Consider the following 115,343-nt stretch of genomic DNA (forward strand, 5'->3'; position numbering starts at 1 on the left):
TAGCTACCGGGAACGCCGTAGCATAATAAGTTTTTGATTTATCGCCATTGCGGATAGGCTCGATTCTTAAACCGGCAGGCCCATCGGATACCGTGATTGACGGAATCCCTAAACGGGCAATAGCATGGGTACGGCCGGCAGCTCCGGGAACTTTTTCGGGAATATTATAAGCGTCGGGGTCAGACGGAGGTAATTTAAAGCCGCCAATATCTATCGGCTCGTTCTTTTTATCTTTTGAGGGCGGTGGCACTCCGGGCATTTTAAAACCCATCCCCACAACCAGTTTCGATTTTTCTTCGAGTGTCATGGCCGCGACAACCTGTTTGATGTTAGTCGCGCTTAGTTGCGGTGCCGGGGCTTTACTTTGGGCTTGTGCTGCCTGGTGGATGCCACCGGCAAGCAAAACACCTGCCCAAGCAACGTGTAATTTGTAGCTCATTCTCATGTTTAAAAATTAAATAGGTTAAAGGGGCTAATTGGTAATAACGACAATTTGGTTATGTTCTTTGTGTCATTATTACACAATAGTAAAAATTAAGTTTTACAATAGCAAGTTTTATCGATGAATGAATGAAGAATACAGATGGGAAGAGGAAATGGGACGATAAAATGGGGGAATGATAAGTTTTAAACTGCCTGTCATTCTGAGCGATAGCGAAGAATCTTCTTCAAGATGCGGGCCTGTTATGCAAGGTGAAGAAGATGCTTCGTTCCTCAGCATGACAAACTAAAAAATGGGTGAGCCTGTCGAAGCATAGCAGGTAGGGCCTCTGCGCGCGACCCTTCGACAAGCTCAGGGTGACAGCCCCGCATCTAACAAGTTGGAAGAAGCACGTTTTCCGCGGCAGATCAGCTTCGGGTGAAAACGTGCAGAACAATGCGGGGAATGTGCGGCTGCAGGGGCATAGCAAGTTTTTGCAGAAGCAGGGGTGAGTGGGGATCGGGGCAAAATAATTGCAGCCCGTGGTTCTGTTCGTTTTGCACGGGCAAAGGCCGTGTGGTGGAATTGAGCGACTGGCTGAGGGCAAAGAAGCCTTTCTGCTGCAAGCCTTTTTGGGTACTTTTGTGGCGACAAAAGTACCTGGCCCTCGCGCGGCCAAGAGCGCGACGATGTAAGTTTATTACAACGATAGTCGTTACCAGCCTTTGTGCGATTGCTTCGCAATGACGCTTGTTAATGGTAAGCGAATTTAACGCTCAATGAAGTCGGCCCCTTACGCCAACACTTCTTCCAGCACATCGGCCGACTTGATATTGCCAAAGCCTTCAATGTGCATGGCATAATATTCAAGCAGCTTTTGAACCAGGTAGCGGCGTTCATCATTACTTAGCTTAAGCTGGTTCATGTCTTCAAAGCCCGTTTGTAGTACTAATGCAAAATTCCGGGTGTGCGGGGGCGAGAGATATGAAATACTTTCGGGCTTATAACGGGTGAATTGCCCATTTTTTATGTCGAAATAATCAGCTTCGTCGGCCATGTAGCGGTCGGGGTAAAAGCCGAGGTAGCGGGTTAGGCGGGTTAAAAATACCAGGTGAAAGTTGGCCACGCTTTCGGTTTGATGATCGAGCCATTCAATGGCGCTGAAAACAAAATCGAACAGGTTTTCATCCGGCGATTGCTGCTTGATGGCTTTATACAGCACCTCGTTCAAAAATATGGCAATGCAGCTTTTAATGACATCGTAAGGAATGCTAAGTAGCACGGGCGCGTTTTTGAGTTCGGAAATACGCTGCACACTGCCGGTATTTTTGTGGTAAACTACCAGATCCAGCAGGTGAAGGGGCTGCAGCATATTCCTGCCGATCTTAGCTTTGGGTTTTTTAGCGCCATTGATAATGTACGATTGCAAGCCGAACTTTTCGGTAAAGATCTGCACAATTACGCTGCTTTCGCCGTAATCGGTAGCTCTGAATATAATGCCGCGGGTTTTATGCAGCATGGCTTCCTAAGGCTAAAATGATCTTCGGTAAAAAAATCATGGCCCCTGTTATCAGCGCGAATAAGGCTGCTATAACAACGGCACCGGCAGCTACATCTTTTACGCGACCGGCTTTCTCATTGTATGTCGGCGAAACAAGATCGGTCAACGTTTCGAGCGAGGTGTTAAGTAATTCGGCAATAAGCACAATGGCTATGCTGATCATGAGCCAAAGCCATTCGGCGGTTGAGATTCGGAACAGGAAACCCAGGATTATGGCTATTGTACCGGCCACCAAATGAAACCTGAAATTAGGCTGAGTATGAGCCGCGTATCCTAAACCCTTAAACGCAAACCCAAAACTGCGTATCAACCTTTTCATGCCCAAAAATACAAAGTTTAGCTATAAATACAGCCAACCGCATGATGGGCCTTGTAAACTGCCCGTTAACTCTTTGTCACATTATCACTATCAGTAATAGGCAGATAGCGCATTTTTCGTAGTTTTGCGCCTCTCTTTTACATATCACGTTAATAATGTTCTGGAAACATATAGCTTCTGCACTTCTTAAAAACAGGCTCATAATTTTTATTTGCGTTTTGGCGCTAAGCGCCTTTATGGGCTACGAAGCTTCAAAAGTAAAGATCACTTTTAACGGTGGTAAGGTGCTTCCGGTTACCGATTCGGCTTTTATCCGTTATGCCGAGTTTAAGAAAACTTTCGGGCAGGACGCTTCATCGATGGTTATCGGTATTAAGTCGCCTAATATTTTTGATAAGGATGTTTTTAACGACTGGTACCAGATTGGCGAACAACTAAAGAAAGTAAAAGGGATTAAAGCAGTGATTTCGGCTGCCAATATCTACAATCTGCAAAAGGATACCCTTCAGCATAAATTTGTATTAAAACCATTAGTTACCGGTGCGCTGCAAACCACCGCGGCTGTTGATAGTGTAAAGCAACAGCTTACATCCATGCCTTTTTACAAAGGACTGATTGTAAGCAACGATGGTCAGAGTACCCTGATGGCAATTACTTTTGATGATAAAATTATCAATACGCCGTTTCGCGTACCTATTATTAAAAAGATTAATGAGCTTGGACAGGCATTTGAAAAGAAACATCATATCACGGTACATTACTCGGGCCTGCCGCTTATCCGTACCGTGGTTGGCGATCTGGTAGCTCATGAGTTTTCATTATTCCTGAGCCTTTCGGTTATTATTACCGCGCTCATTTTACTGCTGTTTTTCCGTTCGGTATTCCCGGTTATTTTCCCGGTACTGATTGTGATATTGGGTGTGATATTCAGTTTGGGCGTGTTACAGATGATGCATTACGAAATGACACTGTTAACTGGTATCATCCCGCCGCTTATTGTAGTTATCGGGATCCCGAATTGTGTATTCATCCTCAATAAATATTTTCATGAGTATGGCATCAGCCAAAATAAAATGGCAGCTTTAGAAGTAGCTGTTGAGCGTGCAGGTATCACCACTTTTATAGCCAACGTTACTACTGCCATAGGTTTTGGCGTGTTATGCTTTACCAACAGCGAACTGCTTACCCAGTTCGGCCTCATTGCTTCAATAGGTATTATGGGCACTTTTGCATTGAGCCTTATTTTAGTGCCTATTATCTTCAGCTTTCTGCCTGCACCAAAGGCAAGCCAAACCGGTATTAAAGACAGTAAACTGATGGATGGCCTGCTGGCCACTTTAGATAAACTGGTGCATACCAAACGTAAAACTATTTATTTAACCACAGCTATATTGGTGGTTATTGCCATTGTTGGCATGGTCAGGATCAATATTAATGGTTATGTAGTGGATGATTTGCCCCAAAGTAATAATACCCTGCACGATCTTAAATTTTTTGAGTCGAATTTTAACGGGGTTTTGCCGCTGGAAGTTAGTATCGATACGAAACGCAAAAACGGAGTAATGAACCTGGCTACTATCCGCAAGGTAGAGAAGCTGGAAAAACTGATCTCCTCCTACCCAGAATTCAGCCGTTCGGTATCATTAATCCAGGTGTTGAAATTTAGTACCCAGGCATTTTATGGCGGCAATCCTGAGTATTACCGTTTGCCTGATGGGTTGGAGCAAAACTTTATCCTCAACTATGCCGGAAACTCGGGCAAAGGAACCAGCGGCCTGCTGAAAACCTATCTTGACAGCACACATCGTGTAACCCGCGTTACTTTTGAAATGGTTGACGCCGGTTCAAAAAAAATGAATACCGTACTGGCTGAATTACAGCCACGTATCGATTCTATTTTTAACCCAAAGAAATACCATGTTGAGCTTACCGGCTCGAGCATCATATTTATAAAGGGTACCAACTATTTGTTGAAAAACCTTTACGAAAGCCTGGCCTGGGCCATTGTGCTTATCGCGGGCGTGATGTGGATTCTTTTCCGCGGCATAAAAATGATTGCCATATCATTGGTACCTAACATCATTCCGCTGGTGATAACAGCAGGTATCATGGGCTTTTTCGGTATCCCGCTTAAGCCATCAACCATATTGATTTTCAGCATAGCGATGGGGATCTCATCCGATCAGACCATTTATTTCATCACCCGTTACAGGCACGAGCTACGTCATAGCAAAAAAAGCATCTCGAAAATAGTTTCGGATACCATTCGTGAAACCGGGGTGAGCATGATCTTTATTGCTACAGTATTGTTTTTCGGTTTCGGCATCTTCGCGATATCAAAATTTGGCGGTACAGTTGCATTAGGCGTATTACTTTCTATTACCCTGCTGGTGGCCATGATCAGCAACCTGACTTTGCTACCTGCGTTTTTACTTTCGCTTGAAGGCGGAGTTGACCGGGACAAGATCAAAGGCCCAGATATTGATGAAGCCTGATAGAGGAGCTTAAAGCCGAAAGCTAAAGGCTTAAAGCTTTTTAGGCAAGAAGCATCGTGCTAACTCCCCCTTTAGGGGCCCAGGGGGCGTGGGCTAACTTTCAACGTTCCCCGTTTATAACCAAAATTGCCATTCATATCTGTACCGTTCATTATTATGGAATATGTTGTTGGTGTATCGGCAGTATAAAAACTGATGGATGCTTTGCCATCGGTACCGGTGTTTACGTTTGGTTGCCAGTATACGGTAGAGCGCAGGTCTGTTTTGGTTTTGCTTGTAGCATTAACCGCATATTTAGGACTGTAAAATTGCGATGGAAAGCTCAATGCCAAAGGTTTATACAGATAACCGCCGGGTGTTTTACTGATGTTGGGGCCATGCCCGCCACGGGTGGTTATCTCCATAAAAGTAAAATCCCCTACATTGGTTCCTAACCAATCTGTTGAGATGTAACGGCTATAATATTCATTGCCGTATTTAGAAGTAGTGTTAATCTCTATACCCTTGATATCCTCGGCGCTGTTTGATTCAAGGTATTGTTTGATTGCTAAAAAGTCAGGATCTTCTATATAATTGCTTTTAAATATGGTGCCAAATGGAATGCCATCAATAACAAAGCAAATGGGCTTGTTATCAACAAAATACCATTGGAAAAAGATGCTTGGCGGTAACCTGTAAGAGCCAAATTGAACGTCGCTCCTGGTTTTACCCTGTACACCATAAACTATCGCTTTTTGTTTCATGATAGTTCCGGACCTGAAACTTTTAACATGCTCTTGCAGGAAATCCATCCAGCTTTTCTTTCCGGCTTTTAGCAGGTCATTTTCATCAAAAACAAAGTCGGCATTGCCCGCGCCGTTTAGGTTCTTTGAATCTTTTACAATTTTCCTGGCCTTGATCTTTACTTCTTTTAAAGTACGCATATTGGCCGGAAGATCATTTGCCAGGTTCTGACGCATCCGGTTAATTTTAACACTATTGAATAACGTGGTATCATTACTCACATACCAGGGTATAATGGTGGCGGCCGGCGGTGCTGCGAGTACCGGCTGTGGTGGGTCATCAATTACTATACCCACATTAAAGTTTTTGGCCGTTTTGATAAAGTAAGCCGGCGTATCTGTAAGCGGTAAATTACGAAATACAAAGCCTCCGTTTGCATCGGTCAACGTATCTGTAGCCAGTAAAGGCGATTTAGAGAATAGCTGCACTTTTGTTTTTTTAACTCCCTTATTAAAAATGTTAAGCACCCTGCCTTTAATTGCTACCTCTGTTTCCGCGGCGTAAACCGGTTGTCTTTTTTCTTCGGGCAAGTTGTAGCTTACCCATCCTTGCGTTAACAGCAGGTTGTCGAGCGCGATACTCCGCTTTGGATCATTGCTGTTTAGGTAATATCCGGGCTCTTCCACGTAGCCCTTCAGCTCGGAGGTGAGCAGCATCCTGCTCACGATGCTTTCATTATTCAGGCTGTCGGGATGTACTTGTGTATCATCGGTAACGGCAAATGAAAAATTGCCTTCAACCGGTTTGCCCAATGCATCGGTGACATTGATAGCTACGGCAACGCTATCGCGGAGTGCGTAAATAGTTTTATTGCTGCTGATATTGATATGCAGATCATCATGCCTGTCAATAAAAGTAAGCCGCTCATTAAGCGGACGGTTCTTCATATCAAGCAATACAAAATGAGCGATGCCAGATGGGAACCGTGCCTTGCTGATCATTTTACGGATAGCTGTTGTTCCTTTAAAGTTCACGACAGCACCAAAGCAGATCACCTCGCGCAACTTGCCAATCAAAAAATAACTATCTCCCGACCCGCTTATATTTTCGGTAGCGTATAAAGAAATCATCAGCGAATCGGCATCAGCCTTATTCTGGATGTTTAAAACAATGCCCGAGTTTTTCACTTTCGGCAAAGCGTATTCTTTAACCCGTCCACCGGGTAGGGTGACTTTAGCGGTATAACTTTCGCCTGCCTTGGGTATCATATCAAAGCTACCCATGCCTAAATGTCCCGATGTAAAATCCGTTGCCGTTTGCTTATTTTCATCAAGCACAACACCCGATATGTTAATGCCCAGGCCATCGAGGCCAATAGTCTTAAAGCCCACATGGGCAGGCAAGCCTGCCACCAGCTCGCCGCTTTCAGGCATAAATTGTACATCGGCATCCTGCGGGCGGTTAAAATTGAGGGGAATATTTACCCGGTTGCCTGCGGCATCATTGGCTATGATCCTGATATCACCTGGCTTGCCCGGTAAATTGAATGTGATATCAATCAGGCCTTTTTCATCTGTTTGTAATGATGACTTATATAGCCGCCTTTTACCTTTCATTACGGCAAGCTGCACCTGCTTGTTGGTTATCGCTTTTTTGTAAGTATCGCTTAGCAACAACTTAACATGCGCCTGTTCTTTATCGTTAACCATAGCGCTTGAACTGGAATAATTAGCCATCCAGTTATTCGTAGCATCGTCGGCTATGGTGAACTGTTTATAAAAAAAGCAGTCCTTGTTAAAGTTTTGCATCCATTGCGTATAGGCTGTGAGCGTATACGTGCCTGCCGGCAATTCGCTCAGGCTGATATTTCCCCAGGTAAGGCCATTTTCTACAGGCAAGCGTTGCTGTTTCACCACCACATTACTATCGGTAAGGATAGTGATGTACATAATACCACTCTTGGCAGATGGCGTTAACAGGTGCGCGTTAACCAGATAAGCTTTAAACCACAAAGTATCCCCAGGAGTGTAGGAGCTTTTATCAAACTGTAGATAGATCTTTTCGGCAGGGTTATGCCGAACAAGACTGTCGGTAACATTTTTGGCCCGAAGCAATCGGGCAGCGGGAGCTATTTGTTGTGCATATCCATGCTGAACTGATAATATGCAGATAAGCCATGCTGTTAAAAACAAGGATAACAACTTGCGATGGAACGGTTGCTTAAGGCCTATCATGTTTTTCATGGATTGGTATTGCCTGTTACTTTTATTTTACCATAAGTGTAGCCAATGCTGCCATCCATATTGGTGCCTTCTAAAATATAGGTATAGGTTGATGGCTTATCTGCCGCATAAAATGATACGGTTGCTTTACCATCGGCACCGGTTGTTATATTGGGCTCCCAGTGTATGGTTGAGCGCAAATCCGGAGTATGTTTAATGGTATTATAAGGCAGATAACGTGGACGATAAAACCGGGCGGGAATACTTAATGCCAAGGGTTTATATAAATAAGATCCGGGTGTATGCGCTATCCCCGGCCCTTTACCGCTACGTGTAGTGATCTCTACAAAAGAGATCGAGCCTGGAGTTAAATAAGGCTTCCAATCCGAATGAATATATCCCCAGAAATATTCCCAACCATATTTGCTCGAACTGTTAACCTCAATCCCCTTAACATCTTCGGCCGTATTTGATTCAAGATAGGTTTTCATATCAAGTCCATTCGGCTCGTTAAGAGACATTATCTTAAATACGCTACCAAAGGAGATACCGTCAATTATTAGCTTCATGGGTTTGTTATCTATCAAATACCACGGAATAGTAGGTAATGGAGGCTCACGGACAAATTGCATTATCGCGTTAACTTCATCAAGTGATTTATCCTGCAATGCATACCTTAAATTATACTTGTGGGTTAAAGTCGCCCATCTCAGGTTTGGAACATGTTCTTCTAAAAAATTCAGCAGGCTCTTTTTACTCGCTTTCACCATGTCGGCTTCGTCAAAAACCAAATCAGCATTACCTGCTCCATTTAAATTTTGCGAGCCTTTAACTATTTTCTTGGCTGTAATTTTTACCTCTTTCAAAGCCTTAGCGTTAGCAGGCAGGTTGTCGGCCAGGTTTTGCCGCATCCGGTTATTTTTTAAACTATTGAACAAGGTAGTGTCATTGCTTACATACCAGGGCATTGGTGTGGGGCCGGCAGATGCCAGCAGTACAGGCGGCGGCGCATCGTCCATGACAATACCAACATTGAAATTTTTAGCGGTTTTAATAAAATAAGCCGGGGTATCTGCAAGCGGGAGATTACGGAACGCGAACCTGCCATCCTTATCAGTGAGCATATCAGTTGCCACTACAGGCGATTTGGAAAATAGCTGCACTTTAGTTTGTTTAATGGGCTTGTTAAAAACATTAATTACCCGCCCCCTAACCGCCAACTCGGTTTCGGCAGCGTAGCCCTGGTTATCCTTGCCATCTGGCCAGTTGTAGCTTACCCAGCCTTGTGTAAGCAACAGGTTATCAAGCGCCTCTTTGGCTTGTGCATTATTAGCGGCGAGGTAATAGTTGGGGCGCTCCACAAAGCCTTTCAATTCGGATGTAAGCAATATGCGGGTAACAATATTCTCATTGTTCAGGCTATCCTGATGTACTTGCGCGTCATCGGTAACCGCCATCGAAAAATTGCCCGCAAGCGGATTACCGAGTGCATCTTTCGCGCTAATGTGTAACGCTACACTATCGCGCAGGTTATAAGCCATTTTATCTGCATTAATGTTTAAATGCAGGTTGTCATGCCGGTTAATGAAAATCAGCCGCTCGTTTAGTGGCTTACTGTTTTTATCAAGTAGCAAAAAATGAGTGATGCCAGAGGGGAAAAGCTTTTTGTTAATTTTTTGACTGATGGACGTGCCGTTTTTAAAATCGACCATTGCACCATAGCAAATAATTTCGCGGGCTTTGCCTACCAGGAAATAGCTTTCACCCAAGCGGGCAATTTTATCGGTTGCCGACAGCAGTACTTTTACCGAATCTTCATTAATGGGATTGATCACGTTCAATACAATCCCATCGTTTTTAACATCGGGCAACGGAAATTCACGGATTGCGCCACCGGGCAGGGTTACTTTAGCTGTATAATTTTCACCAGCATTAACAACCGGCAGGTTAAAACTCCCCATGCCCAAATGCTGCGTTGTAAAATTAGCTACTACCTGTTTTTCATGATCCAGTACCTGGCCCGAAACATTGATGCCTTTGCCATCCAGCCCTATAGCCTTAAATCCAAGGTGTGCGGGTAATCCGGCTACAAGTTCACCACCCTCGGGCATAAACTGAACATCGGCATCCTGGGGGCGGTTAAAGTTTAGCGGTATATTTACACGGTTACCTGCACCATCTGTTGCAATAATGCGGATATCGCCCGGCTTGCCCGGCAGGTTAAAGGTGATATCTATCATTCCCTTTTCGTCGGTTTGCAGGCTTTGCCGGTATAAACGCCTCTTTCCTTTCATTACTGACAACTGTACCGGCTTGCCTGCTATAACTGTTTTATAAGCATCGCTGAGCATCAGTTTAACGTGGGCCTGTTCCTTACCGTCGGTTATTACGCTTGAACAGGTGTAGTTGGCCAGCCAGTTGCTGCCGGCATCATCGGCAATGGTAAATTTTTTACGAAAAAAACAATCCTGGTTAAAATTCTGCAGCCATTGGGTATAGGCAACAAGGGTGTAAGTGCCTGCAGGTAAATCCTTAAGGCCGATGTTGCCCCAACTGAGCCCATTTTCAACAGGTAGACGTAAGCGCTTTTCTACAGTATTGCTATCGGTAACAATGCTCACATACATTACCGCGCTTTTAGCCGATAGGTTAAGTGTAGGAGCATTAAAAAGATAAGCCTTGAACCATAAGGTATCGCCGGGCGTGTAAGTGTTTTTATCCAGTTGAAGGTAGATCTTCTCGGCCGGGTTTTGACGCGTGACACTATCCAGCATTGATTTCATTGCGATTAAGCGTAAAGCAGGGGCTTTTTCCTGCGCATAGCTTTGAATACTGAAAAATAAAATAGCTGTTATAATGATAAGGCGGGAAAACGCGAAAGCACCCCGCTTCATCATGCAAACAAATACCGGCCGGGTAGATTGGATGCTTTTCAATTTGGATGTATTTAGGTTTATAATTGGGTGATATAAAGCTAATTATTATTGCTGACAAATAAAAGGTTGTATATTTATATTATGCCCAAGGAAGAAGTTGCCGACCTGCTTTTCTTTTTAAGAATGTTCCCTGCCGAAGTGCGGGAACGGGCCTTATGGCTGCGCGATTTTGTATGGGATTTGTACCCGCAGGCCAATGAGCTTATTTATGATAATTATAATGCCCTGGCTGTAGGCTGGTCGCCTACCGAAAAAATGAGCCATATATTTTGCTCCTTTGCCATATACCGTGGCGTTAATTACAATACACATTTCGGTTTTTACTGGGGCTCTGAACTTGCCGATCCGCAGAAATTATTAATTGGTGATGGTAAACAGTACCGCTACCTACTAATAAATGACCTTGCTGCTTTCCCTGAGCAGGAAATAAAAAAGCTGGTAGAGGAGGCCTGGCAAAACTCGCTGGCCAAGGTAAAAGATCCCAAACAACTAACCCATGGCAAAACTATTGTCAAAATGATATCCGACAATAAGCGCGAAAAGAAGCTCAAAGCGCCTAAGAAGTAACCCCGTTAAAGCCTCCATTTTATTTTACAGGATAAAATATTTACTTTAAGCCTGTTAACTTATACCTTAATGAAAAAAATCACAATGCTGATTTTATGCTGTTGCATAAGCCTGTATGCCGGCGCACAATCAGCTCATTTATACTTCGATCGCTTTGATATCAAGAAAGGCCTGCCCGAGTCAAATGTTGGTTCCATTATTGAAGATAGCCAGGGGTATATGTGGTTCTCTACACAAAACGGACTGGTACGTTATGACGGCTATCGCTACAAAATATACAAACTCGGCTCTCCTAAACTGAATAAGCAGGTATCAACGCTGGTATTTAATGTAGTTGAAGACAAAAATAAAACCCTGTGGATAACTACCCTTGCCAACGGCATTTTCAGATACAACCGGGCAACCGATTCTTTTACCCAATATCCCTACCCGGCAAGCCTGACTTATGGACAACTGATTGTGGGTGCCATAGATAATGATGGTAATTTATGGGGGCGCTTTGGCTCAGCAACCAGCGGTCAAAATATAATGAAGTTTGAGCCGGGTGCAGGGCGATATCTGCTTTTCAGCAACAGCCAAAAGGGCATTTATCATATCAGGGCAACAGTTTACTATAACCCTGTTAAAACAGCCGATGGCAACATCTGGTTTGGCTCAAACAACGGCATATACCGGTACAACGGCGCAGGGAAAGGCTTTAGTGAATACCTTGTTTCAAATGATACCTCAAAAATGCGGGCTGCTAACCCTATTTATGAGGCCCCTTCTGAACCGGGGGTATTGTATATGAATACTTTTCATGGCCATGATGAAGCCCTTAAATTTGCCCGTTATGACATTGGCACAGGTAAACTTAAAGAGTATGGCCAGGCCAATGCAAAAGACAGCCTGTTGAGCGCAGGCATTTATAGCTTTTATGAAGATAAGAGCAAAAACCTGTGGATAGGCACCAATAAAGGCCTATCAAAATTTAATAGGCAAACCCATACTTTCAGGAACTATATCCCTGTTGATACCATAAACTCTGCTATTAAAAACCAGTTTATCACTTTCAGTGAAACACGGGATGGTAAACTCTGGATCTCATCATCGGCCGGGTTGGTTTATTTTGATCCTATAACATCTGTTTTTAAACGCTATGTAACGGACCCTGATGATCCGGGTGCGTTACCGAGCCTGGGCATAGGCGGTAAAACAATTGATCATACCAATAGCCTTTGGCTCGGTTTTGGAAACGCGGGTGTAGCACGTATAAATAAATTAAAAAGCGCCTTTACTATATTTAAAAATAACCCGGCAAAAGCCGGTACTTATCCCGGCAAATTGGTAACGCTCAAAACATGGCCCAATGGCGACGCCTGGTTAACCACCCGACAGGGTATATATAAAGGCAATGTTATTACCAATCAATACAAAAAGATATACAATGTGGCCCCCAATGAGGGTTATTTTCCGGGCTTTTGCTATGGGCAAAACAACACACTGTATGTGGCAACTGAAAGCGGATTATTGGTGTACAATACCATCACCGGGAAAAAAGAAAAATACAGCAGTATCCCCGGCGACAGTACTTCTATTATCAGCAATTATGTACACTCGCTGTTCCAGGACCATACCGGGATACTATGGATAGCCGCCGATATTGATGCCGGTATATGCTCTTTTAACCCGGCAACCAAAAAGTTCACCCGCTATCCTTACCGGGGCTCCTATGAAAAAATAACTTCAAAAAATAAATACGCGCTTGATGATAGTCGCGCTATTACCTTTTATGAAGATCATGAAAATACACTTTGGATAGGTACCAATTTCGGGGGGCTTAACCGTTTCGACAGGAAAACAGGCCGTTTCATATCCTATTTTAACAACGACATGCGAAAGGCCGCCTGTGTAGATAATATTTTTGAGGATAAAGCCGGCAGGTTTTGGGTAGGCACCTACCTCGACGGCCTGTTCCTATTCGACCGGAAAAAGGAAGCTTACGTAAAACATTTTAATGAAGATTCCGGCTTGATATTTAACTCGGTAATGGGCATTAATGGAGATATTGACGGTCGGCTATGGGTAATAACCGAGCGGGGCTTTACGCGGATAGATCCCCGTACCATGAGGCTGAAAAACTTTTTCATGGACGATATTTTGCCCGGTAAGGATGTTTTCAGGGGAATTGATAATGTGAACAGGTTTGCAGATGGAAGGATGGTTTTCCCCTTAAGTAATGGTATCGCCGTTTTTAATCCTGATGATTTAAATGATAACACATATGCCCCCGTTGTACACATCGAATCTGTTGCCTACAGCAATCCAAAATCAAGCGGCAATGCCATAAACAATGTGACAACCTATGGCCGTAAAACACTGGAGTTGCCTTATGATCAAAACCGGGTGCAGTTAAACTATGTGGGTTTACAATATGATAACCCTGCGCAAAATATTTATGCCTACAAGCTGGATGGCTACGACAAGAACTGGGTACAGGCAGGTACCAACCGCTCGGTAACCTATAATAACCTTTCGGCAGGTACATATGTATTTCATGTAAGGGCGGCCAACAGTTCGGGCGTGTGGAATAAAACCGGCGACAGCATCACTATCGTTATTGCTACAGCCTGGTATTTGCGCTGGTGGGCATGGCTCATCTATATTGTTCTATTCGCGTCGGCTGTATACGCGTTTATCGCCTATCGTTCGCGCCAGCTTAAATATGAAAATCAGTTGCTTGAAGAAAAAGTAAAGCAACGTACCGATGATTTAAGCAAGGCGAATAAAGAATTAAGCGAGCAGCAGGAAGAAATTATTACCCAGCGCGATCAGCTGGCCGATGCCGTTGATAATCTTAAAACTACCCAGCAGCAATTGATCCAGGCCGAAAAGCTGGCCTCACTGGGCGAACTTACTGCCGGGATAGCCCATGAAATTCAAAACCCGCTGAATTTTGTAAACAACTTTTCGGAGGTGAGCATGGAGCTTATAGATGAAATGGAGACCGAGCTAACCAATGGCGATGCCGAAGAAGCCAAAGCCATAGCTGCCGATGTGAAGCTGAACCTCGAAAAGATCCACCATCATGGCAAGCGTGCAGATGCTATTGTAAAAAATATGCTTCAGCACTCAAGGGCAGGCAGCGGCAGTAAAGAGCAGGTAAACATCAACAACCTTACCGGCGAATATTTCAAGCTGGCCTACAATGGTCTTCGCGCCAAAGACAAAACTTTTAATTCGGCATTGGTCACCAACTTTGATGATAGTTTGCCACAGGTTAATATCGTTCAGCAGGATATTGGCCGCGTGCTGCTCAATCTGTATAACAATGCTTTTTACGCGGTACATCAAAAGCAAAAAGCAGTAGGGGAAGCGTACAAGCCTGAAGTTGTAGTTACAACTGCCGTTAAGCCAGCAAAAGAGGGGGCAAAATCGGTTGTGATTACGGTTCGGGATAACGGTATGGGGATCCCTGATAATATTAAGGGAAAGATCATGCAGCCGTTTTTTACCACCAAACCAACCGGCCAGGGAACGGGGCTTGGTCTATCGCTCAGTTATGATATTGTGGTAAAAGGGCATGGCGGTAAAATTGATATTGAAAGCAAAGAAGGCGAGTATACTGTGTTTACGATTACGCTGCCGGTTGGGGTAGGTTGACGCAGGGGAGATAGAACCTGTTAATTTGCGGGCTTTAAGAGGACATTAGGTGTAGATGGCCTGTCAGTCTGAGCTTGTCGAAGACTCGCGCGCAGAGGCCCATCGCACCATGCTTCGACGAGCTCAGCATGACACCCGTTTTTCGAATCCAGACTTACGAAGTTTTCAAAACTTCGTAAGTCTTCTGCTTTTATTAAGTTATAAGGCTCCTGGCTCTTATGTCTAAAAGTCTTGCCTCTTTCCTCACTCATCCCCTAAATATCTGCACTCATGTACTTTATCTTTTAACTGTATAATAGTTTTTGTTGCTTTGATCAAAATTAGGCAGCAAGTAAATTGAAACAACACGTAACCATATCGCTTTATTGGAAATGTCAGCTTATTGGCTGGTCGGTAGCGGCGCTTTACTGGGGCTATACAGGCTATAGCAAAGCGGGCTTTAACTGGTTGCTGGGCGTTCTTCAGTTTACTACGGATGTTGCCGTTTACATCCTCATTACACATCTTTATCGTTGCTTTGCCCTAAAACAAGGCTGGCAAAACCTCGGACTTCATAAACTATTACCAAGGCTCATCCCCACAGTTGTGGTATTAGGTTTGGTTTACCTGTTTGTAACGGTTTTAAAAGTTTACTTTTTCAGGGTATGGTTTCAATCTGGATTTTCACAATCATTCGGGGATTTTTTTGCTTTTTATCGTGATAGTATTTTCGTGGCCGGCGTGCGCCTGATGTCTATCTGGCTGTTGGCCTATCATATGTATCATTATTCCAGGCGCGAGATCAATATTGCCAGGGAAAACGCCAGGCTTTCGGTTATTACCCGGGATGCGCAACTGAGCAATCTTTCGGCACAGCTTAATCCACATTTCCTGTTCAACTCTTTAAACAATATTAAGGCGCTAATTATTGATGATCCCAAATCGGCACGACGGGCAATTGACCTCCTGGCCGATCTGCTAAGAAATTCCCTCTACAGTGGCGATAACCAGATGATCACCGTAGAAGAAGAGCTTGAAACGGTTAAAGATTACCTCGAACTGGAAAAACTCCGGCTTGAAGAGCGGCTGCAATATCATATTGAAACCAACAACCTGCCGGAAAACACGGCGCTTCCTCGCTTGTGTATCCAAACCCTGGTCGAAAATGCTATAAAACACGGTATCAGCCAGCAAAAGGAAGGAGGGTTTATTAGCATAAATTTAAATCATGACCGCAACGGTTTGATTATATCCGTAAGTAATCCGGGCAGGTTAAACCCTGTGAAAGAAAATAGTGGCTTAGGTATCAAAAACCTGAACGAACGTTTGGAACTGCAATACAAGGGTTCGGCTTATTTTGTCATCGGCGAAGCTAACGACATAGTTACCGCAACCATTAAAATATCCCGGGTATGAAAAAGATAAGGGTTTTGATCACTGACGATGAACGTGCCGCCCGAAATGAAGTGAGGCGCTTACTTGCCGGTTATCCTGATTTTGAAATTATAGGAGAAGCCATCAATGCTGATGATGCCCTGAAAATGATAGCTCATCAAAATCCCGATCTGCTTTTTTTAGATATCCAGATGCCCGAAAAATCAGGTTTTGACTTGCTGGAATCAATGGAGCAAGTTCCCGCCGTGATTTTTACTACCGCTTACGACCAATACGCCGTTAAAGCCTTTGAGGTAAGCGCGCTTGATTACCTCGTGAAACCTATCCGTGAGGAAAGATTTGAAAAAGCGATAACACAGGCAAGGCAGCGATTGGGCAAGGCAGATAGCGCCGGGCAGATTTTTGTGAAAGACCGGCAGCAGTATCATTTTATTCAATGGAGTTCGGTACACCTCATTGAGTCGATGGATAACTATGCCCGGATTTTTTTTGACGATAAAAATGTGTTCCTGAAAAGTTCGCTTAACCAACTGGAGGCTAAGTTAAGTGATGGAATATTCTTCAGGATCAACCGCGCGCAGATCATCAACCGGCAATTTATTCAGGCTATGGCAACTACCGACGGTCGTTTAAAAATAACCCTTAATACCGGCACCCAATTGGAAGTTTCCGAACGGCAATCGGCAAAATTCAGGCAGTGGGTGGCAGGTAAGTAAGTACAGGATGGAAAATATAAAATTAAGAAGCGTGGGTATGTGCGATTCCCCTCTTGAGAGGGTAATAGTCCATGAGTTGACAATTCCCTCCCCTGGGAGGGGTGCGGTAGGATCGCGAGTTGGCAGGGAGGGGTTTGTACGCCATTTAGTGAATAAGCCTGCCGATGAAACCCCTCCCTACACCCTCCCAAGGGAGGGAATCGCACAGCCCACTCTCTTAAAATCTTCTGACTGTCCTTTGATGAACTATTACCCTCTCAACAGGGGAGCCTAAAGCATCGGAAAAATGTTTTATAGATAAATCAACCATTACATATTAAACAATAAAAAATGATGAGAAAATTATTCTCCTTGCTACTGCTATGCCTTGTTTTGAGTAGTATAGCATCGGCACAAAGCAAAAAAATTACAGGTGTTTACCTGCGGGATAGCGTGCTTCTAAAAACACATAATGGCGCGTTTGTTACCGTAATGATAGCCCGCAAAAAAGGCATAACCGAAAAGCTGCCAACTATTTTTCAGTTTACCATTTACGCCCGCCGCAGCGATACGTCAAAAATTCAGGAGGCAGCTGATAGAGGCTATGTTGGCGTAATGGCTTACACCCGGGGCAAATGGAACAGTCCGGGTGAGCCGCTGGCTTATGAAACCGACGGTCAGGATGCTTATGATGTGATTGACTGGATCAGCAAGCAACCCTGGAGTGATGGCCGGGTAGGCATGTATGGCGGAAGCTATAACGGTTTCACCCAATGGGCGGCTACCAAAAAGCTTCATCCGGCGCTTAAGACTATCGTGCCATCGGCTGCCGTAGCACCGGGGCTTGATGTGCCCATGACCAATAATGTGCAAATGAGCTTTGTTTTTTCGTGGACTTACTACACCAGCAATAACAAGTTCCTGGACGAAAAAGATTACAACGGCCCGCAGTGGAACCAGCTGTACTGGAAATGGTATAATACAGGTTTAGCCTATCACACGCTCGATAGCCTTACCGGCAGAGGGGTTAACAATATGTTCGGGCATTGGGTAGCGCACCCTACTTATGATCAATACTGGCAGAACTTGATCCCTTATCAAAAGGAATTTGCTGATATTAACATCCCGGTGTTAACAACTACCGGTTATTACGATGGCGGGCAAATTGGCGGTATGTATTATTATCGTGAGCACCTGAAATATAACGCCAAAGCCAACCATTATGTGATCATTGGTCCGTACGGGCATTTCGGTTCGCAGGGGCATCCTGATTCTGTTTTAAATGGTTACCGCATTGATGACGCCGCGCGGATTAATATCCATGAAATTATTTATCAGTGGTTTGATTATATCTTCAAAAATAAACCCAAACCAGCTTTTTTGAAGGATAAATTCAATTTTGAAGTTATGGGTACAAACCAGTGGAAGCATGTGCCCTCATTAAAGCAAATGAGCAATGATACGTTGAAGTTTTACCTGGATAAATCGCGGTTAAATCCCGCTAAACCGCTGAAAAAAGCCTTCGCAGCGCAAAATATTAATTTCGCTAACCGGGACAGCATCAGTAGTTATTACTTTTTAAACCAGCTTATTTATGATACACTGAACACCGGCAATAGTCTCGTTTTTAAAAGTGACCCGCTTACCGGGCCGCTTACTGTTAGCGGGGCGTTTTCGGGTTTGTTAAAAACCATCATTAATAAAAAAGACATGGACTACCACGTGGTGATGTTTGAGGAGATGCCCGATGGCAAATATTTTTATCTCACCTACTTTATGGGCCGGGCAAGCTATGCTATAAATCCTGAGAAACGACATTTATTAAAACCGGGACAAATGGAAAGCATTCCATTTACTAACACCTATATCACCAGCAGGCAATTTAGTAAGGGCAGCCGGATAGTGATCCTGCTCAATATTAACAAAAGCCCTTTTGAGCAGATCAATTACGGAACGGGCAAAAATGTAAGCGATGAAACCATCCTTGATGCTAAAATACCGTTGCAAATAAAATGGTTTAATGATAGTTACGTCAATATCCCGGTGTTGCGGTAAAAGATGCCCGGTTACAATAAGTCTGCCGAAGCATAACGATGATTCGGCGGGCTTATTGGTAGTTAAGCCGTAAAAATAACCTTACACCTCCCGGCTTTGCCGCAGTTAAACTATATTTGAGCAACGCATTTACTCATGAAGATAGTTTTCGCTGCCCTTGTTGCCTGTTTTATTACCTTATCCGCCAAAGCCCAACTCACCCCATTTGAGTTAAGTAAGGACAAAAATTATACGGCCACCTACGCCCAGGTGATTGATTACTATCAAAAGCTTAATAAGTTGTATCCGCAGCAAATGAAGCTTATAAACTACGGCACTACGGATGTGGGCAAACCTTTAACGCTTGTAGTACTTTCAAAAGATAAGGTGTTTGATCCGGCAGTTATCAAAAAGCAGAATAAACGCGTATTGTTGATCAATAACGGCATTCACCCCGGTGAGCCGGAAGGCATTGATGCCAGTATGATGCTGGTGCGGGATCTGCTTAAAAATAATACGCTCCCCAAAGATGTGGTGATCTGTCTTATTGCCTTATATAATATCGACGGCAACCTTAACCGCGGATTGAGCCGTGTAAGTCAGAATGGCCCATCTGCCTATGGCTTTAGGGGAAATTACCGCAACCTGGACCTTAACCGCGATTTCATCAAGGCCGACAGTCGTAACGCTTTAGCTTTTACCCAGATCCTCACTACCTGGAAACCCGAGGTGTTTTTAGATAACCACACCAGCGATGGCGCCGATTATCAATACGTGATGACGCTTATAGAAACGCAAAAAGAAAAGCAAAACCCCATCCTGGCCGATTATACCACCAAAACCCTAACCCCATACCTGTACAGCAAAATGAAAAAGAGCGGGTATGAGATGATTCCTTATGGTGCAGGCGAGGAAGGTTTGCCCGATTCGGGCATTGTAAGCTTTTTGGAAACACCACGATTTGCTACCGGTTTTACTGCCCAGCATAACATCATCAGTTATATTACCGAAACGCATATGCTCAAGCCTTTTGATAAGCGCGTGTATGCCACGTATGATTTTATGCAGCACCTGATTGAGATTAACCAGCGCGATGCCAAACTGATAGGTGAACTGAAACGCAAGGCTGATGAACAAGTAATCAATCAAAAAACTTTTGCATTAAGCTGGGCTGTTGATATGGATAAGGTTGATACCATCACCTTTAAGGGGTATGAAGCAGGGCACAAAACCAGCGGCGTCAGCGGCTTGCCCAGGTTATATTATGACCGTGATAAGCCATATACCAAAACTATCAGGTATTTCAATACCTATAAAGTTACCGCTACTGCCGATAAACCGATGGCTTATGTAATTCCGCAGGCCTGGGGCAAGGTGATTGATTTGTTTAAGCTGAATGGGGTACAGATGAAACAACTGGCCCATGATACCACGCTTAACCTGCAAATGTATTATATAGCCGATCTGAAAACTCCGTCCCGACCTTTTGAAGGACATTACCTGCATACTGGCGTAAAGCTTAACCCGGTTGATATGCCAATTAAATTTTATATCGGCGATTACGTGGTGTATACTAATCAGCCTATTAACCGTTATATCGTGGAAACGCTGGAACCGCAGGGTGTCGACTCGTTTTTTGCATGGAACTTTTTTGATTCGGTGCTGGGCGAAAAGGAATATTTTTCGGATTATGTTTTTGAGGATATCGCCGCCGATCTGCTAAAAAAAGATCCGTCGATTAAACAAAAACTGGACGATGCCAAAGCGAAAGATCCGCAACTGGCCAATAACGCAGGCGCGCAATTGTTCTTTGTTTACCGCAATTCGCCTTATTTTGAAAAAACTTTTATGCGCTATCCTGTTGGCAGGCTTTTAACTAATACCAAACTCGACCTTAAATAAATGGAAATTATTCACACGGCCCCGGTGGCCTGCGCTATTTTTGCAATAACTATTATTACTTCGCTTTTAGCTTTCTCAAACGATAATCTTTATGGCCGCATGATGCTGCATCCTTACACGGTTTCCCGTGGCAAGGATATCCATACCATCATCACCAGCGGACTTATTCACCGCGATTGGATGCATTTGTTTTTCAATATGCTGTCGTTTTACTTTTTTGCGTTCACACTCGAGCCTATAATAGGGCACCTGCAGTTTGGAATACTATATGTGTTAAGCTTGATACTGAGCGATATGCCAACCGTAATTAAGCATAAAAACGACTATAATTATTATAGTCTTGGTGCCTCTGGCGCTGTTAGCGCTGTGATTTTTAGTATAGTTTTATTTATGCCATGGCAAACCATTTACATAATGCCCATTCCCATTGGCATCTGGTTTTGGCTTTTCGGTATCCTGTACCTGGTATATTGCCATTATGCTTCAAAATATTCACGCGACCAAATCAATCACGACGCGCACTTTTTTGGAGCAATAAGCGGTTTGATAATCACCATCGTTTTTAACCACCATGTTTTAGGCGATTTTATTCAGCAAATTATTTCTGAAGCCCCAGCTCATTTCCGTCTTTAAACTCCCCATCGGCATTAAATAAAAAGCTCATAGGCTTCTCGGGGTTCTTGATGATCTCTAACAGCAGGAACCCCCAGTTTTTCCAAAAGTTTTCCAGTACCTGTCCGTAGATTTTATTCATCCAGTCGTCAAACAGGGGCTTGCTGCTGGTGCCGCGCAGGGGCAGGGCCTCTAAGGATATGGCATCGCCAATATTAAAAATATCATACTCCGGCAAACGGTTAAATAAATAAGCCGAATAGAAGAACCGGGCGTTCAGCTCTTCAAATTGGATGGGGTGCAACTTGTTGTTAGCAATTTTATCTAAGGCCTCCTTATGGTAACGGGCGTTGGCGCCGTTATCCTGCAGGCACAGAATAAAGCCAAAATCTTTTATCCGTAACGAAAACGTAAGCGTGTTGATCTCATCGCGGTAGCCAAAAACGTTTTCAGCATTATCTACCTTAAATAAAACAAGGCTGTAAGGCTTAAAGCCATCAAACTCGATAGGGAGATTGAGGCTTTGCAGCATCATGTGCAGGTTATTGAATTTATGGATGATGGATTGCGAGATGTTAAACTCTTCGCCTTGTGAGTGTTGTAATTTGATGCCCGCCTGGATCTCGTTAAAGATAATTCCGTACAGCAATTTGCCGGCCCATAAAAACAGTTTATCCTCATCAAGCGTTTTTAGCGCTTCATAACCGGTTTCAAAAGCGGCGGCAATTTCATTTTCGAGCGGCTCAAGGTAAAGCTCATTAATCTCGGCGGTGCAGGGCAGCTTCAGGTCTTTATAGGTTGCCATGCTTTCGTCAAGCAGTTTAAAAGGCTTGTCTTCCAGCTCGTAGCGGCTCATAAGCCATTGCGGAAATACCTGGATCTGCTCCTCGGGCGAATTAAGGTTTTGCCCTGTAAGGAAACATTTATTATTGCTGAAATTGAAATTGGTGAACGGTGAGTAAATTTGTGCCGGCATGGCCGCAAAGATAAGCACGATTTTCGTACTAAAATTTTAGCTTTGGTTTTTAACATGGAACTGACATATCAACCCTACGAGCTTCAGCTGAAGCATGCTTTTACGATAGCCAAATTTTCGCGCACTTCTACCCCGGTTATGCTGGTGCAGATCAGTCACGAGGGTAAAACCGGCTACGGCGAAGCTTCGATGGTGCCTTATATGGGCGAGAGCCATCAAAGCGCTACCGATTTTTTAAGCAAGGTTGATGTGAATCAGTTTAGCTACCCTTTTGATTTTGGTGCGGTTATTAATTACCTCGATAGCATCGCTCCCGGCAATCCGGCGGTTAAAGCGGCAATTGATATTGCCCTGCATGATCTGGATGGTAAACTGAAACAACAATCCTGCTGGCAGCTGCTTGGTAGTAATCCGGCGCTCATGCCCGTTACCAGTTTTACTATTGGTATTGATACGCCGGAGATGATCATCAAAAAAGTAAAAGAAGCTGAGGGTTTTAAAGTGATCAAGGTAAAATTAGGGCGCGATACCGATAAGGAATTAATTACTACTATCCGCTCGGTAACTGATGTACCGCTTTATGTAGATGCCAACCAGGGCTGGACAGACTTGCAGCAAAGCCTGGATATGACCTACTGGCTGCATGAGCAAGGCGTACAATTGATAGAGCAGCCCATGCTCAAAACCGATCCCGACAGCAATGCCTGGCTTACCGAACGAAGCCCTATTCCTATTATTGGTGATGAAGCCGTTCAGCGTTTTGAAGATGTGGAAAAGGCTCAAGGTGTTTATACCGGGATCAATATTAAACTCATGAAATCGGCAGGCTTGTATGAGGCCAAACGAATGATTGATAAAGCCCGCGAGCTTGACCTGAAGATTATGATAGGCTGCATGACCGAAACCAGCTGCGCCGCCCTCGCTGGATTAGCCATTGCGCCACAGGCAGATTGGGTTGACCTTGACGGCCCGTTCCTGGTAAGCAATAACCCATACATAATGCCCGATTTTGAGGATGGAAGGTATATCCTGAATAATGACGCGGGTTTGGGATTGAGGTTTTAAATGATCTCCTATCCCCCAGCGGCCGTGTCCCCACGGCCGGAGATTATTAATCATGCGTTAACGCCGCCTATTGATATATCCACAGCAACACGTGCTTCTTTTGTTTTTTCAGTAAAGCATCCACAATTTTCATGGTATTGTTGGAAATAGCGGGGCAACCCCAGCCTTCGGGTGTGCCGTTGGGATAAACTTCGGTTTCGGCAACCTGTTCCCAGGAATGAAAAACGATTTGCCTTGCCAACGCATTATTGTTGGTGCTCTCTAAGCCTGTCAGGTAATACTTTACATGGATACCCCAGGCGCTCCAGGCGCGGCTATCAATTGTGTATTTGCCCAGCGCGGTACAATGGCTCCCATCAAGGTTGCTAAATGCTGGTTTATCTTTTGACCATACGCCGCTCCACGGGTTTCGGCCGCAGCCATGGCTTACCAAGCCGCTGATTAATGAATCGTTTTTCTTAAAATCCCATACCACAAAACGCTTAACACCTGATGGTGCAGACATATCAATTAAAATACAATACCGTGTATTGTATCCCCGCTGCCGGCAAAACGCAAGGCTTTGTTTTGCTTTCGTTTTAAGCTGATTGGTACTAATGCGGGGAACATCTGCTTTAACCTTTATGCAGCAGAGAAGCAGCAGGAAAAAAGGGAGTAATAGCTTAGGTTTCAATTGCGTTAGGTTTTGGGTTGTAAACAGAAATATCGGCTTTTTATTACAATAAACCTATCTTGCGTGATGAAAAACCGTGTTTCCTTTTTACTCCTGCTATTAGCCCTGTTTGGTTGTACAGCAACATCAACCAAAACGGTAGTAACCATTAGTCCTGTTAATAACGGAAGATCATTGCAGATAACAGGTTTTGATCCGGCTATTATTAACGATATCAGTCGTGATTCATCGGCAACGGCCTGGCAAACCTTAATGGCTGTTTATCGCATGCCGGCAGATACTACTATGCGCAACCTGCAGCCCATACAGCCGGGGCGCTATGTAATTAAAGATAATGTAGTTATTTTTACACCGGATACCGCTTTCAGCACACAACAAACCTATTTTTTCCGTTACTATGATTTTGGGGCCAGCGGTACGCTGACCGATTTGATAAAAAGCCGCAGCAAACCCGGAACTTTGCACTATACAGATTTGATTTTTAAGTAATAAACCATCCTGATGCTTGAAAATTTAATATTTTTGATTATATTTGCAACCGTTAATAAAAGAGGGGGCAATTAGTCCCCTCTTTTATTTTATCAATCAAAATTATTCTGTCAAAAACACCGGTGGGTAATGAATATTGAAAAAAGGGTAAAAGAACTGGTAGAAGAAAAGATAGCAGATAAGCCAAACCTGTTTATAGTGGATATTAAAATGCACTCGAACGGTAAGCTGATCATTCTGCTTGATGGCGATAACGGTATCGGCATTGATGAATGTGTACAGGTAAGCAGGCACGTAGGTTTCCATCTGGAAGAGGAAAACGTGATTGAAACGGCTTATAACCTGGAGGTATCATCGCCGGGTATTGATTTTCCGCTGTCATCGCCAAGGCAATACGCCAAAAATGTTGGCCGTAACCTGGGCATTAAAATGAAAGATGGTGCAAAACGTGAAGGTGTATTAACCGGCCTTACCGAAGATGCTATCACCATTGAAGAAAAAGTAAAAGAAAAAGGGAAAAAAGCGCAGGTTATTGAAAGCGTTATCCCGATGGAGCAAATAACAGAAACAAAGGTTTTAATATCATTTAAGTAAAAATGAGCAATATTAATTTAATTGATTCTTTTCAGGAATTTAAAGATTTCAAGAACATTGACCGCCCTACCATGATGAGCGTACTGGAAGACGTTTTCAGAAGCATGATCAGGAAAAAGTACGGTACGGACGAAAATTGCGACGTAATTGTTAACACCGATAACGGTGACTTGGAGATCTGGCGTACACGTAAAGTTATGGAAGATGGCTTTAGCGAAGACGACGACCTGGAGATTGAACTTGCCGAAGCACACCTGTATGACGCCGACCTTGAAGTTGGTGATGATTATATTGAACAGATCACTTTAGAGAGCTTTGGCCGCCGTGCTATTTTAGCCGCACGCCAAACGCTGGTATCAAAGATTCTGGAATTAGAGAAAGACGAGATCTTCAAAAAATATAAAGACCGCGTAGGTGAAATAGTTACCGGCGAGGTTTACCAGGTTTGGAAAAAAGAAACTTTGGTACTTGATGACGAAGGTAACGAGTTGTTGCTGCCTAAAACAGAGCAGATCCCGGCCGACTACTTTAAGAAAGGTGACAGTGTTAAAGCTGTTGTATCTAAGGTAGATATGCTGAACAGTAACCCTAAAATCATCATTTCACGTACAGCGCCTGAGTTTTTACAGCGTTTGTTTGAGCTTGAGGTTCCTGAAATTTTTGATGGCTTAATTACTATCAAGAAAATTGTACGCGAGCCGGGCGAACGTGCTAAAGTAGCCGTAGAATCATATGATGACCGTATTGATCCGGTCGGTGCCTGCGTAGGTATGAAAGGTTCACGTATTCACGGTATTGTGCGTGAGTTAAAGAATGAAAATATCGACGTTATCAACTTTACCAATAACGTTCAGTTATATATCCAGCGTGCATTGTCACCTGCCAAAATCACTTCTATTAAATTAGATGATGAGAAAAAGACAGCTGCTGTGTACTTAAAGCCCGACCAGGTATCATTAGCTATTGGCAGGGGCGGACACAACATTAAGTTGGCAGGAAAATTGACCGGCTACGAAATTGATGTTTACCGTGAGGCCGATGAGCATGACGAAGATGTGGACATTGAAGAATTTTCAGACGAAATTGATAGCTGGATCCTTGATGAATTTAAACGCATTGGTTTGGATACAGCAAAATCAGTACTGGCCTTAACCGTTGGTGAATTAGTAAAACGCACCGATTTAGAGGAAGAAACTGTAAAAGAAGTGCTATCAATTTTGAATGCGGAGTTTGAATAAGCGTAATAAGCAAAATTAAAATCGTATTTTTGCACCCAAATAAGCAGAGAAAGTAAGTAATATTAAATGTCAGAAGACAAATCCATAAAATTAATTAAAGCAGTAAAAGAACTGAACATTGGCATGGGTACCCTTGTCGATTTTTTAGCTACCAAAGGATACAAGGTTGACAAACATCCTATGGCCAAGCTGGATAACGACATGTACAATGCCCTGTTGAAGGAATTTGCTGTTGACAAGAGTATTAAGGAGGAAGCTAAGCAGATCAGTATCGGAAAGATAAGGAAAGAAGAGCCTGCTGCACAGTTTCCTGAAAAGCCGGTTGAGAACCGCCGTTCGCGCGATTTTGAGAACGAAGAGATACTGATCAAGAATACAGGGCACTTTGCACAGCCGCAGGTTGAGAAACCAAAACCGGCCGAGCCTGCTCCGGCAGCGCAAGCTCCTGCACGTTCTGATGAGCGCAATGACGTATTACCGGGTGTTAAGGTAGTTGGAAAAATTGACCTTAGCAACCTGAATGCTAAGCCACAGCCACAGGCAGAGAAGCCTGTTGAAAAGCCAGTGGAAGTTGTTAAACAACCAGAGCCTGTTGCTCAGGCACCTGCGCCAACACCGGCCCCGGCACCAGCCGAGCCCAAAGTTGAAGCGCCAAAGCCAGTTGCACCGGTTGCGCCCGAACCTCCAAAGGTTGAGGCTCCAAAACCACCGGTAGCTCCTGTTGCGCCGCCTGTTGTTGAAACACCTAAAGCGGAAGAGCCTAAAGCGCCTGCTGCACCTGTTGTTGAAAAAGCACCGGTTGTAACACCTCCGGCTGCTGCTGAAACACCGGCCGCACCGGCACATGACGAAAGCCAGGAGCCGGATGTAATTCGTGCCAAGGCCGAGCGTTTAACAGGTCCAAACATTATTGGTAAGATCCAGTTGCCGGTTAACGCGCCAAAACGCAATCCGGTAGCTTCGTCAAATGCAAATAATAATAATTCGGCCGATCATAAACGCAAACGTAAGCGTAAAGATAACCAGGGCAATCCGCAGCAAGGCGGTGGCAACCATCAACATGGCCAGCAGCAAGGCGGCGGGGGAAATCACCCTCAAGGCCAGGGCCAGCAGCCAAGCGGTGGTGGTACCATTAACCCTAATCGTCCGGATTTCAGGAACCGTACACACGGTGCTCCGGGCAATAGCGGGCCAAACCAGGGTGGCGGTGGTCATCACGGTGGCGGCGGTAACCGTCCGGATTTCAGGAACAACAGGAATAACCCTCCTCAACATTCTACTCCGAAGGAAGAACCTTCAGAAAAGGATATACAAGACCAGATTAAGGCTACACTTGCACGCTTAAGCGGTGCGGGTAAGTCGGGTAAATTTGCACAGCGTGCTAAATTCCGTCGTCAAAAACGTGATGACGTTGCTGCAAGTGCCGAAGAACTGGCAATGGAACAGGAACTTCAATCAAAAGTATTGAAGGTTACCGAGTTCGTAACCGCAAACGAGCTGGCAAGCATGATGGATGTATCTGTAACCCAGATTATATCTACCTGTATGAGCCTGGGTATGTTCGTTTCGATCAACCAAAGGCTTGATGCCGAAACACTTTCAATTGTGGCCGACGAGTTTGGCTACCAGGTTGAATTTGTTAAGCCTCAGGATGAGGAAGCCAACCTTGACCAGCCAGATGATCCGGCCGATTTAGTGACACGTGCACCAATCGTAACCATCATGGGCCACGTTGACCACGGTAAAACCTCATTACTGGATTTTATCCGCAAAACCAACGTAATAGGTGGTGAAGCGGGTGGTATAACCCAGCACATTGGTGCCTACGAGGTAACATTGCCTGATAATAAAGGTAAGATCACCTTCCTGGATACACCGGGTCACGAAGCGTTTACCGCGATGCGTGCAAGGGGTGCACAGGTTACAGATATTGTAATTATAGTGATAGCTGCCGATGACAGCGTGATGCCGCAAACCCGCGAGGCTATAAACCACGCGCAGGCTGCAGGTGCGCCAATCATCTTCGCTTTCAACAAAATTGATAAGCCGGGTGCCAATGCCGATAAGGTAAGGGAACAATTATCGGCCATGAACATTTTGGTTGAAGAGTGGGGCGGTAAATACCAGTCGCAGGAAATTTCGGCCAAAACCGGCTTAAATGTTGACCTGTTATTGGAGAAGGTATTGCTTGAAGCCGAATTGCTTGAGCTTAAAGCTAACCCTAACAAACGTGCCGTAGGTACTGTTATTGAGGCTGCTTTAGATAAAGGTCGTGGTATTGTTACTACTATCCTTGTACAGGCCGGTCGCTTAAAAGTGGGCGATCCGATATTGGCAGGTTGCTACAGCGGTCGTGTAAAAGCGTTAACCAACGAGCGTGGTCAGCGTGTTGACTCCGCAGGACCTTCAACACCGGTACAGGTATTGGGTATGCAGGGTGCACCAACAGCGGGCGATAAATTCAACGCGCTTGAAAGCGAAGTTGAAGCACGTGAAATTGCAAACAAACGTTTACAGTTACAACGTGAGCAGGGCTTACGCACACAAAAACACATTACGCTTGATGAAATCGGCCGTCGTTTGGCAGTGGGTAACTTCAAGGAGCTTAACATCATTGTTAAAGGTGACGTGGATGGTTCTATCGAGGCCTTGTCAGATTCATTACTGAAACTGTCAACCGAGCAGATCCAGGTAAATATTATCTCAAAAGCGGTAGGTCAGATCTCCGAATCAGACGTATTGCTGGCATCTGCATCTGATGCTATCATCATCGGTTTCCAGGTACGCCCTTCAGGTGGTGCCCGTAAACTGGCCGAGGCCGAGCAGATTGATATCAGGCTGTACTCTATCATCTACGACGCGATCAACGAGATCAAAGCGGCGATGGAAGGTATGCTTGCACCAACCTTTGAAGAGAAGATTGTGGCTAACGTTGAGATCCGCGAAACCTTCAAGATCAGCAAGGTGGGTACTATTGCAGGTTGTATGGTATTGGATGGTAAAATTAACCGTAACAGCAAGATCCGTATCATCCGTGATGGTGTGGTGATCTACACCGGCGAACTGGCTTCACTGAAACGCTTTAAAGACGACGTGAAAGAAGTAAACGCAGGTTACGAGTGCGGTTTGAACATCAACAACTTTAACAACATTGAAGTAGGCGATATCGTTGAAGCATACGAAAACGTAGAAGTTAAACGCAAGCTGTCATAACAATAGGCAGCTTTAAAATATGAAAGGGCTTATCTGAAAAGATGAGCCCTTTTTTGTTGGTAGAAGAATTCTGGAAGCTGGTTGAAGTTACGGAAACTGGTCGAAGTTTAGCGATAGCGTAACTTCGTCCTAAAATGGGTTAAGCTTTCAGCTTAACTTGTTCTAATTTGGGTATATTTTAAAAGGTCTTTGGTATCGCACGCAAGCAGAATGCTTGCTTTATTTCAGGTCGAAGTTACGCTATCGCTAAACTTCGACCAGTGATGTAGCTAATGCATATCGAAGGCGCATAGCTACGAGATTATTTCGTCATTCCTCCTCAATGACATAACAGCGGAACTGGTCGAAGTTATGCTATTGTTAAACATCGATCAGTGATTGAACACTGATAATATTTTGTCAGTGTTCAATTTTCAAAAACAGGGTGTTCAATTTTTTAAGCTGAAATTTTGTAAATCATTGGCTATCAATGCTTGCTTGTTCAGTGTGGTTTGTTTTAGATTTTTTATAAATATAATCGCCTTATTATCAATAGTTTATATTTAAGAAAAAACACAGGGTGTTCACACTTTCAAAGTTGAACACCAACCAGGGAATGAGCATTGGCCTGGGTGTACAATTGCAATAACAACATCCGGCATTATCACATGTCATGTAACTCCGGCCAGAAACCTTCGTAATTCAATCCCATGTAACAAATTTGTTAATGCAATATGTTCCCGATTTTAATTTATAATAAATAGGTTTGTTACTAACTGATCTTATTATTCATTATATGAAATTAAAACTACTCTTTTCGTGTTTAATTACGGCGGGTATTGCAGTACCCGCATTTGCACAGGAACCTGTTGACGCGGCAATGGTTCAAAAAATCAGGGAAGAAGGCCTTAACCATTCCAAAGTAATGGAAACGGCTTTTTACCTTACCGATGTTTCCGGCCCGAGGCTTGCTAATTCGCCCGGCTTAAAGCGTGCTCAAAACTGGGCGGTTAATCAGCTTAAAACCTGGGGCATGGCTAATGCTAAATTAGAAGCCTGGGGTAAATTTGGCAAAGGCTGGGAAGTTCAAAAAAACTATGCGGCTATTACTGTTCCTTATTATCACGCCATCATCGCCATACCTAAAGCATGGACACCGGGTACCAACGGTGTAATTAAAGGCGAAGTAATGCTGCTCAAAGCAGATTCGGCAGCCGAGCTTGAACAATACAAAGGTAAGCTCGCCGGCAAAATCGTAATATTTGATACCAAAGCCCCTACAGAACGCAGCTGGAAATCTGATGCAGCCCGCTATACCGATGAGGAGCTTGCTGAAATGGCTAAAGCAGGCCCTGCCGCTCCGCGCAGAAATGCTGCTGATCCTAACGCGGCTCAAATGGCGACTTTCCGTAAGCTACGTGCTTTCCGGGCGCAATTAAGCCAGTTTTTGGTTGATGAAAAAGCCGGACTGGTATTAAGTCAGGCCCGTGGCACCGATGGTACAGTGTTTACGACTAATGGCGCTTCATATGCCGATACGGCCAAAGCGGTAGCTCCCGAACTTGAAACCAGCAGCGAAGATTACCAACGCATTTTACGTCTGATCAAAGGCGGTCAGCCGGTACAATTTGAAGCCGATATCAAAACGCAGTTTATTACCGATGATCTGCAAGGTTATGATGTTGTAGCGGAAATCCCTGGTACAGATAAAAAGCTGAAAGATCAGGTAGTAATGATTGGTGGTCACCTTGATTCATGGCATGCTGCAACCGGCGCTACAGATAACGCTGCGGGCAGCGCGGTAATGCTGGAGGCCATGCGTATTTTGAAAGCTATTAACTTTAAGCCAAAGCGCACCATTCGTATTGCTTTGTGGAGTTCGGAAGAGCAGGGTTTATTTGGTTCACGCGGTTACGTGGCCAACCACTTCGGCGATCCTAAAACTATGGAATTGAAGCCCGAGCAAGCTAAACTTTCGGCTTATTATAATCTGGATAACGGTACCGGTAAAATCCGCGGGGTGTATTTGCAAGGCGATTCTGCTGCTGCACCTATCTTTAAAGCATGGCTTGAGCCATTTAAAGATCTTGGCGCTACCACACTTACTATCAGCAACACAGGCGGTACCGACCACCTTTCATTTGACGCGGTGGGCATTCCGGGCTTCCAGTTTATCCAGGATGCTATTGACTACGGTACACGTACCCACCACAGCAACCAGGATACTTACGACCGACTTGTTGAAGACGACCTGAAGCAGGCCGCCACAATTGTAGCATCGTTTGTTTATCATACATCACAACGCACCGAAATGATTCCGCGTAAGGCGTTACCAAAACCGCAACCGGCAAGGTAATAACTATCGATCGTATATAAAAAAAGCGACACCTCAACCGTGTCGCTTTTTTATTTTAAGTGGTTTTCTGAATGCTTTTATTCCTGATTGTTGTGCCTTTGTTTTGTCCTGTTTTGAAAAAAATTGTGTGAAAAACAACTTGTTACTTGTTTATTTTCCTTAAATAGAGCGTTATACAGGCCGTTAATTTCCATAAACCGTTTTAAACAATTAATTTTGTATGTTTAATGAACCTATTTATAAAACCCAAAAAACCAGGGCAATCAACAGACGAGGAACTACTTAGTGATTATCGCGCAAGCGGTAACCTAACTGTTTTGGGCAACTTATACGAAAGATATATGTCCCTTATTTATGGCGTTTGCCTTAAATATCTGAAAGATGAAGAACTGGCTAAGGATGCTGTAATGGGCATTTTTGAGGAACTGGTTGATAAGGTTAAAAAGCATGAAATTAACCAGTTCAGAAATTGGGTTTATGTACTTGGGCGCAATTATTGTTTGATGCAATTGCGGAGCGGCAAAAAGATGGAGCTGGTTAATTTAGAAGAGGTTATGGAATTTACCCCTTTGCTGCATCCTGAAGATAATAACAGGGAAGAGGCTTTGAAAGCTTTGGAAAATTGTATTGCAGGCTTAGCCGGCGGACAAAAGCAAAGCATCGATCTGTTTTATTTAAAAGAGAAGTGTTATAAGGAAATTGCCGAAATAACGGGATATACTTTAAATGAGGTGAAGAGCTATATCCAGAACGGTAAAAGGAATTTGAAAATTTGCCTCGAGCGGAACAGTGCATAGTACCAAGGCAAACATATTGCAAATACAGAAGTATCTCAACGGAGAGCTTGATGCACGTGCTATGCATAAGTTGGAAATGGAGGCACTAAACGACCCTTTTTTGATGGATGCATTGGAAGGATATGAAAACATGGGGACAAGTCAACAGTTAAATCTTGCTGATCTTACAACGAGGTTGCAGCAACGCACAGAAGAAAGAAAAGGCCGTGTAATACCATGGACTGTTTGGCCCATAGCGGCTTCGGTTTTAATTGCTTTAAGTTTGGGTGGCCTTTATCTCAACAGGTCGTCTAAGCCGGAACTGCAAAGTAGTAACATTTCAGAAAATAAAAACTCAACCCCGCCTCTGGTAGCGGCCACTGATACCATAAAGACAGCCGATACGGTTAGAAAGACTAATGCAAACCCGGTTGGAACGGTGCAGGCTCCTTTAATTGCGGTAACTAAAAAGCCGAGAAAAGGAAAGCTTTCAGCTAATGCGCTTTATCAGCAAGACATTTCGGCTGCCGATAATAAAACGGCTTCAAATAATGTTGTTCCGCCTGCAGGCAGCAATTCGTTGGCAGAACCGGTTGCACCTGCTAAAGACAAAGATGTATTAAAGGAGGCGCCTGCGGCCGGATTAAGTGAAAGAATTGTATTCGGATACACAGCCCCGCTTACGCAAAAAGACTCGTCAAAATCTGATGCTATATCGTTAAGGGCTAATACAACTGTTGCTAAATCAAAAGGCCCACTGCAGTTTAAACTTCCCGGAAAAGTTGACGGTGTTACGTCATCACCGGCTCCCGGCTATAATAATAAAGCCGCCGCTGAATCTTTGTACATTGCAGGTACCATTATTTCAAGAGATGACGGCTCTCCGTTAATTGGCGCGGCCATCAGGATCAAAGGTACCAACCGGAGTACGGTAACTGATGTAAACGGAAAATTTGCACTCAGCTCGCCGGATAACAAAGCCACGCTTGATGTTGTTTATATTGGTTACGAACCAAGGCAGGTTAGTGCCACTCGCGGCGACAGCGTTAAAGTAGCGCTTAAGCCAGATTCGAGGGCTTTAGCTGAGGTTGTTGTGTCTAATCCCAAAACCGACGATAGCGAGGTTAGCGTCACGGCAGCACATCCGCAAATGGGCTGGGGCAGCCTGAAAAAATACCTGCAAACAAACGCCGTGTTGCCAGATGGAACTACAGGTACTGTGACAGTAACATTTACGGTATTCCCGAGCGGTATAATCGACGAGTTTAGTGTTAAAAAGGGCCTGAATGAAACGGCAGACCAAAAGGCCATAGAGCTCATTAAAAGTGGCCCGTCATGGGTTGGCAGCACTAATAATAAACCGGAAGTTGTTACGGTGAAAGTGAAGTTCCAAAAGCAGAAATAAGAAACCGAAAATATCAATAAAAAAGGGCTGTGTTGAATGAAATCGACACAGCCCTTTTTTATATTTCTTGTTTGATGTTATTGTCCTGTAGTTTTTTTCTTATCGGCAAAAGCGAACACTTTTTGCAATAACGGCGTTGTGCGCGCTCCAAGATTTTGGCGGATATTAAGCTCTTCTTTGGCTATCTCGACAAATAAGCCGTCAATAGCTTTTTGGGTAACATAGTCGGTAATATCCGGGTTCATTTTTTTAACAAATGGAACTTTATTGTAGGCCTGAGCCGCGTCTGAATAATATTTGGTAGCATTTACTTTGTTTAAACTACCTTGAATAACCGGTTTAAACTGTAGGCTTAGCTTTTCGGTGGTGGTACGTTTAAAATACTGTGTTGCCGCATCCTGGTTGCCTAATAAAATGTTGGTAACATCCTGCAAGGTCATTTGCTTAATGGCATCAACAAAAATAGGTTTTGCCTGCTTTGCAGCATCCTCGGCGGCACGGTTAAGTGAAAGGATCACATTATCGCAAAGGCTGTTTAAGCCAAGACCGCGTAAGGTTTTTTCCGCTTTCTGAGCTTCAGGTGGGAAAAGGATCTTGATGGCAGCGTTACCAAAGAAACCATTAACTGCCGATAGTTGGTCGGAGCTTTTGCCGGTGCCTATTTCAAGTGCCTGTTTTAGGCCGTTGCCTATCTCCAGCGAAGAAGGAGTACCTTGATTTTGAACAGTAGCATTGGCCACCTGGTTCAAAGTATCGCAGCTTGTTAATGTAATAAAAGCTATTAAAGCGGGAATGATGATCAGTCTTGTTTTCATAGTAAGAGTAAAGCTAATAAAATTGCCGCCGGTTTGCTTATGCAAAGAAATGTAACAATGCGAATACACCGGCTGCTATTAATGCCGAAATAGGTATCGTAATGATCCAGGCCCAAACCAGGTTAATAGTAACGCCCCAGCGTACTGCCGATACACGTTTGGTTAAGCCCACACCGATAATTGAACCTGTGATAGTATGCGTTGTTGAAACCGGGATACCAAAGCGCTCGGTAATAAACAAGGTAATTGCACCCGCAGTTTCGGCACTCACACCCTCAAGCGGGGTAACCTTGGTTATTTTTGAGCCCATGGTTTTAACAATTTTCCAGCCGCCAGACATGGTACCAGCAGCAATGGCGGAGTAGCAAGCCAATGGGATCCACTCAGGCATTGCGGTACCTGGTTGTATAACTTTTGAAGCAATAAGGCTTACATATAAAATGCCCATTACTTTTTGGGCATCGTTACCACCATGAGCAAAGCTCAATGCCGCAGATGATACCAACTGCATGCGTTTAAACCAACGCTCGGCTGTAGCCGGTCTTGCGGATTTGCACAGGTGCAATATTAGTATAGTTACAATATAAGCTATAATTAAGCCTATGAATGGAGCAAGTACGATGTAAGCAATAATCTTAAGAACATATTGCATTTCAACGGCCTGAAGGGCGTTAGAACCCATATAAAGCGCGTTGGTCATACCTGCACCGGCAAAACCGCCGATAAGCGTGTGTGACGAGCTTGACGGAATCCCGAACCACCAGGTAAACAGGTTCCAGGTGATGGCGGCTACAAGGCCGGCCAGGATCACGTGAAGGGTAACGTAGTGCTCCAATACAATTTTAGATACGGTATTGGCTACTTTATGGTCTTTGATAAAAAAATAAGCTGCAAAGTTAAATACCGCGGCCATTAACACTGCCTGAAATGGCGTTAATACTTTGGTTGATACGATGGTAGCTATGGAGTTTGCGGCATCATGGAAGCCATTGGTGTAATCAAACAACAGGGCGAGTACAACAATAACTACAAGTAGGGAAGTAACCATTTAGCTGGGGATAAGATTTACTTAAGCGTTTTTAACTAAGATTGACTCCATAACGTTAGCTGCATCTTCGCACATATCTGTTGCAGTTTCAAGTGCAGCCAATATTTCTTTGTATTTGATAAGGCGGATAGCATCTTTTTCATACAGGAACAGATCTGCCACGGCGCGGTCAAAAACATAATCGGCCTGGTTTTCAACACTGTTTATCCTGATGCATGAATCGGCTATGTTACGCACATTCCTAAGGTCTTTCAGTTCTTTTACTGCTTTTTCCAGATCGATACTGGCCTGAAGGATAAGGTCAGACAGTTTGCGGATGTGCTCGTTTAAATCATCTATTCTGTAAAGGCTCATGCGGTTGGCAGCACCTTGTATATAGTCGGCAACATCGTCAATCGCTGTAGCCAGGGCGTGAATATCTTCACGATCAAACGGGGTGATGAAGTTTTTGCCGAGTTCCAGGTAAATCTGGTGGGTATATTCGTCGCCTTTGTTTTCCAGTTTATCAATTTGTTTGTATAGGTCCTCGCGGGTTTGAGCGTTATTGGAGTTAACTGCCTCAACCAGTATTGTTGCCATGGCTACAACGTTGGCTGCGGCTTGTTCAAACAGCGGGAAGAATATTTTTTTATCCTTTGGTACAAAATACTGGAATATACTGTTAAGCGACATAATGATTAAAATTGCTGTAAAGGTACGGTTACTATGTTAAATTATTGTTAACTTTTTAACGCAGGTAAATTCGGGAATGGGATAGTTTGCTTTGCCCTTGCCAAAGTAAAACCAAAAGTTGAACCCAATCCTTCGGTGCTGCGCACATTGATGGTTTGCTGGTGTGCTTCAATAATATGCTTCACAATAGCAAGCCCCAGTCCCGAGCCACCAATCTGCCTTGAACGGCTGCTATCTGTACGGAAAAAGCGTTCAAATAACCTTGGAAGAAACTTTTCTTCAATACCTATGCCATCATCTGTAACTTCAACCAAAACCTGGTCATGCAGTACAAACAGGCTTACTGAAGTGTTGCCTTCTTCTTTTCCGTACTTAAATGAGTTATCTATCAGGTTTACCAGCACCTGCCTGATTTTTTCCCTGTCGGCATTTACCACTATGGGCTCATCATACTTTTGTTTAAATATAAGTTTGATGTGATACTGCTTGCCTTTGATCTCCAGTGATTCAAAAACTTCTTTGATCAGGTCATTGATCTTGAATTTGGTATAATTGATTGGCATCTCACCCGATTCAAGTTTTGAAATTTCGTCAAGGTCTTTGATCAGATAACTCAGCCGGTCAACGTTTTTTGAAGCTTTTTCCAGAAACTGACGCGCCATTTCCTTGTCGTCAAAATCGTCGTCCTGAAGTGCTTCTATGTAGCCTTGTATTGCGAAAAGCGGGGTTTTAAACTCGTGTGAGATATTAGATAAAAAGTCGCGGCGAAATTTTTCCTGTTTGCGTAGTTCGTCAATTTCGGTCTTTTTTTGTTTGGCCCATTCTTTTACTTCCTGCTCCACATCGGCAATAGGGTTAGCGCTTACGTGTTCGCCAAGTGCATCCCTGAGGTCGCGACCTAATTTCAGGTTATGGATCAGTTTATAAATTAACTTGATACGTGAGTAAATGTACTTTTCGATGAGGTAGTAGAAAACGAAGTAACTTACACCAAGGGCTACCGAAAAAGTAACCATTACATCGTACCACTTGTGCTGAAAATAAAAGTTAACGGCAGATAGCGTAATTGCCACGCCAAGCGAGGTTGTTAAAACCAGTACACGCAAATTCATAGCGTAAAGCTACGATTTATAGATGATTAACTCCCATCTGAATGGCCAACGCCATGTTAATTTAAAGTTATCAATTTGTGCTTTTTTCAATAAATCTAACAATTCGTGCTTTTTGAAGCCCCTTTTAACCGAAAGTGGACCATCGTTTTGCGCCATTGCATTCCTGGTAAAAACATGGGTTATAAACACTATGGCATGATACAAAAGCCAGTGCCGGTGTAGGTCGGTGATGATAATTCCTTTTTGTGCCGACGCATGCATATTCTGAATAAGTGTTACCCAGCGTTCATCATCAAAATGGTGAGTGAACAAGCTGCAGATAATAATATCGGCAGGTTTTATCAGGTACAATTCATCAATAACATCGGCCCGTGTAATGCTTATGTTTTTATATGCGGCGCATTGTTTCTGAGCGTAATTTACAGCAGCCGGTGCCGCGTCAACACCATTTAATTTGAGGTGTATCTGCTCGTTTTCTGCCCATTTTGCAATAGCAATCAATGTATCGGCACCGCCACAGCCCCAGTCGCTTATTGTAGCGTGATTTTCTACCGGGAATTTCTTTAACGAGGCAATAATGCTTTTATGACCGCCAAACAGGGCATTCATTTTCCCCAAGCCTTCAAGCACGGGGTTTATTTCGTGTGATGGCAGATCAAAATCATCCATGATCTCCAGGGTATCCGTACGGTAACTTAAATCGGGCATATGTTATAATACGCCTGAACTATGCAAATGGTTGGCCATGGGTTTTACTTATCAGGTATTGTGCCACTGAAGGCAGGCGGCTGAGCGTATTTAAGGTGATGGCAGTCATGTTATCATTGCCGAACAAGCGTTGTAATTGCCGGCCCACCCAAAGCCTTTGGGCAAATTGTTTGTTCCAGCTTTGGGTATAGTCCTGTTCAAGGTTAGCGCGCTTATCAGGGTTAAAATTGCCTGGCTTGTAATGCGTAATGATTTTATCTGAAAGGATCTTGGCCGAATGGATAGCCATAGTCATGCCGTTGCCGCAAAGTGGGGCTATCATCCCGGCGGTATCACCGCTCATAAGGATGTGGTTGTCAACAGGTGCTTTTTTCTCGAATGAGATCTCGTTGATCACTTCCGGCTTATCCAGCAAAAACTTAGCGTTGCGAAAAATTTCATCCAGGTAAGGGTTTTTGCGGATCACGTTTTCTTCCAATGCTTGCAGCGATCCATATTTACGAAGGTCATCGCGATGGGCCATGTAGCACATACAGTACCTGTCGCCATCGGTTTTACTTACGCCGCAATAGCCGTCTTTGTAATTATTGAGTTGGATAAGATCCTGAGGAAAATCCATCTGCAAATGAAATTTAACGGCCAGGTAAGGACTGCGTTTATAGAAAAAAGGCCTTTTAAGTTTTTGATCGAGATTGGAGCGTTTGCCGAACGAGCCGATAGCCAATGGTGCAGTCAAAGTTTCGCCGGGAGTTACCAATTCAAATTGTTCGTCAATAAAACGGATGTCTTCCACACGGGTTCCCACTAAAACCTTAACCCCTTCGTTAATGGCTTTCTGATAAAGGTAATTGTCAAAAGTAAACCTGCTTAAACCAAAGCCACCCAAATCAAGTTTTTGCGAAAGTTTGGTGCCGGAAGCCGCTGTTACTTCAAGCCGGTTAATGCGGGCAACGTTGAGTTGATTGAGATCGATATCTAAGGAAGATAAAAAAGGGATCACCTCATTGGAGATGTACTCGCCACAAACGCGGTGCATGGGATAAGTCTTTTTTTCGATGACTGTAACCTGAAGCCCCGCACGGTTAAGCAATATGGCGTTGAACAATCCGGCCAGGCCTCCGCCAATTACAATTACATCGCTCATAACGGCTTAGTGCATTTCAAGTATCATCCCCTCAACCGTTAAACCCGGCCCAAAGGCAAAACTCAGGATCTTTTGATCGATCAGGTTACCTGCTTTCAGCATTTTATCCAACACAAATAAAATAGTGGCCGATGACATATTGCCGTACTCCTGCAAAACCTGGTAAGCGAAGGCGTTGCTTTCTTCGGGCAGTTCCAGCGCTTCTTCCACTGCTTCTAAAATGGTGCGCCCGCCGGGATGAACAGCGTAAGCCATAATATCATTCTTATGGGTTTTCGCTTTTTGCAGAAAACGTTCGGTAAGGGGCTTGATGTGTTTTTTGATTTGTTTGGATACTTTGGAGGTAAGCTTCATCTCAAAACCGGTATTGCCAACATACCAGCCCATCTCATTACGGGCCTCAATAACAAATTCCGAATAGAAATTTTTAAGCGAGAGATAATTGCCGTTGCCTAAGCGGTTAGCCGTATTTTCAACAAATACAGCCGCTGCGCCGTCCGAAAAGAGGGAATTGGCAACCCAATTATCCAATGTGTTCACTTTTTGGAAATGCAGGGTGCAAAGTTCTACGCTTACTACAAGCACTTTAGCATTGGCATCGGCACGACAAATATAATCGGCTGCTTTGAGGCCGTTTATGGCGCCGTAGCAACCCATAAAATTGATGCAGGTACGCTCGGTATCCCGGTTCAATTGAAGCCGGTCTACCAGCTCGATGTCAATACCAGGCGCATGCATCCCCGTACAGCTGATAGTCACGAGGTGTGTAATGTTGCCGGTAATGTCATTATCGAAATTTTGGAGGCAGTTTTTAGCAGCGTTTACCGCTATGGCAATGGCCTCCTTTTCATAAAGCTTTAAGCGCTTTTGGGTGTCGGGAAATGGTTCAAGCCCGGGCGACTGCTCAAAAAAAGTGAAATCCGCCGCATCGCGATAGCCGAAATCAGGGATCACCGAATAGCGGTAGTCAATTCCCGAATGATCGTAAATGCCTTTCAGCCTTGCCGCGTTAGTTGCATCCAAACCAAAGGCATTAGCCATAAAATGGTAAATATCCTGCTGGGCAATACGATTGGCGGGATTTGCTATCCCGATAGCACTGATGCAACTCTCCATTAAAAATAGTTAAACCTGTTTTATTTGCTGATCTCTGCCTCAACCGAAACATTGGCCTCATTTGAAAGGATCAGGTTTTTGCCGCCTATGCCAAAATCTGTCCGCAATATCATGAAGCTTCCTTTCAGCTGAGCAGTATTACCCGTTTCTACGTAAGTAAAAGGTATTTCAATCAACTTTGTTTTATCTCTAATAGTTACGTTAAAATTGCCGGTATAGTTGCTCCCGCTTTTACGTTTAAATGAAACCGACTTCATCGTGATCTTAGGATATTTGGCCACGTCAAAATAATCTTCGCTTTTAAGGTGGTTATCGCGGCTTTCATTATCGCTGTTCACGGTATTTGAAGCTACGGATGCTTCGATAGAACTACCTGCCAGGTCATTAGGTTTAAACTTGATATCGGCCTGCAAGCCACCGAAGGTGCCGCCCACATTAAAGCCCAAATTTTTTATCTTAAAGCTGATGTCTGATTTAGTTACCGTTTGCGCGAAGCTTGCAGTCGCCGCGAATATTAAAAGTACTGCTATATAAATTTTCTTCATGATGTTACATTAACGCTATTCCCAAACATAATAATTTATGCGGGACAATTTTTTATTTAAAAGGTTGTAAGTTTATAACGGTACCGGGGCAACTGAAAGTTGCTTTTGAAAGTATTATCAGCAAACGGCAACAATGAAATTTAAGCAATTTATTCCTACCCGGTCGGCATGGGCGCATTTGAGGTTTGTATTTTCTGTTTTTTTGCTGCCGGTGTACCTGTTTGCCTTTAGTCAGGCCGATACGGTGAAAACATCAACAGCCGTGCTTGTGTTTTTTATCTGGCATTTTTTAGCTTTCCCGGCCAGCAATGGTTATAACAGTTATTTTGATAAGGATGAAGATAGTATTGCCCTGTTAGCCAAACCGCCCGAAGTAGATATCAGTCTTTATTATTTTTCTATTTTGCTGGAGGCTGTAGCATTTCTGCTGGGCTTTATCATTAGCTGGGAATTTGCCTTCGCGGTACTTATTTATGGTATTATGTCAAAACTGTACAGCCATCCGGCTACCCGTTTAAAAAAGTATCCCATCATTAGCTTTTTAACGGTGTTTATTTTCCAGGGATGTTTTATCTATTATACCACTTACACGGCCCTTACCGGCACAAGCCTGTTTAGCCATTGGGATTTAGGGTTGATTATTCCCGGAGCCATCAGTTCCTGTCTCATCGGGGCATCCTATCCTTTAACCCAGGTTTATCAGCACGAGGAAGACAGCAGGCGGGGGGATAAAACACTCAGCATTGTTTTGGGGTACAAAGGCTCCTTTATTTTTTCGGGAGTATTGTTTGCGATGGGAATAGGCTTGTCTTACTACTATTGGCACCTGGCCGGGATGATGCTTAACTTTTATTTCTTTTTAGTATGTGCGGCTCCGATATTTATTTTCTTCAACTACTGGTTTTATAAGGTAGGTAAGTCAACAGTTAATGCCAATTTTAAAAATGCCATGCGCATGAATTTTATAAGCTCGGGTTGTATGCTGATTTACTTTGGGGTACTGGCGGTGTTTAGTTGAGGAAACCCTGTAGATCAAAAAAAGCGTCATTGCTGTAAGGGTACGAGGCAATGACGCTTTTTTTTATTGGTTATATTCCCAATTACTGCTTCGCTGCCCAGGCATCCATTTTAGCTTCAAAAACAGCCATCGGCATAGCGCCATCTTTTAGTACCTGGTTATGGAATTCGGCGATATTGAACTTGCTGCCCAATTGTTTTTCATATTTGTTACGTAGCTCACGGATTTTGAGCGCACCTATTTTGTAGCTCAACGCCTGACCGGGGATAGCCATGTAACGTTCAATTTCGGCGGTTGCTCCTTGCTCGCTGATGGCTTCGTTATCCATCATATATTTAATTGCTTGTTCACGGGTCATGCCTTTGGTGTGGATAGCAACGTCAACTACCAAACGGATAGCACGGTGAATTTCATCGCCCAAGGCGCCCATATGCTGGTATGGGTCGGTGTATAATCCCAGTTCTTTACCCAGCGATTCACAATACAGCGCCCAGCCTTCTACGTATGCCGTTTCTCCGGGATCAAACCGGCGGAATTTCGGCAATGACGCGTTTTCTTGGGTTAAAGAGATCTGGTAATGATGACCAGGGATTGCCTCATGTAAAAACAACGACTCCATGCCTGATGTGGTGTTAAATTTGGTAGCATCAAGTATCGGCACATAAAAAATCCCCGGACGGGTGCCATCTGCCGAACCCTGGTTATACTCCGCACTGGCTGACGCCGCTCGGAAAGCCTCGGTTTGCCTGATCTCGAATGGCGTTTTAGGCACATGGTTAAACATTTTTTTCAGATGGGGCTCCATGCGTTTGTGGATATTCTCAAAAGCATCAAGTACATCCTTTGGTGTTTTGTAAGGCGTAAACTTAGGGTCGGTTTTCATGTATTCAAAAAACGCTTTCAGATCGCCCTTGAAGCCAACACTGGTTTTGATGCTATCCATTAATCCGCGGATGCGGGCAACTTCTTTTAGGCCCAGCTGATAAATTTCTTCAGGGGTTTTGTCGGTAGTGGTTTGCTGCTTAACTAAGTAGGTGTATTTGGCAGTACCATCCGGTAGCGATGAAAAGCCTGAGGTAGTACGCGCATGTGGCAGGTACTGGTTTTTCAGGTAATCGGCCAGTTTTTGGTATGTTGGGTTAACTATGGTAGTAATAGCTTTTTTATAGGCCTCGGTCAGTTGCTTTTTGTCAGCATCCGAAAAATCTTTAGGCATGTTGGTAACCGGCCCGTAGAATAAACTTTTCTCCACGTCTTTTGATACCAGATCCTGCATTTCAGGAATCATTTTAACAACCAACGATTTTGGTAATACTACACCCGCTTTGATGCCTTTGTTAAAATTAGAGATGGCAGTATCCGCCCAAATCTGGAACGCTGATAAGCGCTTTAGCCAATCATTGTAATCAACAACGGTTTTAAAAGGCTGCGCCCCTGAACCTGAACCCAGCTGCCCCATAGTAATTGGCAGGGCATAAAACTGGTTAAAGGGCATGTACTCAAAATGGTGCTTAAAGTTATCAAGCGATAGCTGTACCTCGTAAGTGAAAATATCATAAGATAGCTGATCGTCGGTATTCAATTCGGCCCTTTCAAAGTTTTTTACTTTCGAAAGGTAAACCGAGTTATAATCATAAGCCTTTTTCAAAAACTCGGCGGAGCCATCGTTAGGTAGCAGATCATTATAGCGCCTGTCGCCAATATAGGTTGCATTAAGCGGGTAAAGCTTTAAGCCATCCTGAAAATAATCTTCAAAAACTTTTGCCAAATCTTTATTGGCTGGAATTGCACTGCCTGTATCGTTTGATTTAGGCTGATTACAGGCCGCAAACGAACCTGCTATGAATAGCGCGAGTAATATTTTTTTCATGAAGGTGTTGTTAAAAGGATAAAGCTACGGAAAGGAAAATATAATTAATAGTGGTATCTGCATTGCAGAATAAATATCGAATCGGCTTCGACCCTGTAAATTAATCTGTGTTCGAGATTTATCCGGCGCGACCACCAACCTGCTAAATTGTGTTTTAAAGGTTCGGGCTTTCCGTTCCCTTCATAGGGAGTTCGTTCGATTTCTTTAATGAGGGAGTTGATCTTCTTTAAAACAGACTTATCTGTGGTTTGCCAATAGAGATAGTCCTCCCATGCGGGGCTTTGGAAAATTATCTTCACTCTTCAAGCAATTTTCTTTCTTTGCCCAAGCCTTTTTCATATTCCTCAATCCCCTGCATTAATCTTTCGGCATTTTTAGGGTTTTTTAAGAGATAGAAAGTTTCCTCCATACTTTCATAATCTGCTTTCGATATTACAACGATATCTTCGGCATTGGCGCTTGTCACAATCAAAGGTTTATGATCATTTCGCACTTTATCTAAAAAGGATTTTAGCTGCTGCCTGAAAGCAGTGTAAGTTGTAATCTCCATTATGATTGCTTTTTATAAAGGTACAAAACAGGAATGGTATGTACAAGTTTCTGTACATACCATTCCTGTTTTATCTAAAGACATAAACTTACGAAGCTTTTAAAACTTCGTAAGTTTCTACAATCCCATTTCTTTTTTCAAAAACTTACCGGTAAAGCTGTTCTTTACCTTACACAGGCCTTCGGGCGTGCCAGAGAACAAGATGTTACCACCACCAGAGCCTCCTTCTGGGCCAAGGTCAATTACGTGGTCAACCACTTTTATAACATCAAGGTTGTGTTCAATAACCAAAACGGTATTGCCTTTATCAACCAGTTGATTAAGTACTCCTAACAGCACGTTGATATCTTCAAAGTGTAAACCTGTGGTTGGCTCATCCAGAATATAAAAAGTGTTGCCGGTATCTTTTTTAGATAGTTCGGTAGCCAGTTTAACGCGTTGTGCTTCACCGCCGGATAACGTAGTTGAAGCCTGCCCTAAAGTGATATAACCCAGGCCTACATCGTTCAGTGTTTTTACTTTACGATAGATAGACGGGATGTGCTCAAAAAATGGTGTAGCATCTTCAATGCTCATATCCAGTACATCGCTGATGGATTTGCCCCGGTAACGCACTTCAAGTGTTTCGCGGTTGTAGCGCCTGCCGCCGCATTCTTCGCAAGGTACCTGTACATCGGGTAAAAAGTTCATTTCAATTACCTTCATACCGGCACCCTGGCAGGTTTCACAGCGGCCGCCTTTTACGTTGAACGAGAAACGGCCCGGTTTGTACCCCCTGATCCTTGACTCGGGCAATGCCACAAACAAATTACGGATATCCGAAAACACCCCGGTATAAGTAGCCGGGTTTGAACGCGGCGTACGACCGATAGGCGTCTGATCTATCTCAATTACTTTATCGATATGCTCCAGTCCTTCAATTTTTTCATAAGGCAGCGGTTGTTTTTTTGCCCTGAAAAAATGATGGTTCAAGATAGGGTATAATGTTTCGGTGATCAAACTTGATTTACCACTGCCGGATACGCCGGTTATACCTATGAGTTTGCCCAATGGAAAATCGACCGATACTTTCTTCAAATTATGGCCGGTAGCTTTTTTCAGGCTCAGGGTTTTGCCATTGCCTTCGCGGCGTTTTTTAGGTATAGCGATTTCACGTTCACCGTTAATATATGATGTAGTAAGCGTGTGTTTTTCCATTAACTGGGCAGGAGTACCTTCGGCAACAACCTGGCCACCATGCACACCCGCTGCCGGGCCCATGTCAATTACATGGTCGGCTTCCAGTATCATATCTTTATCGTGTTCAACAACCAATACGGTGTTACCCAAATCGCGCAGGTTTTTAAGCGCGTTAATCAAGCGCTCGTTATCACGCTGGTGCAAACCGATACTTGGCTCATCCAAAATGTACATCACATTCATCAGTTGCGAACCAATTTGCGTAGCCAGCCTGATGCGTTGGGCCTCACCACCCGAAAGGGTTTTAGCCGTACGGTCAAGCGTTAAATAACTTAAACCAACATCCAGTAAAAACACAATACGTGCGCGGATCTCTTTAAGGATCTCTTTGGCTATAACATTCTGACGTTCGTTGAGGCGGTCTTCCAGTCCATCAAACCACTCCTGCAGGTGATTGATATCCATGCAGGCCAGTTCAAATATATTTTTGCCATCTACCTTAAAATGTAGTGACTCCTTTTTAAGCCTTGCCCCTTCGCAAACCGGGCAGGTGCGGAGCACACGGTAGTTCTCCATGTCGTCCATGCCTTCGTCGTTGCGACGTTCCTGCTGTTCTTCCAGCATGCGGATGATCCCTTCAAACGTGATCTGGTAGCTTTGAACGTTCCACTTGTTATATTCAACGGCAACACTTAATGTTTCAGGTGCACCGTTAAGGATCATATCCAGCTGATCGCGGTTAAGTTTTTCGATAGGGGTTGATAACGAAAACTCATATTTTTTTGCCAGCGATTTCAGCACCTGGAAAATCCAAGTCTCGCGGTACTCGCCAATAGGGGCTAAACCGCCATTCATGATGCTCAGTTTCGGGTTAGGAATTACCGAAGCTTCATCAACCTCAAAAATATAACCCAGTCCATTACATTTTTCGCAAGCGCCATAAGGCGAGTTAAACGAGAATGTATTTGGCTGAGGCTCATCATACGAGATACCCGAAACCGGGTCCATCAGGTATTTACTATAATAGGATACGTTATTGTCTTTATCTGCAATACGAATAATGCCCTTGGCAATTTTTAAAGCCTGCTGAACAGAGGTATATAAACGCTTGCTGTCTTTTTCGCTTACCACCAGGCGGTCAACCACAATATCAATATCGTGGATCTTGTAACGGTCAACCTGCATTTTGGGCTCAACATCGGCAATGGCGCCATCAACCCAAACCTTTAAAAAACCTTGCTTACGGATAGACTCAAATAATTCGCGGTAGTGTCCTTTACGGGCTTTTACCACCGGGGCCAGGATATTAACCGGCTGCCCGTCAAATTTTTCGGCGATGGTTTTCAGGATCTGGTCTTCGCTCATGCGCTCCATCTTTTCACCGGTGGTGTAAGAATAGGCATCACCCGCACGGGCAAACAGCAAACGCATAAAATCGTAAATCTCTGTAATGGTACCTACAGTTGAACGTGGGTTTTTGCTGGTTGTTTTTTGCTCAATGGCAATAACCGGGCTCAGGCCCGATACCTTATCCACATCCGGCCTTTCCATACCACCCATAAACTGGCGCGAATAGGCTGAAAATGTTTCCATATAACGACGCTGGCCTTCGGCGTAAATAGTATCAAACGCCAGTGATGATTTACCGCTGCCGCTAAGCCCGGTAATTACCACCAGTTGATTGCGCGGAAACGAAACATCTATATTTTTCAGGTTATGCACCCGGGCACCATAAACTTCAACTTCACTTTGCTCGCCCAGGTCAACAAGAGGTTTTGTACTCATACTTTATTAATATGGATTTATTGACATTGTTTGAAGCTAATTATTATAGTTGCCAGATTTTTACAAAACGCTGCTTTCCTAAAATTTTTGGCTTAAACCATCAATAGTTTGCTACAAATATAAGCAAAAAAGGCCGGTTATCCACTGTGGATAACCGGCCTCAAAGTGCTCCGTAATGTAATCTTTTAATTAATTTACAGTATGATTACTGTCATTAATTAATTGCCAGCAACTGCGATGCAGGCGGGATATAAAAATAGTTATCATATCCGTGCTCTTTCGGCTGCTCGATAATAGCTTTCATGGCAATCAGCTTGTAAACATATGAACCGGTTTCGCGGTTCAGCTTCATGCGGAAGTAGTTATCTTCATTTTGCTTATTAATGGCACGTGCTAATTTGATTGAGCCATTGTTGTAAGCTGCAGCCGCCAGTGTCCAGCTGTTAAATTGATCGTATAGTTCTTTGATATACTTGCAGGCTGCAATGGTTGATTTGCGAAGGTTTTTCCGCTCATCAACACCATGGCCTACTCTGAGTCCGTAGGTACGTGCTGTACCCGGCATAAATTGCCAAAAACCCGACGCGCCTTTAGATGATGTACCAGATTTAAGGCCCGACTCGACCAATGGTACATACTTAAAATCTTCAGGGATACCGTAAAACTTCAAAATCGGTTCAATAATCGGGAACCACAACTCGGCCTTGCGATGCAAAATATTGCTTTGCACACTTTTAAAGTCATGTTGCCTGAGCGATTTATTGAGTTTAAAGGTAACTCTTGCGTCATTAACTGGTAAAGCTTCATCGGCAAAGTTGTAAGTAACAGCCGATGTGCTTTTAATAAAAATAAAATCTGAGGTTCGGGGGCTCAAAGAGGCTTTTTTTGTGCCTTTTTGGGTAACAATTTTACCGAAAATATTAAGCCCGGAAATGAGAACCAGCACCAGCGTTACGGAGCACGTAAGTAAGTGTTTTTTAATCATTTCTTGTCCTATCATTTAACTATACATTGGGTAGAATGCGCTGCAAAGGTATGTCATACGAATCACATAATCAAATACTTAGCATTTTGCTAATTTTTTTAGACGTGGTTTTCGGTTCAAAAACCGCCTTTAAAACCGTTTAAACGGCGATTTTGTTTAGTGATATTTTTTTGATTTTTTTAGATGGAAATTGGCAAAAAAGCGTAACTTTGACCCTCACGCTGCGAAAGCGCTAAACAAAAAATTATGGTATTTAAGAGACCAGCAGGTAGTCGCGACGACAAACCCGGAAAGTCGTCATCAAGGAGTTCAAAATCCGACGACCGACCAAAAAAATCAGCATCAACCCCAAAAGGTAAAGCTACTCCCAACGGAGAGAAAAAAATATTTTCCAGACCGGAAAAAACATTCCAAAGCAACAGGTTCAGTGACGATAAGCCCAAAAGCAATTTTAGGGACGGTTCATCATCTGGCGATAAAAGATCAGGCGGTAAGTCAAGGCCATACTCAGGCAGGCCTGCCAGCGACGGTGAAGACAGGCCAAAAAGGAATTTCGGCGGTGATAGTACCGGCGAAAGAAAGTCATTTAGCGGTGGCCCACGTAAACCTTATAGCGGCAGACCCACAACCGGTGATAGCGAAAGGCCTAAAAGAAGTTTCGGTGGCGATGCGCAAGGCGAGAAAAAACCTTACTCATCTCCGCGTACCCGTTCATCAGCAAGCTTTGAAGGCAAACCTAAAAGAAGCTTTGGTAGTGATGCTGCCGGCGAGCGTAAGTTTGCACCGCGGGGAACCGAGGGCGGCTTCAAAAAACGCGAAGGCGGTTTTAAAGAAAAATCGCCATTTGGCGAAAGGCCTGCGCACAGGCCGCATGACAGGGAAAACCAACAGGATGCCCCTAAAACCATGCGTGGCCGTAAAAACGCTCCTGCTAAAAAAACAGAAGACGACGGGCTGATCCGTTTAAACCGTTACATATCAAATGCAGGTATTTGCTCACGCCGTAAAGCCGATGAGTTGATTGCCGCGGGCGTAGTATCTGTAAATGGTGAAGTGGTAACTGAGCTGGGCACTAAAGTAAACCCGCTTAAAGACACTATTAAATATAACGGCGAAACGCTTAAACGCGAAAAAATGGTTTATGTATTATTAAATAAACCAAAGGATTACATCACTACAACTGATGACCCGCAGGAGCGCCGCACAGTAATGCACCTGGTTGAAAAAGCTACACGTGAGCGTATTTACCCGGTTGGTCGTCTTGACCGTAACACTACCGGTTTGTTATTAATGACAAACGATGGTGACTTGGCCGATAAGCTTTCGCATCCACGTAACAGCATCACCAAACTATACCAGGTTGAACTTAGCAAAAGCTTAAGCCAGGGCGATTTAAATAAATTAACTTTTGGTCTTGAACTGGAAGATGGTGTAATTAAGCCTGATTCGGTATCTTACGTTACCGGTGGTTCAAAACGTGAGATCGGTATTCAGATCCACAGCGGCAAAAACCGTATCGTTCGCCGTATGTTTGAGCACCTTGGTTACGAAGTTGTAAAGCTGGACAGGGTGGTTTATGCCAACCTTACCAAAAAAGACCTTCCACGTGGCCGCTGGCGTTACCTCGACGAAAAAGAGATTATCCAGTTAAAACACCTGATGAAATAAAAAAAATGCCCCGCTAAACAGCGGGGCATTTTTTTTGTCTATTTTACTATCTTGCACAGCAATAACCATCAAACAATCAACCATGAAGAAATTTCTTTTGATCATAGCTATGCTTTCACCGGCGCTCACATTTGCACAAAATAAAAAAACGGGACCTAAAACTTTCGATCTTGTAGTGGGTACTTATACTACAGGCAAAAGCAAAGGTATTGTTGTATACCGCTTTTACGCCGAAACCGGCAAGCTGGCTTATCTTAGTGAAATTGATGGTGTTGATAACCCATCTTACCTGACATTAAGCGCCAACAATAAATTTATTTATGCCGTTAACGAGTTGCCTAAAGGTGAGGTAAGCGCCTTTTCATTTGAGCCTAAAACCGGTAAAATGACTTTTATCAACAAACAATCAACTTTGGGGGCCGATCCGTGCTATATCTCGGTTGATAAGGCGCAGAAAAACCTGCTCATAGCTAACTACTCGAGCGGGAATGTGGCGGTGATGCCTTTAAATAAAGATGGTTCGATTGCTAATGGCATTCAGACTGTGCATGACGATGGCCATAGCGTAAATAAAGAAAGACAGGAGTCGGCACATGCGCACATGGCAGTTCTTACTCCCGATGAAAAATATGTATTGTATAATGACCTCGGTACCGATAAAGTAAACATATTCCGTTATCGCCCATCAAAAGAGCCTCGTATTGAACCGGCAACACCTGCCTTTGTGAGTGTTGCGCCAGGCGAAGGCCCAAGGCACCTGGAGTTTTCGGCCGATAAAAAAACTGTGTACCTGGTAACCGAAATGGGATCGAACGTGATTGTGTTTGATTATAACAATGGTAAACTTAAACAAAAGCAATCTATCACCATGTTGCCAGATGGCTTTAAAGGTCAAACCGCGGGCGCGGCTATCCACCTTTCGCCAGATGGCCGTTTTCTTTATGCTTCTAACCGTTTAGAAACCAACGAGATCAATATCTATTCGGTAAACCCTGAAACAGGTTTGCTTACTTTTGTGGCCCGTCAGGCAACCTTCGGTAAAAATCCGCGCGATTTTGCTATTGACCCAACAGGTAACTTCCTGATTGTAGCAAACCAAAACAGCGATAACATGTGGGTATTCAAGATAGATCCTAACACCGGTAAACTTAACCAAACAGGTATAAAAGTTGATATCGGTAACCCGGTATGCTTAAAATTTACACCAGCGGAGTAAGCCGAAAGGATAGTAGTAAGGTGAAAGGATAAAGGTAAAAGGCGAAAGGCTTTTGCCTATCGCATAAAATGAAAAAGGCGAAGTTTGAAATATCCCAAACTTCGCCTTTTTTATTTTATGGACTGGAAAGGCACCTTTAACCTTTCGCCTTTTACCTTTATCCTAAATTACGGGTTTTTAGTAAATGAATAAACAATATATCCTGTGCTGTTACCTACAGTAACTGGCGATTTCAGGGTCATGGCCGAGCCGTCGTTATTGGCAATATCCAAACGGTAACCTTCGGCTACGTTTTTAGCTTTATCTCCCTCATAAAGTTTTTTGAACTGGAATTGGGTACCGGTTGTACCGCCATTATAAACCGACCAGAATATAGTTTGAGATGTTCCGTTAGTTAAGGTATAAATACCGTTACCGCTGTTAGTGAGTTTCCAGGTGCTGCCTACAAATGCTTCGGGAGGTGCCTGATCAAATACGCTTTGTACTGCATTTTGTACAAGGCCATCATAGCTTACATTATTACAGGTCCAGGTACCAACAAATTTTCCGCGCGATACGTTAGACGTAGTGGTGTTTTTGGTTGAAGAACAGGCCGAAATGACCAGAACAAGCGATAGGATTGCGATTGAGGTTTGAATTAGCTTTTTCATGACAGTATATTTTATGCATAAATAGCATAAATCCTGCCAAAGTGCACAATTATAAATTCACTGCTTGCTGACGTGTGCGCTTTTCTAATTCATTTAACCTTTTGTTTATAGCTTCAGCAAGCTGATCGGCCTCGCGAACCTTTTTAAGGCTATTAACAAACTTAGGATTGGTGTCTCTGTCCGATAAAATTTTACCGATTCGTTTTATAAAGTTCATAGGTTATTCCTTATAGCTCTATTTTACGGGTTGAATACGAGGAAGGTTGCGGGAAATTTAAAAATATTGAATAAAATTCAGTTAAACGTTTTATCTAATGTTAGTGCACAGGAGTTTATAAGAAAAAAATCCTGTGTAGATGTGCGTTTAAGTATTAGTTAAGTGGCGTTGGCCGTTTAGGAATTATTATTATTTATCTGCCTTGTTTAAAAAAGCAATCAGTTGCTCCATTGCTTTTGCCCGGTGGCTGATGGCGTTTTTTTCTGCCATGCTCATTTCGGCAAAAGTTATATCATAACCTTCGGGTTCAAAAATAGGATCATAGCCAAAACCACCGCTACCGCTTAGTTCCTGGCGGATGGTGCCCTCTACTGTTCCCTCAAAAAAATGTTCTTCGCCGTTCCACATTAAAGAGATCACAGTACGGAAACGGGCTTTACGGTTTGTTTCACCTTTTAAGTTATCAAGCACCTTGCTGATGTTGGCAGCATGGTTGCCGTGCGTACCGGCATACCTGGCCGAGTAAACGCCGGGTTCGCCGTTCAGGGCATCTATTTCCAGGCCGCTGTCGTCGCCAAAGCAGTTAAGTTTATATTCGGCATAAACATGGTGGCTTTTGATAGAAGCGTTAGCTTTAAAAGTAGTACCGGTTTCCTCAATATCATCATAACAGCCAATATCGTGCAGGGTTAATAATTGAATAGCTCCGTTGAGTTTGGCCGAAACCTCATCCAGTTTATGACGGTTATTGGTAGCGAAAACTAATTGCTGCATGGTATTTAATGATGAGTTTGGTTTATAATGTTTTTACCAGTTCCCAGAAAGCCTTTTTATTATCCACATTATCCATCATTTCATCAAACGAATAGGTGTAAAGCACGGTAATTCCGTTTGAGGTTACCGGTTTATTGGGTTTAAGCACTTTGATATCCTGCGGCAGCGCGTCTCCGCCCAAAACAAGTACCCTGGTTGGTTTAAAAAACGGCTTCAGCTGGCTAAATTTAGTATCGCTGTAATTAGCCAGGTTAAATATCGCGATATCATCCGGGGCAAGTTCCTTACGTTTCAGGATGCTTTCAAGCGCAGCTAAATGTTCGGCCTTTATAAATTCGGCAGTTGTATAATGTGTAAGTACCAGGAAGTTCTTTAAGTTTTGCCCCATATACTTAAATCCGGCAGCCGGCGTTTGTATTACAGGCTGAGGCTCAGGAGTTAAAGAAGGACTGGTTATTACCGGTTCGATTTTTGTATTTTCAATAACAGGAGATGATGGTACTGCCAGGATAGGTTCAGGTTCAGCAATTTTATCATACAACATTTTATCTGCATTAAGCAGGTAAAGTTCATCCTCTAACAAAAAACGAAACGCGGCCGGGTTCTCAACTTTCACTTTAACAAATTTTAACCAAAAGTAGTTAAACGATCTCAAGCTTTATAGGCATATTAGCACAATTATAGGCGGCTGATTTTATAGAAAATATTTGTTCAGCTATAATTAATAAATTTTACCGAAATTCGTAGTTTTTAACGGGTTAGCGTATCCCGTTTTATTAGCATAACAGCGTTACATGAGAAAGTTAGGAGTATTAGTACTTAGTTTTATTTTAACAATAACATTTGCAAAGGCACAGGTAGCATCGGATACGGCAGCAAAAAAACTGGTTAAAGCCGATTCGGTTGCTGCACCAACACCCGGCAAAACCCTTGATAAAATTGCAGCGGTAGTGGGTAACAGCCCGATACTGCTATCAGATATCGAATTGTCATACGCCAATTTCCTGGTACAGGGAAACCAGCCAGATCCGTCGGTTAAAGCCCGTATTTTACAAACTTTGCTAACTCAAAAACTGCTTGCACAACAGGCCGCTATAGATAGTATCGAGGTAAAAGAAGAAGATGTTGACGCTAACGTTGACCGCCGTATGCGCGAGATGACGCAACGTGCCGGTGGACAGGAAAAACTGGAAGCCTTTTTAGGCCGTTCGGTTATTCAGTATAAAGACGAGATCAGGCCCGATTTGAAAGAGCAGATGGTTGCCCAGAAAATGCAGCAGCACATCACCGAAAAACTGAACGTTACCCCGCAGGACGTTAAAAAATATTATGATGGCATCGCTAAAGATAGTCTCCCTTCATTTAACAAGGAAGTTGAAGTTGGAGAGATCGTCTTTCAGCCTAAATTAACTAAGGAAGAAAAAGACCTTTATAAAGCTAAAGCCGAGGAATTAAGGCAACGTGTTAAAAAAGGCGAAGACTTTGGTACACTGGCAAGGCTTTACTCGCAGGATCCGGGTTCGGCGCCTGAAGGTGGTGACCTTGGTTTTGCCGATCGTACAACTTTTGTGAAGGAGTTTACCGCTAACGCGTTTAAGCTAAAAGCCGGCGAGATTTCGCAGGTATTTGAAACGGATTTCGGTTTCCACTTTTTGCAGGTGATTGAACGCCGCGGTGAGCAGGTACACGTAAGGCACATCCTGGTTACGCCGATAGTTACGCAGGCCAGTTTAGACAGGGCCAAGACCAAGGCCGATAGTATCTACAATTTGCTTGTAAAGGATAAAAACATGGCTATCGATTTTTCAAGCGCGGCGGCATACTACTCAGATGATAAGGATACCAAATATAACGGTGGTATGATGCTTAATGCTGAAGACGTACAAAGCCGTTCAACCTTCATCCCAACTGATAAGCTTGATCCTAAAGTGGCCCTGATTACCGATACTATGAAAGTAGGCAGTATTTCAAAACCTGATCTGTTCACCGGTGCCGATGGTAAAAAAAGCTACAAGATCTTATTGCTGAAATCGGCCACTAATGCCCATAAAGCTAACTTAGAGCAGGATTTTCCTAAACTTAAGGAATACGCCTATAATGATAAGGTTAACAGAACTGTATCGCAGTGGTTTGAAAAACGCCGCAAAGAAACCTTTATCAAAATTGATAAAGAGTACCAGCAATATGATGTGTTGAAGAAATGGGTAAACACCAACCCCACACTGGTGATCCCTGAAACCAAAATCAAATCATCGTCTAAATAATTTTATGCAACACCGTTCTGATGTAGAAGCTGCAGACGCTTTAAAGCAGGCTTACCAGCAAATTCGCGCCGAAATAGGCAAGGTAATCGTAGGCCAGGATGAAGTGATAAAATTTGTGCTGATATCTATTTTCAGTAACGGGCATTGTTTATTGGTTGGTGTACCCGGGCTTGCAAAAACCCTGTTGGTACAAACGGTATCGCAGGTGCTTGATCTTGATTTTAAAAGGATTCAGTTTACGCCCGACCTGATGCCATCGGATATCATCGGTTCTGAAATATTAGGTGAAGACCGTAACTTTAAGTTCATTCACGGCCCGGTTTTTTCAAACATTATCCTGGCCGATGAGATAAACCGTACGCCGCCAAAAACGCAGGCTGCATTGCTTGAAGCCATGCAGGAAAAAGCTGTAACAGCGGCCGGAGTTACCCATAAACTTGCACAGCCATTTTTTGTGCTGGCCACCCAAAACCCAATTGAGCAGGAAGGTACTTACCCGCTACCCGAAGCCCAACTGGATAGGTTTATGTTTAACGTAGCCCTGAGCTATCCTTCGTTTAAAGAGGAGCTACAGGTGGTTAAAAATACTACAAGCACTAACAAAGTAGAGGTTAGCAAAATATTAAACGCCCAACAGATCATTTATTTTCAGCAACTGGTGCGCAATATCCCCGTTACTGATAATGTGATGGAATACGCGGTGAAACTGGTATCAAAAACCCGCCCCAACAGCGAGTTTGCCACGCCGCAGATCAACCGCCTGCTAAGCTGGGGCGCAGGCCCAAGGGCATCGCAGTTTTTGGTGTTAGGCGCTAAATGCCATGCTGTACTCAACGGCAAATACTCACCCGATATTGAAGATGTTCAGGCCGTAGCCAAACCTATTTTAAGCCACCGTATAGTACGCAGCTATCACGCCGAAGCTGAAGGATTATCGGCTGCTGATATTATAGAGCAGTTGTTTTAAGGTGGAGATTAGAGGTTGCTTGCGTTAAGAGACTAGAGGTTGGAGGTCAGAGATTGGTCTTGATAAAAACTTATAAGGAATAAGGCCTTGAAAATTCAATTTTCAAGGCCCTATTTATTTACCGCTTACCCGTGTCCTCACGGACAACCCGTCGTCCTTTTCGTATGATAATTCTCCGTGCATGCAATGGCCCGAGAGGACACGGGCATTGGTGGGCCATTGTAAAAGAAGAAGGCCTCACGATAAGTCGTGAGGCCTTCTTCTTTTTTATAAATCGTGTTGAAAGTCTAATCTCTGACCTCCAACCTCTAATCTCTATTATTCATTCTCAATTGGCGAGAAAATCTCAAGCAGGATGTTCCATCTTTTTGATTTGTCAATTTCCCATACCCTTACATAGTTGTAATTGCCTACAACATTGCCTTTGGTGATGCGGGCATGACCGTAAGTATAGGCAAGGTCGTTACTTGACGCGCGACCGCCATCGGTAGTTTCGGCAGTGATGCTTATGGCTTCATTGTTGATAAACTTCATTACCACATCGGTTCCGGTCATTGGCGGGAAGCCGGGGAAGTAATAGCGGCCTTCAGGGCTTAAAAACTCTTTGTAGCTGGCCATCGCCGATAGCGTTAAGCCATGGTTAAAAGTTTTATCGGTACCAATAATAACGTTTTTAGCGCCAAAAGGGTCTTTGCTTGGGCCTGAACGCTGTGCTGGATCCGGTTCTTTGAAATCGGTGACAGCTTCCTCTTCCGCTTCAGGATGCTGAATGCCTAAGTCGATAAGGAGTTTCAGCTTACCATCGGTATTGGTACGCCAGATAGATACATAATCGCCAAATACTTTATCATCTTCGGTTTTGCCGTTCTGATAAATGTAAGGGCCAGCGGTGAAAGCGAGGTCGCCGTTGGCCGAAATGCGGGCAAATTTAGGATCCCAGCTCAGCTTGCCGGCCTGTTTATCTATTTTGCTATAAAAATCAACAATTTTAACTACATCGGGCTTAAATATGATGCCTTCAGGGTCGGCAACCGCCAGGAAACCATCTTTTATTCCTTTACGTTCAACTAACTTATCAAAAGCTTGTTCAACACTAACTACCTTGTTTACATTAACAGCGTCCTGCGCAAAGGCAAAAGCACTATAACCAATAAATGTAGCAGCTAATATTATTTTCTTCATATTTATATTCGGGTTTTAGGGAGCAATTTAGTAATAAATTTTTAGTGGGGAACGCAATACTCAAAATGCGTCGGGCAGCATAACATAATTTAACACTTGTATTATTTTTATTTTATGCTGAAACGAAGATATGCGCAAATAATTGCAGAGAGCGGTTTTGATCATGTAAAATATGCGTAAATGATTAAATTTACTTAGTTATGAAATTGTACAAAAAACAGTTATCTTCATAACCAACCATATCCACTTTTGTTTAAACCAATATAAATTGCTTTCATGAAAAGGTATAAATTCTTTTGCATAGCCGTACTCCTGCTGTTATGTATTCAGGCTAAGGCGCAATACATATCTGATTACACCGGTCGCCCCTATTATCTTAAAACTAATGATGGGATAGAAGGCAGCGCTTTGCTTACAGATAACTGGTTGAAAGGTGCCGTTGACTTTGCCAATGGTAAAACAGCTAATGCGATATTAAACTACAATGTTTATGGCGACGAGTTGCTGTTTAAAAGTCCGCAGGATTCATCGGTGCAGGCTTTTGTTGATCCGGTAAAGGGCTTTTCAATAAAGGGCATCACCCTTGAAGGAAGCGACCAAACAGATATGAATTTCAGCAACGGTTTTCCGGCTGTTGACGATCAGACAGCAAAGACTTTTTACCAGGTAGTAGGAGATGGAAAAGTGAAACTGCTTCACTATTATAAAAAGAAGGTGCAGGAATCAACAGGATTTGCTTCGCAGGTAACCACCAAAACTTTCATAACTGTAACCAGCTATTACCTGTTTGCCGATAATAAGATGACCAGAATTAAGCCATCGCAAAAAACTATCCTCGCGGCATTAGGCGATAAAGCGGACAAAATACAGGAATATGTTAAAGCCAACAAAGTTGATTTTAAAAGCGATGCTGCATTAGCCAAATTGTTCAGCTATTACAGCTCGCTTTAAAATGTAACTTGTTGTTATCAGGCTTTGCTCCAAGTGGTGCCTTCTTTGCTGTCTTTTAGCTGGAAACCTATCTGTGACAGGCCATCGCGAATCTTATCTGATGTAGCGTAATCTTTATTGGCTTTAGCGCCGCTGCGCAGATCAACAATAAAGTTTAACACTTTTGGTAAATCGTCATTGGCGGCCTGCTCGTTTTGTAAGCCAAGCACATCAACCACAAACGTATTCATCAATACTGTTAACTGCTCAAGGTTAGCCGCATCAATTTTCAGTTTACCATCATATACCGAGTTGATAATGCGCGATGCTTCAAACAATTCGGCAATTAACACCGGGCTGTTAAAATCATCATTCATGGCTGCATAGCAACGCTCCATTAAGGGGGCAATTTCAACCTCAGTAGTGGCAGATGCTTTTAGTCCATCGGTAAGTAGGGCAAAGGCGTTCATAAGACGTTTAAAGCCTTTTTCGGAAGCTTCCATGGCTTCGTTGCCAAAATCAAGCGTACTGCGGTAATGTGCCTGCAGCATGAAAAACCTCACAGTCATGGGAGTGTAGCCCTTGTTTAGTATCGAGTTTTCGCCACTGAACAGTTCATGTGGTAAAAAGCTGTTGCCTAATGATTTCGACATTTTTTGCCCGTTAACCGTAAGCATATTGGTATGCACCCAGTAATTGGCCGGGTTGGTACCGCAGCATGCTACGTTTTGAGCAATCTCGTTGGTATGGTGTGTAGGAACCAGGTCAAGCCCACCGCCGTGGATATCAAAGTGGCTGCCAAGATATTTCTGGCTCATGGCCGAGCATTCCAGGTGCCAGCCCGGAAAACCAACACCCCATGGCGAAGGCCATTTCATCAGGTGCTCTGGTTTAGCTTTTATCCACAGGGCAAAATCGAGTTTACCATGCTTTTCTTCCTGCCCACCAAGTGTGCGGGTATTGTTAAGTAAATCGTCAAGGTTACGGCCGCTCAGGATTCCGTAATCTTTAGTTTTATTGTATTTTTCAACATCAAAATAAACAGTGCCATCTACCTCGTATGCATATCCTTTTTCAAGGATAACTTTTACCATTTCTATCTGCTCAATGATGTGCCCTGTTGCAGTAGGCTCAATGCTTGGTGGCAGATTGTTTAGCACCTTCATCACATCCCTGAAACCTACGGTATATTTTTGCACTATCTCCATAGGTTCAAGCTGGGCCAGCTTGGCCTTTTTTGCAATTTTGTCTTCGCCTTCATCGCCTGCATCACCTTCAAGGTGACCGGCATCGGTAACGTTACGTACATAGCGTACCTTGTAGCCAATGGCAGTAAGGTACCTGAACATGAGGTCGAAAGATATATAAGTACGGCAGTTGCCTAAGTGAACATCGCTATAAACAGTAGGCCCGCAAACATACATGCCAACATGCGGCGCGTTAATGGGCTTAAATAATTCTTTTTTACGTGTTAAAGTGTTGTAAACAAACAAATTTTGTTGCATGAGCGCAAACTTACGATTTTTTAAATTTTAAGCCACTGCCCGCTGGCTTTAGGCTTTATTTTTACAAATGAAGAGCAAAGATCTGGTCAGTTTAATATCAGGTCGCTGCGTACAGGGTAATGATCCGAAAGCTTTTTTTCGATAACCTTATAATTAAAAACCGAGAATTGAGGGCTGCTCATAATATAGTCTATCTGGTAATTTGGGAAGTCGCCATTATAGGTACGGCCTAAGCCCGATCCTTTTTCGCGAAACGAATTATTTAGGCCTTTAGCCATTTGATTAACCGCAAAGGATGAGGGGGTATCATTGAAATCGCCGGCTATGATATATGGGTACGGGCATTGGGCAGCATGTTCTTTTACTTTGATCACCTGTTCGGCACGATGCATAAAGGCTATTTTAAGTTTACTGCCCAGCCGCCGGGTTGATTTGATATCCGTTTTACCTTTTTTGGATAAGCTGTCGAGATATTTATAATCGACCGGGTCAAAGTTGATGGATTGCAGGTGGATATTGTAATACCTGAAAATTTTATCCCCCTTTTTAATATCGGCATATAAGCATTGGTTGCCCGATGTTTTATCGGCCACAAGGCGGATCATACCTTTTGAAACAATGGGGTATTTGGAAAAGATAGCCATACCAATTGCCTCAAGACTGTTGAAGTTAAAAGGCTCAAAATAAAAATTATTACTGCCCAGAATTTTGCAGATGGAATCGCGAGTTTCATACTGGCCTTTATTGCGGGTATAAAACTCCTGGAAACCTATCACGTCCGGCTGTTCGGCGTTAATGATGCTCAGGATCTCCTGTTTGGTTGATATATCGTTGCTGAAACCAAAATGCTTAAAATTATGCACATTATAGGTCATCACGTGCACCACGTTGAGCCCCGGAGGTAATGAAAAGCTCGATTTTAATCTTAAGCCAATATTGTTGTTGAGCACGCCCCATCCAAGTAAAATACTAATCAGCGAAAACATGACCTGCCAGCGTTTACGCAGCAGCCAGTAAAGCATCATAATTATGTTGACTAAAAGCAGTGGGGGATAGGCGAGGCCAAAAAACGCAAATAACCAGTATTTTCGGGGATCAACAGCGGGGGCAAAATAACTTAATAACAGTGCAAAACAGAAAAACAGGTTTATCCATAATAATACCCTGCTAAAAATACTTTGCTTTTTTTTAATCATTTAGTCCTGTTTGCTTGCGCGCGATAAAATTTCCCGTTCCTGTTTACTTAAGCTATTGTATCCCGATTGCGATATTTTATCTAAAATACGGTCGATCTCTTCCTGACGGGGATAATCAGACGCGTTTTTACCCATATTATTTGAAACTACCTTTAGCTTTGGTTTAGACTTAAATAGTTTAGCTATTCCGCCTACCCAGTCATTGCCTTTTTGCAGTTGTTTAATATACACAAATCCAATTAAAGCACCACCCAGGTGCGCGATTTCTCCGCCAGCGTTAGGCCCTATGATGCTTAGGAAATCAAATACAAGATAAAACACTACCAGCCATTTTAGCTTTACAGGTCCAATAAACATTAGGGAAATGGTGTAGTTGGGCAGCAGGGTTGCCGTAGCCACCACAATGGCCATAACACCTGCCGATGCACCTACAATTGAACTTCCCTGTGCTGCATTTAAACTTGTAAAAGCAGGCAGCAGGTTTAAAGCCGCTACATAGAATAGCGCGCCGGCCAGGCCTCCCATTAAATATAAACCTATGGTGCGTTTGTTGCCGAGGTACTCTTCAAAAATTTGCCCCATCCAGTACAGCCATAGCATATTAAACAGGATGTGGAAAATGCTAGCATGCATGAACATGTAGGTAACCGGTGTCCAGAAATGGACAAGTATATTGGGTAAATACGCCGAAAGCTTAAGGTATTTATCTGCGAATAAATATATAGAGCTATTGCCAAAACCTCTGAATAACTGCTCTAATACCGCGGGAATATTGATAGCCAGGTAAACTATAACATTAATGCCAATAAGCAGGTTAAGCCTATTGCCGGAGCGAAGCATTTTATACTGGATATTTTGCCAAAGAGTGCTCATAATAAAGCCGTATTACAAAGATAACTACTGTTATTAATAAAAATTGTTTGGTCGTTGCAGCCGCCAGATTTTCACCATTAAAAATCCAATTAACGCCCCGCCAAGGTGTGCAAAATGCGCCACCGAATCGCCCGCATATTGTTTAATACTCAAATATAACTCAATAACAATATACGTTGGAATGATGTATTTAGCTTTAATAGGAACAGGGATAAACAGGATCAGCATTTCGAGGTTAGGGAATAACATGCCAAAGCCTACGAGCAAGCCAAATATCGCTCCGGATGCGCCTACAATAGGTACAAGATATATTTCTGCCAGCTTTTGAGCATGAGGACCATATTGACTTAGTACCTGATCGCTGAGCTCGACTAACTTAAAACTCCCGGTAATTGCATGTACCTCATAGGCCTGAACAAGCATATGGCAAACCATGGCACCTATTCCGCAGATAAAATAAAAATTGAAGAATTTTTTCGACCCCATTGAATACTCCAATATCGGCCCGAAGGAAAACAACGCGAACATATTGAACAAGATATGTTCGGGATGGTCAATGCCGGCATGCATAAACATGTAGGTTACAAACGACCAGGGATGAAATTTGGGTGAATCAAAATAGTAGCCCGCCAGCCAGTCGTATAAGTCTATCCCTACCTTGCTAAGGGTAAATGTTGCGATAAAAAATATGATATTGATGATCAGTAGGTTTTTTACAACCGGTGTGATATTGGCAAAAGGAGATCTGTTATAACCGTTCATATATATTTAGCCAAGGGCTATTTTTCAAATCGTTCAATTAATTCGTTCATAGTAAAGGTACTGATTACGGGCTTACCATTCAACGCCTGGTTGGGCGATTCACAGGCAAAAAGCTGGTCGATAAGCTGGTTCATTTCCTCCAGTGATAGCCTGGTACCTGTTTTAATAGCACCGTTGCGCGCCAGGGAGCGTGCAAGGTTATCACGTTTATCTAATTTAAGGATAGCCAAATTGTTTTTAAAACCTTCAAGCAAATGTTCTAAAAGTTCAAGTTCACCAACATTGTTCAGTTCGGCAGGGATCCCCTCAACCACCACAGTATTTTTCCCAAACTCGCGGATGTCAAAACCCAAAGCCCTGATATCCGGCAAAAGTTCTTTCAATAACTCAAAATCGGCACCGTTTAGTGTTACCGACTGTGGAAATAAACTTTGCTGGCTTACACCCGAATGGTTTTGTAATTGCAACAAGAAACGCTCGTATAAAATACGCTCATGCGCCGCCTGCTGGTTAATGAGCATAAAGCCCGATTTAATTTGCGATAGGATAAATCGGTTATGGATCTGGAACAGTTGCCGCTCGCTGGGCTTACTTACATCCTGCTCATCAACAGCTATGGTTTTTTCCTCATGGATCTCATGCTGAAAAAGCGTTTCCTTTTTGCTGATCTCGTAAAGCGTATCCCAATTTTGCGGAATTGGATCTTTTTTATAACCGCCGCTGTCCCTTAAAAAAGGATGTTCCTGTTTGGGTTTCTCCTCTTTATTGGCAAAGGGGTTAAAGTTTGGGTTGAAGGAAATAGTAGGCGCGATGATCTCCTCCAATGGTTTTGGAGTGATCAGGTGCTCGATGCTGTTTTCCTGGTCAAAATCTAAACTCGGGGTAATGTTATATCTTCCTAATGATCGTTTTACTGCCGAACGGATAATGGCGTAAATAGCTTTCTCGTCCTGGTATTTGATCTCTGTTTTAGTGGGGTGCACGTTGATGTCGATCTTGGAAGGATCAATATCGATGAACAGCACATAAAAAGGAAAACAATCGTCCGGCAGCAATTCCTCAAATGCTGTTGTAACAGCGTGGTTAAGATATGAGTCGCGGATAAAGCGGTTATTTACAAAAAAGAATTGCTCGCCCCGGGTTTTACGGGCAAATTCTGGTTTGCCTACAAAACCACGAAGCTTGATAATGGTTGTATCCTCTTCAACCGGTACAAGGCGCTGGTTATAGTTATTACCAAACAGGTGTACAATACGCTGTTTAAGCGTGCTGCCCGGCAGGTGGTAAACCTCTTGGCTATCATGATGAAGCGTGAAAAATATTTGTGGGTGCGCCAGAGCCACACGCTGAAACTCGTCAATGATGTGACGCATCTCCACCGGGTTACTTTTTAAAAAGTTACGGCGTGCAGGCGTATTATAAAACAGGTTTTTGACGGAGATTGATGTGCCGGTGTTAGCTGCACAGGGTTCCTGACTAATTACCTCCGAACCTTCGATAGTTATACAACTGCCCAGTTCGTCTTCATGGCGGCGGGTTTTAAGCTCAACCTGAGCAATAGCCGCGATTGATGCCATAGCCTCGCCCCTGAAACCCATGGTACGGATGGCAAACAGGTCGTCGGCCTTGCGTATTTTTGAGGTTGCATGACGCTCAAAGCACATGCGGGCATCAGTAAGGCTCATGCCGCAGCCATTATCAATAACCTGTATCAGTGATTTACCGGCATCCTTAATAATAAGCTGGATCTTGTCTGCACCTGCATCAATAGCGTTTTCAACCAATTCTTTTACTGCAGAGGCCGGTCGCTGAACTACTTCGCCCGCGGCAATCTGGTTGGCAACGGCATCCGGTAAAAGCTGTATAATATCTGACATCTAAAAAAAATTCCCTTCAATTTCTATTTCGATGCTAAATTAAATATTTGATGGCATAACTTTATCATTGGATAGTTGTATATACTTTTGCGGTTTGTTACAATTACAATAAACATACAATTACTTTATGAAGAGACTATTGCCCGCGCTGCTATTACTGGCAGCAGCCTGCAAACAGAAGGAATACAATGCCGATATGCTGGTGAAAAACGCGGTTGTTTATACCGTTGACAGTAATTTTACAACAGCAAGCGCATTTGTAGTAAGTGGAGGAAAAATACTTGCAGTAGGCAATGCCGATTCTCTTGAACAAAAATACAACGCCCGCGAAGTGGTCGATGCCCAAGGCGCGGCGGTTTATCCCGGTTTTATTGACGCTCATGCCCATTTTTATGAGTATGGCATGGGCCTGCAGGAAGTAAACCTGGTAGGTACACACAGCTGGCCCGAAATTATCGACTCGGTAAAAAACTATGCCGAGCGCAATACTGATGGCTGGATCATTGGTAATGGCTGGGATCAAAACGATTGGACAAACAAGCATTTTCCCGATAAAGCAAAGCTGGACTCATTGTTCCCGGTGCGCCCGGTAATACTTAGTCGCGTTGATGGTCACGCAGCTATAGCTAACCAGGCAGCGCTGAATATTGCCGGTGTTAAACCCGGACAAACCATTAACGGTGGAGAGATAGAAACCAATAACGGTAAGCTTACCGGCATACTGGTTGATAACGCTGTAGGCATAGTTACCCGTAAAATTCCGGAACCTACAGCGGCTATGGTTGATACCGCACTACTTTCGGCACAAAGCAATTGTTTTGCAGTTGGCTTAACCACGGTTGATGATTGCGGCTTACCCTATACCATGGTAAACACCATTAACGAACTGCAACACAAAGGCGATCTGAAAATGCGCATGTATGTGATGCTGGCCGACAGACAGGAGAATTATGATTATCTTTTTAAGCACGGCATTATCAAAACACCTCGTTTAAATGTGAGGGCTTTTAAAGTTTATGCGGATGGCGCCCTGGGTTCGAGAGGGGCTTGCCTGTTGAAACCTTATGCCGACTCGGCCAAATGGAATGGCTTTTTGCTGAGCAATCCTAAACATTTTGAAGAAATAGCACCCAAAATAGCGGCCCATGGTTTCCAGATGTGTACCCATGCCATCGGCGATTCGGCAGTGCGCGTGATGCTTAAAATTTACGCTGCTAACCTAAAAGGTAAAAATGATTTGAGGTGGAGGATTGAACACTCTCAGATCGTATCAACGCAAGATCTTGATAAGTTTGGCCAATACAGCGTGATCCCATCGGTACAGCCCACGCACGCTACATCTGATATGTATTGGGCCGGAAAAAGATTAGGTAAAGAAAGGCTTAAAACCGCTTATGCTTATAAACAATTGCTGAAGCAAAACGGCTGGATCCCATTAGGTACCGATTTCCCGGTTGAGAACATTAACCCGCTTTATACGTTTTATGCAGCGGTTGAACGTAAAGATTTGAAGGGCTTTCCTGAAGGTGGCTTCCAACCTGAAAATGCTTTAAGCAGGATTGAAGCCCTAAAAGGTATGACCATTTGGGCTGCCAAGGCCAATTTTGAAGAAAAAGAAAAAGGCAGTATTGAACCCGGTAAGTATGCCGATTTTGTGATTTTGAATAAAGACATCATGAAAGTAAAAGGCAGCGAAATCCCGACAACCAAAGTGACAAAAACCTATATAAACGGAGTTAAAGTATATGATAAAAAATAAATGGGGCCGTGTTCCTTTAGTACTACTGGGCTTTGCATTATTTAATAACGCTTGCGCGCAAAATCCGCCATTAACAGGGCAGGCCTTCATTGCCGAAGAAAGACTGGTTGGTAACTCAACCGTACTGCTTAATAATGCATCCTATTTAATCCCCCTTCAAAAACTGGAGGATTTAAAAATAGCCAGCGTACATTTCAGCAACCAGTATACTGCAGTTTTTGACAGCCTGTTGAACAAATATAATAAGGTTGATCTGTTTGATGGCAGCGCTTATTCGGGCAATAAAACGCTGGCCAATCTGACCTCCGACCTGAAGTTTTATAATACCGTTATAGTGCAGGTAAATGACGCCGATCTGAGCAACCCGGATCTGATAGATTTTATCAGTTCTAATCAAAAAAATAAAAATGTAATTGTTGCCGCTTTTGGCAATGGTGCTGTTTTGGGCAAGCTTGATGCTGTTACCGCCCCGGTGATCTGGACGGAGCGGGTGTCGCAGGTATCGGCTATGTATAGCGCCGAGGCTATTTTTGGAGGGATAGGCGTTTCACAGAAATTAACCAAAAATTACAGCTCTGTTTATAAAACGGGCATGGGTTTTATTACCGACAAAACAAGACTTCAGTACACCGTGCCTGAAGAGGCTGGTATTAATGCCGCCAATCTGCAGGGCATTGACAATATTGCGCAGGAAGCTATCCGCGAACATGCTACTCCCGGCTGTGTTGTGTTGGTTGCCAAAGATGGCAAGGTGATATTTAACAAAGCCTACGGGTATCATACCTATGATAATGTAATCCCTGATAAGCTTACCGATATTTTTGACCTGGCCTCCATGACTAAGGTATCGGCCACTACGATGGAAGTTATGCAGCTTACCGATCAGGGTAAGTTAAGCCTGGAGAAAACCCTTGGCGATTATATTCCGCTGGCCCGTAAAAGTAATAAGAATGATATCCAGATCCGCGAAGTAATGATGCACCAGGCGGGTTTGATTCCGGATATCAAATCGTTTGAAAAGGTAAAACCTACGGATCACAGTACTGATTCATCCGCCGCTTATCCAACTAAAGTATCGGATCATTATTATTTAAGGAAAGATTATTACAAAGATGTAATGTTTCCGGATATGCTTAGTTCTCCCCTAAAAACGCGCGGGCAATATGTGTACAGCGATGTGAGCATGCTGTTTATGCAGGAGGTTGTTGAAAATATTACCGCGGTGCCAATCAACGTGTATGTGCTGCAGCATTTTTATAACCCGCTGGGCATGCAAACTGCAGGGTTTTTGCCATTGTACCGTTTTTCGCCCGATAGGATAGTACCTACTGAAAACGACAAGGAATACCGCATGTCATTGCTTGATGGTTATGTGCATGATCCAACAGCCGCGCTTTTAGGTGGAGTTGCCGGGCATGCCGGTTTATTTGGCAGCGCTAATGATGTGGCTATACTATATCAAATGGTTTTAAACCGGGGTAGTTATGGCGGTACTCAATATTTTAAGCCAGAGGTGGTTGACCTGTTTACTTCTAAGCAATCGCCGGTAAGCCGCCGTGGTTTGGGCTTTGACCGCTGGGATCCTATAGCCGATAGGCATTATCCATCAAAACTGGCATCAGATCAGGCTTATGGTCATACGGGTTTTACGGGGACGTGTATTTGGGTAGATCCGAAATATAACCTGGTTTATGTATTCCTGTCAAACCGTGTAAACCCATCGGTAGCCAGTAAACTACTAAGCCTTAACATCAGGCCGAGGATTCAGGATGTGGTGTATGAAGCGATAGGTAAAGGCTTGTAAGCGGATTTCGGAATTGGGATTTTCGATTTCGGATTTAGCCTACACCGTTTTTAAGCATTTTGTCAATATATTTTGGGTGGTTTGACAGTTAAATTAAAAACGGGTATATTTGATTTATGACAACGTTAACTATACATCCTGCAGACGCAGACCAGGAAACTGCTATCCGCATTTTTTTGGATGCTTTGCATGTTGATTATAAAGCGAGTGAAATAGAAGATGACACTTCTTATTTGCTTTCATCAGAGGCAAATGTTCAACATCTGCAAAAATCAATTGAGCAAGAACAACAAGGTAAAGTTACCAGGCTTAACCTTGACGATATATGGAAGCCATAAATTTTACTGATGAAGCTTTAGCCGATCTTGAATATTGGAAGAAAAGCGGAAATGTCATTGTTCTTAAACGGATTCGTCAATTAATTCAGGCAATACAAAATGATCCTTTCAAAGGAATTGGTAAACCCGAAGCCCTTAAATACCATCTTTCGGGTGCATGGTCAAGGCGAATTAACCAGGAGCATCGTATTGTTTACAAGGTAGAAGATCATCTTATAACGGTTTACTCGCTTAGATTTCATTATACGAAATAATCCCCTGAATTTTAGGCCTGATTATCCCAATAAAATGCCGCTGGATTTGTACGATATAAACGATATTCATTTAAATAATAAATTGTTTGAAATTGAATATGCCGACTTTGAAATCGTAGAATCAGTTTTCTCAAGTTTTAAGAAAACAACAGGAATAACAATTGATCCTTATGGTACTACGCGAATTTATGCAGGCCATATCAAATTGATCATATCGCTCACTAAGGAATATTTGTCAAATCTAAAGGAAGATAAACAAAGAGTTCAGGAAAGACTAAACGACTTGATCGCTCGTCTTGAAAGTGTTAAAGATGGTTTTATAATTGTAGGCGACTAAAGCTAAGTTAACCTGCAATTATAATACTTTTCTGGCGCAAGTATGAAGGGCAGGAAGCATGTGAGGGCTACTTGTGCCTTTTAATCTCTAAAAATAAAGTCTTAACTTTATCTAAATCCGAAATCGAACATCCGCAATCCCAAATCAAACGATGCGCTATTTCACCATTCAACCACCGGCCGAGCTCAAACCTTATGTAAGATTTTACTGGGTGCTTGAACATGAGCTGGGCGCTGATGAGCCGTCATATATTTATCGCTCCGTAGCTGATGGTTGTACCGAAATGGTGTTTCATTATCGCTCCATGTTTGATGAGCTGGGGAATAAAAACGGCGAAAATGCAGGTCCGTCGGGTATTCAGTTTCAAACCACACAATACCGGCGTTTTATTACAACGGAAAGCTTTGGCATCTTCGGCGCATATATTTATCCTTTCGCTGTGCCCTGTTTCTTTAACATTCCAAGCAGTGAAACCAGTAACCTTGCTTTTGATTTTGATACTTTTTTAAACCAGCCCGGCCGGGAACTGGAGGAACGGATTGTGCTGGCTGCCGATAACTATAAGCGTGCAGAAATTCTATCCGAATTTTTAATAACCCGGTTACGTCAAAATGTGTTAAAAGATGATCTCATGGCTACTGCGATCAGGGATGTAATTCACAATAAACAATACAGGACAGTTACCCAATTGGCAGACGCTTATAATCTATCGGCAAGGCAATTTGATCGTAAATTTAAGGAGCACGCGGGCTTTAGCCCTAAAACCTATATGCGATTGGTACGCCTGCAGGATGCGTTGAAACAATACAATGATAATAAAACACTAACCCAGATAGCTATGGAATGCGGGTATTATGACCAGTCGCATTTTATTCATGATGTAAAAGAGTTTACGGGCTATCATCCTAGCTTTTATTTTTCGGGGAAAGCCGAGGGGACGGAGTATCGGAATGCATAATGTCCGGTTTTTACAATTTTTAGAATTGTGGAGGGCCTAATTTTGAATAAAAATACCAACAAGCTATGGCAACAATAAACATTTCCGAAAATTACCAGGCAGTAATGCCTTACCTCATCGTTAAAAACGCCGCCCAATTTATAGCCTTTACCCAAAAGGTTTTCGGCGCTACAGAACAGTTTAAAACTATGCGCGATGAGCATACCATTATGCACGCCGAGGTGAACATTAATGGCACGACCATCATGTTTGCCGATGCTACCGAAACCTATCATCAGCAAAATGCCGGCATGTTTGTATACGTTGAAAGCTGCGATGAAACTTACCAAAAAGCACTCGACAATGGTGCTGAAAGTATTATACCCCCAGCCGATCAGTCATACGGTAGAAGCGCTGGTGTAAAAGATTCGTTTGGGAATACCTGGTGGATCACTAATCCGTTGTGATTTTTTCAAGATAATTTATGGAAATTGCATAACGCCTGCATCTTATCCATAAATTATCGACCATGAAAAAACTTATTACCGTATTAATTACTGCTTTCAGTATCTCAATTGCGATGGCGCAATCTGATAGTGTGCATGCTGTTAAAAGGCCTCTTGTAACTAATGCTACTGATTCATTATATCGCCATTTACCTAACGCAAAGGAAAAACAGCCATTAGTTATAGTCAATTCAAATATCATTAGCGGTCTTAGCTATATAAATCCCAATGACATTACTTCATTAACAGTTTTGAAGAGCAAAGATGTCCCGGCGGCAAATTTGGCTAATCTGAGCAGGTTTGGCGTTATCTTAATAACGCTTAAAAAGGAGGCGAAAATTGAAACGAATACTTTCAATGATATAAAGAAGAGGTTTAATATAGATGGTAAAGTTCGGTTTGCCCTTGATGGCTATTTTGTTGACGATGAAAGCTTGCTCATTTCCAGGCAGGATATCAACGAAATAAACTTAACCTGGAAAAAGGATAAAAGCGGTGATGCTGATGTTACAATCAATATATGGATGCTGGCACCTGACGCCCGTAAAGGAATTGTTTATAAGCCGAACCCCAATGATAAACCGGGGACTATTCATATAAGATAGATCCGGTATGAAATTAATTATATTTTCATTGGTATTGGTTTTCGCCGGATCGATAAAACAATACCACGAGGAACAGCTCCATATTTATGGCGGTAAAAATCACGATCAATATTTGGGTTGCTTAACCTGTGGTGATGACCAGTTGAAATCTATTTGGTGCACATTTGGCGACTATGGCTCAAGGCACATGCCCAAGGCTATTTGGAATGAGCTTGGGAAATATGGCAGCGTCAGCAGTCAATATTCTCCTTTTAATGAAAATGCTAAATATCCGCCTATTATTTTAGATGATCATAAAAGGTTCCGTGGGTATTTAACTGTAAACAAAAATAATCAGCAACGCTGCAAAAATTATGTCGCGGGGCAAATTTGTGCGAGCAGTGATCAGATCAGGGGTGATATAAAAGCCTGGTATGATTGGTTCGTGGTCAGATACTATTAGGCATCAAATTAATTTTATTTCATTTAAAATCTTTTCCTTTGCGGGTCGTCATACTATAATATATGTACGCCTTTATTTTAGCACTGCACTCTCTTATTCGCTGGTTTGTTTTGGCCAGCCTGCTTTTTGCCCTGTATCGCGCTTATGCCGGATGGCTGGGTAATAAAGTTTATTCCAAATTAGATAATCGCGCCCGAATCATCGCGGCAACAGTAGCACACATCCAACTGGTTGTGGGACTTTGGCTATATTTTATAAGCCCGGTAGTAAGTTATTTTTTGAGCCATTTTAAAGAAGGTGTACAAAATCGCCAGATCAGGTTTTTCGGCATGGAGCACATCACCATGATGCTTATTGGTATTACGCTGATCACCATTGCATCAGCCAAAGCAAAACGAAAAACAACTGATCCGGAGAAATTTAAAACTCTGGCTATCTGGCTTACTATTGCCCTACTGGTAATACTAAGTTCAATCCCGTGGTCGTTTTCGCCACTAATCAGCCGCCCATTGTTCAGGCCGTTTTAAACTTTTGTCATGCTTAGGAGCGAAGCAGCTTCTTCATTCTGTATAGATGCTTTGTTTGTTAGGGAAGATGGTTTGATTAAAAAACGGGTGTCATGCTGAGCCTGTCGAAGCATGGTGGGCAGGGCCTCTGCGCGCGAGTCTTCGACAAGCTCAGACTGGTAGGCCTGGCCACTGGAGTTAATTAGCATGACAAGGCTTAAATCCGAAATCGAACGTCCGAGTTCCGAAATCACAAAATCTGGTTAAACTCCAACCGCTCACCATCCGGCCCGGTGATGTTAAAATATTTACAGCCGTTTTTCCAGAATTGCAGAAATACCGGCTCGGGTTCAAGGATATTTAGGCCGGCCTGTTTGATGGTTTTAAAGGTAAGGTCGATATCATCTACATCAAAAGCTACGTGGTCCACATGCCCGTTTGATCGCGTGCGGATCCCAGCTAATGAAGCTTCGGGAAGTTGATACAATTCCATGATCATGTTGCCGCGCTGCATCATGATGCAGGTACCTGTGCCGCCATTGTCGGTAAATGGGGCCTGCATTACATTGTTGAAGCCCAGTCTGCTGTAAAATTGCTGTGATACTTCAATGTTGGTTACCGGTATACCTATATGTTGTATGCCGTTAATTGCTAAATTTATAACGTTTGCCATGTTGATAATCAGCTATTTGTTTGAGCTTCTAATATACGTTTAAACACACGGAATAAATTTAAGTTGCGGGGCCATTAAGCGATATTATCATCCGGTCATCATTTTACACAGCCTTAACACATTTGATGTAAATTGCTGTTAAACTTGCACCAATTAAAACATATTCATATTAATGAAAATCGGGATTGTTTGTTACCCAACCTTTGGCGGAAGCGGGGTTGTTGCCACCGAACTTGGTAAAGCCCTTGCAGACCGTGGTCACCAGGTTCATTTTGTAACCTATAACCAACCTGCGCGGTTGGATCTCTTTTCCGAAAACCTTTTCTATCACGAAGTTTCGGTTTCTAACTATCCGTTGTTTGATTTTCCGCCATATGAGCTGGCCCTGGCAAGCAGGCTGGTTGATGTGGTACGTCATGAGCAGTTGGATGTATTACATGTGCATTATGCTATCCCCCATGCTTCGGCCGCGTTTATGGCTAAGCAAATATTAATGACCTATGGCATTTATATCCCGGTAGTAACTACGTTGCACGGTACCGATATTACCCTGGTTGGTAAGGACCGTACCTTTAAGCCGGTTGTTACTTTTTCTATCAACCAAAGTGATGGTGTAACGGCTGTATCGCAAAACCTGAAGGACGATACCTATAAGTTTTTCGATATTAAAAAGGATATCCTCGTGATCCCTAACTTTATCGATCTTACCAGGTTCAGCCTTAAACCCAAAGATCATTTTAAGAAAGCGATTGCGCCGTCGGGCGAAAAGATCCTGGTGCACACGTCCAACTTCCGTAAAGTAAAACGTACCGAGGATGTAGTGAAAATCTTTGCCAAGGTGATTAAAAAGATCCCATCTAAATTGTTAATGGTGGGCGACGGCCCTGAGCGCTCTATGTGCGAGCAGCTTTGCCGCGATTTGGGTGTTACTGATAATGTACGCTTTTTGGGTAAACAGGATGCTGTTGAAGAGATCCTTTCTGTATCTGATTTGTTCCTGATGCCATCTCAATCAGAAAGTTTTGGTTTGGCGGCACTGGAAGCTATGGCTTGTAAGGTGCCAGTAATAAGCAGTAATGCAGGTGGTTTGCCCGAATTAAATGTTGACGGAGTAACAGGATTTTTGAAAGAGCCCGGCGATATTGATGGTATGGCAGAAAAAGCAATATTTATTTTGGAAGATGAAGAACGTTTAGCTAAATTTAAGGAAAATGCGCTGGCGCACGCCAAAGAGTTCGAATTATCTACCATTTTGCCCAAGTACGAGAACTTTTATTTAGAAGTAATTGAGCAAAATAAGGCTAAGGCTGTTTAACCAACAGTTGTAATAAACCTGATACAATTCTAAAAATATTCTTAAAAAGTTAAATTTTATCGGTTTCGTTAATTAATTTAGTTTTTCACTCCTAAAAGTTAAAACTTATGGCAAAGCACACACTAAAAAGCGGACAACTCCTTAAGTACATCGGAAAGAAATGGAAAAACCTGCATATAGGTCATCCATTAAAATTTATGGGGTACGATGAGAATAGTTTCGCCGACATCTGGGTGGAATACCAGGGTAAATTAATGCTTCTGGCTCTGAAGGATGTGGAAACACTAAGCATTGCTTAAGTAGAATAACTTGAGCCGGTCGGTTCAAACCGGCCTGGAAAAATAGCCTTACTCATGCATACTTGCTAAGTAAGGCTATTTTGTTTTAGAAAAAAGAAACCTATATTAGCATCACAAAAGGAAATGGTGTCTTCCTATTTAACCGCTCTAAAAAGCTGATGGCGCCTACAGATAATTAACTCACAGGCTTTGCTCTGTGCTAATTTTTTGTGGGCAAATAAATATCAGCAGTATGCAAAACCAACTTTTTTCTTCGCAACATTTCGCAATCCTAAAAAATGCCCTCCGGTGGACGATCATTATCATTCCTATAGCTGTAGTTATAGGTAGTGCGGTGGCTTTGTTCTTGTGGTTGTTAAGCTGGGCCATTCATTTCAGGTTTGCACACAAATGGCTGTTGTACCCGTTGCCACTGGCCGGTGTAGCCATCTTTTTTATCTATAAGCTTTTTGGCGGTTCTGCTGAAAAAGGGAATAATTTAATTATCGACGAGATCCATAATCCCGGCGGAGGGGTTCCTAAACGGATGGCCCCGTTGGTGCTCATTACTACCATTATCACGCACTTGTTCGGTGGCTCGGCCGGGCGCGAGGGCACTGCCGTGCAAATGGGTGGCAGTTTAGCCCAAATGATAGGTAAGTGGCTTAAGCTGAATGATGCTGATACGCAAACAGTACTTACCGCGGGTATAGCCGCAGGTTTTGGGGCGGTGTTTGGCACGCCATTAACCGGCGCTGTTTTTGCCATGGAAGTATTAACCATTGGCCGGGTACAATATAACGCACTGCTGCCTTGCCTCATCGCTGGCATTGTTGGCGATGTAACCGTGGCCGCCTGGGGCGTTCATCATACAGCTTATCATATTGATATTATTCCTGTTATGCCGCACTGGTTTTCAGGCTATATTTCAACCGATTTGTTGCTGATCGTTAAAACTATAGCAGCTTCAATCGCCTTCGGCCTTACCAGTTACCTGTTTGCAAAAATGGTTCATGGTATTAAAAGCTTTTTTACCAAATACATAAAAACGCCCTGGCTTATCCCTTTTATTGGCGGCTTGATCATCATAGCGCTTACTTTCATTAACGGAAAACCCGATTATTTGAGCTTAGGTGTGGATGCCGAACATTTGGGTGCCGTTACTATTCCCTCGGCTTTTCATACAGGAGGTGCCGATACCTGGAGCTGGCTCTGGAAAACAATTTATACTACAGTAACACTTGGCACCGGCTTTAAAGGCGGCGAGGTAACACCGCTGTTTTATATAGGCGCTACTTTGGGCAATACGTTATCCGGCTTGCTGGATGCGCCGGTAAGTTTGTTTGCCGCATTAGGGTTTATAGCTGTTTTCGCGGGGGCAACCAATACGCCGCTGGCTTGTACCTTTATGGGTATTGAGCTTTTTGGAGGCGAACATGCCCTATTGTTTGCCGTGGCCTGCTTTACCGCCTACCTTTTTAGCGGGCATACCGGTATCTATGGTTCGCAAAGAATTGGTGTAACCAAACTCAGTGATGATCCGGCTGATGATAAGACACTTTCGGAGGCGATGAAAAAGCGCAGTTATTTATACCAGAAACTGGCAAAATACAGTCCATTAAAAGGAAACGATTAAGATTTACCTGGTAGCTGTCACTACGATATAAGGTGATAACAGTTTTGATTCAACCGGGATAATTTTGGTGAAAACCTTGCCTGCTACCCAAACCAGTTTGGTGATTGCCTTAGCAATGGCGGGCTTATTTGCCTTGTCTTCCAGCCAGACAGAAAATTTGCCGTAGTAATAAGCTTCAACATTTTTCAGCCCAAGTTCCTTGCAGTAGCCGGCCAGTAAGGCTGGGTTCATGCTGCTGACGTTGTGCTTTTCGTAGTTGTTAAGATCGTAGTTGCGTTGTACCCATCCGTTAACCCCGGTGAAGTTTGGCAGGGTAATGAACAGCGTACCCCCTGGTTTCAGGAAAGAAAGGTGTTTTTCGATGATGCCTTTGGTATCGTTAAAATGCTCAATCAATCCGCATGAAAGCACCAGGTCATATTCGGTTTCGGGTTGATATTTGAACAGGTCGCCTTCAATAACCGCGATATCTTTGTCATCAAGCTGATTGGCATCCAGTACCTCTTTCAAAACTTTAGGGTGAACGTAGAAATCAAACAGGGTGGTTTTTAACCCGAAGTACTTTTTCAAAAAAATAGCGAAATAACCCGGAAAGCCACCGAGCTCAATGGCCGACGCTGGTTTGTTAACATCCGTAATGTTTTTTAGCAGCTTATGAAAAGTATAATTAGCCGGCACATTAAATGCCAGGTCTTTTTTTGATTCCCAGTAACCAGCCCAAAAGGCCTTGTCGGTGAGTTCGTTGCTCATGGGTGCAAAGGAAAGATAATTAAGTAAGAGTTCAAAACACTGTTATTTTGTAATGCGTGGATTTTGAGCTGGTATCGTCAACAGGAAATAATTACAATCATCCGGGAATTAAACATAGCTATGTTAAGCTAATGAATAAGCAACTTTGTGTAATTAATTAAACAACAGTGCAATACCTGTATTAAATTTAACAAGATGGGCAATGAACTTATTCCTACAATCAAACTTGATGAAGTAATTGAGCTTGGTTTGCAAGTGGTTGACTATAGAAAGGCAGGCGATCTTCATTTTCTTAAAAGCCCTCACCGCAACGAACATTATCTTTTTGTGTTGGTAAAGGAAGGTAACCTGAAACTCATCGTTGATTCACACGAGGTGTTGATACCCGCTCAATCTGTTTATTATATTTTGCCGGGCCAGGTAATGCAGCATTTTGATACCGAAGCCGATGCCTACGTTATTGCCGTGGATGCCTTTTTGCTTCATCAAACTTATAAGTTTATCCTTGATGAAGGTTGTTTTGCTCAAACGCCGGTTGCAATAAATCCGTTAAAGGCCGGAAGATTGCAAACTGCTATTTCGTTATTGCTTGCCGAGGTCACAGATAAAAGCTTTAATAGTTTTAAAGAGCACGTTAAACGCGGTTTAATAGATGCGGTAGCAGGTATGTTTACCGGGGAATATGCTGATAGCGCAATAGCGCATGGAAGAAAGGATTCGAGCGCTGTCAGGATCACTACGGCATTTAAAAGGTTGATTTTTGCGGAATATAAAACATTAAAGAAGCCCTCATCATACGCCTCGGCATTGCATATATCTACTCCCTATTTGAACGAGGCAGTTAAAGAGATTTCAGGTAACACAGTTAGTTATTGGATCCAATACATGATCATGATAGAGGCTAAACGCCTGCTGATCTATACCGATAAAACCATTAAGGCCATTGCTTACGAGCTGGGCTATGCCGACTATACCTATTTTTCAAGAATGTTTATTGGTATGGTAAAAATGTCGCCGGTGGCCTTCCGGAAAAAATACCGCTAATTGTACATGTGTTTCCGCTATTCGTACATTGTTTTAAACTCAAACAGTTTGTTGCTTTGTGATAAATCAAACCATTATAAAACAACAGATTAACTATGGGAAACTTAAAAAATGTCGTTCTCGTGCATGGCGCGTTTGCCGACGGTTCGGGCTTTAAAGCCCTCTATCAAATCCTTACCCAAAAAGGATATAATGTATTGGTTGTACAAAACCCGCTAAGCTCATTGGAAGATGATGTAAAAGCAACACACGTTGTATTGGACAAAATTGGCGGACCGGCCATTCTTGCCGGACACTCATGGGGTGGCGCTGTTATCACCGAAGCAGGTAACCATCCAAATGTGGCCGCACTGGTATATATTGCGGCATTTCAGCCGGATAACGGCGAGTCGGCATTACAGTGGCTGCAAACTGCGCCTCCGGCACCTGAAAACGGTGTGCTACCTCCTGATGAAAAAGGTATTGTATACTATGATAAAGACAAATTTCACGCAGGGTTTTGCGCCGATATCGATGCCGACGAAGCTGCTTTTATGTATGCCTCGCAAGGAGCGTTTTATGCAAAAGGTTTTGTTACACCAATAACAGACGCGGCCTGGCGGCATAAACCAACCTATGGTTTGATAGCCACAGAGGATAAAAGCATCAACCCGGATATTCAGCATACGATGTACAAACGGTCAAACACCAAAGTTACCGAGGTAAAAGGCAGTCATGTGATTTTCATGTCGCAGCCGGAAATAGTTGCCGGAGTGATCATTGAAGCAGCACAAAAAGCTTCTGAAGTTTAAAAGCAGTTTAATACTATATCATGAACATCCGTGTACATTAAAACGTGTATGCGGATGTTTTATTTAAAACCTCATCAAACTGCCCTATATTTATCAGCAAAAAACGTTCAATGAAGTTAACCGTATCAGATCATAAAACCGGGGGAGATCTATTATTGCTCAGCGGGGAGGAAAGTTTTGATCGCTTTTTTTACACCCGGGATAAGGCAAAGAAATATTTTACCATAGCCTGGAACAGGGGCGGGCAGCAAACTATCAACATAGATGGCACCAATCACCTATTCAACACGAATACATTACTGCCGCTGATGTTTGATCAAACCTTTACTTTCGAAAAACCTGCCGATATTGTTGCCTGGCAGTTTAACCGCGAATTTTACTGTATAGTTGATCATGATACCGAAGTAAGCTGTGTGGGCTTCCTTTTTGGCATGGGAGATTTATTGTTCATTCCACTGGATGATCCTAATGCTTTAAAGCTGAAAGTATTACTTGATATTTTTACCCAGGAACTGCATATTAAAGATAACATCCAGAACGAGATGCTAATCATGCTATTAAAGCGGTTGATCATTATGGTGACGCAGATGGCCCGTACAGAATATATCCCTGCGGAGAACAACCAGGATCAAAAGCTGGATATATTCCGGAGGTTTAACCTGTTGGTTGAAATGAATTTCAAAAACGAGCATTCAGTCAACTTTTATGCGGGACTGATGAATAAATCGCCCAAAACACTATCGAATATTTTCTCGCTTTATAACGATAAGACCCCTCAGCAAGTGATCCAGTCGCGTATTATTGTTGAAGCCCGGCGGTTACTTAGCTATACTACCAAATCGGTTAAGCAAATTACGTATGAACTGGGTTTTGAAGATCCGGCCTATTTCTGCAATTTTTTCAAACGGCATACCAAACAATCGCCTGCCGAATTCAGAAGCGAAAAAACACAGCCTGTATTGGCATAATTAAAGCTTTTTTTAGTTTAAGCCGGTAAATTATTTGCCGGCTTTTTCATTTTTACAGGGGTTGTTTAATCCCTCGGGAAGAAATTACAATCTTTCGGGAACTGGCGACATTTCGCACCTGCCACATTTGGGGCACTTTTGTATTGTTAAATCAAACACAACATTTAAAAACAAAACAATATGAAAACTCCGTCATTCAAAAGCAGTATTAAAGCAGGTTTGCTTAGTCTTGTATTAGTCCTTGTAACAGTTTTAGGCTTTAAATCATCTGCACAGGCTCAGGCCGTTAAAAATGTGGTATTAGTTCACGGCGCATTTGCTGATGGATCTGGCTACAAAGCACTATTTACCGAACTTACCAAAAAAGGATACAATGTTACTGTGGTGCAAAACCCACTATCTTCTTTAGAAGACGATGTTAGAGCTGTAACAGTTGCTCTCGACAAACAAGACGGCCCTGCTATACTGGTAGGACATTCATGGGGTGGCTCGGTAATTACCGAAGCGGGTAACCACCCAAAAGTAGCAGCCCTTGTTTATATAGCAGCCTTTCAGCCAGATAAAGGCGAAACAACCGTTCAATGGTTGCAGACTGCTCCTCCAGCTCCTGAAAATGGCGTATTAGCACCCGACGATAAAGGCATAGTTTATTATGACAAAGCTAAATTTCATGCCGGTTTTTGTGCCGATATTAGCAAAGAAGAAGCCGATTTTATGTATGCTTCACAGGGCGCCTTTTATGCTAAAGGATTTATTACCCCTATCTCTAACCCTGCCTGGAGAAATAAACCTGCTTACGGCATAGTTGCTACCGAGGATAAAAGTATCAACCCAGATATCGAACGTGCCATGTACAAACGCTCAAATACCATAATAACCGAAATAAAAGGAAGCCACGTGGTATTTATGTCTCAACCAAAAGCAGTTGCAGCTGTAATTATCAAAGCAGCGGAAAATGCTGCCGCCAAAAAATAAATAAAAGCATTTTTCAAATAGCAAGAAGCTGTATATTTTATGAACATGCGGCTTTTTTGATTTATACGAAACTTCCTTTTGAGGAAGCTGTCGGCACACATCTCCAGTTTCTTGCGCCGTTAGGTGCTACCCTAATCATCGATGTTTATATTTAATGCTGAGAGGGTAGCCTCTACGAGGCAAAAAATTATTAGCGTTATTTTTCTACAAATGGGTATCCCCTCCGGGGAACTCGAAGTAATAAGACTGCTTACAAACAATAACTCATAGCATTAATAGAAAACCATACCCTCTGCTACCGCAAGGTACAGCCTGGTGGTAGCGGAGTAGCCCTCCACGTCATTGCGCGGCACGAAGCAATCCCCGATTAACAGGTCCGCCCTGTATAGTTCGCGATTGCTTCGTGCCTCGCAATGACGTTTTTATGTAGGATTTATGGCTTACCCTTTGAAATTCCTCCGCTACCGGAAGCTGTGCCTTGTGATAGCAATAGGCCATTTATTGCTGCAAACTGCCACTGCCTACTGTAAACTCTTAAAACTATACCCTTCCTTACTCCAAACTTCTAAAGCCCTGGGCAATACATGCTCTAATCGCTTAAAGGCTTTGATGCTGTCGTGAAAAACCACCATTGATCTTGCTTCGGTATGTTTAAGCACACCTTTTAAACAGTCTTCGGGTTTAAGGGCCATATCAAAATCGCCGCTGAGCACATCCCACATAAAAATATTCAGATCGGGTTTGGCCGCTTTCAACGCGCGGACCTGCGCCCTCTTTATCCGCCCATAAGGGGGCCGGAACAAGGGTGTATCCAGCAATTTATCGGCTTCTAAAAAATTATCGAGATAGGTCTGAGTATCGGTTTTCCAGCCTTTAAGGTGGTTGAATGTGTGATTGCCAATGGCGTGACCATCGGCTTTTACCTGTTCAAAAATATCGGGGTGTTTGCGTACATTGTCGCCAATGCAAAAAAAGGTGGCTTTGGCATCATATTGTTTTAAAATATTTAATACAGCCGGTGTAACAATTGGTATAGGGCCGTCGTCAAAAGTGAGATAAATGCAACGGTCAGTTGATCTTATATCCCATGTTAGTTCGGGATAGAGCTTTTTCAGCAGCCAGGGAGTTTTAACCAGGTACATACAGATGAGGTAGTTTGTGTTTTATCCCTATTAACAACATTTAACAAAAATAAACACTGCAATGTAATGAACAGTTGCTTACCATTGTATAGAAAAACCTTATGAAACTAAAATTACTACTATCAGTTAAAGCAACGCTCATTTGCACAATTATATTTTCGGTATGCGGCTTTAATGCCCGCGCGCAGGAAGTAATTGGCCTGCAAAAGGCGGTAGATCTTGCCCTTGATCGCAACCTTACCATTAAACAAGCCGAGTTTACCGCTGCTGTTACCAACGAAGACCTTCAACAGTCAAAGTATAACCAGCTGCCAAATTTAGCGGTTAGTCCGCAAGGCTCGTTCAATTTTGGTCGTAATATCGACCCTTCAACCAACCAGTTCAGCAATCAGCGTATCCTGGCGGTTAACGGCAACTTTACCTCGCAGTTGACTTTATTTCAAGGCGGACAGTTGCGTAACACGGTGATCCAGAATAAGATCTTACTTGATGCCGATAAAACCAACGTGGCCAAGGTGAAAAATGATCTGATCCTGAATGTGGTTACTACTTACCTGTTGGTGCTAACTAATCAGGATTTGGTAACTGCTGCTCAGCAACAAATTGATGTATCCAAAATAGCCTTAGATCGTGCCCAGAAAAATTTCGACGTAGGTAATCAAACTCTTGCCGATCTGTCACAGGCCAAAGCACAGCTGTCTACCAACGAGCTCAACTATACCAATGCCGAAAATCAGCTGGAGCAGTCATTGCTAACCTTAAAGCAATACATGGAAATGGATCCGGGTACAGATATTAAAGTTGAAAGGCCGGATATCAGCAAGCTCAATAATGTACAAACAGTTTATAACGCCCAGGAAGTAGTGAAAACTGCGCTCGCTGTAAACCCCGACGTATTATTAGCAGAGCAACGCCAAAAAGCTGCCGCGCAGGGTGTAAAAATAGCTCGGGGTAATTATTATCCATCGGTGGTATTATTTGGTGCTGCAGGTTCATACTTTTCTGATGCGAAGAATACACCTTTTGGTGTTACGCCAACAGGTAAATTTGATACCGTTGGTTTTGTTCAAAATTCGCAACAAGCGGTTGTAGTACCCAACTATAAGGTTGGCTATAAAAGTAATCCATTTTTCAGGCAGCTGAGCGATAACTTTAATCAATCGGTAGGGGTTAGCTTGCAGATTCCTATTTTCAACAGGTTCCTTTCGCGCACCGCGGTACGCAAAGCTAAATTGCAAAACCAAAATGCGGAAGTTACCGCGCAGTTGGCCCGTAATAACCTGAGTAAGATCATTTACCAGGCTGTTTGGGATTTGCAGGCTGCCGACAAGCGTTATGTATCTGCTACGCAAACCTATAATGCAAATAAAGACGCGTTTAACATTATACAGCAACGATATACTGTAGGTTTGGTTAACTCACTTGACTACAATACATCATTAACCAATCTCAATAAATCGCAGTTTGATATGATTGAGGCACAATATCAGGTGGTTTTCAGAAGCAAAGTCATTGACTATTATTTAGGTAACCCTATAACACTATAATAAAATCTTAACCGTAAAATATCCAAATTCACCGTCATGGGAAAAACTACTAAATATATTCTGATAGGTCTTGGCGCCCTGATTGTCCTGCTGATTGTTGCTAAGGCAACGGGCCTGATAGGTAAGCCTGCGCTAACCCAGGTAGCTACCGAAAAGGCCGAAACACGTGAAATCAATGAAACCGTATCGGCCAGCGGAAAGATCAAACCGCATGTTGAGGTTAAGATAAGCCCGGAAGTATCTGGTGAGGTGGTTGAACTGCCAATTAAAGAGGGTGATGTGGTAAAGAAAGGCCAGCTGCTTTGTAAGATCAGGCCAGATATTTTAAAATCAGGTTATGACCGTGCTATCGCGTCATACAATACGCAAAAAGCAAGCGTAGGTAATTCAAACCAGATGCTTAAGCAAGCCGAAGCCACCTATAATAACCAGGCAGGTATCTACAAACGCAGTAAAGAGCTTTTTGATAAAAAGGTATTAACCATTTCGGAATTTGAAAATGCCAAAGCTGCTTACGAAGGTGCTAAAGCATCTCTTGAGGCTGCCAAACAAAACGTGGTTGGTTCACAGTATGGTTTAGCCCAGTCGCAGGCATCGGTTAAGGAAGCTCAGGATAACCTGGCAAAAACTACCATCTATTCGCCGGTTGATGGTGTGGTTTCAAAATTATCAGTTGAAAAAGGCGAACGCGTTTTGGGTACGCAACAATTTGCCGGTACCGAGATCATGACAATTTCTGATTTAAGCAAAATGGATGTTAATGTTGATGTGAATGAGAATGACATTAACCGTATTTCTCTCGGTGATTCATCAAAAATTGAGGTCGACGCGTTTTTAGGCAAGAAATTTACCGGTGTGGTAACTGAAATAGGAAGCTCGGCAAACGTTGTAGGTACATCTGCCGACCAGGTAACCAACTTTACCGTAAAAGTGAGGATCAATGCTGAATCGTATGTTGCTTTGTTAAAGAAAACCGCCGATAACCCGTCACCATTCCGTCCGGGATTAACGGCTACTGTTGACATCAGCACTAACTCTGCTAAAGCATTGTCGGTACCAATTCAATCGGTAACTACCCGTGAGGAAAAGAAAGAAGAAAATGGTCCACCTAAAGCAGATGACGATAAGAGCAAGCCACAGATCAGCCCGATAGCTAAGGAGTATGTGTTTGTGTTGAATGCTGGTAAGTTGAAACAGGTACAGGTAACCACCGGTATCCAGAATGATAGTTATATCCAGATCTTATCCGGTTTAAAAGGAGGTGAAGAGGTTGTATCGGCTCCGTATTCAGCCATTTCAAAAACGCTTAGCGACGGTCAAATGGTTCAGAAAGTAGATAAATCAAAGCTATTTAACGCTGATAATACCAAGTAATTGATTTTAGATGCGCAGATTTCAAATGTGCAAATGAAGAGTTAGATTTTGTAGCGCCCGGCGAAGCCGGGCGTTTTTATTATGCATAGAGATATCATATTAACTGCCGCGGGTTTAGCGATAGCGTAACCCGTAGTGTATAAATGGTTTAAACTTTTCCGCTTAACTTATATTCTCCGGAAGCTGGAAGCTTCCCCAATGCTAAACCACAGGTTACGCTATCGCTAAACCTGCGGCAGTGTAAAGGAGTAATCAAATCCATGGATTAACAATTTTTAACCCGCTGATTTTATCAAAATCTTTAATATTCCTTGTAACAAGAGTCAGATCATGAACTAATGCGGTAGCTGCAATAATAGCGTCGGGAAGTTTATTCGATTTGTTTTGCGGATTTCAGCAGTTTTAAGCTTTATAGCATTTTCGAGTTCAAAAATAGTTACATCGCCAATAAAATCGGTCAGCAATCGGAGATCGGAGTCAGAAGCCGTTTTCCAACATAGTAACTCAATCTCGGTAATTGCAGATATTGAGGGGAGGCTGTCTGCTAATAAATCTTCAATGAATTTTTCTGTTTCGGGTGGAAATTGTTTTTGAAGAAAATAGATAGCAATATTACTATCCCAAAGATATTTTACTCCCATCCGTCTCTTAATTCTTTTAATTGGGCATCAACGTCGGGAATAGGCTGTTTAGTCATTGCTCCTTTATATTTGGCAATCCAACTTTTATTGGAATTTTCCTTAACCTCTGTGTGTACGCGAATCAACTGAAGCAGCTCCATATCTTCCAGAAGCTTCATTGCCTTTTCATTTATAATGTCTACTGTTACTGTTGTCATTTTTTAATCGCTGTTATACAAATTTAATCAATTCTTGCCTTAAATTGCTGCATCTAAAAGTCATTAGGCCAATCTGCATAATATTTCATTAATTTGCTGTGCCGATTAAAACCAGGCAGCAATATTTCTATTATTTATTAATGGGTAAAAAATTAAACAAGATCACAGTTGTTGGCGGGGGAAGCTGGGCTACGGCCAATATTAAAATGCTTATCGACAACACTACCGAAAAAGAAATTTTTTGGTGGATGCGTAATGCCGAAGCTGTGGAACATTTGCAAAAGTTTGCGCACAACCCGCACTACTTAAGCTCGGTAGAGATCAAACTTCCCGAACAAAATATATCTACCGATCTGAAGCCGCTTATCGCGGTTGCGGATATCGTACTGCTTAACGTACCTGCCGCTTTTTTGAAAGAAGCGCTAAAAGATATTACTGCGGCCGATTTGAAGGGGAAAAAGATAGTATCGGCTATAAAGGGTATAGTGCCTGACGAAAACCTGATAATTGCCGAATTTCTTCATCAAAAATACGATATATCGTTTGATGACTTTATGGTGATCAGTGGTCCGTGCCATGCCGAAGAGGTTGCGCTTGAAAAATTATCGTACCTCACCATAGCTTCCGGTGATACCGAGCTGGCTTCGGAATTTGCAGGTATGATTAATACCCGGTATATCAAAACCAATATTTCTGACGATATATATGGCACCGAATATGGCGCGGTATTAAAGAATGTTTATGCCATTGCCAGCGGTATTTGCCATGGTGTTGGCTACGGCGATAACTTTCAGGCTGTGCTTATCTCAAACGCCATTCGCGAATTAGAGCGTTTTGTGGCCGCTGTGCACCCTATTGACAGGGATATAAAAGAATCGGCCTACCTGGGCGATCTGCTGGTTACCGCTTATTCACAGTTTAGCCGTAACCGTACATTTGGTAATATGATAGGCAAAGGGTATACTGTAACATCGGCACAGCTGGAAATGAATATGGTTGCCGAAGGATACTATGCAGTAAATTGCCTACACGAGGTTAATAAGCAATATGGTGTAAGTATCCCTATTTGCGAGGCCGTTTATGCTATTTTGTATCAAAAACGCTCACCTGTGATAGAAATGAGAAATTTGGCCGAAAAATTGAGTTGATTCTTACTAAAAGAAACTTAATTACTGTCACTTATGAAAAATCTGTTTAAAGTAGCTTTGTTTGCCGCTGGCACATTTATGGTTAGCCCCGGCTTTGCCCAAACGCATAAAGATTCGACCCTTGGCGGTAAAATCAGTAAGACCACTAAAAAGATAGGGCACAAAACATCAGAAATTGCCGTTAAAGGCGCAGCTGCGGTAGCCGATAAAAAATATGCCGGCAAAGTTGGCCCTAATGGCGAAACCATCTACATTGATAAATACTCACACTATTTTTATGTGGATAAGAAAGGGCATCGTGTGTACTTAAAAAAATCTCAGCTGGTTGATAAGCCGGCCCAATAATTAAATTCGACAAAAGGCGTAAGCCGTTCTAAAAATCCTGATCCGTCATGAAAAAGTTTGCTCCGATATTTGCTGCAGTTGCAGGCATGTTACTGGTATATTCTTGTTCTACCGCGCCGGCCCCTAACAAAAAGCTGGAAGGTAACTGGAAATCAAAAGATGGTTCAACCAAGCTTTCCATAACCGATAAAGATTTTATTATGGATGATGGGCAGGCCAGTAAAGAGGATTATTTTGTAAAAAGTGATACTATTTACACCTCATACCAGGGGAGCAGGCCTTATACCAAGTTTTGTATTAAGGAACTTACCGATAGTAAGCTAACGCTTTGTTATCCCGACTCGGATATTGTTGAATTTAGCCGTTAAACAACAAAAGCCTTTATTCCCGTATGCAGCGGTTAAAAGGCTTTGTTAACAAAACTAAACTAAAACTAATGCTTCTTACTAAAGGAAGCTCATGAAAACCACCACATGCTTTGCACATGGTGGTTTTTTTATGATGGATGATTAAAATCTCCTTCTGCGTTCCGGGCGATCTTCACGGGGCTTGCCTGAAAAATCACGGAAACCGCCACCATTGTGCTCGCGACGCTCGTTGCCACGGTAACCACCGCCTTCGCGACGTTCGCCACCACGGTAACCGCCTTCACGACGATCTCCGCCACGGTAACCACCACCTTCACGACGCTCGCCACCACGGTATCCGCCTTCGCGACGCTCGCTGGTGCCTTCGCCTGAAATCTCAATCCTTACCGGGCGACCTTTGTATTCTGCTTCTTTGAAGCTGGTCATTACTTTATCAACGTCTTCGTTCTGAACTTCAAAGAATGAGTAAACACCTTTAACATCGATCTTGCCTACGGTACGGCCGCTGATTTTAGTAGTATTACAGATGTAACCCAACAAATCGCCACGGTTAAACTCGTCAACCGAACCTAAGTTTATAAATAAACGGGTAAAGTTGCCACGTACGCCGTTGCCGCGTTCGCCACGATCTTCAGACCTGTTACGGCCTTCTTCGATGCTGGCATTCAGGTCAGGAGCGTTTTTGTAATAATCAAGGAAACGGTTAAACTCAATTGAAGCAAAACGTTTAATGAAATCTTCTTTGGTGAAGTCTTTAAACTCGTCGTAAATACGTGGCAGGTATTGCTCAATCTGCTCTTCGTTAACAGTTACATTATGTACTTTGTGAACGATAGAGAACAATTGTTTTTCGCAAACATCAAAACCTGTTGGGATTTCGGCTTTTACAAACTTTTTACCAATAACACGCTCAATCTGGCGAATTTTGCCTAATTCTTTAGCGTTAACGATAGAGATTGATACACCTGTTTTACCTGCACGGGCTGTACGGCCGCTACGGTGGGTGTAGTTTTCAATTTCATCAGGTAATGAATAGTTAATAACGTGTGTTACGTCGTTAACGTCGATACCACGTGCTGCAACGTCAGTAGCAATTAACAATTGCAGGCTGCGCTCACGGTAGCGTTTCATCACTTTATCGCGTTGTTGCTGTGACAGGTCACCGTGTAATGAATCGGCATTGTAGCCGTCTTTAATCAGTGACTCAGCAATTTCCTGGGTTTCAATTTTAGTACGGCAAAATACGATACCAAAAATATCAGGGTTAAAGTCAACAATACGTTTAAACGCGGCATACTTGTCACGGGCACGTACTATATAGTACTCATGCTCGATATTGGCATTGCCGGTGTTTTTTGCGCCCATGGTAAGCTCAAACGGATTGTCCATGTACTTTTTGGCAATTCGCCTAACTTCTGCAGGCATGGTGGCCGAGAATAGCCAGGTTTTTTTCTCTTCGGGTGTGGTAGATAAGATACTATCAATGTCTTCCTGAAAGCCCATATTGAGCATTTCATCAGCCTCATCCAATACTACATACTTCACAGCCGAAAAGTCTATAGCCTTACGGTTTATGATATCAAGCATACGACCTGGTGTAGCAACTACAATCTGTACGCCGCGTTTGATCTGGCGTAACTGATCCATAATGCTTGCACCACCATAAACTGCAACAACATGTACGTTGTTCATTTTTTTGGCGTAATTCTTAATGTCGTTCGCGATCTGTAAACAAAGTTCGCGTGTTGGGCATAAAACAAGTGCCTGTGGATGATTTTCTTCGAAATCAAGCAGTTCCAACAATGGTAGGCCAAAGGCAGCAGTTTTTCCGGTCCCGGTTTGGGCTAATCCGACAAAATCGTTGCTGCCTGTTAACAATACCGGGATTGACTGCTCCTGGATTGGTGTAGGATTTTCAAATCCTAACTCAGAGATGGCATTAACAATATCATGACGGATTCCCAGTTCAATAAATGGGTTGTTCATGAATTTAAATAACGAATTTGACAACATCGTCAAATCGGGCGCAAAGATAGTGTTAATGTTTTACAATTCCAATAGCTTGGTTAGGATAAAATTGCGTTTGATGATATTATTGCGAATAAGCTACTAAATAGCTGAAAAAAAACCAGTTAATTAATGATCTCATAACATGAATTTTATTTTTTGAGGGTTTTTGAACTTGCTTTTTTGATAAAGAGCTTGTTTGCAACGACGAAAACTACAGGTTTTTCAGTCTTTTTTTACATCCGGATCACAAGAATCAGCTTGTTATTTAACCCAAACTAAAAACATAGAAAAGAAAAAAGCCAGACTTATGACTTCTGGCTTAGTACTGTTGACTTAATGTTAATATAGGCTTACCTCAACCTGTCGGCCGATTTCACCAGTTTCTCGTCTTTTTGAATGCTTTTTTGCGCAAAGATGATGAGTATGATACTTAACGAGGTAAGGAACAGCCCAATACCCATGGTGTGGGTGTCAAGTGTAATGCTACCGGCAACGCCTTTAACGGTTTGCGCCATCCAAAAGCTATAACCAATGAGCACAAGTATAGCGCTGTAGCAAAATGCTATTTGCTGCTTGCGGTTTTTATATAAAAAGATAATAACCAACGGCACGAGGGCTACAATAGCGGTTATGGCGGTAAGCGCTACAAATGTTTGGGTATGTTGCTGCGCGCCGTTAACATCCTGGTAAATACCGGTAACCATAATGCTTGATGGTTTATCATTAATATAAACGTTATGGGCAAGCGGGAAAAAGAAAAGGCCAAACAGCACAAGGCTGGCGAATAAAAGGTAAATGCTTTGGATGCGTTGAAGCATAGTATTAAAATTATATGGGCAAATATAATTGTTTTGCTTATAGAATGTAGCCGATTTGTTGCGGCCCCGAAATACTATGACCAAATTATGAACCCTGCATCATTGGCAGATTATTAACTTTGCCTTTGTGAACATCAATCAGCGTTATTTTATTGAACTGGCTTATAATGGTACTGCTTATCACGGCTGGCAGGTACAGCAAAATGCCGTAAGCGTGCAAGAGCTGTTGAATAAAGCCCTGAGCACCATACTTCGTCAGCCGATTGACACAACCGGCTGTGGCCGCACCGATACCGGCGTACACGCAAAAGAGTTTTTTGCGCATTTTGATGTTGGAGTCGATAGTCCATGGTCCATAGTCGATAGTCAATCCACCAACCATGGTCTATCGACTATCGACTATGGACAAACCGTTAGAGGCCTAAACGCCCTGCTACCTCATGACATCGCCATAAAAAATGTGATCCCTGTTCATGCTGATGCGCATGCCCGGTTTGATGCTACGGCACGGTCATACCTGTATCATATCCACTTTAATAAAGATCCATTTTTACACGGATATTCATGGCAGTTGCGCGATGTGCCAAATCTTGAGCTGATGAACCAGGCAGCGGCTGTCATGATGGAGTATATTGATTTTAGCTGTTTTAGCAAATCAAACACCCAGGTTAAAACCAATAACTGTAAAATAACCCGGGCCGAATGGCTGAAAACGGATAACGGAATAGTTTTCCATATCACTGCCGACAGGTTTTTGCGCAACATGGTTCGCGCTATTGTAGGTACCCTAATGATGATTGGCCGCGAAGAACTGAAGCCGGAAGCTATCCGCGAAATTATTGAAAGTAAGAACCGTTCAAACGCCGGTACAAGTGTACCTGCCTGCGGATTGTATTTGACGGAGGTTAAATATCCGTACCAACTTGGCCCCCTAACCCCCTAAAGGGGGAACTATGGCGGAGGGCAGGCGAGATTGGATGATATATAATTATACTTTAACTTTGAAATAGTGGCTAAAGAAAAAAAAGATACTAAGGAAGAAGCTTCAACATCAACGAATGGGGAAGCGACCAAACAAGCAGCGCCTCCGCCAGCTGGCGGAGGCGGAGGGGGCGTAACCGGGAAGGCTTTAGACTGGAAGCTGCTCGGCCGGGTAATGCATTATGTTAAGCCCTACAACAAAACATTTGTTATAGCCACTTTCCTTACCATTTTCATTGCGGTCAACGCTTTGATACAGCCTATTCTGATTCAGCGTACGTTGGATGTTAATATTCTGAACGACGATTATAACGGCCTGGTTTTTATGGTCGAGCTCATGATAGGCCAGCTTATTATTCAAACCATTGCCCAGTATTATCAAACCTATTCCACCAATGCCCTGGGGCAGTACGTTATCCGCGATTTGAGGATTGATATCTTTAATCATATTACCAGTTTAAGATTAAAATACTTCGACCGTACACCTATCGGGATGCTCATCACCCGCACGGTATCAGATTTGGAAACTATTGCCGATATTTTTTCGGAGGGGTTAATTTCTATTATGGGTGATATGCTGCTGGTAGTTGCCGTAATTGGCTATATGCTTTGGCAGGACTGGAAGCTGGCCCTGATTACCCTCATCCCGATGCCGTTCCTGTTTGCTTCAACTTATGTATTTAAGGAGGCCATCAAATCATCGTTTCAGGAAGTGCGCACGCAGGTGGCGAGGCTCAATACGTTTTTGGCCGAACATATTTCGGGGATCAGCGTGATCCAGATCTTCGCCCGGGAAGACCAGGAAATGCGCAAGTTTAAAGCGGTTAATGAAAAATACCGCGATGCCAATATCCGTTCAAATTGGTATTATTCGATATTTTTTCCGGTGGTGGAAATTCTGTTTGCCATATGTATGGGCTTACTGGTTTGGTATGGTTGTAAACGGATGCTTTCCGACAGCCAGATGGCAACTATCACCGTATCTGGCAAGGGAATTACCCCAGGCCTGATCACCAGCTTTATCGTGTTGCTTAATATGCTGTTCAGGCCTATCCGCCAGTTGGCCGATAAATTTAATACCCTGCAAATGGGTATGGTAGGTGCCGACAGGATCTTTAAAGTATTGGATACCGATGAGGTTGTTGAAAATAAGGGTACGCTTACCACAGGCAGGTTGCAGGGCGATATCAGCTTTGATAAAGTATGGTTTGCTTATAACGATGAAAACTGGGTACTCAAAAACATTAGCTTTCATATCAAACCCGGCGAAACCCTGGCCCTGGTTGGTGCAACCGGTGCCGGTAAATCATCAACTATTAATATCCTGAACCGTTTTTATGAGATAGGCCAGGGTTGTGTTAAAGTTGACGGGCACGATATTCATGACTTTGATATAAATTATCTGCGCTCGCAGATTGCTACTGTGATACAGGATGTGTTTTTATTTAGCGATACCATTGCTAATAATATCAGTCTGAATAATCCGACCATTACGCGTGAACAGATCATTGCTGCCGCCAAAGATGTTGGCGCACATGATTTTATTGAGCGCCTGCCCGGGGGGTATGATTATAATGTGATGGAACGCGGGTCTACACTATCGGCAGGGCAGTCGCAACTGATTTCGTTTATCCGTGCGTTGGTTTATAACCCGGCAATTTTGGTGCTTGACGAAGCTACCTCATCTGTTGATACCGAAACGGAGATCCTGATCCAGAATGCTATTAATAAATTAATGGAAGGCCGTACAGCTATAGTGATAGCCCACAGGCTTTCAACCATTCAAAACGCCGACAGGATCATAGTACTTGATCACGGCGAGATCATGGAAATGGGCACCCACCAGGAACTGCTTAAAATTGAGAACGGCCATTATCGGAAGTTGTATGACCTGCAGTTTAACTCGGCAGGGATTGTTAAGTCGTAAGTCTTAAGTCAGAAGTTCTGAGTCTTAAGCGGATAATCTGCTTGACTTACTACTTAGAACTTGAGACTTCCGATTCAGCACTCACTTCTTCGGCACACTTTTAACCGAATGTACCGGTTGCTCTTCTTTTTCATGTTTTTTGGCAATGTCGCCGCCATGCGGGTCATCTGCATGATATTGTTTATCTTCCTTTCGCACTTTGCTTTTATGCCCATCATCGGCCGGCCTGTGAGTCGGGGTATCTGATGGTGAAGGTTTATCTTTTTCGTTTGCTGGCTTTGTCATAATTCAATAACAATGGCAATGGCGCTTTGTTTAACTCCAGATTTATATCAGAATTTGGTTTTTAATTTGTCTGAAACGGAACTTTTTGAATTCTGTTAATTCTTTAATTCGATGAATTCGAGTTCAGACAAAAGATCAACGTAATCAGCGCAATCAAAACAATAATGGTTAGCTGTTAATAAATGTTAAATCTGTTAGCTAAAGCGCTATTAAACATATTTATAAGCAATAAACTTTTACCTTTAGGGTGGGTTTCTTATTTTCGCAGAAATATGATATTAATTTGAGGGGGCAGTGGCCTCAAATCTCAAATCGGATATCTAACATCTAACAAACGTAAATGGAAGAATTTGAAGCAAGCGCATCCTCTAAAAAAACAAAAACCATCTACATTTCAACTGTATTTGGTATTGCCATGGTGCTGTTAATGGTAGGATTGCTGGGGTTAATACTGGTATATGCTAAAAATATTTCGAGCTATGTTAAGGAAAACATCGTGCTTAATATTTTTGTTGATGACGCCGCCCACGAAAGCGATGTATTGCAGCTTCAAAAACAACTGGATGGCAACGTAATGGTAAAACAAACCCAATACGTGAGTAAAGAGCTTGCCGCCCGTAACCTGCAAAAAGACCTTGGCGAAGACTTTGTGAAGTTTCTGGGTTATAATCCATTATCACAATCGGTTGATGTTTACCTGAAAGCCGATTATGCCAACAATAAGGATATAGAAAAATTTAAAGCTGAACTGCTGAAAAATCCGCTGATAAAAGAGGTTAAATATCAGCAATCATTGGTTGATCAGATGAACCAGAATGTGACTACCATCAGCCTGATCATCCTTACCTTCGCAGGTATTTTTGTGGTGCTTTCGGTAGCGTTAATTAACAATACTATCAGGCTGGCTATTTATTCGCAGCGTTTCCTGATCAAATCAATGCAGTTGGTTGGAGCTACTAAAGGGTTTATCCGCAAGCCTTTTTTACTATATGGTATCTGGCATGGTTTACTGGGCGGGTTAATTGCTATTATCCTGCTGATAGGAACACTATATGTTGCTTATGATAATGTGCCCGACCTGGTGTTTTTGCAAAACTATACCGAGTTTGGTATTGTGTTTTTAGGTGTTGTTGGTCTGGGTATTTTTATATCGGGCTTTAGTACCTTTTTAGCAGTTAACAAGTTTTTACGTTTAAAAATATACGATCTGTACAGATAGTAGGTTAAAGGCAAAAGGATAAAACTGAAAGGTTTGATCTGAGCTTTAATCACGAATTCATTAAATCACTAATTCAGTCATTAAAAAGATATATGGCACAAAAATTTAAACCAGCGACTCCTGTAAAACCAGCAGCAGCTACAGCTTCGGCAACGACTACAGGTGCTGCAAAAGCTACTGCGCCGGCGCAACCGGTACAATTCATATTTGATAAAAGCAATTATCGTATGCTGATCATCAGCGTTGCGGTTGTAGCTTTGGGTTTTGTGCTAATGTCGGGCACAACTGATATTTACAGTACAACCAAAATAGTTATTGCTCCCATCGTAGTTTTGGGCGGCTTTGCTTTAGGTTTCTTCGCTATTCTTAAAAAGCCTTCGGCTAATTAAACAGTAATCATGCTGGTTTTTATAGCAGGTATGTTCAAATCAAACAAACATACCTGCTGTAAATAACGTATACTTCTACCTCAACCCCTTAAATCCCCAATGAATCTCATCTACGCCATTATCCTTGCTATAATTGAAGGGATAACAGAATTTTTGCCTGTTTCATCTACTGGTCACATGGTTATAGCCTCATCATTTATGGGGATAGGTCATGATGACTTTGTAAAGCTATTTGAAGTCGCAATTCAATTAGGAGCCATCTTATCAGTTGTAATTTTGTATTTCAAGCGTTTCTTCAGATCGCTCGATTTTTATTTCAAATTAGTAGTTGGCGTTATACCTGCTGTAATAGTTGGTGTTTTACTAAAAAAGAAGATTGATATTTTATTGGAAAGTCCGCTTGTAGTGGCATTCTCCCTTTTAATTGGTGGCGTAATACTATTATTTGTTGATAAATGGTTTAACAAACCTGCTGTAAAAGAAGAAGCAAAAATAAGCTATGCAACGGCGTTTAAAGTAGGCTTGTTTCAATGTTTGGCAGTCATTCCAGGCGTTTCACGTTCGGCTGCGACTATTGTTGGTGGCATGAGTCAAAAGTTAACCCGCACAGCCGCTGCAGAATTTTCGTTCTTTTTGGCGGTGCCTACTATGTTTGGTGCAACTTTAAAAGAGATTTGGGATTTTCGTAAAACACATACTGGAACGTTATTTACCAGCGAACAGATCAAATTTTTGGCTATAGGGAATGTAATTGCTTTTATAGTAGCTTTATTGGCTATAAAAACCTTTATAACCTTCGTTGAACGCAAAGGCTTTAAAGTGTTTGGCTGGTATAGAATCATTGTTGGAGCTATCATCATTGGTCTAATTCTTAGCGGTCATCAGCTACAGATGGAATAGTTTTTTTAATTTTCCTATTATTTTTATCTAACGCCGGATCATCGTCTTTGAGTAAAGAGGGTGATCCGGCGTAGTTATTTACCCTTTCTTCCGCCATCGTGTCTAAAATCGTACCTTTGCGAAAAAATCGGATGGATTGATCCGACTAAATAAAAGATTTGAAGAATACGTACACTAAAATAGAGGAATTTGCTGAAGGTCAGCTTTTACTGGTTAACAAACCTTATCAATGGACAAGCTTTGATGTGGTTGGCAAGCTCCGCAATTCATTTAAACCGCTAAAATTAAAGGTTGGTCACGCGGGTACGCTTGATCCGTTGGCTACCGGTCTGCTGATCATCTGCACCGGTAAAATGACCAAGCAGATAGATACCTTTCAGGCCGAAGAAAAGGAATATACCGGTACCATGGTATTAGGCGCTACTACGCCCTCGTATGATATGGAAACCGAGCCTGACAAAAGTTTTGACATTAGCCAACTCACCGAAGAAATGCTCCGTAATAACTGCGGGCAGTTTATAGGCGATATACAACAATATCCTCCGGCACATTCAGCCATAAAAGTTGATGGCGAGCGTTTATATGAAAAAGCGCGCCGGGGCGAGGAAGTGGAGTTGAAGTTGCGCAACGTAACTATAACCGAATTTGAATTAACCCGAGTTGAGTTGCCCGAGATTGATTTCAGGGTGGTGTGCAGCAAGGGTACTTATATCCGGTCGCTGGTAAATGATTTTGGAGCTGCCTTGAATAACGGGGCCTACCTGTCAAAATTAAGGCGTACACGCAGCGGCAACTTTAGGATTGAGGATGCCTGGGAAGTAATGGAGCTGGTAAATACCGTTAGGGAATTGAAGACATCAGATACGCACGCGGCACGGTAAAGGAAATTTACAAAGCGCAAACACTCCTGTTGTTAATCCCATCAACTAAAAATTAACTTTGTGTTTTACTCATATAATTAATGAGGGTTTATCATAACATTGACGAATTTACAGCGGTAAACAATGCGGTAGTCACCATCGGCACATTTGATGGGGTACACATCGGGCACCGTAAAATTATATCAGGTATTAAGGAGCTGGCTGCAAGCACCGGTGGCGAAACCGTGATCCTTACTTTCTTTCCGCACCCACGCATGATATTGCACCCGGAAGATGAAAGCCTTAAACTGATAACTACTATAGCCGAAAAGGCCGAACTTATGGAAAAGCTCGGTGTTGATCATTTGATCATTACCCCTTTTTCCAGGGATTTCTCTAACCAATCGGCAGAAAGCTATATCCGTGATGTGCTGGTAAATAAGATCGGCACCAAAAAAATAGTGATAGGCTACGACCACCGTTTTGGGAAAGACAGGCAGGGCGGTTTTGAAGACCTGCAACGTCTTGGCCCTGTTTATGGCTTTGACGTGGTTGAAATACCAGAGCAGGACATAAACGAGGTAGCCATCAGTTCAACCCGGATCCGTAACGCGCTATTAAGCGGGGATATTGATCTTGCAAACGCCTTTTTAGGTTATCCATTCTTTATTACCGGAAATGTTGTTCGGGGCGATCAGATTGGTCGTCAGCTTGGTTACCCGACTGCCAATATCGTTATTGAAGAGAAATACAAGCTTGTTCCATGTGACGGCATTTTTGCCGTAACGGTAATCATTGCCGGTCAGAAATATAAGGGAATGGCCTATATCGGCAGCCGCCCAACGGTTAATGGTCTTACCCGTAATATCGAAGTAAATATTTTTGATTTTAACCAGGAGATCTATAACCAAACCATCCGGATGGAGTTTCATCACTATATCCGTGGCGATGTGAAGTTTTCATCACTTGATGAGCTTAAAGTACAGCTGGCGCAGGATAAGGTGGATGTATTGAGTCTTGAATTTTGATCTGAACCATGATTTTTAGGATTTGAGGATTACCTTGAGATTAGTATCAGGTAATCCTTAAATCAGGCAAATCACGGTTCTGTTTTTAATGCTTAAAAAACGACAGATAGATCTGCTTCACAACATGATACGCTGCAAAAGCGAAAAATAATACCGCTATACTTGTATTAATAAGCTTGTTGCTCAATGCAAATTTATCCTGTATGTATTTGGCAAATTTGGCATAAATAAACAGGCATAAAAAAGCACCTGCTGCCGAACCTAAACTGAAAATAACGAGGGCTACGCGACCATCCAGTATCCATTCGTGCGTAATAAGATATGTGCCTGTAACCATCCAGAAGGGTACCTGCATTGGATTTAAGAACCCCAATAAGATACCGTATTTAATGCTGGCATGTTCAGAATAATTGGCTTTAGGTGGTGTGTTGCGATGGATCCAGGTGATGTATCCCATTACACCAAACAAAACAACCATGATCCAGTCGATGATGGTACTCAATTTCAACTGTCCGGAAAGCCAGCGGGCAGCATGCATGATGGAATATGTAAAGAAAAATTCAACGGCCGAAAACGCGGTTATAAAGCGTACGGCTTCTTTAATGCCACGGTTTATAGTGATCTGTACTAAAGTTAGGTTTATGTTGCCGGGTGGTATATAGCCTATGAAATTAGCTATAAGCCCGATGAAAAAAGTCAAAAATATCATCGCAGCAAAGATAAGGTGTTAATTGGAGTTGGCAAATGGGCAGATGTGCAAATTTCAGATGTGTAGATATGAAGATGTGCAAATATGCAGATGTGCAAATTTCAAATGTAAAGATTGGCGCAACCACAATAATGCCCCCAATTTAATTTATTGATTTGGACATCTGCACATCTGGAATCTGCACATTTGAAATCTGTACCTCTTATCATAATTTGCACATCTGCTCATCTGAAATTTGCACATCTATAATTCTTACATTTGCAAACTTTAACTTGTGAACATGCCAACTGAAAAAATAGTTTCATTACTGCCGGCCGCTACCGAAATAATTTGTGCTTTAGGATTAGAGAAAAACCTGGTAGGGCGCTCGCATGAGTGTGATTTTCCGGAAGCAGTAAAGCAATTGCCGGTATGTACCGAAGCTAATTTTCCGGATGGCCTGAGCAGTGCGGATATTGATGTAAAAGTAAAAGAGATCCTGGCCGACGCGCTTTCGGTTTATACCGTAAAGCGTGAGCAAATTAAAGAACTCGCACCCGATGCAGTAATAACACAAGCCCAATGTGAGGTTTGTGCCGTATCGTTAAAAGATGTAGAGGAAGCATTGGAAAACTATCTTGATAAACAAGCTCAGATTATATCGCTGCAGCCCAATAGCCTTGAAGATATTTTTACTGACATCACCAACGTAGCTAATGCGCTAAACGTGCCGCAAGCCGGTGCCGAACTGCTTGAAAGTCTGCAGGAACGTGTTGATATCATTAAACATAAGCTGAAATTCATTGACAGTAAGCCAACGGTGGCTTGTATTGAATGGCTCGAGCCTTTAATGATATCCGGAAATTGGGTGCCTGGTTTGGTAAATATTGCAGGCGGAACACCAGTATTGGCGCAGGACGGCAAGCATTCTCCTTATGTAATATGGGATGATATCCTGCAACAAGATCCTGAAGTTATTGTAGTAATGCCTTGCGGTTTCAGCATTGAACGTACCATGCGCGAAATTAACCTGTTACTTGACCGTCCGGGCTTCGCATCGCTCAAAGCGGTAAAGAACGACAGGTTTTATATAGCCGACGGTAACCAATATTTCAATCGCCCCGGCCCCCGTATCGTCGACTCCATCGAGATCCTGGCTGAAATCATCCGCCCTAAGCAGTTTATTTTTGGACATGAGGGTGAGGGGTGGATTAAGTTCTCGTTGTAATAATAAATCTGCCGCAGGTTTAGCGATAGCGTAACCTGTGGTGTAGTATCACTTAAGCTTTTAGCTTAAGTGATAGGTGACACTGGAAGCTTCGATAATGTCTGTCACGGGGTACGCTATCGTTAACCCTGCGACAGATACAGTCTATCCCAGTCTTTACTTAAGACTTAGTGCTTTAGACCAAAGACTTCTTCGAAATACTTATTAAAATAATTTAAAAAGCTATATATTTACTTGTCTGCTATCTCTCAGGCACAGGATCAATTATGAACAAAATTTTTATGATGATGGTTATCGCGGCGGTTTTTGTATGCAGCGGTTTTAAAATTAATGATGATAAAAAGCCAAACGTTGCCGACCTGCACCTTAACTGGCAGGTGATGGACAATAACTATCAAAATAAAAATGAAGCATTAACCGCGCTCATAATTACCAACAAAAGTCATGAAACATTGCCGGCAGCGGGATGGAAGATCTATTTCAACTCGGGCCGGGATTTTACCAAGGCAGCTGTAAGCAACAATGCTTTAATTGAACAAGTAAACGGGGATATGTACAGCATCAGCCCAACATCAGGCTTTAAAGACCTGAAACCCGGCGGAACCACCCGTATCGAGTTTGTGTGCGATGATCCTGTGGTGAATATTACCGATGCCCCTGAAGGCCCTTACCTGGTTTGGGATAATGCCCCTGAAAAAGGTTATTCTTTCGGCTCATATGATATCACGCCATATAAACCTACTTACCTGGGCCTGATAACCCCCGAGATTGTTTACGATAGAAATAAAACGGTTACTGATATCCCTGCCGATCAGTTGGTAAAAGTTTTCCCTACGCCAGTAAGTTATAACCAGGGCAGCGGTAGTTTTTCTTTTGCTCCGGGTGTTAATGTTTCATCTGCCGATGCGAGGTTCAGTAAGGAAGCAACGGTTTTACGTAATTTTATTACTGGCATCTTTGCTAAAAAGGAAACAGGTAAATCTTCGGGGAATGTAATTTCATTTGAATATAAAGCCGGTTTGGGCGATGAGGCTTATGAGTTAAGCGTAAAACCAACTACGGTGGTTATCCGGGCATCTACAAGCACGGGAATATATTATGGTATCCAATCATTCAAAAGCCTGATCCCGGCGAGTGCTTTGGCCAAAACCCCGACTTCGATTCAAATTGCTTGTGTTGAAGCTGCCGATGCGCCGCGCTTTGCATATCGCGCGGTAATGCTTGATGTGGCGCGTAATTTTCAGTCAAAACAACAAGTATTGAAGCTGCTGGAGGCTATGAGCTTGTATAAATTGAATACGTTGCACCTGCACCTTACAGATGATGAAGGATGGAGAATAGAGATTCCTTCGTTACCTGAGCTAACTTCGGTTGCGTCGAAACGTGGTCATACGCTGGATAGCAAACAGCACCTGCCCCCATCACACGGTTCCGGTCCGGAGGTTAACAATCCTTTTGGTACTGGTTATTTTACTAAGGCCGAATATATAGAGATCCTGAAATATGCCAATGACCGTCATATCACCGTAGTGCCTGAAATTGAAACCCCGGGTCATGCCCGCGGAGCTATTAAGGCGATGAATGCTCGTTATGACAGATTAATGGCCGAAGGCAAAAAGGCTGAAGCTGAAAAATATCTGCTATATGATCAAAATGATAAGTCCGAATATCGCTCGGTACAATACTGGAACGATAACGTGATTGATGTATCGCTACCCTCAACCTATAACTTTGTGGAGACTGTAGTTAATGACCTCATCAGCACCTATAAAGAAGCAGATGCTCCGCTACCAACAATTCATTTTGGTGGTGATGAAGTTCCTGCCAATGTATGGGAAAAATCACCGGCTTATGCGGCACTTAAGGCTACTCATCCCGAAATACAAAGCACCAATGATCTATGGTATTACTTCTACGGTCGTGTTAATGACATCCTGAAAGCAAAAGGCATCCGCCTTTCGGGCTGGGAAGAAATGGCGCTTCGTAAAACCACGCTTGATGGCCAGCCGGCGTATGTGCCTAATCCTGATTTTACAAAAGAGCATTTACAGGTTGATGTTTGGAACAATGTTTTAGGTGCCGGGCAGGAAGATTTAGCCTATCGCCTGGCCAACGGCGGTTACAAGGTTGCGTTAACCTGTGTTACCAACCTGTATTTTGATATGGCCAATTACAAATCTTTTGATGAGCCGGGTTACTACTGGGGCGCGTTTTTGGGGATCGACAAATTCTTCTCGTTTATCCCATATGATTACTTTAAAAACGCCGATGTTGATAAGCAAGGTAACCCAATAAACAGGAATATCTTTATCGGCAAACAGCGCCTTACCGACTTTGGCAAAAGTAATATAGTAGGTCTGCAAGGCGCGCTATGGGCCGAAACAGTTAAAGGCCCGGAACGAATGGACTACATGATTTTTCCACGCCTGCTTGGCTTGGCAGAACGTGCCTGGGCACAAGATCCTGCATGGGCCACCGAAAAAGATCCGGCAAAAAGTAAAGAAGAATACCAGTTAGCCTGGTCAAACTTTTTGAACGTATTAGGGAAACGTGAATTGCCGCGCCTTACGTATTACAATGGCGGTTATGATTACCGCGTACCAAAGCCAGGCATCAGTCTGCAGGATGGTAAATACCTGAGCAATGTAGAGTTCCCGGGATTAACCATCAGGTATACAACTAATGGCAAAGATCCGGACGCTACAAGCAAAGTATACACTGGTCCGGTCAATTATAATGGCGGTGTTATCAAATTCCGCGCTTTTGATCCAAAAGGCCGGGGAAGCAATATTGCTGAGGGAGGAAGTAATAATTTGAACCCCTAATTCAGTTTGCAGTTTTAGGTTTGCAGTTTGCAGGTCGTAAAAAAGCCCGGTGTTTTGTAAAACAAAATACCGGGCTTTTTTAATTAACCATGTTAGCCGTAACGCTACAGCGACTATAAATCATGTCATTGCGAGCGAAGCGCGGCAATCTCGTAGCCAATGCATATCCGATCTGTGTGGCTACGAGATTGCTTCGTCGTTCCTACTCGCAATGACATGTTTTTTATTTCTCTCACCATGATCTATGAACCATCATCTATGATCTACCCACTATCTAATACATAAAATTCATCCCAACTGAGTAATTCCTCAGCGGAGCAGCATTGTAGTAACGATTGCCTACAGCATTTAAATCATTACCCAGGCTGTATTTCTGGTTAAGCAGATTATCCGCGGCAGCAAATATTTCAAAGTGTGTTTTACGGCCGATGGTTGGCTGATAGCTTACCCTTGCCTGTAGTACATTGTAATGCCCGGCACGAACAGTGTTGGCATCGTTAAGGGGCATACTGGAAGTATAATTATGTTGGATAAACAATGACAAATATTGAGGGAACTTTATTTGCAAACTTGTTACATAAACAAAATCAGGCACTCCGGTGAGATTGTTGCCGCTGTAATTATTAGTTGCATTGGCATAGCTTCTGAATTTAAACTGATTGAAGGTGTATGATTCATTAAACAGTAAGCCCCTAATAAATGAATTTTTGTTTTGTTTTATTATCCAATAATAAAAAGATAATTCTGTGCCCGGCTGATTAGTGCCGCCGGCATTAATGTAATGCTCTGTTTCATCGGCATTCAGACGCCGTACAATGGCATTAGTAATACGGTAGTAAAAGATCGATAGATCCAGCATTAAGCTCTCGTCGTGATTCCGCAGGCGAAAGCCGGTTTCGTAGTTCCAGCCATATTGGGCCTGCAGGCTGGTGTTTACTATATTATCGGTTGGCCTTACTTCGGCAGTAGTGGGGGTAGAGTATCCGCGACTTATGGTTGCCCTCCAAACAAAGTCATTACTCACCTGGTATGACAAGGCCAATCTCGGCATCAACTGTGCACTAAAGTTGCGATTAGTAAAATTGTTTTGATTAAGCGGGTATAGGTTTTTGAAATCGTACCCATAATCGTTTAAACTTACGGCGGCCTCAACATGCAGGCGTTTGTACACATCAGCAGCATAGCACACAAATACAAAATGCTGATTGGTGTGGATATCATCAATAGTTTGGGTGGTATCTTTTACCCCTTTTTTATTGCCATAATTGGCAATGCGCGAGTTGGTTTGCTGCCATTCAAAACCGAGGTCTACTTTCCAGTCTAAACTTGGTTTTTTATCGCCGGTTAACTCAAAATACGTGCGGAAACCGTAGGTATTTTCACTCCGTTGTTCGTAATTGGTAATAAACGGGTTGGCAAAATCAACATGGTTGCCAAATACGGCGAGGACATTGCGAAGATGATCGTTAAAATGATACTCATTAGTTAAACCGCCCAAATACATTTTGGTAGTAATGCCAATGCGTTGCTGGATAGCACCCGGTAAAGTTGGTGTGGGCTGACGGGCCAACGTAGGATCGGTATTGTATTGAGCCAGCGTTAAACCTCCGGGCGTTTCATACGCCAGATCTGAGTAAATGCCCAGCGCTTTTAAGGTGTTTTTGCCGCTGTAGTTCCAGCTATCGGCCAGTTGCAGGTAGTTGCGGTGGGTATCGCTGTTTTGCCTGTAACCATGATAGGTTTGGAAGCTCTGGTTAATGTTGAGCAGGTAATTGGCGGTTTTTAATTGTACCGCCGCTTTTTCATGAAACAGTCCGTATGAGCCACCGTTTACGCCTGTCGAAATATAAGTACTGTCATTATACCGGTTAATCGGACTAAGGATTACCACGCCGCCGGAATTGGCGCCAAATAAACTTCCATCGGGCCCTTTCAAGATCTCCGCTTTTTGTATCGATGCGATATCGATGGCGTTTAAATAGCTGTTGCCCCCGGCATCCGTAAGCGGGATATCGTCAAAATAGATCTTCACATCCCTCACTCCAAATGGCGAGCGCAGTAAGCTGCCCCTGATTGATAAACGGTAGCTTCCCGGCGAGCGCTCCTCTGTACGGATACCCGGAACAGTATTTAAGGCACTTACGAACGAGTTATCGGGCTGGATGCGGAGCTGGGCGGCACCGAGCACACTCACGGAGGCGGGTACGCTGATTACGGGTTGATCGCTCAGGTAGCCTTTTACAATTACCGTTTTAAGCTCGGTGGTATCTTTTTTAGCAGGCTTTTTGTTTTGTGCATTGGCCGAAATAGCAGCGGCCAGCGCGAAAGTTATAATAGTAAACGGTTTTAACATAGGTTGATGATCAGGGACGTCACCAAAAATAGGTGTTTATACCCATAAACCTGTATCGCCGCTTTGTAAATATCTTGATGATTGAACGATTCAAACATCCTTAAACTTACGAAGTTTCAAAAACTTCGTAAGTTTATCAACCGTCTACAATATCAGCGCGCAACCCTCCAGATCTTATTTCCCGCATCATCGGCCACCAGTAATGATCCATCTTTTGCTACAGCCACGCCAACCGGGCGACCGTATACTTTTCGCTTTGCGGTATCGGCAATAAAGCCCGTTAAAAAATCTACCGTTTGGCCGGTAGGTTTATTGTTGCTAAACGGGACAAAAACTACTTTATAACCTACCAGTTTTGAACTGTTCCATGAGCCATGTTGCCCTATGAAAGCCCCGTTTTGATATTCTTGCAGAAAGCGTGTACCGTTATAGAAAGCTAAACCAAGTGATGCGGTATGCGAACCAAGGGCCACATCCGGAATGATAGTCTTTTTAACCATTTCCGGGTTTGGGTCTTTCTGTTTCAATACCGGATCTTCATGCTGGCCGAAGTAGGCCCAGGGCCAGCCATAAAACCCACCATCTTTAACACTGGTCAGGTAATCGGGCACAAGCTGATCTCCGAGATCGTCACGTTCGTTTACGGAAGTATACAAAACACCAGTGCCCGGCTGAATATCGATACCTGCAGGGTTACGCAAGCCTGAAGCATAAACCCGTTCGCCTGTGCCGTCAAGATTAATTTCCAGGATATCGGCCCGGCGCTTCTCGTTCGCTATCCCATGCTCGGCAACGTTACTGCCTGATCCTACCGAAACATATATTTTAATGCCATCGGCGCTCAGGTGAATATTGCGGGTCCAGTGATTGTTATAGCCGCCGGCGGGCAGATCTAATATTTTAATGCCTTTACCGGTTACTTTCATCTCGCCCATTTTATAGGGGTAACGCCACAAACCATCCGTGTTGGCAACGTAAAACCATTCGCCGGCGATAAGCATACCATAGGGTTGGTTCAACCCGCTCAGAAAAACGGTTTTTGAATCTGGCATGCCATCGCCGTTGGTGTCCTTAAACAGCAGGATCTTGTTGGCGCTCTTGCCGTAATTTTGTGATTTACTCACTCCAACAATATCAGCGCCAATCTTTTTTATCCCGCTGAGTTCGGTATTGGCTTCGGATACAAATACATCGCCGTTTGAGGCTACGTAAATATTACGCGGATTATCTAATCCATCGGCATAAAGACTTACCGAAAAACCTGCAGGCGCAACCGGGGTTTTACCTTTTGGCCAGCCAATAACATCGCAAAAGTTTTTTACAGCCTTGGTTTCATATGGTGCAGCCAGTTTAACTTCCTGATCGCTTTTGTTAATAACCGTATCGGCATTGTTATAATTAGCCGGCTTTTTATGCTTGCAGGCCATAAGCATGGAACCGATAATAAAAGGAAATATGATGAGGCTGTTTTTCATTTCAGTAGGGTTTTGTATACTAATAATTAACTTTCCAAGGGCTGGGATTGTTTGGGCTAAATGATTGTTTTGCAGGGTGTAATATATTCACGCTTTAATAGCTTTTTATGCATCGGCGTAAACAAAAAAATATATTTTTGGTGGCTCGATGTTTTTTATTTTCCAAACCATTAATGCGTTTTACCCCCGTTAAATTATTTCTGTTAATATTGCTTGCCTTTGCATTTACTCATGCGCAGGTAAACGCGCAAGCAGTTGTTTGTAATGGAAGTCTTGGCGATCCGGTATTTAAACTTGATTTTGGATCAGGACAAGGATATGGCGCCCCCCTGGGAAATGATGTAACTGATTTTACCTATATACAGGGTTGCCCCGAAGATGGTCAATATACTATAGTAAATACAACTAACATAAACGTGAATAATGGCTATGGTAATTGCCATCCGGAAGGGTGGCAAGTTGTAACTCATGATCATACAGGCAATACTAATGGGTACATGATGCTTGTTAATGCTTCGCAAGACCCAAAAAAATTCTTTACTTATAAAATTAGTGCCGGAACGCTTTGTCAGAATACCAAGTATGAATTTTCGGCGTGGGTTTTTAACCTGATATTCCAGGCGCATGCAGGCCCTGGCGTTCATGAGCCTGATATTACTTTTGTAATAACTAATGCCAACGGCGAAAAAACCACGTATGATACCGGCGAAATTCCGGCAAGCAGCGATCCGGAAGATTGGCGCCGGTATAGCATGTTGTTTTCTACCGGTTCTGGTAATAACGAAATTACCATTGAAATGATCAATAACGAACCCGGCCTAAATGGGAACGATTTGATGCTTGATGATATCCAATTTAGGCCCTGTGGCCCAACTATGCCGGTCGGCTTTTCAGACATTGCTACCAATATGCCGCAGGATGTATGTGTGGGGGAAACAAAGAATTTTACCCTGGTATCAAGGGTAGGGAACGATTATACAGATACAAGGCTGCAATGGCAAAAACTAAATCCTAACGGTAACTGGGATGACCTGCCCGGAGCAACCGGCGCGCAACTTCCTGTTTCTGTCACAAACAGCACACCTGTAGGGACTTATGAGTACAGGCTTGCGGCTGCCGATGGGAATAACATTAACTCACCAACCTGCCGTACTTATTCACAGTCGCTTACTATAAGGGTTAATGCTTACCCAGATAAACCATCAATCATCGCTCCCCCAGTGTGCGAAGGCGATGCGCTTACACTCACCGCTACGCCGGGTGCAATAAGATATGAATGGACTGGACCGGGTGTTACCGAAGCTAATAAAGCTCAGAACCCGCTGGTAATTGATAATGCATCTGCGGTGGATATAGGGGACTACCAGGTTACCGTTTTTTCGGTCGGCGACTGTTCAAGAACATCGGATAAACTGCATGCGGTTGTGAATTTAAAACCTGTAATAACCGTTAATGCGCCCCCGCCAATTTGCAAGGGTAGCGCGACTATCATTAGCGCGGATGCTCCCGACGCAAAAAGCTATAGCTGGTTGCCGGTTACCGGGTTGTCGGATCCTGCTGCAAAAAGTCCTGCCGCGAAACCTGCGGAAACCACTACCTATACCGTAACTGTAACCAGTAATGAAGGTTGTACATCAACCAAACAGGTAACTGTAACCGTTATGCCTGTTCCTGAAGCCAGTATAAGCTCGCAGAAAAAGATTTTTGAAGGCCAGTCGGTAGTGCTGGATGCCGAAACACAGTATGCCGATACTTACTTGTGGACGCCAGCCGAGGGGCTTGATGATCCGACAAAAATGAACCCCGTTGCCAGCCCTACCGATGATATTACCTATACGCTGAAAGCCTCGTCGGGCATTGGATGCGGGTCTGTCAGTGTCAGTGTTTTTGTAAGGGTTTATAAAAAAATAGTCATTCCAACTACGTTTTCGCCCAATGGCGATGGTTTAAACGACTACTGGGATATTGAGGCTTTATCAACGTATCCGGAAAGTACAATGAATGTGTTTAGCCGCAGCGGGCAAAAAGTATACACCTCTATCGGTTATGATAAACCCTGGAATGGCGCCTACAAAGGATATGTTTTGCCTTCGGGGACTTACTACTACGTCATCGACCTTAAAAATGGTGCGCCATTATTATCGGGCTGGGTGTTTATTGTGCATTGATTTTGATGACCCGATATTACCAGTATAGTATATCGAAATAAAAACTGACCGTTGAGTTCTGCCTTTTACCGGGCGCTTGAACTTACCTTTAAAGTTTTAAGTGTTGATCTGGTCATGCAGGCGCGTTTTTCCCCGGTTTTTTTTCTGTTGATATTGTTTTATACGAATGTCTTTGCCCAAAGTACGGATTGTACCGGCAAGTTGGGGCATTGGCTATTTAAAGAAGATTTTGGCTCTGGCACAGGTCATGGCCCTGCCTTACCGGCAGGTGTTACTAACATGGCATATACGCCATATTGCCCTGCCGATGGATTTTACACACTGGTTAACGCTTCTGAAGGTTGTTCGGAAGAGTCATGGCATAAAGTAATGCATGATCATACCGGGAATAGCAACGGCTATATGATGATGATCAACGCGTCGAACGAGCCGAGTATGTTTTTTACCCGAATGGTGCCCTCTCTCTGCCCGGCTACTACCTATGAGTTTTCGGCATATATCCTTAACTTGTTAAAAAACACGGTGATTGGCCCAACGGTGCAACAGCCCGATATCCTTTTTTCTATTGAAAAAACAACCGGCGAAGTACTTGAAACGTTGCGTACCGGGCCAATTCCTGCTACATCGGGCCCGGTTTGGAAAAAATATAACCTGGTTTTTAAAACGCCTGATGACGTAAGCAGCCTGGTATTGAAAATTAGCAACAGTGCTCCCGGAGGCCCGGGTAATGATCTGATGCTGGATGATATTGAGTTTATAACAAGCGCACCCAAATTAAGTATTCCCACCATGTTTTCACCCAACGGCGATGGCGTTAACGATGTTTGGGATATCACTAACCTTGATGCTTATACCGATTGTGTTTTAACAGTTTATGACCGCGGAGGAAGTATTGTTTTTAAAAGTGTTGGCTACAGTACGCCATGGAATGGTACAAGAAACGGATCACTCCTTGATATGGGGACTTATTATTATATGATCGATCTTAAAACCGGAACCCGAAGGATATCAGGATGGGTGTTTTTGATGAGGTGATTTGGGGGGAATGATTTAACAATGCAATCTATAGGCAAAAAACGACTTAAAAACCATGTCATTGCGAGGAACGAAGCAATCGCACGGAAGCAAATCCGCCCTGTATAGCATGCGGTTGCCACGCTTCGCTCGCAATGACATATTTATTTGTTATGTCACTGAAATCAATCCAATCAAAACTTAATGATCTTTTCAATCTGTTCGTCTACAAACTTGATGGTATCGGGTTTAAACAGGTTTCCTTCCTCGTCAAACTCTTTGTGTATGGCGGCTATATGCAGTTTAAGCGCCATGATGTTAAGGTGCAGGTAATGACAAACGCCGGTAAAATGATCAACACCCCTGATGTTACCATATTTGCCTGATGATAGGCCAACTAAAGCAGCTTTTTTGTCATAAAAACTTTGAGGGAAACTGCAGGCATCAATAAAAACCTTGAGTACGCCCGGAAAGCTGCCGTTATATTCAGGTATAAGAAATATAAACTTATCGGTATCGGTAACTATTTGCTGGATAGGTTCAAACTCCGCGCTGCGTTTATTGTATAAGTCGGTTTCAATAATGTTTGGAGGCAGTTGAGCAAGAGATAAAATGCCTGCTTCTACACCTTTTTCGCGTAGTTTTTGTTGATAAACATGCGCCAGTTTAAGTGTTGAACTTCCGGGCCTGTTTGTTGACGCTATAATGGTTATCATTTATTATTGGTAAATTGCTGCATGATCTGGTCAGTGATATCGTTGGTTTTTAACTGTTAACTTTTTGTTAATGAGTTAATTGTTTTTAAATATGATTTAAGTAATAATATTAAAAACTTACCCTGCCGATATTTTACTAATTGATCAATATTGTTTGTAAATAGACAAAAGCTGTGGAATTCTACATTATTTAATTCCGTATCTTTATCACCGGATAAAAACTTTACGAAAGTAGAAATTTCTGTTTCTATTTAACGTTGTTATAAATCACAGAACTATAAATTTTTTTAAACTATAGAATGAGTAAAATAATTGCTTTAGCCAACCAGAAAGGCGGCGTAGGGAAAACTACATCATCTATAAATCTGGCTGCAAGTTTAGCTGTATTAGATTATAAAACTTTGCTGGTTGATGCCGATCCTCAGGCTAACTCAACTTCGGGTATTGGTTTCGATCCCCGTAATATTAAAAATAGTATTTATGAATGTATCATCAATGAGGTTGACCCTCATGAGGCCATTCAGAAAACAGATACCCCAAACCTTGATTTATTACCTGCGCACATTGACCTGGTAGGTGCCGAAATTGAGATGATCAATTTAAGCGGCCGCGAGTACAAAATGAAACAGGTATTTGACAAGGTGCGCGATGAGTATGATTTTATCATCATTGATTGTTCGCCTTCATTAGGTTTGATCACCATTAACGCCTTAACCGCTGCCGATTCGGTAATTGTACCGGTACAGTGCGAGTATTTCGCGTTAGAGGGCTTGGGCAAATTGTTAAATACCATCAAAATTGTTCAGTCGCGCCTTAACCCGCAACTGGAGATAGAGGGTATCCTGTTAACCATGTACGATGTACGTTTACGCCTGAGCAACCAGGTAGTGGATGAGGTTAAAACCCACTTTGAGGATATGGTTTTTGATACCATTATACAACGTAACACCCGTTTAAGCGAGGCGCCAAGCTTTGGTGTATCGGTAATTATGCATGATGCTACATGTAAGGGTGCAATTAATTATTTAAACCTTGCCCGCGAAATTTTGGAAAAAAACGGATTGGTTAAAGGTGAATCGGCAACAGCTACAGCAATAGTATAGTAAATGAGTGGTGAAAAGAGAAATGCCCTGGGCAAGGGACTGAGTGCGCTATTGAATGACACGCCTAACGTACAACCATACCAAAACAGAAATAAAGAAACAGCAAGCCCTGCCGAGGTCAATGACCTTGGCTCGGTTAATGAAATAAAACTGGCCGAGATTGAGGTTAATCCCTTTCAACCGCGTACCGATTTTGACGAGCAGGCGCTGACTGAACTTTCAGAGTCGATCAAGCTTCAGGGTTTAATTCAGCCAATTACGCTTAGGAAATTAGGCGCTCATAGATACCAGCTGATTTCGGGCGAACGTCGTTTCCGAGCGTCGAAGCTGGCTGGCTTAACCCAGATCCCGGCGTACGTACGTACGGCCAATGATCAGCAAATGCTGGAAATGGCGCTTATCGAAAACATTCAGCGTGAAAACCTGAATGCCATTGAGGTAGCCCTGAGCTTTCAGCGGATGATTGAGGAATGTAACCTGAAACAGGAAGAATTGGGCGACAGGGTAAGCAAAAACCGCTCGACAGTTACCAATTACCTGAGGCTTTTAAGGTTGCCGCCGGTTATCCAGGCTTCTATTCGTGATGGCGAGCTTACTATGGGCCATGCCAAAGCTATTTTAACACTAACCGATCCTGCGAAACAATTATTTATACATCAGCATATTATAAAGGAAGGTTTATCCGTTCGTAAGGTTGAAGAATTGGTAAGGGATATGCAAAAGGCACCTGTAAAAAAGGAGGGTAAACAACCCGAGCCGGTATCGTACCAATTGCAAAAGATCCAGGATGATCTTGCTTCAAAATTTAGTACAAGGGTAAAACTAAAAGTAGGCAGCCGCGGAAGCGGTGTTATCGAGATCCCTTTCCTTTCGGAAGATGATCTTGGCCGCATCCTTGAAATGCTTGATTGGTAATTGTTAATTTTAAAAATGTATAAATTCCTGTTTTTTTTAGGTGTATTCACTTTTTTTATTTTTGCCGCCCAGGCTCAGATAGCTGATAGTACGGGGACTAAAAAAAGTGATACGCTAAAAGTAAAGCATCCTGTTAAAACGCCATCGGGCTCATTCGCCCCAAAAATTGATCCCGCTAAAGAAAAGATCTATCACCCGGATAGTAATCATATCCCGCATAAGGCAGTAATCCATTCATTAATGGTGCCGGGTTGGGGCCAGGTATATAACCGCAGGTGGTGGAAAGTGCCATTGATTTATGGTGGCTTAGGGCTGTTAACTTCGGCTATTATATACAACCAGCATTACTATAACGAATACCTGATATTATCAAGGTATCGTCAGGGTACTCCGGCCAAGCCGGGCGATCCGTATTACGCCGAATCAATTCAGTATGCGCAGGTACCTGATGCCAACCTGAATGACGCCCGTGAAAACTCAAGGCGTAACCGCGACCTGAGTATCTTTGGATTTTTGGCGGTATGGGGTATCCAGGCTGTTGATGCTTATATCGATGCCAAGTTTATCCATTCGTACACGGTGGATAATAACCTGTCGTTTAAAGTAACCCCAGGTTTAATTAATCAGCCGGTATTCGCTCAGGGTGCTAATAATGCTTATATTCCGGGTTTAAAAGTTACCTTTACGTTTTAATAAGGAAAACCACAATACCTGAAATGAAGATAGCACTACTTGGCTACGGAAAAATGGGCAAGATCATTGAAAAGATTGCCATTAGCCGCAAGCATGAAATTGTACTTACCATTGATCATGAAACCCTTCATGACCTTACTCCCGAAAACCTGCAGAAAGCAGATGTTGTAATTGAATTTACCACCCCGGCATCCGTATTATCAAATATTGAGCATTGTTTTAATGCCGATGTTCCTGTTGTTATAGGCACAACCGGCTGGTATGAGAAATTGCCCGAAGTAAAGCAACAATGTATTGACGGAAACAAGTCGCTGTTATGGGCATCTAACTTTAGCGTTGGTGTTAACGTGTTTTTTCACGTTAATAAGCTGCTGGCTAAAGTAATGAACAGGTATCCTTATTATGAGGTACAGGTTGAGGAGATCCATCATACCCAAAAAATGGATTCGCCAAGCGGCACTGCCATAACTATCGCCGAAGGTATTATCAATAATACCGATACCAAAAACGAGTGGGTTAATGTTTTAACCACCGATGATAGCGATGCCAATGCTAATGTATCAGCTAACCAATTGCTTATTGAATCATTAAGGATAGACAGCGTACCGGGTACGCATACTGTTATTTATGATTCGGAAGTGGATAGTATCGAATTTAAGCATACCGCGCACAACCGTAACGGTTTTGCTTTAGGAGCTGTTTTGGCTGCCGAATGGCTGCATGACAAAAAAGGCTTTTACTCGGTGGAGGCCATGTTTGATTTTAATAGCTAATAAGCTTAAAACATAAATGACAATAGCGGGCTATATTGGGTTTTATATCTTGATAAGCCCGCTATTGATTTTAATACTGGCCGGGTATTGGAAGCTTTTCGAAAAGGCGGGGCGCCGTGGCTGGGAGGCGCTCATCCCGGTCTATCACCTTTACATCATGCTCAAACTTAGCCAAAGGCCGTTATGGTTGCTTTTGCTGCTTTTAATACCGGGCATAAACTTCATTATAAGCATAGGTATCCTTGTTGATTTCATTAAATCGTTCGGGAAGGTAGGAATCGGGCAAATTACCATGTCGGTACTGTTGCCTTTTATTTTTATCCCTAAATGGGGCTTTGATAAAAATACCCGCTATGTTGGGCCCTCGGGAAGCAGTGATTTCAGGGAGCAATACCATGATCTGGATAAATCACGCGTACGGGAGTGGACAGAGGCTATCTTGTTTGCCGTAATAGCGGCGACGGTAATTCGCGGACTTTTCCTGGAGGCTTTTACCATTCCCACCTCATCAATGGAAAGCTCACTAATGGTGGGCGATTTTTTATTTGTGAGCAAGATCAATTATGGTGCCCGCCTGCCCATGACCCCAATTGCCTTTCCCTTTGCACATCATACCATGCCGCTTACAGGTACCAAAGCTTATTGGGATGGCGTAAAGCTGCCATATTACCGGCTACCGGGTTTTAGCGAAGTTAAAAGGGGCGACGCGGTTGTGTTCAATTATCCTATGGATGCCGATTCGCCGTTTTACCGCCCAGTAGATAAGCAGGAAAATTATATCAAACGATGTGAGGCTGCTCCCGGCGATACCATAAAAATGGAATACGGGCAGGTATATGTAAACAACCGCTTAATAGCCAATCCGCCAAATGGGGAAATGGAATACCGGGTGCGTACAGATGGCTCAGACAGTGTGTTTGACCGCCGTACGCAATATGATCTGCACCTGGAGGATATCCAGCAGTTTACTAAGGTAGATTTTACTGTCAATACCACAGCAGAATCGGCCGAAAAGCTGAAAACCTATTCCCACATTAAAATGGTAAGGCCGGATATTAAATTAAGAGGTGTATACGACCCGGAGGTTTTTCCGCATGATCCCCATTTCCGGTGGAATGAGGATAACCTCGGCTCAATTATTATACCGCGAGCGGGTTGGGCGGTTAAGCTGGACAGCACAACTATGCCTTTTTATCGCCGGGCTATTGAAGTGTATGAAAATAATAAGGTACAGGTTAAAGGGAATGAAATCCTGATTAATGGTTTGAAGGCGGATAGCTATACTTTTAAAATGAACTATTACTGGATGATGGGCGATAACCGCCATAATTCGGAAGATTCGCGCTTTTGGGGTTTCGTTCCGGAAGATCATATTGTAGGTAAAGCTGTATTTGTGTGGA

103 protein-coding genes and 1 riboswitch (2 of these 104 running past the window's edge) are annotated in these 115,343 nt (G+C 43.0%); of the genes, 60 read left to right on the forward strand and 43 right to left on the reverse strand.

Annotated features, from left to right (window positions below; translation table 11 throughout):
• The 3 genes from DUL71_RS20555 to DUL71_RS20565 form a co-directional block, all read right to left on the reverse strand.
• On the reverse strand, window positions 1-439 hold the 5' portion of the coding sequence (locus DUL71_RS20555; RefSeq protein ID WP_208645617.1) for a glycoside hydrolase family 3 C-terminal domain-containing protein. It extends 1,940 nt beyond the left edge of the window; 439 of the gene's 2,379 nt are visible here — the first part of the coding sequence; its start codon is at window positions 437-439; the stop codon falls past the left edge of the window.
• Between the two features lie 775 nt (window positions 440-1,214).
• Window positions 1,215-1,940: a DNA repair protein RecO gene (gene recO / locus DUL71_RS20560; RefSeq protein ID WP_114939859.1), complete on the reverse strand. Its 726-nt coding sequence runs from the start codon at window positions 1,938-1,940 to the stop codon at window positions 1,215-1,217.
• On the reverse strand, window positions 1,930-2,301 hold the full coding sequence (locus tag DUL71_RS20565) for a diacylglycerol kinase family protein (protein ID WP_114939860.1): 372 nt from the start codon (window positions 2,299-2,301) through the stop codon (window positions 1,930-1,932). Before DUL71_RS20565 ends, recO begins: the two co-directional genes overlap by 11 nt.
• Before the next feature lie 236 nt (window positions 2,302-2,537).
• Between DUL71_RS20565 and DUL71_RS20570 the strand changes: the two genes are divergently transcribed.
• Entirely contained in the window at window positions 2,538-4,796 is a 2,259-nt protein-coding gene (locus tag DUL71_RS20570; protein WP_244228806.1) for an efflux RND transporter permease subunit, read from the forward strand.
• 71 nt (window positions 4,797-4,867) lie between these two features.
• On the opposite strand, the gene DUL71_RS20575 is transcribed toward DUL71_RS20570, so the two are convergent.
• Window positions 4,868-7,762 carry a hypothetical protein gene (locus DUL71_RS20575; RefSeq protein ID WP_114939862.1) on the reverse strand — a complete coding sequence of 965 codons (2,895 nt, stop codon included), beginning with the start codon at window positions 7,760-7,762 and terminating at the stop codon, window positions 4,868-4,870.
• Window positions 7,759-10,677 carry a hypothetical protein gene (locus DUL71_RS20580; protein WP_154402446.1) on the reverse strand — a complete coding sequence of 973 codons (2,919 nt, stop codon included), beginning with the start codon at window positions 10,675-10,677 and terminating at the stop codon, window positions 7,759-7,761. Before DUL71_RS20580 ends, DUL71_RS20575 begins: the two co-directional genes overlap by 4 nt.
• An 81-nt stretch (window positions 10,678-10,758) precedes the next feature.
• Here DUL71_RS20580 and DUL71_RS20585 point away from each other — a divergent pair, with 81 nt between their 5' ends.
• From DUL71_RS20585 to DUL71_RS20620, 7 genes are all read left to right on the forward strand, one after another.
• Entirely contained in the window at window positions 10,759-11,244 is a 486-nt protein-coding gene (locus DUL71_RS20585) for a DUF1801 domain-containing protein (RefSeq protein WP_112570776.1), read from the forward strand.
• A gap of 69 nt (window positions 11,245-11,313) precedes the next feature.
• Window positions 11,314-14,886, forward strand: a complete 3,573-nt coding sequence (locus tag DUL71_RS20590; RefSeq protein WP_114939864.1) for a sensor histidine kinase — start codon at window positions 11,314-11,316, stop codon at window positions 14,884-14,886.
• 336 nt (window positions 14,887-15,222) lie between these two features.
• On the forward strand, window positions 15,223-16,281 hold the full coding sequence (locus DUL71_RS20600; protein ID WP_114939866.1) for a sensor histidine kinase: 1,059 nt from the start codon (window positions 15,223-15,225) through the stop codon (window positions 16,279-16,281).
• Window positions 16,278-16,976, forward strand: a complete 699-nt coding sequence (locus tag DUL71_RS20605) for a LytR/AlgR family response regulator transcription factor (RefSeq protein ID WP_114939867.1) — start codon at window positions 16,278-16,280, stop codon at window positions 16,974-16,976. The genes DUL71_RS20600 and DUL71_RS20605 overlap by 4 nt, the downstream gene beginning before the upstream one ends.
• Before the next feature lie 330 nt (window positions 16,977-17,306).
• Window positions 17,307-19,010, forward strand: a complete 1,704-nt coding sequence (locus DUL71_RS20610) for a CocE/NonD family hydrolase (protein WP_208645618.1) — start codon at window positions 17,307-17,309, stop codon at window positions 19,008-19,010.
• A gap of 135 nt (window positions 19,011-19,145) precedes the next feature.
• Window positions 19,146-20,891 carry a M14 family zinc carboxypeptidase gene (locus tag DUL71_RS20615; protein ID WP_114939869.1) on the forward strand — a complete coding sequence of 582 codons (1,746 nt, stop codon included), beginning with the start codon at window positions 19,146-19,148 and terminating at the stop codon, window positions 20,889-20,891.
• Window positions 20,892-21,524, forward strand: coding sequence for a rhomboid family intramembrane serine protease (locus DUL71_RS20620; protein ID WP_112570764.1), 633 nt, complete (start codon window positions 20,892-20,894; stop codon window positions 21,522-21,524).
• On the opposite strand, the gene DUL71_RS20625 is transcribed toward DUL71_RS20620, so the two are convergent.
• Entirely contained in the window at window positions 21,490-22,479 is a 990-nt protein-coding gene (locus DUL71_RS20625) for a hypothetical protein (protein ID WP_114939870.1), read from the reverse strand. The genes DUL71_RS20620 and DUL71_RS20625 overlap by 35 nt on opposite strands.
• Before the next feature lie 54 nt (window positions 22,480-22,533).
• Here DUL71_RS20625 and DUL71_RS20630 point away from each other — a divergent pair, with 54 nt between their 5' ends.
• A complete protein-coding gene (locus tag DUL71_RS20630) occupies window positions 22,534-23,544 on the forward strand; it encodes a dipeptide epimerase (protein ID WP_114940207.1) in 1,011 nt (336 codons plus the stop codon).
• A 67-nt stretch (window positions 23,545-23,611) separates the two neighbouring features.
• Here the strand turns inward: DUL71_RS20630 and DUL71_RS20635 are convergent, their stop codons facing one another.
• The gene (locus DUL71_RS20635) at window positions 23,612-24,217 is read right to left on the reverse strand and encodes a murein L,D-transpeptidase catalytic domain-containing protein (RefSeq protein WP_244228807.1); all 606 of its coding nucleotides are present in this window, start codon (window positions 24,215-24,217) and stop codon (window positions 23,612-23,614) included.
• A 66-nt stretch (window positions 24,218-24,283) separates the two neighbouring features.
• Here DUL71_RS20635 and DUL71_RS20640 point away from each other — a divergent pair, with 66 nt between their 5' ends.
• The 7 genes from DUL71_RS20640 (at window position 24,284) to DUL71_RS20670 (ending at window position 34,267) form a co-directional block, all read left to right on the forward strand.
• A complete protein-coding gene (locus DUL71_RS20640; RefSeq protein WP_114939871.1) occupies window positions 24,284-24,706 on the forward strand; it encodes a hypothetical protein in 423 nt (140 codons plus the stop codon).
• A 129-nt stretch (window positions 24,707-24,835) separates the two neighbouring features.
• Complete coding sequence (gene rimP, locus DUL71_RS20645; RefSeq protein WP_114939872.1) at window positions 24,836-25,300, forward strand: ribosome assembly cofactor RimP; 465 nt, start codon at window positions 24,836-24,838, stop codon at window positions 25,298-25,300.
• Between the two features lie 2 nt (window positions 25,301-25,302).
• Window positions 25,303-26,538 (forward strand): transcription termination factor NusA, encoded by a 1,236-nt coding sequence (gene nusA / locus DUL71_RS20650; protein WP_091209687.1) that lies wholly within the window; start codon window positions 25,303-25,305, stop codon window positions 26,536-26,538.
• A 66-nt stretch (window positions 26,539-26,604) separates the two neighbouring features.
• The gene (gene infB / locus DUL71_RS20655) at window positions 26,605-29,751 is read left to right on the forward strand and encodes a translation initiation factor IF-2 (RefSeq protein WP_114939873.1); all 3,147 of its coding nucleotides are present in this window, start codon (window positions 26,605-26,607) and stop codon (window positions 29,749-29,751) included.
• A gap of 775 nt (window positions 29,752-30,526) precedes the next feature.
• On the forward strand, window positions 30,527-32,086 hold the full coding sequence (locus tag DUL71_RS20660) for a M28 family metallopeptidase (protein WP_114939874.1): 1,560 nt from the start codon (window positions 30,527-30,529) through the stop codon (window positions 32,084-32,086).
• 227 nt (window positions 32,087-32,313) lie between these two features.
• A complete protein-coding gene (locus tag DUL71_RS20665) occupies window positions 32,314-32,883 on the forward strand; it encodes an RNA polymerase sigma factor (RefSeq protein WP_112570750.1) in 570 nt (189 codons plus the stop codon).
• A gap of 16 nt (window positions 32,884-32,899) precedes the next feature.
• Window positions 32,900-34,267, forward strand: coding sequence for a carboxypeptidase-like regulatory domain-containing protein (locus DUL71_RS20670; protein ID WP_154402447.1), 1,368 nt, complete (start codon window positions 32,900-32,902; stop codon window positions 34,265-34,267).
• 77 nt (window positions 34,268-34,344) lie between these two features.
• Here the strand turns inward: DUL71_RS20670 and DUL71_RS20675 are convergent, their stop codons facing one another.
• Genes DUL71_RS20675 through DUL71_RS20710 form a run of 8 tightly spaced genes read right to left on the reverse strand, consistent with a single transcriptional unit; the run spans window position 34,345 to window position 41,427 of the window.
• Entirely contained in the window at window positions 34,345-35,082 is a 738-nt protein-coding gene (locus tag DUL71_RS20675; protein ID WP_114940209.1) for a DUF4197 domain-containing protein, read from the reverse strand.
• Between the two features lie 37 nt (window positions 35,083-35,119).
• Window positions 35,120-36,130 (reverse strand): inorganic phosphate transporter, encoded by a 1,011-nt coding sequence (locus DUL71_RS20680; RefSeq protein ID WP_114939876.1) that lies wholly within the window; start codon window positions 36,128-36,130, stop codon window positions 35,120-35,122.
• 21 nt (window positions 36,131-36,151) lie between these two features.
• Window positions 36,152-36,802 carry a DUF47 domain-containing protein gene (locus DUL71_RS20685; protein ID WP_091209670.1) on the reverse strand — a complete coding sequence of 217 codons (651 nt, stop codon included), beginning with the start codon at window positions 36,800-36,802 and terminating at the stop codon, window positions 36,152-36,154.
• A gap of 47 nt (window positions 36,803-36,849) precedes the next feature.
• Window positions 36,850-37,914 carry a sensor histidine kinase gene (locus DUL71_RS20690; RefSeq protein ID WP_114939877.1) on the reverse strand — a complete coding sequence of 355 codons (1,065 nt, stop codon included), beginning with the start codon at window positions 37,912-37,914 and terminating at the stop codon, window positions 36,850-36,852.
• Window positions 37,915-37,923: 9 nt separating this feature from the next.
• Window positions 37,924-38,622: a methyltransferase domain-containing protein gene (locus DUL71_RS20695; RefSeq protein WP_114939878.1), complete on the reverse strand. Its 699-nt coding sequence runs from the start codon at window positions 38,620-38,622 to the stop codon at window positions 37,924-37,926.
• A gap of 19 nt (window positions 38,623-38,641) precedes the next feature.
• Window positions 38,642-39,766 (reverse strand): NAD(P)/FAD-dependent oxidoreductase, encoded by a 1,125-nt coding sequence (locus tag DUL71_RS20700; protein WP_114939879.1) that lies wholly within the window; start codon window positions 39,764-39,766, stop codon window positions 38,642-38,644.
• Between the two features lie 6 nt (window positions 39,767-39,772).
• Window positions 39,773-40,882, reverse strand: a complete 1,110-nt coding sequence (locus DUL71_RS20705; RefSeq protein ID WP_114939880.1) for a type III polyketide synthase — start codon at window positions 40,880-40,882, stop codon at window positions 39,773-39,775.
• Between the two features lie 20 nt (window positions 40,883-40,902).
• On the reverse strand, window positions 40,903-41,427 hold the full coding sequence (locus DUL71_RS20710; protein ID WP_114939881.1) for a YceI family protein: 525 nt from the start codon (window positions 41,425-41,427) through the stop codon (window positions 40,903-40,905).
• Window positions 41,428-41,560: 133 nt separating this feature from the next.
• Here DUL71_RS20710 and DUL71_RS20715 point away from each other — a divergent pair, with 133 nt between their 5' ends.
• The gene (locus tag DUL71_RS20715; protein WP_114939882.1) at window positions 41,561-42,445 is read left to right on the forward strand and encodes a UbiA family prenyltransferase; all 885 of its coding nucleotides are present in this window, start codon (window positions 41,561-41,563) and stop codon (window positions 42,443-42,445) included.
• 82 nt (window positions 42,446-42,527) lie between these two features.
• Here the strand turns inward: DUL71_RS20715 and DUL71_RS20720 are convergent, their stop codons facing one another.
• From DUL71_RS20720 to DUL71_RS20740, 5 genes are all read right to left on the reverse strand, one after another.
• Window positions 42,528-44,315: a DUF885 domain-containing protein gene (locus DUL71_RS20720; protein ID WP_114939883.1), complete on the reverse strand. Its 1,788-nt coding sequence runs from the start codon at window positions 44,313-44,315 to the stop codon at window positions 42,528-42,530.
• Window positions 44,316-44,359: 44 nt separating this feature from the next.
• On the reverse strand, window positions 44,360-44,614 hold the full coding sequence (locus DUL71_RS20725) for a Txe/YoeB family addiction module toxin (RefSeq protein WP_114939884.1): 255 nt from the start codon (window positions 44,612-44,614) through the stop codon (window positions 44,360-44,362).
• Complete coding sequence (locus DUL71_RS20730) at window positions 44,611-44,865, reverse strand: type II toxin-antitoxin system Phd/YefM family antitoxin (RefSeq protein ID WP_114939885.1); 255 nt, start codon at window positions 44,863-44,865, stop codon at window positions 44,611-44,613. Before DUL71_RS20730 ends, DUL71_RS20725 begins: the two co-directional genes overlap by 4 nt.
• A gap of 117 nt (window positions 44,866-44,982) precedes the next feature.
• Complete coding sequence (uvrA, locus tag DUL71_RS20735) at window positions 44,983-47,829, reverse strand: excinuclease ABC subunit UvrA (protein ID WP_112570726.1); 2,847 nt, start codon at window positions 47,827-47,829, stop codon at window positions 44,983-44,985.
• 214 nt (window positions 47,830-48,043) lie between these two features.
• Complete coding sequence (locus DUL71_RS20740; protein WP_112571526.1) at window positions 48,044-48,814, reverse strand: lytic transglycosylase domain-containing protein; 771 nt, start codon at window positions 48,812-48,814, stop codon at window positions 48,044-48,046.
• A gap of 246 nt (window positions 48,815-49,060) precedes the next feature.
• On the opposite strand from DUL71_RS20740, the gene DUL71_RS20745 reads away from it, so the two are divergent.
• Together DUL71_RS20745 and DUL71_RS20750 are read left to right on the forward strand one after the other, a co-directional pair.
• Window positions 49,061-50,482 (forward strand): pseudouridine synthase, encoded by a 1,422-nt coding sequence (locus DUL71_RS20745; protein ID WP_114939886.1) that lies wholly within the window; start codon window positions 49,061-49,063, stop codon window positions 50,480-50,482.
• A gap of 82 nt (window positions 50,483-50,564) precedes the next feature.
• A complete protein-coding gene (locus DUL71_RS20750) occupies window positions 50,565-51,698 on the forward strand; it encodes a lactonase family protein (RefSeq protein WP_114939887.1) in 1,134 nt (377 codons plus the stop codon).
• A 167-nt stretch (window positions 51,699-51,865) separates the two neighbouring features.
• On the opposite strand, the gene DUL71_RS20755 is transcribed toward DUL71_RS20750, so the two are convergent.
• From DUL71_RS20755 to DUL71_RS20765, 4 genes are all read right to left on the reverse strand, one after another.
• Complete coding sequence (locus tag DUL71_RS20755) at window positions 51,866-52,348, reverse strand: hypothetical protein (protein WP_112570720.1); 483 nt, start codon at window positions 52,346-52,348, stop codon at window positions 51,866-51,868.
• A 49-nt stretch (window positions 52,349-52,397) separates the two neighbouring features.
• Window positions 52,398-52,565, reverse strand: a complete 168-nt coding sequence (locus DUL71_RS32050; RefSeq protein ID WP_154402448.1) for a hypothetical protein — start codon at window positions 52,563-52,565, stop codon at window positions 52,398-52,400.
• 189 nt (window positions 52,566-52,754) lie between these two features.
• Entirely contained in the window at window positions 52,755-53,339 is a 585-nt protein-coding gene (locus DUL71_RS20760; protein ID WP_112570718.1) for a non-canonical purine NTP diphosphatase, read from the reverse strand.
• A gap of 22 nt (window positions 53,340-53,361) precedes the next feature.
• Window positions 53,362-53,955, reverse strand: coding sequence for a hypothetical protein (locus DUL71_RS20765; RefSeq protein WP_114939888.1), 594 nt, complete (start codon window positions 53,953-53,955; stop codon window positions 53,362-53,364).
• Window positions 53,956-54,133: 178 nt separating this feature from the next.
• On the opposite strand from DUL71_RS20765, the gene DUL71_RS20770 reads away from it, so the two are divergent.
• Together DUL71_RS20770 and DUL71_RS20775 are read left to right on the forward strand one after the other, a co-directional pair.
• The gene (locus DUL71_RS20770) at window positions 54,134-55,603 is read left to right on the forward strand and encodes a peptidylprolyl isomerase (protein ID WP_114939889.1); all 1,470 of its coding nucleotides are present in this window, start codon (window positions 54,134-54,136) and stop codon (window positions 55,601-55,603) included.
• Between the two features lie 4 nt (window positions 55,604-55,607).
• Complete coding sequence (locus tag DUL71_RS20775) at window positions 55,608-56,570, forward strand: AAA family ATPase (protein ID WP_114939890.1); 963 nt, start codon at window positions 55,608-55,610, stop codon at window positions 56,568-56,570.
• A gap of 318 nt (window positions 56,571-56,888) precedes the next feature.
• On the opposite strand, the gene DUL71_RS20780 is transcribed toward DUL71_RS20775, so the two are convergent.
• The gene (locus DUL71_RS20780) at window positions 56,889-57,752 is read right to left on the reverse strand and encodes a Cif family virulence factor (protein ID WP_114939891.1); all 864 of its coding nucleotides are present in this window, start codon (window positions 57,750-57,752) and stop codon (window positions 56,889-56,891) included.
• 276 nt (window positions 57,753-58,028) lie between these two features.
• Between DUL71_RS20780 and DUL71_RS20785 the strand changes: the two genes are divergently transcribed.
• On the forward strand, window positions 58,029-58,703 hold the full coding sequence (locus DUL71_RS20785) for a hypothetical protein (protein WP_114939892.1): 675 nt from the start codon (window positions 58,029-58,031) through the stop codon (window positions 58,701-58,703).
• A 17-nt stretch (window positions 58,704-58,720) separates the two neighbouring features.
• On the opposite strand, the gene cysS is transcribed toward DUL71_RS20785, so the two are convergent.
• The 5 genes from cysS to mutL all read right to left on the reverse strand — a co-directional run bounded on the left by cysS (window position 58,721) and on the right by mutL (window position 64,895).
• Window positions 58,721-60,187, reverse strand: coding sequence for a cysteine--tRNA ligase (cysS, locus tag DUL71_RS20790; RefSeq protein WP_112570706.1), 1,467 nt, complete (start codon window positions 60,185-60,187; stop codon window positions 58,721-58,723).
• 86 nt (window positions 60,188-60,273) lie between these two features.
• Window positions 60,274-61,383: an endonuclease/exonuclease/phosphatase family protein gene (locus DUL71_RS20795; RefSeq protein WP_114939893.1), complete on the reverse strand. Its 1,110-nt coding sequence runs from the start codon at window positions 61,381-61,383 to the stop codon at window positions 60,274-60,276.
• Window positions 61,384-62,256 carry a rhomboid family protein gene (locus DUL71_RS20800; protein ID WP_114939894.1) on the reverse strand — a complete coding sequence of 291 codons (873 nt, stop codon included), beginning with the start codon at window positions 62,254-62,256 and terminating at the stop codon, window positions 61,384-61,386. It lies immediately after the preceding gene.
• Window positions 62,257-62,289: 33 nt separating this feature from the next.
• The gene (locus tag DUL71_RS20805) at window positions 62,290-63,018 is read right to left on the reverse strand and encodes a rhomboid family intramembrane serine protease (protein ID WP_114939895.1); all 729 of its coding nucleotides are present in this window, start codon (window positions 63,016-63,018) and stop codon (window positions 62,290-62,292) included.
• Window positions 63,019-63,035: 17 nt separating this feature from the next.
• A complete protein-coding gene (gene mutL, locus DUL71_RS20810; RefSeq protein ID WP_112570698.1) occupies window positions 63,036-64,895 on the reverse strand; it encodes a DNA mismatch repair endonuclease MutL in 1,860 nt (619 codons plus the stop codon).
• A gap of 127 nt (window positions 64,896-65,022) precedes the next feature.
• Between mutL and DUL71_RS20815 the strand changes: the two genes are divergently transcribed.
• The 10 genes from DUL71_RS20815 (at window position 65,023) to DUL71_RS20860 (ending at window position 72,404) form a co-directional block, all read left to right on the forward strand.
• Entirely contained in the window at window positions 65,023-66,654 is a 1,632-nt protein-coding gene (locus DUL71_RS20815; protein ID WP_114939896.1) for an amidohydrolase, read from the forward strand.
• Window positions 66,641-68,458: a serine hydrolase domain-containing protein gene (locus DUL71_RS20820; protein ID WP_114939897.1), complete on the forward strand. Its 1,818-nt coding sequence runs from the start codon at window positions 66,641-66,643 to the stop codon at window positions 68,456-68,458. The genes DUL71_RS20815 and DUL71_RS20820 overlap by 14 nt, the downstream gene beginning before the upstream one ends.
• Window positions 68,459-68,574: 116 nt before the next feature.
• Window positions 68,575-68,796 carry a DUF2683 family protein gene (locus tag DUL71_RS20825; RefSeq protein ID WP_114939898.1) on the forward strand — a complete coding sequence of 74 codons (222 nt, stop codon included), beginning with the start codon at window positions 68,575-68,577 and terminating at the stop codon, window positions 68,794-68,796.
• A complete protein-coding gene (locus DUL71_RS20830; RefSeq protein ID WP_114939899.1) occupies window positions 68,784-69,050 on the forward strand; it encodes a Txe/YoeB family addiction module toxin in 267 nt (88 codons plus the stop codon). Before DUL71_RS20825 ends, DUL71_RS20830 begins: the two co-directional genes overlap by 13 nt.
• Window positions 69,051-69,084: 34 nt before the next feature.
• Window positions 69,085-69,387 carry a hypothetical protein gene (locus tag DUL71_RS20835; RefSeq protein ID WP_114939900.1) on the forward strand — a complete coding sequence of 101 codons (303 nt, stop codon included), beginning with the start codon at window positions 69,085-69,087 and terminating at the stop codon, window positions 69,385-69,387.
• A gap of 151 nt (window positions 69,388-69,538) precedes the next feature.
• A complete protein-coding gene (locus tag DUL71_RS20840) occupies window positions 69,539-70,345 on the forward strand; it encodes a helix-turn-helix transcriptional regulator (protein WP_114939901.1) in 807 nt (268 codons plus the stop codon).
• Between the two features lie 65 nt (window positions 70,346-70,410).
• Window positions 70,411-70,791 carry a VOC family protein gene (locus tag DUL71_RS20845; RefSeq protein ID WP_208645619.1) on the forward strand — a complete coding sequence of 127 codons (381 nt, stop codon included), beginning with the start codon at window positions 70,411-70,413 and terminating at the stop codon, window positions 70,789-70,791.
• Window positions 70,792-70,853: 62 nt separating this feature from the next.
• A complete protein-coding gene (locus DUL71_RS20850; RefSeq protein WP_114939902.1) occupies window positions 70,854-71,435 on the forward strand; it encodes a SusC/RagA family TonB-linked outer membrane protein in 582 nt (193 codons plus the stop codon).
• Window positions 71,436-71,442: 7 nt separating this feature from the next.
• On the forward strand, window positions 71,443-71,877 hold the full coding sequence (locus DUL71_RS20855) for a hypothetical protein (protein ID WP_114939903.1): 435 nt from the start codon (window positions 71,443-71,445) through the stop codon (window positions 71,875-71,877).
• A 62-nt stretch (window positions 71,878-71,939) separates the two neighbouring features.
• On the forward strand, window positions 71,940-72,404 hold the full coding sequence (locus DUL71_RS20860; protein WP_114939904.1) for a hypothetical protein: 465 nt from the start codon (window positions 71,940-71,942) through the stop codon (window positions 72,402-72,404).
• Window positions 72,405-72,633: 229 nt separating this feature from the next.
• On the opposite strand, the gene DUL71_RS20870 is transcribed toward DUL71_RS20860, so the two are convergent.
• Window positions 72,634-73,056, reverse strand: a complete 423-nt coding sequence (locus tag DUL71_RS20870) for a VOC family protein (RefSeq protein ID WP_114939906.1) — start codon at window positions 73,054-73,056, stop codon at window positions 72,634-72,636.
• Between the two features lie 172 nt (window positions 73,057-73,228).
• Between DUL71_RS20870 and bshA the strand changes: the two genes are divergently transcribed.
• The 3 genes from bshA (at window position 73,229) to DUL71_RS20885 (ending at window position 76,285) form a co-directional block, all read left to right on the forward strand.
• On the forward strand, window positions 73,229-74,371 hold the full coding sequence (gene bshA, locus DUL71_RS20875) for an N-acetyl-alpha-D-glucosaminyl L-malate synthase BshA (RefSeq protein WP_114939907.1): 1,143 nt from the start codon (window positions 73,229-73,231) through the stop codon (window positions 74,369-74,371).
• Between the two features lie 107 nt (window positions 74,372-74,478).
• Window positions 74,479-74,670, forward strand: a complete 192-nt coding sequence (locus DUL71_RS20880) for a hypothetical protein (RefSeq protein ID WP_091215242.1) — start codon at window positions 74,479-74,481, stop codon at window positions 74,668-74,670.
• A 110-nt stretch (window positions 74,671-74,780) separates the two neighbouring features.
• A riboswitch (Fluoride riboswitch) is annotated at window positions 74,781-74,845 on the forward strand.
• A gap of 57 nt (window positions 74,846-74,902) precedes the next feature.
• On the forward strand, window positions 74,903-76,285 hold the full coding sequence (locus DUL71_RS20885) for a voltage-gated chloride channel family protein (RefSeq protein WP_114939908.1): 1,383 nt from the start codon (window positions 74,903-74,905) through the stop codon (window positions 76,283-76,285).
• A 3-nt stretch (window positions 76,286-76,288) separates the two neighbouring features.
• Here the strand turns inward: DUL71_RS20885 and DUL71_RS20890 are convergent, their stop codons facing one another.
• Complete coding sequence (locus DUL71_RS20890) at window positions 76,289-77,035, reverse strand: class I SAM-dependent methyltransferase (protein WP_114939909.1); 747 nt, start codon at window positions 77,033-77,035, stop codon at window positions 76,289-76,291.
• A gap of 195 nt (window positions 77,036-77,230) precedes the next feature.
• Between DUL71_RS20890 and DUL71_RS20895 the strand changes: the two genes are divergently transcribed.
• The 4 genes from DUL71_RS20895 (at window position 77,231) to DUL71_RS20910 (ending at window position 80,813) form a co-directional block, all read left to right on the forward strand.
• A complete protein-coding gene (locus DUL71_RS20895) occupies window positions 77,231-78,079 on the forward strand; it encodes a helix-turn-helix domain-containing protein (protein WP_114939910.1) in 849 nt (282 codons plus the stop codon).
• A gap of 95 nt (window positions 78,080-78,174) precedes the next feature.
• Window positions 78,175-78,870, forward strand: coding sequence for an alpha/beta hydrolase (locus DUL71_RS20900; protein ID WP_114939911.1), 696 nt, complete (start codon window positions 78,175-78,177; stop codon window positions 78,868-78,870).
• A gap of 110 nt (window positions 78,871-78,980) precedes the next feature.
• Window positions 78,981-79,838, forward strand: coding sequence for a helix-turn-helix domain-containing protein (locus tag DUL71_RS20905; RefSeq protein WP_114940211.1), 858 nt, complete (start codon window positions 78,981-78,983; stop codon window positions 79,836-79,838).
• 180 nt (window positions 79,839-80,018) lie between these two features.
• Window positions 80,019-80,813, forward strand: coding sequence for an alpha/beta hydrolase (locus DUL71_RS20910; protein WP_114939912.1), 795 nt, complete (start codon window positions 80,019-80,021; stop codon window positions 80,811-80,813).
• Window positions 80,814-81,334: 521 nt separating this feature from the next.
• On the opposite strand, the gene DUL71_RS20915 is transcribed toward DUL71_RS20910, so the two are convergent.
• On the reverse strand, window positions 81,335-81,955 hold the full coding sequence (locus DUL71_RS20915; RefSeq protein ID WP_114939913.1) for a polysaccharide deacetylase family protein: 621 nt from the start codon (window positions 81,953-81,955) through the stop codon (window positions 81,335-81,337).
• A 101-nt stretch (window positions 81,956-82,056) separates the two neighbouring features.
• Between DUL71_RS20915 and DUL71_RS20920 the strand changes: the two genes are divergently transcribed.
• The gene (locus tag DUL71_RS20920) at window positions 82,057-83,502 is read left to right on the forward strand and encodes a TolC family protein (protein ID WP_114939914.1); all 1,446 of its coding nucleotides are present in this window, start codon (window positions 82,057-82,059) and stop codon (window positions 83,500-83,502) included.
• 36 nt (window positions 83,503-83,538) lie between these two features.
• Window positions 83,539-84,876, forward strand: coding sequence for an efflux RND transporter periplasmic adaptor subunit (locus DUL71_RS20925; protein WP_114939915.1), 1,338 nt, complete (start codon window positions 83,539-83,541; stop codon window positions 84,874-84,876).
• A 252-nt stretch (window positions 84,877-85,128) separates the two neighbouring features.
• On the opposite strand, the gene DUL71_RS32790 is transcribed toward DUL71_RS20925, so the two are convergent.
• From DUL71_RS32790 to DUL71_RS20935, 3 genes are read right to left on the reverse strand one after another with little or no spacing between them, the layout of a single operon-like run.
• On the reverse strand, window positions 85,129-85,233 hold the full coding sequence (locus tag DUL71_RS32790) for a PIN domain-containing protein (RefSeq protein ID WP_425270981.1): 105 nt from the start codon (window positions 85,231-85,233) through the stop codon (window positions 85,129-85,131).
• Window positions 85,212-85,517, reverse strand: a complete 306-nt coding sequence (locus tag DUL71_RS20930) for a PIN domain-containing protein (RefSeq protein ID WP_114939916.1) — start codon at window positions 85,515-85,517, stop codon at window positions 85,212-85,214. Before DUL71_RS20930 ends, DUL71_RS32790 begins: the two co-directional genes overlap by 22 nt.
• Entirely contained in the window at window positions 85,508-85,714 is a 207-nt protein-coding gene (locus tag DUL71_RS20935; RefSeq protein ID WP_112574770.1) for a hypothetical protein, read from the reverse strand. The genes DUL71_RS20930 and DUL71_RS20935 overlap by 10 nt, the downstream gene beginning before the upstream one ends.
• 140 nt (window positions 85,715-85,854) lie before the next feature.
• On the opposite strand from DUL71_RS20935, the gene DUL71_RS20940 reads away from it, so the two are divergent.
• The 3 genes from DUL71_RS20940 to DUL71_RS20950 are packed head-to-tail and all read left to right on the forward strand — an operon-like array spanning window position 85,855 to window position 87,575.
• Entirely contained in the window at window positions 85,855-86,862 is a 1,008-nt protein-coding gene (locus tag DUL71_RS20940) for an NAD(P)H-dependent glycerol-3-phosphate dehydrogenase (RefSeq protein ID WP_114939917.1), read from the forward strand.
• A 33-nt stretch (window positions 86,863-86,895) separates the two neighbouring features.
• Window positions 86,896-87,207 (forward strand): hypothetical protein, encoded by a 312-nt coding sequence (locus DUL71_RS20945; protein ID WP_114939918.1) that lies wholly within the window; start codon window positions 86,896-86,898, stop codon window positions 87,205-87,207.
• A gap of 47 nt (window positions 87,208-87,254) precedes the next feature.
• Window positions 87,255-87,575, forward strand: a complete 321-nt coding sequence (locus DUL71_RS20950) for a hypothetical protein (protein ID WP_112574767.1) — start codon at window positions 87,255-87,257, stop codon at window positions 87,573-87,575.
• 141 nt (window positions 87,576-87,716) lie between these two features.
• On the opposite strand, the gene DUL71_RS20955 is transcribed toward DUL71_RS20950, so the two are convergent.
• On the reverse strand, window positions 87,717-89,561 hold the full coding sequence (locus tag DUL71_RS20955; RefSeq protein WP_114940212.1) for a DEAD/DEAH box helicase: 1,845 nt from the start codon (window positions 89,559-89,561) through the stop codon (window positions 87,717-87,719).
• A gap of 374 nt (window positions 89,562-89,935) precedes the next feature.
• Entirely contained in the window at window positions 89,936-90,403 is a 468-nt protein-coding gene (locus DUL71_RS20960) for a DUF4293 domain-containing protein (protein WP_112574766.1), read from the reverse strand.
• A 127-nt stretch (window positions 90,404-90,530) separates the two neighbouring features.
• On the opposite strand from DUL71_RS20960, the gene truA reads away from it, so the two are divergent.
• Both truA and DUL71_RS20970 read left to right on the forward strand, forming a co-directional pair.
• Window positions 90,531-91,346, forward strand: coding sequence for a tRNA pseudouridine(38-40) synthase TruA (gene truA / locus DUL71_RS20965; RefSeq protein WP_114939919.1), 816 nt, complete (start codon window positions 90,531-90,533; stop codon window positions 91,344-91,346).
• Between the two features lie 213 nt (window positions 91,347-91,559).
• A complete protein-coding gene (locus DUL71_RS20970; RefSeq protein ID WP_114940213.1) occupies window positions 91,560-93,311 on the forward strand; it encodes an ABC transporter ATP-binding protein in 1,752 nt (583 codons plus the stop codon).
• An 81-nt stretch (window positions 93,312-93,392) separates the two neighbouring features.
• On the opposite strand, the gene DUL71_RS20975 is transcribed toward DUL71_RS20970, so the two are convergent.
• Window positions 93,393-93,596: a hypothetical protein gene (locus DUL71_RS20975; RefSeq protein ID WP_114939920.1), complete on the reverse strand. Its 204-nt coding sequence runs from the start codon at window positions 93,594-93,596 to the stop codon at window positions 93,393-93,395.
• Window positions 93,597-93,936: 340 nt separating this feature from the next.
• Here DUL71_RS20975 and DUL71_RS20980 point away from each other — a divergent pair, with 340 nt between their 5' ends.
• The 5 genes from DUL71_RS20980 (at window position 93,937) to DUL71_RS21000 (ending at window position 97,992) form a co-directional block, all read left to right on the forward strand.
• Window positions 93,937-94,815 carry a cell division protein FtsX gene (locus DUL71_RS20980; RefSeq protein WP_112574763.1) on the forward strand — a complete coding sequence of 293 codons (879 nt, stop codon included), beginning with the start codon at window positions 93,937-93,939 and terminating at the stop codon, window positions 94,813-94,815.
• Window positions 94,816-94,907: 92 nt separating this feature from the next.
• A complete protein-coding gene (locus DUL71_RS32725; protein WP_114939921.1) occupies window positions 94,908-95,204 on the forward strand; it encodes a DUF3098 domain-containing protein in 297 nt (98 codons plus the stop codon).
• A 99-nt stretch (window positions 95,205-95,303) separates the two neighbouring features.
• A complete protein-coding gene (locus DUL71_RS20990) occupies window positions 95,304-96,104 on the forward strand; it encodes an undecaprenyl-diphosphate phosphatase (protein WP_114939922.1) in 801 nt (266 codons plus the stop codon).
• Window positions 96,105-96,262: 158 nt separating this feature from the next.
• Window positions 96,263-96,985, forward strand: coding sequence for a tRNA pseudouridine(55) synthase TruB (gene truB, locus DUL71_RS20995; protein ID WP_114939923.1), 723 nt, complete (start codon window positions 96,263-96,265; stop codon window positions 96,983-96,985).
• Window positions 96,986-97,065: 80 nt separating this feature from the next.
• The gene (locus DUL71_RS21000) at window positions 97,066-97,992 is read left to right on the forward strand and encodes a bifunctional riboflavin kinase/FAD synthetase (protein WP_114939924.1); all 927 of its coding nucleotides are present in this window, start codon (window positions 97,066-97,068) and stop codon (window positions 97,990-97,992) included.
• Window positions 97,993-98,077: 85 nt separating this feature from the next.
• Here DUL71_RS21000 and DUL71_RS21005 read toward each other — a convergent pair whose 3' ends face one another.
• Window positions 98,078-98,701: a LysE family transporter gene (locus DUL71_RS21005; RefSeq protein ID WP_114939925.1), complete on the reverse strand. Its 624-nt coding sequence runs from the start codon at window positions 98,699-98,701 to the stop codon at window positions 98,078-98,080.
• 280 nt (window positions 98,702-98,981) lie between these two features.
• Here DUL71_RS21005 and DUL71_RS21010 point away from each other — a divergent pair, with 280 nt between their 5' ends.
• A complete protein-coding gene (locus DUL71_RS21010; RefSeq protein ID WP_114939926.1) occupies window positions 98,982-99,908 on the forward strand; it encodes a cobalamin-binding protein in 927 nt (308 codons plus the stop codon).
• Window positions 99,909-100,174: 266 nt separating this feature from the next.
• Window positions 100,175-102,733 carry a family 20 glycosylhydrolase gene (locus tag DUL71_RS21015; RefSeq protein WP_114939927.1) on the forward strand — a complete coding sequence of 853 codons (2,559 nt, stop codon included), beginning with the start codon at window positions 100,175-100,177 and terminating at the stop codon, window positions 102,731-102,733.
• A 274-nt stretch (window positions 102,734-103,007) separates the two neighbouring features.
• On the opposite strand, the gene DUL71_RS21020 is transcribed toward DUL71_RS21015, so the two are convergent.
• Together DUL71_RS21020 and DUL71_RS21025 are read right to left on the reverse strand one after the other, a co-directional pair.
• Window positions 103,008-105,086, reverse strand: a complete 2,079-nt coding sequence (locus tag DUL71_RS21020; protein ID WP_114939928.1) for a TonB-dependent receptor — start codon at window positions 105,084-105,086, stop codon at window positions 103,008-103,010.
• A gap of 152 nt (window positions 105,087-105,238) precedes the next feature.
• Complete coding sequence (locus DUL71_RS21025; protein WP_114939929.1) at window positions 105,239-106,561, reverse strand: PQQ-dependent sugar dehydrogenase; 1,323 nt, start codon at window positions 106,559-106,561, stop codon at window positions 105,239-105,241.
• Window positions 106,562-106,734: 173 nt separating this feature from the next.
• Between DUL71_RS21025 and DUL71_RS21030 the strand changes: the two genes are divergently transcribed.
• Together DUL71_RS21030 and DUL71_RS21035 are read left to right on the forward strand one after the other, a co-directional pair.
• Window positions 106,735-108,729, forward strand: coding sequence for a T9SS type B sorting domain-containing protein (locus DUL71_RS21030; RefSeq protein ID WP_161964479.1), 1,995 nt, complete (start codon window positions 106,735-106,737; stop codon window positions 108,727-108,729).
• Between the two features lie 51 nt (window positions 108,730-108,780).
• The gene (locus DUL71_RS21035; protein ID WP_114939931.1) at window positions 108,781-109,764 is read left to right on the forward strand and encodes a T9SS type B sorting domain-containing protein; all 984 of its coding nucleotides are present in this window, start codon (window positions 108,781-108,783) and stop codon (window positions 109,762-109,764) included.
• Between the two features lie 173 nt (window positions 109,765-109,937).
• On the opposite strand, the gene DUL71_RS21040 is transcribed toward DUL71_RS21035, so the two are convergent.
• The gene (locus DUL71_RS21040) at window positions 109,938-110,459 is read right to left on the reverse strand and encodes an NADPH-dependent FMN reductase (RefSeq protein WP_114939932.1); all 522 of its coding nucleotides are present in this window, start codon (window positions 110,457-110,459) and stop codon (window positions 109,938-109,940) included.
• Window positions 110,460-110,758: 299 nt separating this feature from the next.
• On the opposite strand from DUL71_RS21040, the gene DUL71_RS21045 reads away from it, so the two are divergent.
• The 5 genes in view from DUL71_RS21045 to lepB are tightly spaced (at most 23 nt apart) and all read left to right on the forward strand, a layout consistent with a single transcriptional unit that may run on beyond the window.
• Complete coding sequence (locus DUL71_RS21045; RefSeq protein WP_114939933.1) at window positions 110,759-111,562, forward strand: ParA family protein; 804 nt, start codon at window positions 110,759-110,761, stop codon at window positions 111,560-111,562.
• 3 nt (window positions 111,563-111,565) lie between these two features.
• On the forward strand, window positions 111,566-112,477 hold the full coding sequence (locus tag DUL71_RS21050; protein ID WP_114939934.1) for a ParB/RepB/Spo0J family partition protein: 912 nt from the start codon (window positions 111,566-111,568) through the stop codon (window positions 112,475-112,477).
• Window positions 112,478-112,492: 15 nt separating this feature from the next.
• The gene (locus tag DUL71_RS21055; RefSeq protein WP_114939935.1) at window positions 112,493-113,170 is read left to right on the forward strand and encodes a DUF5683 domain-containing protein; all 678 of its coding nucleotides are present in this window, start codon (window positions 112,493-112,495) and stop codon (window positions 113,168-113,170) included.
• Between the two features lie 23 nt (window positions 113,171-113,193).
• Complete coding sequence (gene dapB / locus DUL71_RS21060) at window positions 113,194-113,943, forward strand: 4-hydroxy-tetrahydrodipicolinate reductase (RefSeq protein WP_114939936.1); 750 nt, start codon at window positions 113,194-113,196, stop codon at window positions 113,941-113,943.
• A 16-nt stretch (window positions 113,944-113,959) separates the two neighbouring features.
• On the forward strand, window positions 113,960-115,343 hold the 5' portion of the coding sequence (gene lepB / locus DUL71_RS21065; protein ID WP_114939937.1) for a signal peptidase I. Its footprint extends 71 nt past the window's final position; 1,384 of the gene's 1,455 nt are visible here — the first part of the coding sequence; its start codon is at window positions 113,960-113,962; its stop codon lies off the right edge, out of view.

It is taken from the genome of Mucilaginibacter endophyticus (genome assembly GCF_003351025.1).
GTDB classification, from domain to species: Bacteria; Bacteroidota; Bacteroidia; order Sphingobacteriales; family Sphingobacteriaceae; genus Mucilaginibacter; species Mucilaginibacter endophyticus.

Coding starts and splice junctions, on each gene's coding strand:
- recO (WP_114939859.1), bottom strand. CDS start 1,940: ATGCTGCATAAAACCCGCGGCATTATATTCAGAGCTACCGATTACGGC.
- DUL71_RS20565 (WP_114939860.1), bottom strand. CDS start 2,301: ATGAAAAGGTTGATACGCAGTTTTGGGTTTGCGTTTAAGGGTTTAGGA.
- DUL71_RS20570 (WP_244228806.1), top strand. CDS start 2,538: ATGGGCTACGAAGCTTCAAAAGTAAAGATCACTTTTAACGGTGGTAAG.
- DUL71_RS20575 (WP_114939862.1), bottom strand. CDS start 7,762: ATGAAAAACATGATAGGCCTTAAGCAACCGTTCCATCGCAAGTTGTTA.
- DUL71_RS20585 (WP_112570776.1), top strand. CDS start 10,759: ATGCCCAAGGAAGAAGTTGCCGACCTGCTTTTCTTTTTAAGAATGTTC.
- DUL71_RS20590 (WP_114939864.1), top strand. CDS start 11,314: ATGAAAAAAATCACAATGCTGATTTTATGCTGTTGCATAAGCCTGTAT.
- DUL71_RS20605 (WP_114939867.1), top strand. CDS start 16,278: ATGAAAAAGATAAGGGTTTTGATCACTGACGATGAACGTGCCGCCCGA.
- DUL71_RS20610 (WP_208645618.1), top strand. CDS start 17,307: ATGATGAGAAAATTATTCTCCTTGCTACTGCTATGCCTTGTTTTGAGT.
- DUL71_RS20615 (WP_114939869.1), top strand. CDS start 19,146: ATGAAGATAGTTTTCGCTGCCCTTGTTGCCTGTTTTATTACCTTATCC.
- DUL71_RS20620 (WP_112570764.1), top strand. CDS start 20,892: ATGGAAATTATTCACACGGCCCCGGTGGCCTGCGCTATTTTTGCAATA.
- DUL71_RS20625 (WP_114939870.1), bottom strand. CDS start 22,479: ATGCCGGCACAAATTTACTCACCGTTCACCAATTTCAATTTCAGCAAT.
- DUL71_RS20630 (WP_114940207.1), top strand. CDS start 22,534: ATGGAACTGACATATCAACCCTACGAGCTTCAGCTGAAGCATGCTTTT.
- DUL71_RS20640 (WP_114939871.1), top strand. CDS start 24,284: ATGAAAAACCGTGTTTCCTTTTTACTCCTGCTATTAGCCCTGTTTGGT.
- rimP (WP_114939872.1), top strand. CDS start 24,836: ATGAATATTGAAAAAAGGGTAAAAGAACTGGTAGAAGAAAAGATAGCA.
- nusA (WP_091209687.1), top strand. CDS start 25,303: ATGAGCAATATTAATTTAATTGATTCTTTTCAGGAATTTAAAGATTTC.
- infB (WP_114939873.1), top strand. CDS start 26,605: ATGTCAGAAGACAAATCCATAAAATTAATTAAAGCAGTAAAAGAACTG.
- DUL71_RS20660 (WP_114939874.1), top strand. CDS start 30,527: ATGAAATTAAAACTACTCTTTTCGTGTTTAATTACGGCGGGTATTGCA.
- DUL71_RS20665 (WP_112570750.1), top strand. CDS start 32,314: ATGAACCTATTTATAAAACCCAAAAAACCAGGGCAATCAACAGACGAG.
- DUL71_RS20675 (WP_114940209.1), bottom strand. CDS start 35,082: ATGAAAACAAGACTGATCATCATTCCCGCTTTAATAGCTTTTATTACA.
- DUL71_RS20680 (WP_114939876.1), bottom strand. CDS start 36,130: ATGGTTACTTCCCTACTTGTAGTTATTGTTGTACTCGCCCTGTTGTTT.
- DUL71_RS20685 (WP_091209670.1), bottom strand. CDS start 36,802: ATGTCGCTTAACAGTATATTCCAGTATTTTGTACCAAAGGATAAAAAA.
- DUL71_RS20690 (WP_114939877.1), bottom strand. CDS start 37,914: ATGAATTTGCGTGTACTGGTTTTAACAACCTCGCTTGGCGTGGCAATT.
- DUL71_RS20695 (WP_114939878.1), bottom strand. CDS start 38,622: ATGCCCGATTTAAGTTACCGTACGGATACCCTGGAGATCATGGATGAT.
- DUL71_RS20700 (WP_114939879.1), bottom strand. CDS start 39,766: ATGAGCGATGTAATTGTAATTGGCGGAGGCCTGGCCGGATTGTTCAAC.
- DUL71_RS20705 (WP_114939880.1), bottom strand. CDS start 40,882: ATGGAGAGTTGCATCAGTGCTATCGGGATAGCAAATCCCGCCAATCGT.
- DUL71_RS20710 (WP_114939881.1), bottom strand. CDS start 41,427: ATGAAGAAAATTTATATAGCAGTACTTTTAATATTCGCGGCGACTGCA.
- DUL71_RS20715 (WP_114939882.1), top strand. CDS start 41,561: ATGAAATTTAAGCAATTTATTCCTACCCGGTCGGCATGGGCGCATTTG.
- DUL71_RS20720 (WP_114939883.1), bottom strand. CDS start 44,315: ATGAAAAAAATATTACTCGCGCTATTCATAGCAGGTTCGTTTGCGGCC.
- DUL71_RS20730 (WP_114939885.1), bottom strand. CDS start 44,865: ATGGAGATTACAACTTACACTGCTTTCAGGCAGCAGCTAAAATCCTTT.
- uvrA (WP_112570726.1), bottom strand. CDS start 47,829: ATGAGTACAAAACCTCTTGTTGACCTGGGCGAGCAAAGTGAAGTTGAA.
- DUL71_RS20740 (WP_112571526.1), bottom strand. CDS start 48,814: ATGATTAAAAAACACTTACTTACGTGCTCCGTAACGCTGGTGCTGGTT.
- DUL71_RS20745 (WP_114939886.1), top strand. CDS start 49,061: ATGGTATTTAAGAGACCAGCAGGTAGTCGCGACGACAAACCCGGAAAG.
- DUL71_RS20750 (WP_114939887.1), top strand. CDS start 50,565: ATGAAGAAATTTCTTTTGATCATAGCTATGCTTTCACCGGCGCTCACA.
- DUL71_RS20755 (WP_112570720.1), bottom strand. CDS start 52,348: ATGAAAAAGCTAATTCAAACCTCAATCGCAATCCTATCGCTTGTTCTG.
- DUL71_RS32050 (WP_154402448.1), bottom strand. CDS start 52,565: ATGAACTTTATAAAACGAATCGGTAAAATTTTATCGGACAGAGACACC.
- DUL71_RS20760 (WP_112570718.1), bottom strand. CDS start 53,339: ATGCAGCAATTAGTTTTCGCTACCAATAACCGTCATAAACTGGATGAG.
- DUL71_RS20770 (WP_114939889.1), top strand. CDS start 54,134: ATGAGAAAGTTAGGAGTATTAGTACTTAGTTTTATTTTAACAATAACA.
- DUL71_RS20775 (WP_114939890.1), top strand. CDS start 55,608: ATGCAACACCGTTCTGATGTAGAAGCTGCAGACGCTTTAAAGCAGGCT.
- DUL71_RS20780 (WP_114939891.1), bottom strand. CDS start 57,752: ATGAAGAAAATAATATTAGCTGCTACATTTATTGGTTATAGTGCTTTT.
- DUL71_RS20785 (WP_114939892.1), top strand. CDS start 58,029: ATGAAAAGGTATAAATTCTTTTGCATAGCCGTACTCCTGCTGTTATGT.
- cysS (WP_112570706.1), bottom strand. CDS start 60,187: ATGCAACAAAATTTGTTTGTTTACAACACTTTAACACGTAAAAAAGAA.
- DUL71_RS20795 (WP_114939893.1), bottom strand. CDS start 61,383: ATGATTAAAAAAAAGCAAAGTATTTTTAGCAGGGTATTATTATGGATA.
- DUL71_RS20800 (WP_114939894.1), bottom strand. CDS start 62,256: ATGAGCACTCTTTGGCAAAATATCCAGTATAAAATGCTTCGCTCCGGC.
- DUL71_RS20805 (WP_114939895.1), bottom strand. CDS start 63,018: ATGAACGGTTATAACAGATCTCCTTTTGCCAATATCACACCGGTTGTA.
- mutL (WP_112570698.1), bottom strand. CDS start 64,895: ATGTCAGATATTATACAGCTTTTACCGGATGCCGTTGCCAACCAGATT.
- DUL71_RS20815 (WP_114939896.1), top strand. CDS start 65,023: ATGAAGAGACTATTGCCCGCGCTGCTATTACTGGCAGCAGCCTGCAAA.
- DUL71_RS20820 (WP_114939897.1), top strand. CDS start 66,641: ATGATAAAAAATAAATGGGGCCGTGTTCCTTTAGTACTACTGGGCTTT.
- DUL71_RS20825 (WP_114939898.1), top strand. CDS start 68,575: ATGACAACGTTAACTATACATCCTGCAGACGCAGACCAGGAAACTGCT.
- DUL71_RS20830 (WP_114939899.1), top strand. CDS start 68,784: ATGGAAGCCATAAATTTTACTGATGAAGCTTTAGCCGATCTTGAATAT.
- DUL71_RS20835 (WP_114939900.1), top strand. CDS start 69,085: ATGCCGCTGGATTTGTACGATATAAACGATATTCATTTAAATAATAAA.
- DUL71_RS20840 (WP_114939901.1), top strand. CDS start 69,539: ATGCGCTATTTCACCATTCAACCACCGGCCGAGCTCAAACCTTATGTA.
- DUL71_RS20845 (WP_208645619.1), top strand. CDS start 70,411: ATGGCAACAATAAACATTTCCGAAAATTACCAGGCAGTAATGCCTTAC.
- DUL71_RS20850 (WP_114939902.1), top strand. CDS start 70,854: ATGAAAAAACTTATTACCGTATTAATTACTGCTTTCAGTATCTCAATT.
- DUL71_RS20855 (WP_114939903.1), top strand. CDS start 71,443: ATGAAATTAATTATATTTTCATTGGTATTGGTTTTCGCCGGATCGATA.
- DUL71_RS20860 (WP_114939904.1), top strand. CDS start 71,940: ATGTACGCCTTTATTTTAGCACTGCACTCTCTTATTCGCTGGTTTGTT.
- DUL71_RS20870 (WP_114939906.1), bottom strand. CDS start 73,056: ATGGCAAACGTTATAAATTTAGCAATTAACGGCATACAACATATAGGT.
- bshA (WP_114939907.1), top strand. CDS start 73,229: ATGAAAATCGGGATTGTTTGTTACCCAACCTTTGGCGGAAGCGGGGTT.
- DUL71_RS20880 (WP_091215242.1), top strand. CDS start 74,479: ATGGCAAAGCACACACTAAAAAGCGGACAACTCCTTAAGTACATCGGA.
- DUL71_RS20885 (WP_114939908.1), top strand. CDS start 74,903: ATGCAAAACCAACTTTTTTCTTCGCAACATTTCGCAATCCTAAAAAAT.
- DUL71_RS20890 (WP_114939909.1), bottom strand. CDS start 77,035: ATGAGCAACGAACTCACCGACAAGGCCTTTTGGGCTGGTTACTGGGAA.
- DUL71_RS20895 (WP_114939910.1), top strand. CDS start 77,231: ATGGGCAATGAACTTATTCCTACAATCAAACTTGATGAAGTAATTGAG.
- DUL71_RS20900 (WP_114939911.1), top strand. CDS start 78,175: ATGGGAAACTTAAAAAATGTCGTTCTCGTGCATGGCGCGTTTGCCGAC.
- DUL71_RS20905 (WP_114940211.1), top strand. CDS start 78,981: ATGAAGTTAACCGTATCAGATCATAAAACCGGGGGAGATCTATTATTG.
- DUL71_RS20910 (WP_114939912.1), top strand. CDS start 80,019: ATGAAAACTCCGTCATTCAAAAGCAGTATTAAAGCAGGTTTGCTTAGT.
- DUL71_RS20915 (WP_114939913.1), bottom strand. CDS start 81,955: ATGTACCTGGTTAAAACTCCCTGGCTGCTGAAAAAGCTCTATCCCGAA.
- DUL71_RS20920 (WP_114939914.1), top strand. CDS start 82,057: ATGAAACTAAAATTACTACTATCAGTTAAAGCAACGCTCATTTGCACA.
- DUL71_RS20925 (WP_114939915.1), top strand. CDS start 83,539: ATGGGAAAAACTACTAAATATATTCTGATAGGTCTTGGCGCCCTGATT.
- DUL71_RS20930 (WP_114939916.1), bottom strand. CDS start 85,517: ATGGGAGTAAAATATCTTTGGGATAGTAATATTGCTATCTATTTTCTT.
- DUL71_RS20935 (WP_112574770.1), bottom strand. CDS start 85,714: ATGACAACAGTAACAGTAGACATTATAAATGAAAAGGCAATGAAGCTT.
- DUL71_RS20940 (WP_114939917.1), top strand. CDS start 85,855: ATGGGTAAAAAATTAAACAAGATCACAGTTGTTGGCGGGGGAAGCTGG.
- DUL71_RS20945 (WP_114939918.1), top strand. CDS start 86,896: ATGAAAAATCTGTTTAAAGTAGCTTTGTTTGCCGCTGGCACATTTATG.
- DUL71_RS20950 (WP_112574767.1), top strand. CDS start 87,255: ATGAAAAAGTTTGCTCCGATATTTGCTGCAGTTGCAGGCATGTTACTG.
- DUL71_RS20955 (WP_114940212.1), bottom strand. CDS start 89,561: ATGAACAACCCATTTATTGAACTGGGAATCCGTCATGATATTGTTAAT.
- DUL71_RS20960 (WP_112574766.1), bottom strand. CDS start 90,403: ATGCTTCAACGCATCCAAAGCATTTACCTTTTATTCGCCAGCCTTGTG.
- DUL71_RS20970 (WP_114940213.1), top strand. CDS start 91,560: ATGCATTATGTTAAGCCCTACAACAAAACATTTGTTATAGCCACTTTC.
- DUL71_RS20975 (WP_114939920.1), bottom strand. CDS start 93,596: ATGACAAAGCCAGCAAACGAAAAAGATAAACCTTCACCATCAGATACC.
- DUL71_RS20980 (WP_112574763.1), top strand. CDS start 93,937: ATGGAAGAATTTGAAGCAAGCGCATCCTCTAAAAAAACAAAAACCATC.
- DUL71_RS32725 (WP_114939921.1), top strand. CDS start 94,908: ATGGCACAAAAATTTAAACCAGCGACTCCTGTAAAACCAGCAGCAGCT.
- DUL71_RS20990 (WP_114939922.1), top strand. CDS start 95,304: ATGAATCTCATCTACGCCATTATCCTTGCTATAATTGAAGGGATAACA.
- DUL71_RS21000 (WP_114939924.1), top strand. CDS start 97,066: ATGAGGGTTTATCATAACATTGACGAATTTACAGCGGTAAACAATGCG.
- DUL71_RS21005 (WP_114939925.1), bottom strand. CDS start 98,701: ATGATATTTTTGACTTTTTTCATCGGGCTTATAGCTAATTTCATAGGC.
- DUL71_RS21010 (WP_114939926.1), top strand. CDS start 98,982: ATGCCAACTGAAAAAATAGTTTCATTACTGCCGGCCGCTACCGAAATA.
- DUL71_RS21015 (WP_114939927.1), top strand. CDS start 100,175: ATGAACAAAATTTTTATGATGATGGTTATCGCGGCGGTTTTTGTATGC.
- DUL71_RS21020 (WP_114939928.1), bottom strand. CDS start 105,086: ATGTTAAAACCGTTTACTATTATAACTTTCGCGCTGGCCGCTGCTATT.
- DUL71_RS21025 (WP_114939929.1), bottom strand. CDS start 106,561: ATGAAAAACAGCCTCATCATATTTCCTTTTATTATCGGTTCCATGCTT.
- DUL71_RS21030 (WP_161964479.1), top strand. CDS start 106,735: ATGCGTTTTACCCCCGTTAAATTATTTCTGTTAATATTGCTTGCCTTT.
- DUL71_RS21040 (WP_114939932.1), bottom strand. CDS start 110,459: ATGATAACCATTATAGCGTCAACAAACAGGCCCGGAAGTTCAACACTT.
- DUL71_RS21045 (WP_114939933.1), top strand. CDS start 110,759: ATGAGTAAAATAATTGCTTTAGCCAACCAGAAAGGCGGCGTAGGGAAA.
- DUL71_RS21050 (WP_114939934.1), top strand. CDS start 111,566: ATGAGTGGTGAAAAGAGAAATGCCCTGGGCAAGGGACTGAGTGCGCTA.
- DUL71_RS21055 (WP_114939935.1), top strand. CDS start 112,493: ATGTATAAATTCCTGTTTTTTTTAGGTGTATTCACTTTTTTTATTTTT.
- dapB (WP_114939936.1), top strand. CDS start 113,194: ATGAAGATAGCACTACTTGGCTACGGAAAAATGGGCAAGATCATTGAA.